95 protein-coding genes and 2 tRNA genes (2 of these 97 only partly in view) are annotated in these 115,343 nt (G+C 34.7%); 28 read left to right on the top strand and 69 right to left on the bottom strand.

The window, feature by feature from the left end; all coding sequences use genetic code 11:
• Both MR053_RS03165 and MR053_RS03160 read right to left on the bottom strand, forming a co-directional pair.
• Positions 1-1,122, bottom strand: the 5' portion of a protein-coding gene (locus tag MR053_RS03165; protein WP_242131011.1) for a GH3 auxin-responsive promoter family protein. It extends 381 nt beyond the left edge of the window; only the first 1,122 of its 1,503 coding nucleotides appear in the window; it begins with the start codon at positions 1,120-1,122; its stop codon lies beyond the left edge, outside the window.
• Positions 1,123-1,992 (bottom strand): M23 family metallopeptidase, encoded by an 870-nt coding sequence (locus MR053_RS03160; RefSeq protein WP_223550084.1) that lies wholly within the window; start codon positions 1,990-1,992, stop codon positions 1,123-1,125. It abuts the gene before it with no gap.
• 119 nt (positions 1,993-2,111) lie between these two features.
• Between MR053_RS03160 and MR053_RS03155 the strand changes: the two genes are divergently transcribed.
• A complete protein-coding gene (locus MR053_RS03155; protein WP_242131010.1) occupies positions 2,112-2,297 on the top strand; it encodes a Sec-independent protein translocase subunit TatA/TatB in 186 nt (61 codons plus the stop codon).
• 68 nt (positions 2,298-2,365) lie between these two features.
• On the opposite strand, the gene MR053_RS03150 is transcribed toward MR053_RS03155, so the two are convergent.
• The 4 genes from MR053_RS03150 to MR053_RS03135 form a co-directional block, all read right to left on the bottom strand.
• Positions 2,366-3,340, bottom strand: a complete 975-nt coding sequence (locus MR053_RS03150) for a DUF4837 family protein (protein WP_242131009.1) — start codon at positions 3,338-3,340, stop codon at positions 2,366-2,368.
• 23 nt (positions 3,341-3,363) lie between these two features.
• Complete coding sequence (locus MR053_RS03145; RefSeq protein ID WP_242131008.1) at positions 3,364-4,920, bottom strand: LysM peptidoglycan-binding domain-containing protein; 1,557 nt, start codon at positions 4,918-4,920, stop codon at positions 3,364-3,366.
• A gap of 182 nt (positions 4,921-5,102) precedes the next feature.
• Complete coding sequence (locus MR053_RS03140; RefSeq protein WP_242131007.1) at positions 5,103-6,290, bottom strand: phosphoglycerate kinase; 1,188 nt, start codon at positions 6,288-6,290, stop codon at positions 5,103-5,105.
• Positions 6,291-6,510: 220 nt separating this feature from the next.
• On the bottom strand, positions 6,511-7,362 hold the full coding sequence (locus MR053_RS03135) for a T9SS type A sorting domain-containing protein (RefSeq protein WP_223550075.1): 852 nt from the start codon (positions 7,360-7,362) through the stop codon (positions 6,511-6,513).
• 148 nt (positions 7,363-7,510) lie between these two features.
• On the opposite strand from MR053_RS03135, the gene MR053_RS03130 reads away from it, so the two are divergent.
• Positions 7,511-8,665, top strand: a complete 1,155-nt coding sequence (locus tag MR053_RS03130; RefSeq protein ID WP_223550073.1) for a DNA polymerase III subunit — start codon at positions 7,511-7,513, stop codon at positions 8,663-8,665.
• Between the two features lie 5 nt (positions 8,666-8,670).
• On the opposite strand, the gene MR053_RS03125 is transcribed toward MR053_RS03130, so the two are convergent.
• Genes MR053_RS03125 through MR053_RS03115 form a run of 3 tightly spaced genes read right to left on the bottom strand, consistent with a single transcriptional unit; the run spans position 8,671 to position 12,568 of the window.
• On the bottom strand, positions 8,671-11,019 hold the full coding sequence (locus MR053_RS03125; RefSeq protein ID WP_242131006.1) for a TonB-dependent receptor domain-containing protein: 2,349 nt from the start codon (positions 11,017-11,019) through the stop codon (positions 8,671-8,673).
• 55 nt (positions 11,020-11,074) lie between these two features.
• Positions 11,075-11,998, bottom strand: coding sequence for a FecR family protein (locus MR053_RS03120; RefSeq protein WP_223550070.1), 924 nt, complete (start codon positions 11,996-11,998; stop codon positions 11,075-11,077).
• A gap of 54 nt (positions 11,999-12,052) precedes the next feature.
• A complete protein-coding gene (locus MR053_RS03115; protein WP_223550068.1) occupies positions 12,053-12,568 on the bottom strand; it encodes an RNA polymerase sigma factor in 516 nt (171 codons plus the stop codon).
• A gap of 388 nt (positions 12,569-12,956) precedes the next feature.
• Between MR053_RS03115 and MR053_RS03110 the strand changes: the two genes are divergently transcribed.
• Positions 12,957-13,337, top strand: a complete 381-nt coding sequence (locus tag MR053_RS03110; RefSeq protein ID WP_242131005.1) for a DUF6438 domain-containing protein — start codon at positions 12,957-12,959, stop codon at positions 13,335-13,337.
• 154 nt (positions 13,338-13,491) lie between these two features.
• Here MR053_RS03110 and MR053_RS03105 read toward each other — a convergent pair whose 3' ends face one another.
• The 5 genes from MR053_RS03105 to MR053_RS03085 form a co-directional block, all read right to left on the bottom strand.
• A complete protein-coding gene (locus tag MR053_RS03105; protein ID WP_242131004.1) occupies positions 13,492-14,007 on the bottom strand; it encodes an OmpH family outer membrane protein in 516 nt (171 codons plus the stop codon).
• Between the two features lie 219 nt (positions 14,008-14,226).
• Positions 14,227-15,102, bottom strand: coding sequence for a class I SAM-dependent methyltransferase (locus tag MR053_RS03100; protein ID WP_242131003.1), 876 nt, complete (start codon positions 15,100-15,102; stop codon positions 14,227-14,229).
• 39 nt (positions 15,103-15,141) lie between these two features.
• Positions 15,142-17,013 carry a tRNA uridine-5-carboxymethylaminomethyl(34) synthesis enzyme MnmG gene (mnmG, locus tag MR053_RS03095; RefSeq protein WP_242131002.1) on the bottom strand — a complete coding sequence of 624 codons (1,872 nt, stop codon included), beginning with the start codon at positions 17,011-17,013 and terminating at the stop codon, positions 15,142-15,144.
• Between the two features lie 81 nt (positions 17,014-17,094).
• Positions 17,095-17,505 carry an rRNA maturation RNase YbeY gene (ybeY, locus tag MR053_RS03090; protein ID WP_242131001.1) on the bottom strand — a complete coding sequence of 137 codons (411 nt, stop codon included), beginning with the start codon at positions 17,503-17,505 and terminating at the stop codon, positions 17,095-17,097.
• Positions 17,498-20,890 (bottom strand): DUF4175 family protein, encoded by a 3,393-nt coding sequence (locus MR053_RS03085; protein ID WP_242131000.1) that lies wholly within the window; start codon positions 20,888-20,890, stop codon positions 17,498-17,500. The genes ybeY and MR053_RS03085 overlap by 8 nt, the downstream gene beginning before the upstream one ends.
• Before the next feature lie 223 nt (positions 20,891-21,113).
• Between MR053_RS03085 and gltX the strand changes: the two genes are divergently transcribed.
• Entirely contained in the window at positions 21,114-22,628 is a 1,515-nt protein-coding gene (gltX, locus tag MR053_RS03080) for a glutamate--tRNA ligase (protein ID WP_242130999.1), read from the top strand.
• A gap of 215 nt (positions 22,629-22,843) precedes the next feature.
• Here gltX and lepB read toward each other — a convergent pair whose 3' ends face one another.
• Both lepB and MR053_RS03070 read right to left on the bottom strand, forming a co-directional pair.
• Positions 22,844-23,521 carry a signal peptidase I gene (lepB, locus tag MR053_RS03075; protein WP_242130998.1) on the bottom strand — a complete coding sequence of 226 codons (678 nt, stop codon included), beginning with the start codon at positions 23,519-23,521 and terminating at the stop codon, positions 22,844-22,846.
• Positions 23,522-23,554: 33 nt separating this feature from the next.
• Complete coding sequence (locus MR053_RS03070; RefSeq protein ID WP_242130997.1) at positions 23,555-24,238, bottom strand: hypothetical protein; 684 nt, start codon at positions 24,236-24,238, stop codon at positions 23,555-23,557.
• A gap of 82 nt (positions 24,239-24,320) precedes the next feature.
• Between MR053_RS03070 and MR053_RS03065 the strand changes: the two genes are divergently transcribed.
• Complete coding sequence (locus MR053_RS03065) at positions 24,321-25,244, top strand: SPFH domain-containing protein (RefSeq protein ID WP_242130996.1); 924 nt, start codon at positions 24,321-24,323, stop codon at positions 25,242-25,244.
• A 52-nt stretch (positions 25,245-25,296) separates the two neighbouring features.
• Here MR053_RS03065 and MR053_RS03060 read toward each other — a convergent pair whose 3' ends face one another.
• The 3 genes from MR053_RS03060 to MR053_RS03050 all read right to left on the bottom strand — a co-directional run bounded on the left by MR053_RS03060 (position 25,297) and on the right by MR053_RS03050 (position 29,082).
• Positions 25,297-26,454 (bottom strand): GNAT family N-acetyltransferase, encoded by a 1,158-nt coding sequence (locus MR053_RS03060; RefSeq protein ID WP_242130995.1) that lies wholly within the window; start codon positions 26,452-26,454, stop codon positions 25,297-25,299.
• 67 nt (positions 26,455-26,521) lie between these two features.
• On the bottom strand, positions 26,522-26,998 hold the full coding sequence (locus MR053_RS03055; RefSeq protein ID WP_242130994.1) for a DUF1761 domain-containing protein: 477 nt from the start codon (positions 26,996-26,998) through the stop codon (positions 26,522-26,524).
• 86 nt (positions 26,999-27,084) lie between these two features.
• On the bottom strand, positions 27,085-29,082 hold the full coding sequence (locus MR053_RS03050) for a glutamine--tRNA ligase/YqeY domain fusion protein (RefSeq protein ID WP_242130993.1): 1,998 nt from the start codon (positions 29,080-29,082) through the stop codon (positions 27,085-27,087).
• Between the two features lie 96 nt (positions 29,083-29,178).
• On the opposite strand from MR053_RS03050, the gene folB reads away from it, so the two are divergent.
• Both folB and MR053_RS03040 read left to right on the top strand, forming a co-directional pair.
• The gene (folB, locus tag MR053_RS03045; protein WP_242130992.1) at positions 29,179-29,547 is read left to right on the top strand and encodes a dihydroneopterin aldolase; all 369 of its coding nucleotides are present in this window, start codon (positions 29,179-29,181) and stop codon (positions 29,545-29,547) included.
• Positions 29,548-29,591: 44 nt separating this feature from the next.
• Positions 29,592-29,662: transfer RNA gene (locus MR053_RS03040), tRNA-Cys, on the top strand.
• Positions 29,663-29,709: 47 nt separating this feature from the next.
• Here the strand turns inward: MR053_RS03040 and MR053_RS03035 are convergent.
• The 16 genes from MR053_RS03035 to MR053_RS02960 form a co-directional block, all read right to left on the bottom strand.
• Positions 29,710-30,390, bottom strand: a complete 681-nt coding sequence (locus MR053_RS03035) for a LysE family translocator (RefSeq protein ID WP_242130991.1) — start codon at positions 30,388-30,390, stop codon at positions 29,710-29,712.
• A 104-nt stretch (positions 30,391-30,494) separates the two neighbouring features.
• Positions 30,495-31,433, bottom strand: a complete 939-nt coding sequence (locus MR053_RS03030; protein WP_242130990.1) for a glycoside hydrolase family 17 protein — start codon at positions 31,431-31,433, stop codon at positions 30,495-30,497.
• Positions 31,434-31,447: 14 nt separating this feature from the next.
• The gene (locus MR053_RS03025; RefSeq protein WP_242130989.1) at positions 31,448-33,010 is read right to left on the bottom strand and encodes an MFS transporter; all 1,563 of its coding nucleotides are present in this window, start codon (positions 33,008-33,010) and stop codon (positions 31,448-31,450) included.
• Between the two features lie 14 nt (positions 33,011-33,024).
• Positions 33,025-34,029, bottom strand: coding sequence for a glycoside hydrolase family 2 TIM barrel-domain containing protein (locus MR053_RS03020; RefSeq protein ID WP_242130988.1), 1,005 nt, complete (start codon positions 34,027-34,029; stop codon positions 33,025-33,027).
• Entirely contained in the window at positions 34,026-35,300 is a 1,275-nt protein-coding gene (locus MR053_RS03015; protein WP_394800314.1) for a glycoside hydrolase family 17 protein, read from the bottom strand. Before MR053_RS03015 ends, MR053_RS03020 begins: the two co-directional genes overlap by 4 nt.
• Positions 35,301-35,304: 4 nt before the next feature.
• Entirely contained in the window at positions 35,305-38,760 is a 3,456-nt protein-coding gene (locus tag MR053_RS03010; RefSeq protein ID WP_242130987.1) for a hypothetical protein, read from the bottom strand.
• A 6-nt stretch (positions 38,761-38,766) separates the two neighbouring features.
• On the bottom strand, positions 38,767-40,263 hold the full coding sequence (locus MR053_RS03005) for a glycoside hydrolase family 30 protein (protein WP_242130986.1): 1,497 nt from the start codon (positions 40,261-40,263) through the stop codon (positions 38,767-38,769).
• A gap of 25 nt (positions 40,264-40,288) precedes the next feature.
• Positions 40,289-41,368, bottom strand: coding sequence for a glycoside hydrolase family 16 protein (locus MR053_RS03000; RefSeq protein ID WP_242130985.1), 1,080 nt, complete (start codon positions 41,366-41,368; stop codon positions 40,289-40,291).
• A 103-nt stretch (positions 41,369-41,471) separates the two neighbouring features.
• The gene (locus tag MR053_RS02995) at positions 41,472-42,419 is read right to left on the bottom strand and encodes a PKD domain-containing protein (RefSeq protein ID WP_242130984.1); all 948 of its coding nucleotides are present in this window, start codon (positions 42,417-42,419) and stop codon (positions 41,472-41,474) included.
• A 14-nt stretch (positions 42,420-42,433) separates the two neighbouring features.
• On the bottom strand, positions 42,434-44,518 hold the full coding sequence (locus MR053_RS02990) for a hypothetical protein (RefSeq protein ID WP_242130983.1): 2,085 nt from the start codon (positions 44,516-44,518) through the stop codon (positions 42,434-42,436).
• Between the two features lie 29 nt (positions 44,519-44,547).
• The gene (locus MR053_RS02985) at positions 44,548-46,032 is read right to left on the bottom strand and encodes a RagB/SusD family nutrient uptake outer membrane protein (RefSeq protein ID WP_242130982.1); all 1,485 of its coding nucleotides are present in this window, start codon (positions 46,030-46,032) and stop codon (positions 44,548-44,550) included.
• A 9-nt stretch (positions 46,033-46,041) separates the two neighbouring features.
• Positions 46,042-49,068 carry a SusC/RagA family TonB-linked outer membrane protein gene (locus tag MR053_RS02980; RefSeq protein ID WP_242130981.1) on the bottom strand — a complete coding sequence of 1,009 codons (3,027 nt, stop codon included), beginning with the start codon at positions 49,066-49,068 and terminating at the stop codon, positions 46,042-46,044.
• A 228-nt stretch (positions 49,069-49,296) separates the two neighbouring features.
• Positions 49,297-52,101, bottom strand: a complete 2,805-nt coding sequence (locus MR053_RS02975) for a triple tyrosine motif-containing protein (RefSeq protein WP_242130980.1) — start codon at positions 52,099-52,101, stop codon at positions 49,297-49,299.
• A gap of 136 nt (positions 52,102-52,237) precedes the next feature.
• Entirely contained in the window at positions 52,238-52,912 is a 675-nt protein-coding gene (locus MR053_RS02970) for a head GIN domain-containing protein (RefSeq protein WP_242130979.1), read from the bottom strand.
• Positions 52,913-52,993: 81 nt separating this feature from the next.
• On the bottom strand, positions 52,994-55,252 hold the full coding sequence (locus MR053_RS02965; RefSeq protein WP_242130978.1) for a ribonuclease R family protein: 2,259 nt from the start codon (positions 55,250-55,252) through the stop codon (positions 52,994-52,996).
• A 195-nt stretch (positions 55,253-55,447) separates the two neighbouring features.
• Entirely contained in the window at positions 55,448-56,422 is a 975-nt protein-coding gene (locus tag MR053_RS02960; RefSeq protein ID WP_242130977.1) for a T9SS type A sorting domain-containing protein, read from the bottom strand.
• Between the two features lie 537 nt (positions 56,423-56,959).
• Between MR053_RS02960 and rpiB the strand changes: the two genes are divergently transcribed.
• The 3 genes from rpiB (at position 56,960) to MR053_RS02945 (ending at position 58,866) form a co-directional block, all read left to right on the top strand.
• Positions 56,960-57,394, top strand: coding sequence for a ribose 5-phosphate isomerase B (gene rpiB / locus MR053_RS02955; protein ID WP_242130976.1), 435 nt, complete (start codon positions 56,960-56,962; stop codon positions 57,392-57,394).
• A complete protein-coding gene (locus MR053_RS02950) occupies positions 57,395-58,312 on the top strand; it encodes a cation diffusion facilitator family transporter (protein WP_242130975.1) in 918 nt (305 codons plus the stop codon).
• 110 nt (positions 58,313-58,422) lie between these two features.
• Positions 58,423-58,866: a GNAT family N-acetyltransferase gene (locus MR053_RS02945; RefSeq protein WP_242130974.1), complete on the top strand. Its 444-nt coding sequence runs from the start codon at positions 58,423-58,425 to the stop codon at positions 58,864-58,866.
• Here MR053_RS02945 and MR053_RS02940 read toward each other — a convergent pair.
• The 4 genes from MR053_RS02940 to rnpA form a co-directional block, all read right to left on the bottom strand.
• Positions 58,863-59,723 (bottom strand): OmpA family protein, encoded by an 861-nt coding sequence (locus MR053_RS02940; protein WP_242130973.1) that lies wholly within the window; start codon positions 59,721-59,723, stop codon positions 58,863-58,865. The genes MR053_RS02945 and MR053_RS02940 overlap by 4 nt on opposite strands.
• Positions 59,724-59,791: 68 nt before the next feature.
• Complete coding sequence (locus MR053_RS02935) at positions 59,792-61,426, bottom strand: S41 family peptidase (RefSeq protein ID WP_242130972.1); 1,635 nt, start codon at positions 61,424-61,426, stop codon at positions 59,792-59,794.
• Between the two features lie 86 nt (positions 61,427-61,512).
• A complete protein-coding gene (locus MR053_RS02930) occupies positions 61,513-62,325 on the bottom strand; it encodes a DUF4349 domain-containing protein (protein ID WP_242130971.1) in 813 nt (270 codons plus the stop codon).
• A 120-nt stretch (positions 62,326-62,445) separates the two neighbouring features.
• Positions 62,446-62,823 (bottom strand): ribonuclease P protein component, encoded by a 378-nt coding sequence (gene rnpA, locus MR053_RS02925; protein ID WP_242130970.1) that lies wholly within the window; start codon positions 62,821-62,823, stop codon positions 62,446-62,448.
• A 138-nt stretch (positions 62,824-62,961) separates the two neighbouring features.
• On the opposite strand from rnpA, the gene MR053_RS02920 reads away from it, so the two are divergent.
• Both MR053_RS02920 and MR053_RS02915 read left to right on the top strand, forming a co-directional pair.
• Positions 62,962-64,812: a CBS domain-containing protein gene (locus tag MR053_RS02920; protein WP_242130969.1), complete on the top strand. Its 1,851-nt coding sequence runs from the start codon at positions 62,962-62,964 to the stop codon at positions 64,810-64,812.
• A gap of 3 nt (positions 64,813-64,815) precedes the next feature.
• Complete coding sequence (locus tag MR053_RS02915) at positions 64,816-65,976, top strand: succinylglutamate desuccinylase/aspartoacylase domain-containing protein (RefSeq protein ID WP_242130968.1); 1,161 nt, start codon at positions 64,816-64,818, stop codon at positions 65,974-65,976.
• A gap of 69 nt (positions 65,977-66,045) precedes the next feature.
• Here the strand turns inward: MR053_RS02915 and MR053_RS02910 are convergent, their stop codons facing one another.
• The 5 genes from MR053_RS02910 to MR053_RS02890 form a co-directional block, all read right to left on the bottom strand.
• Positions 66,046-67,875: a M1 family metallopeptidase gene (locus MR053_RS02910; RefSeq protein WP_394800313.1), complete on the bottom strand. Its 1,830-nt coding sequence runs from the start codon at positions 67,873-67,875 to the stop codon at positions 66,046-66,048.
• Positions 67,876-67,885: 10 nt separating this feature from the next.
• Entirely contained in the window at positions 67,886-69,496 is a 1,611-nt protein-coding gene (locus MR053_RS02905; protein WP_242130967.1) for a S8 family peptidase, read from the bottom strand.
• 13 nt (positions 69,497-69,509) lie between these two features.
• Positions 69,510-70,370 (bottom strand): MBL fold metallo-hydrolase, encoded by an 861-nt coding sequence (locus tag MR053_RS02900; RefSeq protein ID WP_242130966.1) that lies wholly within the window; start codon positions 70,368-70,370, stop codon positions 69,510-69,512.
• A gap of 73 nt (positions 70,371-70,443) precedes the next feature.
• Positions 70,444-72,648 carry a SulP family inorganic anion transporter gene (locus MR053_RS02895; protein WP_242130965.1) on the bottom strand — a complete coding sequence of 735 codons (2,205 nt, stop codon included), beginning with the start codon at positions 72,646-72,648 and terminating at the stop codon, positions 70,444-70,446.
• A complete protein-coding gene (locus MR053_RS02890) occupies positions 72,645-73,493 on the bottom strand; it encodes a universal stress protein (protein WP_242130964.1) in 849 nt (282 codons plus the stop codon). Before MR053_RS02890 ends, MR053_RS02895 begins: the two co-directional genes overlap by 4 nt.
• A gap of 105 nt (positions 73,494-73,598) precedes the next feature.
• Here MR053_RS02890 and MR053_RS02885 point away from each other — a divergent pair, with 105 nt between their 5' ends.
• The gene (locus MR053_RS02885) at positions 73,599-75,446 is read left to right on the top strand and encodes a cation:proton antiporter (RefSeq protein WP_242130963.1); all 1,848 of its coding nucleotides are present in this window, start codon (positions 73,599-73,601) and stop codon (positions 75,444-75,446) included.
• A complete protein-coding gene (locus MR053_RS02880; protein ID WP_242130962.1) occupies positions 75,446-76,237 on the top strand; it encodes a PhzF family phenazine biosynthesis protein in 792 nt (263 codons plus the stop codon). The genes MR053_RS02885 and MR053_RS02880 overlap by 1 nt, the downstream gene beginning before the upstream one ends.
• 52 nt (positions 76,238-76,289) lie before the next feature.
• On the opposite strand, the gene MR053_RS02875 is transcribed toward MR053_RS02880, so the two are convergent.
• The 5 genes from MR053_RS02875 to lepA all read right to left on the bottom strand — a co-directional run bounded on the left by MR053_RS02875 (position 76,290) and on the right by lepA (position 85,437).
• Positions 76,290-78,692 (bottom strand): glycoside hydrolase family 31 protein, encoded by a 2,403-nt coding sequence (locus MR053_RS02875; RefSeq protein ID WP_242130961.1) that lies wholly within the window; start codon positions 78,690-78,692, stop codon positions 76,290-76,292.
• Positions 78,693-78,826: 134 nt separating this feature from the next.
• Positions 78,827-80,737 carry a 1,4-alpha-glucan branching protein GlgB gene (gene glgB / locus MR053_RS02870; RefSeq protein WP_242130960.1) on the bottom strand — a complete coding sequence of 637 codons (1,911 nt, stop codon included), beginning with the start codon at positions 80,735-80,737 and terminating at the stop codon, positions 78,827-78,829.
• Positions 80,738-80,740: 3 nt separating this feature from the next.
• The gene (locus tag MR053_RS02865) at positions 80,741-82,006 is read right to left on the bottom strand and encodes a glucose-1-phosphate adenylyltransferase (RefSeq protein WP_242130959.1); all 1,266 of its coding nucleotides are present in this window, start codon (positions 82,004-82,006) and stop codon (positions 80,741-80,743) included.
• A 5-nt stretch (positions 82,007-82,011) separates the two neighbouring features.
• Complete coding sequence (locus MR053_RS02860) at positions 82,012-83,418, bottom strand: glycogen synthase (protein ID WP_242130958.1); 1,407 nt, start codon at positions 83,416-83,418, stop codon at positions 82,012-82,014.
• A 222-nt stretch (positions 83,419-83,640) separates the two neighbouring features.
• Entirely contained in the window at positions 83,641-85,437 is a 1,797-nt protein-coding gene (lepA, locus tag MR053_RS02855; protein ID WP_242130957.1) for a translation elongation factor 4, read from the bottom strand.
• A 125-nt stretch (positions 85,438-85,562) separates the two neighbouring features.
• Between lepA and dusB the strand changes: the two genes are divergently transcribed.
• A complete protein-coding gene (gene dusB, locus MR053_RS02850) occupies positions 85,563-86,558 on the top strand; it encodes a tRNA dihydrouridine synthase DusB (protein WP_242130956.1) in 996 nt (331 codons plus the stop codon).
• An 83-nt stretch (positions 86,559-86,641) separates the two neighbouring features.
• On the opposite strand, the gene MR053_RS02845 is transcribed toward dusB, so the two are convergent.
• On the bottom strand, positions 86,642-87,859 hold the full coding sequence (locus MR053_RS02845; protein WP_242130955.1) for an ABC transporter permease: 1,218 nt from the start codon (positions 87,857-87,859) through the stop codon (positions 86,642-86,644).
• A complete protein-coding gene (gene rbfA, locus MR053_RS02840; protein WP_242130954.1) occupies positions 87,860-88,255 on the bottom strand; it encodes a 30S ribosome-binding factor RbfA in 396 nt (131 codons plus the stop codon).
• A gap of 76 nt (positions 88,256-88,331) precedes the next feature.
• Between rbfA and mce the strand changes: the two genes are divergently transcribed.
• Both mce and MR053_RS02830 read left to right on the top strand, forming a co-directional pair.
• Positions 88,332-88,736: a methylmalonyl-CoA epimerase gene (gene mce, locus MR053_RS02835; protein ID WP_242130953.1), complete on the top strand. Its 405-nt coding sequence runs from the start codon at positions 88,332-88,334 to the stop codon at positions 88,734-88,736.
• A gap of 77 nt (positions 88,737-88,813) precedes the next feature.
• Positions 88,814-88,887: transfer RNA gene (locus MR053_RS02830), tRNA-Ile, on the top strand.
• 106 nt (positions 88,888-88,993) lie between these two features.
• Here MR053_RS02830 and MR053_RS02825 read toward each other — a convergent pair.
• The 8 genes from MR053_RS02825 to MR053_RS02790 form a co-directional block, all read right to left on the bottom strand.
• Complete coding sequence (locus MR053_RS02825) at positions 88,994-89,800, bottom strand: HNH endonuclease (RefSeq protein WP_223549972.1); 807 nt, start codon at positions 89,798-89,800, stop codon at positions 88,994-88,996.
• 4 nt (positions 89,801-89,804) lie between these two features.
• On the bottom strand, positions 89,805-90,128 hold the full coding sequence (locus tag MR053_RS02820) for an HNH endonuclease (RefSeq protein ID WP_223549970.1): 324 nt from the start codon (positions 90,126-90,128) through the stop codon (positions 89,805-89,807).
• Positions 90,129-90,138: 10 nt separating this feature from the next.
• Positions 90,139-91,020 carry a restriction endonuclease gene (locus tag MR053_RS02815; RefSeq protein ID WP_223549969.1) on the bottom strand — a complete coding sequence of 294 codons (882 nt, stop codon included), beginning with the start codon at positions 91,018-91,020 and terminating at the stop codon, positions 90,139-90,141.
• Between the two features lie 77 nt (positions 91,021-91,097).
• On the bottom strand, positions 91,098-91,937 hold the full coding sequence (locus tag MR053_RS02810; protein WP_242130952.1) for a rolling circle replication-associated protein: 840 nt from the start codon (positions 91,935-91,937) through the stop codon (positions 91,098-91,100).
• Between the two features lie 115 nt (positions 91,938-92,052).
• Entirely contained in the window at positions 92,053-92,268 is a 216-nt protein-coding gene (locus MR053_RS02805) for a hypothetical protein (protein WP_223549965.1), read from the bottom strand.
• Positions 92,262-92,570 (bottom strand): helix-turn-helix domain-containing protein, encoded by a 309-nt coding sequence (locus MR053_RS02800; protein ID WP_223549964.1) that lies wholly within the window; start codon positions 92,568-92,570, stop codon positions 92,262-92,264. Before MR053_RS02800 ends, MR053_RS02805 begins: the two co-directional genes overlap by 7 nt.
• Before the next feature lie 87 nt (positions 92,571-92,657).
• A complete protein-coding gene (locus MR053_RS02795; RefSeq protein ID WP_223549962.1) occupies positions 92,658-93,305 on the bottom strand; it encodes a hypothetical protein in 648 nt (215 codons plus the stop codon).
• Positions 93,305-94,534, bottom strand: a complete 1,230-nt coding sequence (locus MR053_RS02790; protein WP_223549960.1) for a tyrosine-type recombinase/integrase — start codon at positions 94,532-94,534, stop codon at positions 93,305-93,307. The genes MR053_RS02795 and MR053_RS02790 overlap by 1 nt, the downstream gene beginning before the upstream one ends.
• Before the next feature lie 628 nt (positions 94,535-95,162).
• Here MR053_RS02790 and MR053_RS02785 point away from each other — a divergent pair.
• The gene (locus MR053_RS02785) at positions 95,163-95,783 is read left to right on the top strand and encodes a DUF7486 family protein (RefSeq protein WP_242130951.1); all 621 of its coding nucleotides are present in this window, start codon (positions 95,163-95,165) and stop codon (positions 95,781-95,783) included.
• Positions 95,784-95,939: 156 nt separating this feature from the next.
• Here MR053_RS02785 and MR053_RS02780 read toward each other — a convergent pair whose 3' ends face one another.
• The 3 genes from MR053_RS02780 to MR053_RS02770 form a co-directional block, all read right to left on the bottom strand.
• On the bottom strand, positions 95,940-97,121 hold the full coding sequence (locus MR053_RS02780; RefSeq protein WP_242130950.1) for a trans-sulfuration enzyme family protein: 1,182 nt from the start codon (positions 97,119-97,121) through the stop codon (positions 95,940-95,942).
• Between the two features lie 14 nt (positions 97,122-97,135).
• Positions 97,136-98,563 carry a Na+/H+ antiporter NhaC gene (gene nhaC / locus MR053_RS02775; RefSeq protein ID WP_242130949.1) on the bottom strand — a complete coding sequence of 476 codons (1,428 nt, stop codon included), beginning with the start codon at positions 98,561-98,563 and terminating at the stop codon, positions 97,136-97,138.
• A gap of 676 nt (positions 98,564-99,239) precedes the next feature.
• A complete protein-coding gene (locus MR053_RS02770) occupies positions 99,240-99,833 on the bottom strand; it encodes a riboflavin synthase (protein ID WP_242130948.1) in 594 nt (197 codons plus the stop codon).
• Positions 99,834-99,895: 62 nt separating this feature from the next.
• Here MR053_RS02770 and pdxA point away from each other — a divergent pair, with 62 nt between their 5' ends.
• The 9 genes from pdxA (at position 99,896) to MR053_RS02725 (ending at position 107,238) form a co-directional block, all read left to right on the top strand.
• Complete coding sequence (gene pdxA / locus MR053_RS02765) at positions 99,896-100,942, top strand: 4-hydroxythreonine-4-phosphate dehydrogenase PdxA (protein ID WP_242130947.1); 1,047 nt, start codon at positions 99,896-99,898, stop codon at positions 100,940-100,942.
• Between the two features lie 73 nt (positions 100,943-101,015).
• On the top strand, positions 101,016-101,555 hold the full coding sequence (locus MR053_RS02760; RefSeq protein ID WP_242130946.1) for a YceD family protein: 540 nt from the start codon (positions 101,016-101,018) through the stop codon (positions 101,553-101,555).
• Positions 101,556-101,563: 8 nt separating this feature from the next.
• The gene (gene rpmF / locus MR053_RS02755; RefSeq protein ID WP_242130945.1) at positions 101,564-101,767 is read left to right on the top strand and encodes a 50S ribosomal protein L32; all 204 of its coding nucleotides are present in this window, start codon (positions 101,564-101,566) and stop codon (positions 101,765-101,767) included.
• A 182-nt stretch (positions 101,768-101,949) separates the two neighbouring features.
• Entirely contained in the window at positions 101,950-102,942 is a 993-nt protein-coding gene (locus MR053_RS02750) for a beta-ketoacyl-ACP synthase III (RefSeq protein ID WP_242130944.1), read from the top strand.
• Between the two features lie 34 nt (positions 102,943-102,976).
• A complete protein-coding gene (gene accB / locus MR053_RS02745; protein WP_242130943.1) occupies positions 102,977-103,456 on the top strand; it encodes an acetyl-CoA carboxylase biotin carboxyl carrier protein in 480 nt (159 codons plus the stop codon).
• Positions 103,457-103,541: 85 nt separating this feature from the next.
• Positions 103,542-104,894 (top strand): acetyl-CoA carboxylase biotin carboxylase subunit, encoded by a 1,353-nt coding sequence (gene accC / locus MR053_RS02740; protein WP_242130942.1) that lies wholly within the window; start codon positions 103,542-103,544, stop codon positions 104,892-104,894.
• A gap of 77 nt (positions 104,895-104,971) precedes the next feature.
• Positions 104,972-106,087, top strand: coding sequence for an NAD(P)/FAD-dependent oxidoreductase (locus MR053_RS02735; protein WP_242130941.1), 1,116 nt, complete (start codon positions 104,972-104,974; stop codon positions 106,085-106,087).
• Between the two features lies 1 nt (position 106,088).
• Entirely contained in the window at positions 106,089-106,781 is a 693-nt protein-coding gene (mtgA, locus tag MR053_RS02730; RefSeq protein WP_242130940.1) for a monofunctional biosynthetic peptidoglycan transglycosylase, read from the top strand.
• Positions 106,768-107,238 carry a GreA/GreB family elongation factor gene (locus MR053_RS02725; protein WP_242130939.1) on the top strand — a complete coding sequence of 157 codons (471 nt, stop codon included), beginning with the start codon at positions 106,768-106,770 and terminating at the stop codon, positions 107,236-107,238. The genes mtgA and MR053_RS02725 overlap by 14 nt, the downstream gene beginning before the upstream one ends.
• A 1-nt stretch (position 107,239) precedes the next feature.
• Here the strand turns inward: MR053_RS02725 and MR053_RS02720 are convergent, their stop codons facing one another.
• The 4 genes from MR053_RS02720 to MR053_RS02705 all read right to left on the bottom strand — a co-directional run bounded on the left by MR053_RS02720 (position 107,240) and on the right by MR053_RS02705 (position 112,226).
• Positions 107,240-107,686, bottom strand: a complete 447-nt coding sequence (locus MR053_RS02720; RefSeq protein WP_242130938.1) for a GNAT family N-acetyltransferase — start codon at positions 107,684-107,686, stop codon at positions 107,240-107,242.
• A gap of 47 nt (positions 107,687-107,733) precedes the next feature.
• Positions 107,734-109,044, bottom strand: a complete 1,311-nt coding sequence (locus MR053_RS02715) for a phosphoribosylamine--glycine ligase (RefSeq protein WP_242130937.1) — start codon at positions 109,042-109,044, stop codon at positions 107,734-107,736.
• A gap of 42 nt (positions 109,045-109,086) precedes the next feature.
• Positions 109,087-109,998, bottom strand: coding sequence for an ABC transporter ATP-binding protein (locus MR053_RS02710; RefSeq protein ID WP_242130936.1), 912 nt, complete (start codon positions 109,996-109,998; stop codon positions 109,087-109,089).
• A gap of 71 nt (positions 109,999-110,069) precedes the next feature.
• A complete protein-coding gene (locus MR053_RS02705; RefSeq protein ID WP_242130935.1) occupies positions 110,070-112,226 on the bottom strand; it encodes a prolyl oligopeptidase family serine peptidase in 2,157 nt (718 codons plus the stop codon).
• 142 nt (positions 112,227-112,368) lie between these two features.
• Here MR053_RS02705 and MR053_RS02700 point away from each other — a divergent pair, with 142 nt between their 5' ends.
• The gene (locus MR053_RS02700; RefSeq protein WP_242130934.1) at positions 112,369-113,325 is read left to right on the top strand and encodes a M28 family metallopeptidase; all 957 of its coding nucleotides are present in this window, start codon (positions 112,369-112,371) and stop codon (positions 113,323-113,325) included.
• 55 nt (positions 113,326-113,380) lie between these two features.
• On the opposite strand, the gene MR053_RS02695 is transcribed toward MR053_RS02700, so the two are convergent.
• The 3 genes from MR053_RS02695 to alr form a co-directional block, all read right to left on the bottom strand.
• Positions 113,381-114,370 carry an aspartate-semialdehyde dehydrogenase gene (locus MR053_RS02695; RefSeq protein WP_242130933.1) on the bottom strand — a complete coding sequence of 330 codons (990 nt, stop codon included), beginning with the start codon at positions 114,368-114,370 and terminating at the stop codon, positions 113,381-113,383.
• A gap of 134 nt (positions 114,371-114,504) precedes the next feature.
• Positions 114,505-114,909 (bottom strand): large-conductance mechanosensitive channel protein MscL, encoded by a 405-nt coding sequence (gene mscL, locus MR053_RS02690; protein ID WP_223549926.1) that lies wholly within the window; start codon positions 114,907-114,909, stop codon positions 114,505-114,507.
• Between the two features lie 70 nt (positions 114,910-114,979).
• Positions 114,980-115,343: the 3' portion of an alanine racemase gene (alr, locus tag MR053_RS02685; RefSeq protein ID WP_242130932.1), read on the bottom strand. Its footprint extends 746 nt past the window's final position; the window shows 364 of its 1,110 coding nt (coding positions 747-1,110); the start codon falls outside the window, past its right edge; the stop codon is at positions 114,980-114,982.

Genomic DNA, 115,343 nt, shown 5'->3' with positions numbered 1-115,343 from the left:
TATAACATGTTCCCCAAAAGCAGAAATAAAGTGTTTGATACGCCCTGAAACGATAACACGATAGGGGCTGACTGATGTAAATTCTACCGTATCACCAATATTATAAGCCCAAAGCCCAGCATTAGTTGATATAATCATCACATAATTAACCCCTATTTCAACATCTTTTATGGTGATGCGTTTGGGGTTTTCGGTGAAAAATTCATCTGCCTTGATGAACTCATAAAAAATCCCTGAGTTGAGCTGAAGCAACATCCCTTTTTCATCCTGTCTATCCTGAAAGGCAAAAAACCCTTCGCTGGCAGGATACAGTTCAATACTATCTACTTTTCTGCCAATAAGGTTTTCAAATTTAGCGCGATAGGGTTCATAATTCACGCCTCCAAAAATGAAAAGATTGAAGTTTTTAAAAACGTCACCAACCCTCTGTCCTGTCTTTTGTTGCAATTTTTCAAAATACATCTGTACCCAAGAGGGTATTCCTGAAATTACCGTCATGTCTTCTGGTAATGTTTCTTCTACAATGGCTTCTACCTTGGTTTCCCAATCCTCAATACAATTGGTTTCCCATGATGGTAACCTGTTTTTTTGAAGATATTTTGGTACATAATGCGCCACAATGCCCGATAGCCTTCCTAATTGAATGCCGTTTTGTTCATTTAGAATAGGGCTACCCTGCAAAAAAATCATTTTACCATTAACAAACTGGCTCTTGCCTGTTTCGTGTATGTAAAGTAAAATGGCATTTCTAGCCGCTTCAACATGGCTGGGCATACTTTCTTTGGTAATAGGAATGTATTTTGCCCCTGAAGTGGTTCCTGATGTCTTAGCAAAATAAATGGGTTTTTCTGGCCAAAGCACGTCTTCTTTACCTTGAACAACCAAGTCTACATAAGGTTTAAGCGCTTCATAGTCACGAACTGGGACGCGTTTTATAAAATCCTCATGCGAATTGATACTTATAAAATCATGGTCTTTTCCAAACTGGGTGGCAACGGCTTTACTTATTAGATTCTGAAACACATTCTCCTGTGTTTTTACTGGGTTTTTTACCCATTTTTGTGTTTTTGTATAAATGTTCTTGGCGAATTGTTTGGCCAAGAAAGACTTTAATGACATCATTTATTCGAAATCTATAAAATTTGAAGGGTTAATGGGATAACCATTATTCCAAAGTTCGAAGTGCAAGTGCGGGCCAGTAGATAATTCTCCTGCATCTCCTGCTGTTGCTATAACTTCTCCAACCTTTACCAGGTCTCCCTGTGATTTTATTATTGCTGTATTGTGTTTGTAAACCGATATCAATCCGTGATTGTGTTCAATAATAACGACATAGCCAGTAGCTACGGTCCATTCGGCAAATATTACCGTGCCATCTGCTACAGCCTTTACAGGGGTGTCCTTAGCCACAACAATATCGATGGCATAATGTTTTTCTTTTAAATTATATGGCTCGCTCACCGTACCATTTACAGGCGGGAATAGCACAAAACTAGTTGTTGTAGTTGCCGATTCAAACAAATTGTATTTGTCTTCTTTATCGACTTTTTCCCTTAACAGTGAATCTTCTGGAATGGGCTTTAAATCTACCTCACTGGCTTCTAGTTTTACTGCCTGAATTATGGAGTCCTTTCTTAAATCCTCTGCACTAATATCGCCTTTTAAGACATTTTTAATGGAATTGTAATAACGCTCATTTAAAGTGATAACCCGTTGTAGTGAATCTGTCTTAAAACTCAATTCTGTAGCTTGTCTTTTTAATGCGGTAGATGAATATCCCGGAATATATTCCCTTAAGGAAGTATAGGCTATTAAAAAATAGGTTAAAAGCACCAAAACCAAAGCGCCTACAGACACAAAAACAAATACATTTAGCCGAGTTAACTTAAACGTCAACCGTTCTTCGAAAGTGTCTTCATTTAGTATAACCAAACGGTATTTGTCAAGCAGTTTTTTTCTGAGTCTTTTGCCCTCTCTTTTTTTCTTAGCCATATTGAAAACAAAATTAAATAAAATTATTCCACAACTTGTTTTAAGCAATGCTAAAGTTATGCTATAAACGCCATTATTAAACTTTAATTATTAACTTTGCATAATCAAATAAAAAAATTATGGGTTTATATATATTACCATTGGCTATTGGAGCTCCGCAAATTATCTTAATTGTGGTAGTTGTTTTATTATTATTCGGGGGTAAAAAAATACCTGAATTAATGCGTGGACTAGGAAGTGGTATCAAAGAGTTTAAGGATGCTAGTAAAGATGCCGATAAAACTAAAGAAGACAAAACCGAATAAACATATTCTAGTTATTGCAAAAAGCCAACATGATATGTTGGCTTTTTTTGTATTTATATGAATAATAGTTATTTGATTTTTATAGATTTAATGATAGCTTCAAGTTCAAACATGTAATCGCGTTTTTCAACTGAGGGTGCAAATGCAAAGCCTTCAGCAATTACCCATCTGTTATTTATTTTATCGTCAATAGCGTAATTAATATAAGGCCCTGCCATAAATGCTTTTTTTACTTCCCACATCCCTTTGGTTTCTATTGCTGGCTTATTATCCAAAATGGTTTCTGTTTGAAATGGTGTATAGGCGTTTTCCGTACTCATGTATGTCCCTTCCGTAGGCCCTTCAATATATGCTTTACCTATTGAATCCCTTATGGAAATAATTTGGTTAATAATACTATCGTTACGTTGAATTTTTTCATAGGGCAACTCATAAACCATAAGATTTAATGTGCCCGTAGTCACATCTTTACGAATCCAAAAGAAATTACTAGTGTCTTTTGCAACGCGATAGGCTGTTGGAAATTTAATATCCACTCCTATTTTTTCTTTTATGAACGTAGAATTGTATAACGATTTTCTAATTAATCGCTGCTTCTCATTCACCTCCATTTTTTTAAAGACCTCAATAATTCTATCGCCGTTTTCTTTAAGCTGTGTTATAACTTCATCTTTAGTCTTTCCAGAAACTACAATCACTTTTTGAGGTTGGGCATATACATTGTTTAAAAATTGAGTAGCTTGTTCCCTGCCCATTTCAATTTTTAAAATAGTTCTGTTGTTGGTAAGAAAGCCACTAAAAACATTAGAGGGAATCTGATTAATATTAAATAGTGGTTCGTCTTGTGGAAGCCCATAGACTGGAGCTGCCAAAACATCCCGAATGGCTTCACCTACACGACCCTTCCACGATTCATTGTCCAGTACTACTGAAACTTCGTTTATAATACCCGTTGAGTCTACAAGAAGTCTTTTGTCTGATTTTCCATCTTTACACGAATATATGATTAAAACAGATACGACTAATAAAAACGTTTTTTGCATAATTAAAGTTAGTTTTAAAGAATTTAGCTTTTAGTAATTTTAAGCTTCATTCCCGGTTTTAACTTTGTACCACCAATATCGTTCCAATCTTTAATATTTTGAACAGAAACTCCCGGAAATTTTTGTGAAATGCTCCACAAAGAGTCCCCGCTTTTTACAATATAGGTTGTAATGTTTCCCGAAAGTGTCTTGGAAGCCCCTGTTTTAGTGGTTGTAGCCGTTGGCGCTACATATGGTATTCTGGGATATATCGTTAACCGTTGTCCTATTCTTAAATCGTTACTCCGTAGTCCGTTCCATTGTTTTATCTGACTTACTCTTACGCCATATCTTCTAGCAATTTTTCCTAAATAATCACCCGACCTTACCTTGTAACGAATTCTATCACTGGTGTTAAAAAATTGTGGTAGTGGCTTTTCCCTTTTGGCAAACTCTTCCTTTACAAAGGCATAGATTTGTTCTTCATTGTTTACAAAGGTCCCAATAACCTCTTTAGGTAAACGAAGTACATAGTTTTCCTCTTTTATGAACGGAATAATATCTAGCTTATAGGATGGGTTTAAAAACTGAAGGGCTTCAATCGGCGTACCAGTAACTTCTGCAACTTGATCTAAAGTAATCATATGCTTTACACGTATGGTATCGGTCTCTACCAAGGCAAATTCTGGTTTAATTTTTTTAAAACCATGAGCTTCGGCATATTCAAAAATATACATGTTAGCCAAAAACGCTGGTAAGTAGCCTGCTGTTTCCCGTGGCAAGTTATGCCTAATGTTCCAATAGTTTTTATAACCGCCAGATCGCCTTATGGCCTTAGTAACATTGCCCGGTCCTGAATTATAGGACGCTAAAGCCAAATCCCAATCACCAAATATTTCATACAGCTTTGACAGGTATTTTGCGGCTGCTTCGGTTGATTTTATGGGGTCACAACGTTCATCAACATAACTGCTTACATCCAAACCGTACATTTTACCCGTGCCAAACATAAATTGCCACAAACCTGTAGCGCCTACCCTAGATTTTGCTCGAGGTTTTAAGGCCGATTCCACTACAGCCAAATACTTGATCTCTAAAGGCAAATCGTACTTGTCCAACTCGTATTCGAACATGGGAAAATAAAACGCACTAAGAGTTATCAATTTTTGAAGCAGTTCTCTTCTATTCTTTAAATAGCTCTTGATAACGCTCTCTAATGACGGATTATACTCTACATTAAAAGGCGTTTTAGCATCAAGCTTCTTTAAACGCGCTTTAAGTGTGTCGGTTGGAAGTTCAGGATATTCAACATCTTCAAAAGTTATATCAGTAACCGATTTATAAATAGTATCGAACAGGTGGTTATTATAAAGTTCTTCAAACCATTTTTCATCAAATTGGGCAGCTAAGTCGTGGTCTTCAATATGCTTTATGGAAAGTATACTATCCTCCTTTTTCAAAAGTGGCTTTAAAGTAATTTCATTGCTATTTACCAATGAGTCTTTAACCAAAAACTTTTGTACATATACAGAATCTTGGGATTGCGGAAAACAAAGACCCAAATTAAAAAAGAGTACCCCAATAAAACAACGAAAAGCCATATAACCTATTCTCTTAATTCAATTTGAACGATTACACGGCTAAATTCGTATTTTTTATGGGAATGTAAAAACTTAATTAGTTTTATTTGGCATTTTGAGAGCCTCAATGCCCAACTAATGTTAAAAATGAAGACATACTCCATTGTAATGCCTTCGAGAGCCTCAGGCACCAGATAGATAACTTATTCCAAAATAGCAGCTATCCCCGGCAACGTTTTGCCTTCCAAGCTTTCTAGCATAGCTCCGCCGCCAGTACTCACATAACTTACCTTGTCTTCAAACCCAAATTGTTTAACAGCGGCAACCGAATCGCCTCCACCAACTAACGAAAAAGCTCCATTTTTTGTAGCTTCAGCGATAGAATTCCCTAAAGCAATAGTACCTTTTGCAAAGTTTTCCATTTCAAAAACACCGAGTGGTCCATTCCAAAGAATAGTTTTGGACGCATTCACCACATCGTGAAATATCTCCAAGGATTTTGGGCCGGCATCAATACCTTCCCATCCTTGTGGTATTTTATCAATATCTACAATCTGGGTATTGGCGTCGTTATTAAAAGCATCAGCTGCAACAACATCAACAGGAATATGAACCTTTACATTTTTAGCTTCAGCCTGCTTTAAAATAGTTAAAGCCAAATCCATTTTATCGTCTTCACAAATTGAATTCCCTATGCTTCCACCTTGGGCCTTAACAAACGTAAAAGACATGCCACCTCCAATAATAAGGTGGTCTACCTTGTCTAAAATGTTTTCGATAATGGTTATTTTTGAAGATACTTTCGCCCCACCTAATATAGCCAAAACTGGTTTTTCACCAGTTTTCATAACCTTTTCTATGCTTTCAATTTCTTGAGCCAATAAACTACCAAAGCATTTGAGATTAGGAAAAAATTGTGCCACTATAGTTGTAGACGCATGTGCCCTATGTGCCGTACCAAATGCGTCATTTACATAAATATCTCCAAGATTGGACAGTTGTTTGGCAAACTCAACGTCACCAGCTGTTTCTTCTTTATGAAATCTTAGGTTTTCCAATAATAAAACCTCCCCTGGCTTTAAATTTGATACTGCAGCTTCGGCTTTTTCACCAACACATTGATCCACAAAATTAACCTCAACACCTAAAATATCTTCTACCTTGGATACAATATGACGTAACGAAAATTCATCCTGTACACCTTTGGGTCGTCCTAAATGCGACATTAAAACACAACTACCACCTCCTTCCAGAATTTTTATAATGGTTGGTTTGGCCGAAACAATTCTAGTAGCGTCGGTAACTTGAAAGTTTTCGTTTAATGGCACATTAAAATCTACACGTATTAAAGCTTTTTTATTATTAAAATCAAAATCGTTAATCGTTTTCATTAATCTTAGTTTTTAAGTAATTGGTTCACAAATGTAACCAATTAAAACACGCTAGAAAATGAGTTTTTTAACGAAAACGTTTGAAGCTAAAAAGTTTTGTTTAAAATACTTTTTTACTACTTGAATTTTATTTGAATATTTAAGTGTTAACACAAAAAATCCAAAAAGTAAATAAAGCACTTTTCGGATTTAATTATGGAAAGTAGGTGTAAAATCTTTGTTACTTTTTTATGAGCTTTAAGGTTTGTGCAATGTCTCCAGATTTTACTTGAGCCAGATAAATACCACTTGGAACAGTACTCAAATCAACAGTTATAGTATTGCTATTACTTTTTTTTCTAATTATTTCCTTGCCAAGAACATTAAAAACGATTACTTCATCTAAAGTTGCATTGGCCTTAAAGTTCACTATATCTGATGTAGGATTAGGTCCAAAGGAGAACCCGTCTATTAAATTATATTTATTGGATAAAGTTGCTGTTTTTAGTTCGAAATTGTCAAAACCTAAGTATTCGTTTCCGTTTTGATATACTACCAATCGCATTCTTACATAGCTATAACCAGAAGGAACTTCATAGTTAATTTCTTCCCATCCTGTTGAATTAAAATTACCCGTTTTCGTTGTTCTAAAAACATCTTCTTTGTAATCGGAATGATTCCAATCATTAGCGTTATCGTATCTTAACTCATAATAAATATAATCAGTTTTATTCAAACCAACATAGTGGACTCTAAATGAAACTTCCGCTGGTAAGCCGTTAACATTTATAGGTGTAAAAGTAAGAATGTGTTCTGGAGACGATAAACCAGTTACCTGCTCGGCATAAGGATTATCTAAATCTCTTCCGGCCAGATAACTAGACCCCGCAAAGGGACCAGGGATGCGACCATTAGAACCAGGTTGGTTCATCCAAAAATCAGTATTATTATTATTGGAATAGAAAGGAATGTTTGAGGTATAGGTCCAATTATCCTCCGATTTATTTTCGAAGCCTTGTTTTGCTTGCTGTGCACTTATAAAAAATACACTTATAAGCAAAAACAGTAGTGTTATATTAGTAGTTTTATTCATGGTTTTAACTTTAGGCAATTAAAAACGAATAGATTAACGAGCATTTCAAATCTAAAACAAAAAGTATTTCTTCCCTATAAAACTCGATGATTCACCTTTTAATTAGCCTTATTGCACTTACATTTACCTTTTCTGCTATATTTGTGGTATGCTATTTAGTGATGTATTAGGGCAGGAACATATTAAAAAACACTTAACGCAAAGTGTTGATAACCACAGAATTCCCCATGCCCAACTGTTTGTTGGCAAAGAAGGAAGTGGCACACTTCCTATGGCTTTAGCTTATGCCCGTTACCTACTTTGTAATAACAATGGAGGCGAAAACAATACCGGAAACCAAGCCTGTAATCTTAAGTTTAAAAACGTCTCACATCCAGACTTACATTTTGCCTTTCCTGTGGTTACCAGCGACAAAGCAAAAAGTCACCCTATTTCGGCTAACTACTTAGAAGAATGGCGACAATTATTGACCAATCAGCCTTACGGTAACCTATTTGATTGGTATAAGCTGCTTGGTGTTGATAACAAACAAGGACAGATTGGTGTAGACGAAGCCCAAAATATTGTAAAATCTCTCTCTTTAAAGGCTTATGAAGGCGGTTACAAGGTAATGATTATATGGATGGCGGAGAAAATGAACCTAGCCTGTGCCAATAAGCTCTTAAAACTTATTGAAGAACCTCCTAGCAAAACCATTTTCATTCTTATTGCAGAAGATGAAGAGCAAATTATAAATACGATTAGATCGCGTTGCCAAATATTGCATTTTCCACCTTTAGCAGAAGATGTTATTACTAAGGCTTTAGTTGCTAATTACGATTTGGATATCTCTGTTGCAACCAAAATAGCCCATCAAGCCAATGGCAACTTTAATAAAGCTTGTGATTTGGTATATCACGATTCTGAAGATTTACAGTTTGAAAAATGGTTCATCTTTTGGATTCGAAGTGCCTTCAAGGCAAAAGGCAATAAATCGGCTATTCACGACCTTATTTCTTGGAGTGAAGATATTGCTAAAACTGGTCGTGAAACACAAAAACAATTTTTACAGTTTTGTTTAAACTTTATTAGACAAGCACTATTACTAAACTATAATGCTAAAGAATTAGTGTATCTCGAACCAAAGTCTGAAAACTTTAAACTGGAGAATTTTGCGCCATTTATACACAACAACAACATTCTTGAAATTAGCGATGAAATTCAAGATGCTATTTACCATATTGAACGCAATGGTAATTCTAAAATTATCCTAACCGATTTATCCATTAAACTTACACGTTTACTCCATAAAAAATCGGCTTAATTTTATTAGAACTCTATCCGAAATACGAGGTTTGGTGTTAGCCCTAAAGATATTTTATTTATTTCCCTAAGCTCGTCTTCACTATTTTGGGTGCTTTGGCTTATTTCATAAGTTCGGCTCAAAATATTTTCCCTGTTATAGATATTCAATAATGAAAACCCAAATTTCCCTTTCCAATTATCTTTTTTAGAGAAGTTAAATTCGTAAGTGGTAGAAAGGTCTAACTTATGATAAGCTGGTAAACGTGCTCCATTTGTTGCTTCAAATACTATCTCCCTTCCGTTATTAGTGTCTACAATCCCAGAAACCTTTGTATATGGTATTCCCGTTCTAATGCTCCACCCCAAAGACACATTAAAATTATGCCATTGATAGGTGTGGGACCAAATAAAATTATGGGTAATATCGGTATTGCCAGGAAATTTTTCTCCATTGTTGATGGTGTTAAATGTAAAATCGTTGTTAACTAATGAATAGCTGAACCATGTCCTGTAATTTTGAATTCGCTTTTTAATTAATAGGTCCATTCCAAAAACGTCACTATTCCCTTTAAAGAAAAAATCTTCAATCCTATCAAATCCTAAAGTTACCAATCCGTCTATTTGCTTATAATAGAACTCAAGATCCAAGCCCCATCCTTTTTTGTTATACTCCAATCCGGTTGTTAATTGATTACTCTTTAATATTGGGATTTCTTTACCGTCTGATAATGCCCAAAATTGATTTTCAAGACCAAACTCTCTCGTGTTAAACTCCAAAACTTCACTTACAGATTGGTGCATGTTCTCTGCGGAAATTTTAAACTTAAAAAAAGGGTTTAAATTAGCACTAAGCTGTAACCTTGGTTCAACAAAAAGCTTGTTCAGCACGGAAAAATGATGGATTCTCACGCCGGTACTAGCAAACCATTTTCCATCTAAGTTATATTGATAATCAGCATAAATGGCATGAGTAGTATTATTGGTTTTAATACTGGATTTAACAAACTCGTCTTCCTCACTTTCGGGTTCAATATAACTTAATCTGTAATTTACCTTGTTTGAAGAAAACTGATATCCGATTCCAAATGATGATGTTTGACTAAAATTAAAATTCAAATTAAAATTCAATCCGAAGTCTTTTATTGTATTATGTTTATCCAATTGGTCGTTAAGTTCGCCAGAAATAGAATTCGTTCCGATATATTCTAAATCGAAATTAGAAAAATAGGTGTTGAAATTATGTGAAAATGACTTGTTGTAATGATGCTCCCAATGCAAGCTCAACCCTTGGTTTACAACATCCAATTGGTCTTGTGAGGCTTCTTCAAATTCTTCAATTAAAAACCCGTAATCTAATTTATTCTTGGTGAACAAGCTGCTTATTTGAAATGCATTTTTATCATTAGGATTGATTATTACTTTGGCTGTAAAATCCGTAAAATAAAATAAATCGTCTGTGGTAATAACCTCGTCGTCTTCAAAGACCCTATTACCATTGGAAATCTTTGTTTCCTGAAATACGCGCTTGGATAAATTCCTAAAGGTTTCGGTATTAAAAGCATCTGTAATGGATCGTCTGGCAGAGAACAAAACCGCAGCTTTATTCCCTAAAGGTGTTTTTAAAAAAGCATCGGCATGGGTCATATTAAAACCAAAACCGCCTTCTGCTGATTTTGAGATGGCATTATCAGATTCAATGTCTATAACACCTGAAATGCGATCGCCATACTTAGCCTTTGTTCCGCTTTTATATAACTTAACCTGATCTGTGATATATGGGTTGAACGCCGAAATAGTACCAAAAAAATGTCCTGAGTGGTACATTTTTATGCCGTCCCAAAGAATGAGGTTTTGATCTGGTGTGCCGCCCCTAATAAATAAGTCTGAAGCCGTTTCTGTTGGACTTTGTACTCCCGGAATCAATTGTATACTTTGCAAAACATCGGGTTCGGTCAACCCAGGCAAGATACCCAATTCCTTTGGAGAAATCGCTATTGATGTGTCTTCATTATCGTTTCGAATACCCGTAGTGATGTATTCCTCTATTAATACTTCATCGAGCTCCTGAGTATCGGTAAGCTGTCTTTTGGTAACTTTAACGGTATAATAGCGTTCGGATTCTTTTTTAAATTTTAGAAAAAGTTTTTCTTCAATATTAAACAGTATTTCTTCTAAAGTCGCTTTATCTAAACTTAGCGTAATTACCCTATTGTTAACCAACTCTGAATTAAAGGAAAACTTTACACTAAATGTTTTTTCTAAGTCTGAAAAAGCTTTATTTAAAGGAGTATCGAAATAATCAACGCTTGTCGTTTGTTGGGCAATTATACTTATAGTAAAAAAGAAAAATAGAACCGATAAGCGATACTTCATTTGCTATTCTTATTAATTCAGGGATACCCAAATTTAGGGTAAAATAACCAAATTTTTAGTTGTTGTTGTATGAATTAAGAAGAATTGTGTTGTTTTCTTTGTCAACCGTATAAGAAATACCCATTGGACCAGACACCGTTTTTAATGCCAAATTAAGGTTCTTATGGGTAAATGCTCCTGTAAACCGTTTATTTAAATCGATATTGGTTTTATCAAACTTAATTTGAAATTGGTTTTCCAAAGCTAACAATACCTGTGAAATAGGTGTATTAAAGAATGTTGATTCTCCAAGTGTCCAATTAGGCTCATCTAGGCTGAAATTCCATTCTTCAAGTCTGTTATTAGCAACTCTTACAGCGTCTCCTGGCAATAAAACAACCTCTTCATTTAAGGTATTGCTACTAACCCTCACTTTGCCCTCCATACACTGTACTTCAAAGTAAGCATCCCTAGAAATAACGTTAAACTCGGTTCCCAAAACTTCTACTAATCCTAAATTGGTAAACACTTTAAAGGATTGTCCTTTTTCGACATCGAAAAAAGCTTCGCCTTCCAATTCTAATCTTCTGTTGGATTTCCAATTTAAGGTTTTGTATTCCAGTTTTGAATTTGCATTAAGTTTAACCGAAGAGTTATCAGGAAGCAAAACGGCCAATTGTTCGCCAAAACTCGTTTGGTAATGCGAACTAAGTGTCATAACATATAGTAAACCAAGCGCTACTACAAGAACTGCTGCGGCAGAATAAGCCCAATTGGGTATAAGCTTTTTAACCTTGGGCTGAGGTTTATTTAGTTCCTTTAATTTTATTAATAGTGCTTGATCGTTAAAAGTAGGTGCTTTTAGGTTTTGGGACGCATCATTAATTTTTTTAAGAACTGGATAACCTTGGGAATTTTGAAACTTTTCGAGCTCTTTCGGACTAAGCTCTCCAGCAATCCATCGGGCTAAAAAAGTTTCATCTTTACTAAAATTTTCCATACTATGTAAAAGTTCTTATAATTATAAAACAGTTGGTTTTAGTTTTACCCTACTTTATATGTCGCCTAATTTATCCCTTAAGGTTGTTAATGCCAAACTCATACGTTTTTCTACCGCTTTAATCGATATACCTACTATCTCAGAAATCTCAGTATATTTCTTTTTATCTATTCTGCTCAACAAAAACACTTCACGCTGTTTTTCGGGCAAACTGTCTATAGCATTTTTTAGCTTTTCCATAAACTCCTGCTCTTCTAAGATGTATTGAGGAGATTCGTTGGTGATACTTTTTGAAGTTGTCGAACTTTCATGCTGTAACACAATTTTTTTATGGGCTACTTCATTAAAAAAAAGATTTCGTGCTACTGTAAACAAAAAGGATTTTGCCTTATCGTAAATTACTTTGGAGCAATTGTTCCAAAGCTTTACATAGGCATCTTGCACAATATCTTCCGCCTGTTGAACATCGCCACACTTATAATATATAAAATTAAATAAGGTTTTGGAATGGGTAATGAAAAGTTGTTCGTAGTTTTTTTGTTCGCAAACAGATTTGGGGTCACTATTCATAAGTATAGTAATAACAAGGCTTATTTACCAAAAATAAAAAAATTAAATAAAAAAGTAGGGTATTATGCTTTTAAACTGTTTTACATATAAACAAGAACGTTTATGCCCCAACAAACGCAATTGTTTTAATTAGCCCCAAGCTCCATTTTTACCATTAAACACCTACTACTGTTACGGCACATAATGCCATGTGTATTGCTATTTTTAAGATTTGGTTTGAAATAGGATATCACAGGTTTTGTATTCAGATTTTAATGATCTGAAAATTGGTTGAGTTAGCTAATTTGCGTCAAAGCATGTCCCCAATCAGTAAGTCTTTGTCGCAAGTTTGCAACTTAAAATGTTGAACAGAATAAATGTTGCTATGACATTATTAACCTCTTACTTTGTGAGCAAACAAACGCGACACGAAAACATGGGAGATGCTTTATTGAGTCTATCAAGAGGCAAGTGCTCAAATGGTCGACCAGTATATGATTTATGGGTTTTTGAAAGCGGATATTTAATCTATAAAGGGATATCGAACGTTGAAAAAAATGGAATTCACAAAACAGCAATACCACTAGATACGGTTAACAGAATTAAAAGTTATTTAAGCAGCCTAAGTTCTAATGATGTTGGTAATTCCAAAGGAAGGGACAACCCACTTACCATAATTAAATACGATGGTAAAAAGATTGTTTATCAATCATCTAGAGCAAAAGGCGCTTTGTTGGAATTAAATAATCTTTTGGAGCATTTTGCAAAAAATATAAACGAAGAATTATAATAGCTAAAAAGAACAAATAAAAGAGAATGAGGGTTCAAACTTTATTTGTGTGCCTCCGTAAGCCTAACGACGGAGGCTTTTTATTTTCTTTATAGGAACAATAAAAAAGCTCTATAATTAATTATAGAGCTTTTAAGTTTTCTGATAAATTAGGTTACTTTTTATATTCTGCGTTTAAAGCATCCAAGATAACCTGAGTTAAATTATTCTCTTCTGTAGCATACATAACCGATGCAGCTGCATCACTGGTACCTAAAATATAGGTGTAGTTGTTCTTTTTACCGTAATCTTTTACAAAATCTTTTACCTTAATAATCAGAGAATCTATTTCACTTTGGAAGGCCTGCGCTAATTGCTGCTGTTCAAATTGTATTTGTTGCTGGAGTACTTGTTGTTTTTGCTGCAAACCTTGCATAAGTTCTTGAGCTTTTGTTTGAGAAGACTTACGCGCATCTAATTGGGTTTGTTGCACTTCTAATTGGAAGGCTTTACCAATACTATCGGCTTTTTTATTAAAAGCTTCTTCCTTTGTTTGATACTTTGCTTCAATATCCTTTTTCTCTTGATAATCGTTAATTACCACACCGTTATCTACATAGCCTATTTTCTTTTCCTTTTGGCAAGCCGTAAATGCTAAGGTAATTATTAAAACATAAATTATATTTTTCATAAGTTCTGGTTTTTTACAATTCGCACAAATGTACTAAAGTAAGCTTTAATTTATTATTGGACAGTTCTGATTTTTTTTCTATAATCAAAATTTATTATTAAAATAATACTTGATAGGTTTTAATTATAAAATTAGAATTGGTTTAAAGCTTTTTAAGGCCATTTCTTTTTTTAGGCTAACAAACAGTATTTCTGCAGGCGCTTTAGCTCTTAAAATGCCTTAAACTAAGTTTTGGTTGTTTTTCGCTACATATATTAAAGACGACGCCTCCTTTGTTGCTAAAGATTTTAAATTTGATGACAGCCCAACACAAAACCCCTTAATGATATTCATTTTTCCAGATTTGTATTTTTCAGAAAGTAGGCTTACATAAAATGCATCAAACCACATGGGTTTGATTTTAATAACCTTTAAAGATTGTCTTGAAAGCAAATTGGAAATTGAGGCTGTATCAAAATGCCAAAGATGTCTAGGCACATCGTAAGCGGCCCAAAAATTTTTGTAATGGGTCGCATCAAAACTTTTGTAATTTGGAACAGCTATCACCAAAGTGCCATTTGGTTTTAAAAGTTTTTTAAACAAAGCAATTTGATCATACAGATTCGGAAGGTGTTCCAAAACATGCCACAAAGTAATTACGTCAAAACTGTTATCTTCAATTTTTGAAAGTTGTTCAGGTTGATAAACTATACTATTAATTTTTTTATTAGCTGTTTTCCTTGCCCGTTCGTTAGGTTCAATTCCAACTACGTTCCATCCCTTTTGCTTTGCGGCTTGCAAAAAGTCGCCCGTACCACATCCTATATCCAATAAATTTTTACTTTCTCTTGCATAATTATTAATCAGTCTAAGCTTCCTTTTTAAAGTAATGGTTCGGATGAAATGATACACTTTTTCAAACCAATTACGGTTTGCATCGGTATGCGAAATATAATCTTCACTTTGATAATACTTTGACAAAGATGCTTGAGTAGGCTTCGGAATAGTTTCCAAAAAGCCATATTCTGGATTTTCAACCAATTTAAACTCTTCTCCAGAAACGGAATGATCTTTTACTTTTAAAAAGACGTGATTTGCTTTTTCTTTCTCCTCCAAATTTTAAAAACTGAGTGTTCCACGTGGAACATTACTAAATTATCTGCCCATATAAACCAATAAAACAGAAATATCGTTGGGCGAAACACCACTAATTCTTGATGCTTGGGACACCGTTGCTGGTTGAATTTTTTTAAGCTTTTCACGCGCTTCAAAACTCATTGATTTAATTTTTGAGTAATCAAAGTTTTCAGGGATTTTTACATATTCCAGTCTATTGAGTTTATCGGCATTGTTTTTTTCTTTAGCAATATACCCTGAATACTTAACTTGTATTTCTGTTTGTTCAATGACTTCGCGATCCAAATTATTTTTCTGAATATAGGACTCAACGCTTTGAACTTTCCTAATATCGTCCATTTCAATATTAGGTCGCGCAAAGATTTTAAATAGCTTGCCAGCCTGGTTTACAGGAGCAGAATTTTTGCTTTCCAAAACAGGGTTAATCTCTTCTGGTTTAACACTTGTATTTTCAAAAAAAGAAACAAATTCTTTCGCCGACTCATGTTTCTCTTCCATGCGTCTTAATCTATTTTCGGACGCCAAACCAATTTCAAATCCTTTTGGTGTGAGCCTTAAATCCGCATTATCTTGACGCAAAAGGGTGCGATATTCAGCCCTAGACGTAAACATTCTATAGGGCTCTTCTGTTCCTTTTGTAATTAGGTCGTCAATTAATACTCCAATATAAGCTTCGTCACGCTTTAAGGTAAACGGTTCTTTTTCCTGAACTTTAAGGCTGGCGTTTATCCCTGCTATTAGCCCTTGAGAAGCTGCTTCTTCATATCCTGTTGTACCATTAATCTGACCAGCAAAATATAGTCCATCAACCAACTTTGTTTCAAGTGTATGCTTCAATTGTGTTGGTGGAAAATAATCGTATTCAATAGCATATCCTGGTCTAAAAAACTTCACGTTTTCAAACCCAACTACAGATCGCAATGCTTTAAATTGAACATCTTCGGGAAGTGATGTCGAAAACCCATTAACATAAACCTCAACAGTATTCCAACCTTCTGGTTCAATAAACAATTGATGCCTGTCCTTATCAGCAAAACGATTTATTTTATCTTCTATAGACGGACAATAACGTGGGCCTAAACTCTTAATTCTACCGTTGAACATAGGTGATCTATCAAAACCTTCCCGGAGTAAATCATGCACCAACTCACTGGTGTAAGTCATGTGGCAAGACCGTTGCTTTTCCAATGGTTTAGTAATATCCAAATAAGAAAATTTTTCAGGGTTATAGTCACCAGGCTGTTCAACCATTTTAGAATAATCCAACGAACGTCCATCCACTCGTGGCGGCGTACCTGTTTTCATCCTTCCAGAATCAAAACCTAAACCTACCAATTGCTCTGTAAGACCAGTAGCCGCTTTTTCACCAGCTCTACCTCCACCAAAATTTTTGTCACCAATATGTATTAAGCCGTTCAAAAAAGTGCCGTTGGTAAGCACTACTGTTTTAGATTTTATTTCTATCCCCAATGATGTTCTTACACCTACAACCTGTCCCTTCACAATCAACAAGCCAGATACCATTTCTTGATAAAAATCCAAATTTGGTGTTTGCTCTAATAACATTCTCCAGTCTTCAGCAAAACGCATGCGGTCACTCTGCACTCTAGGACTCCACATGGCAGGGCCCTTAGACTTGTTTAGCATCTTAAATTGGATCGCAGAAGTATCAGATACGATACCACTATAACCACCAAGCGCATCAATCTCACGAACAATTTGCCCTTTGGCAATACCACCCATAGCTGGGTTACACGACATCTGTGCAATGTTCTGCAGATTCATTGTTATAAGAAGGGTCTTGCTTCCCATGTTCGCAGCGGCTGCAGCAGCCTCACTACCGGCATGACCTGCACCAACAACTATAACATCATAAACATCATTAAACATGATTAACCTATTTCAATTCATCAATGTTCCACGTGGAACACATTAATTATAAGTTTGCAAATATACATTGAATTACTGACTTTAAGATAACTGTCTTAAATAGTGGTTTTCCTTATTGCGCATTATTAAAGCATCGTCTTTTGACTTATCCTTATAGCCACAATAATGTAGAACACCATGAATAATAACACGGCATAACTCATTTACAAAAGACACATTAAAATCTTTGGCGTTATCTTTTACGCGCTCAATGGAAATAAAAATATCGCCTTGTACGGTTTTTCCTAGGGAGTAATCGAAGCTAATAATGTCCGTTAACGTATCGTGATTAAGGAATTCAACATTTAATTTATGCAAATAATCATCGTCACAAAACACATAATTGATGTCGCCTAACGTATATCCTTCAGAAGTAATGGTATTTGAAATCCAATTTGATATCTCTACTTCGTTATCTAATTTAAAATTGGTTTCGTAATTGAATTCAATCATCTGTCTTATTGAAATACACTTTAACTTTATTTTTGTATTCCTGCTGCAAAGGTAAAGCTTGTCGGTTCAATATTTCAGTTGTATTGAAATATTGTTTGGCATTGGGTAACCTATTATTGGTATTGTTGTTAAAATTGTCTTGATTAGTCTTAGATTCCCTTTTGTTTTCTTCACCTTGCTGAAACGTTGCATTTTCCAGTTTCAACAACTGGTGTTGCAAATTCATCATCTTTTGTAATGTTCTGTTGGTAAAACCTCTGTTTAAAAGCTCCAACTCTACATCTTCCATCTGCTTTAAAATACGATCACCTACACCACCTTTACCATCCTTTTCTAAACGCTCCTCTAGAGCCTTTCTAAGCTGTTGTTGTTGCTGATAGATTTCAAACAGTTTGCCGTTAATAAATTCATCGGCATCACCTTCACCATCGGCTTCACTTTGCTTTCCGTCTTTACTCTGTTGTGGTTCACCTTCACCTTCTTTTTCACCAGGCTGTTTCGGTTTATTGCCTTCATTTTGGGGTTTACCTTCTTCACTCTCTTTCATTCCTTCCTGCATCATTTTATTAAGCTCTTCCTGACTCATGATAATATCCGGCAATTGCATATCGCCTCCTCCATTGTTGGGGGACATACTCATGCTCTCCTGCATACTATCCAAAATATCACTTAAAAAATCAGCCAAATTATTTGTAGCTGTTATGGCAAATTGTTGTTTGGATACGCCTTGATACACTTGACTTTCAGCAAAAAGCTCCAATGCTTTATCTATATTAAAGTAAACTTCTGAAATTTCTTTGTTAACCTTTTCAGAAATTTTAGGCTGTCTAAGCGACAAGGCAAACAAGCTATCATCTATATGCTCAAAATGCTCCTTAAGGTTGTGTTGCTTACGTAAAAAAGAGGCATACTTGTTGTGGTTGTCATCAATACCCTTAAACTGATCCATTAAGGTTTCCTCATCAAAAGAAAACAGCACCAAATTGTCCAAAATTTGACGAAGCATTTCCATATCTTCCTGCATTTGCTCGCCACCTCCTGCTTGCATCGCGCCTTGCATGTTTTGACTCATCTGCATCATTTTCTTGGCTGCCTTCTTCTGACTTTGTTGCGCATTATTCAAATTCTGATTGTTTTTAGGCGCATCACTTTTTTCTTTATCTGATGCTTTTTCCTGTTCTTGATTTTCCAACGCATCCAAAGCCTTTTGTTGCTCCTTGTCAACTTCCTGTTCGTCTAGTTTATCTCTGGGTATTTCGATTGGCTTTTTTAGTGCTTTACTATCCTTTTCCAATTGTTCCATGTCTTTTTTAAAGTCATCGAACTGTTCATTGAGACTATCTTGTTTATCCTTGGTGTTATTTTCCTCTTTTTCATTGGAAAGCTTTTCTTGATCTATAGCAAGCTTCATTAAATCTTCTTTAAGCTTTTCTAATTTCTTTTCCACATAAAAGCGCTTGGTAAGCTCCAAAAGTTGCTCTAGGCTTCTCTTTTTGTTTTTATTTTGCTTTGCTAGTTCTTCTAATTTATTGACCAGTTCCTCCTGATTGATTTTCTCTTGGAGCTCTTTCAGTTCTTCCAACAATTTTTCGTCTTGTTTTAGCTGTTCCTCCTGTTCTTCCAACCGTTGTTTTAAATCTTCCTTGAACGGATCTTTTTCTGTATTCTCCTTTTGAAACTCCTCCAAGTTATCCTTTAGCTTTTTGTTGAAATTCCTCATCATTTCATCTTGCTGCTGCTGACGTTTTAAAAAAGATTCCAGTTTCTTTTTGTCATTGAAATTTAGAACTGACTTTTCCTTTTGGGTTCTTGTCAATTCCTTAAGCTGTTTTTCTTGCTGTTCCTGATTCTTTAAGGATTTATTTAAGTCTTCTATCGTTTCGCTTTGTTGTTCCAATTGCCTTTTGACTTCTTCATCCTTGGTTCGTTTTCTATAAGTGAAAATGTTACTTTTTACACTTTTAAAATGGTTAACCATATCATTATCAAATACTTGAAAATATAATTCGTAGGGTATTCCTGCCTCAATTGTTAGATTATGTGGAAAATCGGCCAAGAATTGAGCAACATTTGAACTCGGTATTGGTATGTCTTTTCTCTTTTTTTCTGCTTCATTATCAACAGGATAATAAACAAGTTCGAGTTTGGTCAACCCATAATCATCGGTGACCTGACCGTAAAAATAAAGTGATTGTTCGTCTAAACTATCTATTTCTACTTTAATGTTCAATTCAGGATATTCATCCTTTATCACATCAATTTTAAACGCTAAATTCTCATAATTGCTGACATTTTTATTACTCGTACTTATATTGTAAGCAAACGTGTTGAAAACTCGCTTAGAGGCTTCAAATCGGTCTACCTCTTCGGAAGAAAACCCAAGTGTATCGGCAGCCATTAGATAAACGGCATCAGTAGACTTAGTGTCTAAATTCCAAGAGATTTTGGTGCCTTCGGGAACAATAGCATTTCCCGTGCTTTTCAACATTTTTCGAGTCTTTTTTGTGTGTTTAGGATAATCTAAAATCATTTCAAAATTAACCAATGTAGGCACTTCAACAACATTTAAAAGGTAAGGCTCTGAATTCACACCGTTAGCTTCCAACTCAAATTCAATTGGCTCTTTAGGTTTAGAGAAGGTAAATTCAAAAGCACCTGATCCTGATTTCTGTAAAAAATAAGATTCGTTATTAAATTTAATTTGGGCATTTTCCGGCACAACATCACCTACCGTTTTTACAATTAATTTAAAATCATCGCCCTCAAGAGTGTTCAAGTCTTCATTAAGCACAAAAAACCGGAACGGTGCGGGCGGCTCGAAAGGTGTTTTATAATGCACAACCCGTTTATAACTATCGCTAAACCAATTCATGTTTCCTGATATGGAACTAAGTAACAGAATCAATACTGGTATGGCTGCATATTTAAGGTATTTGGCATTTTGTTTTAAGTTGATCGCCAACTTAAACGGTACAGGCTTGAGCTCAATGGACTTTTGCTCAATACTAGCCAGTAAGAGTTCAGATTTGGAAGGATTTTGGTTAAGTTGAAGAATATTAAGTAGCTTGTCATTAACTTCTGGAAAGTGTCTGCCAATAAGCTTTGAGGCCTCTATATAATCAATCCCTTTTTGAAGTTTGAACAACCTAAACAATGGCATTACAACAAACTTCACCAATAGCAGCATCTCTACCCCTACAAACAACCAAAACAAAATTGTTCTTGCGCCTGGGTTTAGCCATAATACATACTCAACAAATAAGGTGACCAATAAATAAAGCAACCCAATGGAAAAAAAAAGAATGGTTCCTTTCAATAGTTCATTAAGGTAATATTTCCTTATAAACTGCTCTAACTTAATTAATATGGTGTTAAAATTAGTCATGCTTATATTGTACTACACTAAACTACAATTTTATTTGGTATAGGGTATATAATAATGTGTTAATTGTATCTTTCGTAGCAGTACAAAATTTAATGGAATTATAGTTGGCAAAATTTTGAATTACCTCATTAACCACTTTGTTAATCCATATAATTTTTTTCATTTAGACATATAAAATATCAAATGAAAAAAATTCATGTACTTTTGCACAAAATAAAAAAAAATGACCAAGACTGTACGTGTACGCTTTGCTCCCAGTCCAACTGGGCCTTTACATATAGGTGGTGTTAGAACTGCTTTATTTAATTATTTATTTGCCAAAAAACACAACGGCAGCTTTATACTTAGAATTGAAGACACCGACCAAAACCGTTATGTTAAAGGTGCAGAAAACTACATTATTGAGTCATTAAACTGGTGCGGAATCCCATTTGAAGAAGGGCCGGGAAAAAATGAAAAATTTGGTCCTTACAGACAAAGTGAACGCAAGCATCTATACAGGCAATATGCCGAACAATTAGTTGCTTCGGGCCATGCATATTACGCCTTCGATACTGCCGAAAGGTTGGATTTTCATAGACAGGATCATGAAGCCAAAGGCAAAACCTTTATCTACAATTGGCACAACCGCTTAAAGCTAACCAATTCTTTATCGCTTAGCGCAAAGGAAACCCAAGCCAAATTGGATGCTGGTGAAGCCTATGTGATTCGATTTAAATCACCGCCGGATGAGACTCTACAATTAAAGGACATGATTCGTGGTGATATAAAAATAGACACGAATATTTTAGATGATAAAGTCCTCTTTAAAAGCGATGGTATGCCTACCTACCACTTGGCTAATATTGTTGATGATCATTTAATGCAGATTACCCATGTAATACGTGGCGAAGAGTGGTTGCCTTCATTAGCTTTACACTATTTATTGTATAAGGCCTTTGGATGGGAATCCCCTGAATTCGCACACCTCCCACTAATTTTAAAACCTACCGGTAAAGGTAAATTAAGCAAACGAGATGGCGACAAATTAGGCTTTCCTGTGTTTCCTTTGGAATGGGAAGATCCAAAAACCCATGATATTTCGAGAGGGTATAAAGAAGATGGTTATTTTGCCGAAGCCGTTATAAACTTCTTAGCCTTTTTAGGCTGGAACCCTGGTACAGAACAGGAGATATTTAGTATGGAGCAACTTATTGAGGCTTTCGACTTAGATCGGGTTAATAAAGCAGGGGCACGCTTTGATCCCGATAAAATAAAATGGTTTAACCACCATTATATGCAAGAACAAAGCAATGACATTTTAGCCGAAACGTTTAAGTCGCAATACAGTATCTTAGAAGACATTGATGTTAATTACATTGCCCTAGTGATTGGCTTGGTTAAAGAGCGAGCGACCTTTATTAGTGATTTTTGGGATTTAAGCTATTACTTCTTTAAAGCTCCAAAACAATACGATGAAAAAGCGGTTAAAAAAGCATTTAAAGAGGACACTCCAGAAATAATGTGGCATATAGTAGAAATCATTAATGCTATGGATGAATTTTCGGCTAAAAACCTTCAAATTACCGTTAAAAGCTGGATAACGAGCAACGATATAGGTTTTGGTAAAGTGATGATGCCGCTGCGCTTAGCTTTGGTAGGGGCCTTACAGGGGCCCGATGTTTTTGATATTATGTATATGATTGGTAAAACAGAAACTGTTAGCCGAATTAAGGCTATGGTGAGTAAGTTACAGTAAACAGCATTCCGTTTACAGTCATATTCTAAAATAATAAAGTGTTTAGAGCAGGTAAAATAAACAAAAAAGGCCCAAAACATTTAATTTTTTAGCTATAATTTAGACCTTGAATCTACAATAGAATTATTGAACTAGGGAAATTAACCTAGCTATATGATTTAATTTTTTAAACTTGTATTAATGACAAGCTGAATTAATGTCTTTAATATAACTCATTATTTAAACAATACAGTCCCAGAAACATCCTTTTTATCTATAAATCCAACATATCTCGAATCTTCTGCAACGTCTCTATTATCACCTAAAACAAAATATTTATTCTTAGGTACTTCAATTGGGCCAAAATTATTTATATCAATACTGATAAGGCCCGAAAGGATGCTATTATCTTCGTCGGATTTAATTCTCCATCGACGATCGCTTAAATTTTTTATTTGCGCAAAATTGTCATCTAATAATAAAACAATAGTGTCTTTGTTTTTACCAGTTTTCGTAATAAATGAAATGTCTTGTTTTCTTTCTCGTTTTATTTCAAAATATTCCTTTTCAGTCAATTTATAGAAGTGTTTCAAATTAATTGCGTCATCTATATTTTCTCCATCTATAAATAATGTCCCCTTCCTAATCTCAATAATATTTCCTTCAATCCCACAAAGCCTATGAATCCGCGTGAAATCTCCAAATCTACCGTTTTGGTTTTTATAACATATAAAATTTCCAACATTTGGGTGTATTAAATTTGAAGCAAAAACTAATGTCTGTTTTTTTAAATTAGGTTCATTTGAATTGTTTTCGACTTTACAGATAAAGAAAATTTCCTTTTTATCGAGGAAAAAAAACACAAGCAACAAAACACTTATAACAAAAATTAATTTAATAATTGATTTTTTCATAATGTGTTACAAGTCAATAACCAATAACTCTTTCTAAAAAGATATCATCGCCCCAAAAACCAACATGGATTGTCTGCCTTTAAAGCGGGCCTCACCCCCTGAGGTGTCCAAGTTTTGGTCTTCCAGTTTCTTTAAGATATTAGTAAACCCATAAATGTATTCGGCTTTAAGCCTAAAAAACTTATACCCTAACGATGCACCAACTAATCCATTAAAATTAAATTGCGATATGGAACTAATATCCATTGCTTTTAAGTTCGTGTAGTTATTAACGTAATAGCCTTCTTGGTTTTGATCTTTTAATTCCAATCTTCCATTGTACTGTAACATGGGTCCAACATCTATGGTCAAATGACTGCCTATTAATTTTATATGGCCCAATAAGGCCAATTGCGCTGCAAACATTTTATATTCAATATATTCTTGTCCTCCAATGGTAGCACTGGGTCTTCCTTCAATATTAATGTAGTTTTCTGAAAGTTGCATACCATAACTCATATTATACCATCGGTGGGGAATATCTACTGTAGCAGAAGCTCCAAACAAAAAACCATCACCTTGTTTGGTTATAAAATTATCGGTTTCAATATCCAGTTTGGTCAAGCCTGCAAAAACGCCAATACCATTAACAATATCATAGGTTTTATGTTGGGCAAAACTTTTTGTAACAAAACCTATTAGCAGGGCTACTAATAGAATACGAAGGTTATATTTCATTTAGTTGTTATTAGTTAGATGTGTAACCAAATATAGTATAAATTTTGTATCTTAATTTTTTAAACTTAATTAAACATTTACCATGAACTATCTTTTCATTCCCATTGTTATTTTTTTTGGACTAATTATCTTAATTTCTGCATTCTTTATTGTTAAGCAACAAACTGCTGCTGTTATTGAACGTTTTGGACGATTTCAAAGCATACGTCACTCTGGACTACAATTAAAAATCCCTTTGGTTGATAGAATAGCAGGTAAACTTAGTCTTAAAATCCAGCAACTGGATGTTATTGTTGAAACTAAAACACTTGATGATGTGTTTGTTCGCCTTAAAGTTTCTGTACAGTACAAGGTGATACGTGACAAGGTATATGACGCCTTTTACAAACTGGACTACCCCCATGACCAAATTACCAGTTATGTGTTTGACGTAGTTCGCGCCGAAGTGCCTAAAATGAAGCTGGATGACGTATTTGTGAAGAAAGATGATATAGCCATAGCGGTTAAATCGGAATTAAACGATGCCATGCTTGATTATGGTTATGACATTATTAAAACCTTAGTAACTGATATAGATCCCGACGCCCAAGTAAAGGCAGCTATGAACCGCATTAACGCCTCAGAACGTGAAAAAATTGCCGCACAATATGAAGGTGATGCTGCACGGATTTTAATTGTTGAAAAAGCAAAGGCCGAGGCCGAAAGCAAGCGTTTACAAGGCCAAGGTATTGCAGATCAGCGTCGTGAAATTGCTCGAGGTTTGGAAGAGTCTGTTGAAGTATTAAACCGTGTAGGCATAAACAGTCAAGAAGCCTCTGCCCTGATTGTGGTAACCCAACATTATGACACCCTTCAGTCTCTAGGAGAAGAAACCAATAGCAATTTAATTCTATTACCTAATGCACCTCAAGCGGGTAGCAATATGCTTAATGAAATGGTAGCCAGTTTTACAGCAAGTAATCAAATTGGTGAGGCTATGAAAGAAGCTAAAAAGAAGGAGAAATAATTGAATTTTAAAGGACAAAACAAAACCTCTTAAACATTAGGTTTAAGAGGTTTTATGTTTTAAAAGGATGCCTTTCTTCCCAATCTTGCTTTGGATTCATAAGGAAAAATATAGGTCGTAAAATAGAATTCATTAATACATTGGTATGCTTCATATAAAGCACCATTGGTTTAGCCTTAGCCCCTACCGAACTTTTAATGGCCATTGCTGTTCTTGCATATACCACATTGGAAAACCGATTGATTATACCAAACTCCAACATATCGTAAAGCATATTTAGGTATAACTGATTGGGATATTGATGTTCTTCATCATAACCTAAAAAGTAAGTTTCCAATTGTTTTCCGTTTATGATAAGTGTATAAAACCCTATCAAATCTTTATTTAAAAAGTATCCAAATACTTTAAAATTGTCATTAAGCTTTAACTTAAGGCTATAAAAGTGGTTCTCCGGTAAAATAAAAGTGTTAAACTTAGCATTATTAGAAACATTTAAGTACAGTTCGTGGAGTGTTTTAGACTTTTCATGGATGCTGTCAATATCAAGCTCTTTACTAGTTATAGCCCCAAATTTCTTTTTGGCTCGCTTATATCTGTCCCTATATTTTTTATTTAGGGTATTGATGTAATCCTTATTAGTATGCCAATGATCGCGAAGAGGTAAAATCATATTCGGTTGAACTATAACCTCATGCAATTTATGGTTTCTGAATGTACTCTTATCTTCAAGAATAATATCATCTGTAAAAAAGTCCTTGGCTATTATAGCTCGTATCTTTTTATCATGTTTCTTTTTAATAGTTTGAATCAATTCGTCTAGACCTTGAAAAAGCGTATTAAAAAAATCAGCCTGTACTATCTGGCTGTCATTATAGTAAAGCGCATGCTGTCCCGTATGCATGAGGTTGCCAATCACCAACACATTACCTTTTAAAACCCTTGAAACAATTTCTCTAAATAATTCTTTTATATAGGACATTGTGTTTTTCCTAAACATATCTTTAAGATAGAATTGTACCCGTTGTATAATAGCTATACCAACTAGCATATCCTTTTTAAAAACACCAATATAAAACAGTTGAATATTGTTTGGCGTTGCATTCTCTAGGGCTTCAAGATAATTGGCTTGAAGAAAAATATCATGACCTACAAGGTCATCCCAAGCCTCAGGCAACTCTTCATAAGATTTATAAATACGAAATGTTTTCAATATCAAAAAAAAGACTGAAGTTAAGCTACCTCAGTCTTTGAATATGTTAAAACTTTACAAAATTTTATTACCACCCACAAATAATTGCGCCCATGATACCCATAGTTACAATCCAATAGCCGCTATTTATAAGAATGTATTTTGTACTCTTACGTTCAAACAGCGCATTGGTACCTAATATAGGAAGTGCAATAAAAATACCGGCTAAAACACCGTGAAACGCACCATGTTTAAATGTTCTAAACTCATTTACATAATCTGCCATAAATGCATCATAAGAGGGTAATACCCCAAGCTCGCCCTTAGCTAAACTATGAGCTCCCATTTGATGAATAACCATTGGCATAATGGACATGGCCAAAAGAAATGCAAAAATTAGAGCCATAATAAAAATCTTGGCCATATTGGCTCCTTTCATTTTTTCTTCAGTTATGTCTGCCGCCTTCATCCACGTATTGCCAAAAACTTTTGGATGGTACCAAATAAAGCCAACAACAAGAGCTGAAACTGCTGCAACTAGAATCGCTAAAAAATTAATTTCCATAATGATTAAAAATTAGTTAGTAGTTAAATATAGTTAAAATAGACTTAACCCATTCTATTTTAACATTTTAAAACTATATCTATCTTTTAAATAGCTTTGGCTTCGGCTACTAACAGATTATTTTTATCCTGAAGGGCCTTATTAATAAAGTCATCAATATCACTATTTTTGGCCATTCCAGCTTCCAACAAAGTTTTTAAGGTAATTGCAACAGCAATACGAGTACCCACTTTCTTTGTTGCCGTATTGAATAATGGCAATAATTCTTCATAACTTACCTCCTTAGCCAGTACTTTAATTTCAGCTTTAACCTTTTGTTGCTTGGCCTCAGGCAAGTTGGTGTATTTTTTACCTAACTGCTGAATGACATCAATAGCCTTTCGTTTAGGTGGATGAGATTTTTGATTATTGGGCTTTTGCCCTTGGACTGGTTTGACAGATTGTTTGGCCCAAGTATCCCTTAAGCCAACTGTTTTATTGAAAATCAATCTATCTGAAGTCGAATCGTTATCCACATTAAAATAGCCTAAGCGTTGAAACTGGAATCGTTCTCCTTGGCTAACCTCTTTTAAGTTGGGTTCAACATACGCCTCGATAACTTTTAGGGAATTGGGGTTTAAAAACTCCATAAAGTCTTTATCCTGATGGCTATCGGGTGCTTCGTCCATAAACAATCGGTCATACTCTCTAACCTCGGCTTTTACAGCATGAACAACAGATACCCAATGTAACGTACCTTTAACCTTTCGAGAGGTGTCTTCTGAATAGGTACAGTGTACTTCAGTAATGTTTCCGTCATTGTCCTTTACTACGCTTTCTGCTTTTATGATGTAGGCGTTTTTAAGACGTACTTCACCGCCTAGCTTTAATCTAAAAAATTTATTGCCAGCTTCTTCTTTAAAATCTTCTTTTTCAATATACAGTTCCCTTGAAAAAGGTATTTTTCTAAATCCAGCATTGTTGTCTTCTGGATTGTTTTCGGCATCCATCCACTCTACTTTTCCCTCTGGATAATTTGTAATGACTAATTTTATTGGATTTAAAACAGCCATTACCCGTGGTGCGACTCTATTTAAATCCTCACGAACACAAAACTCCAAAAGCGAGACATCAATGACATTATCACGTTTTGCTACCCCAACTGTTTCCACAAACTTCTTAATTGCATTTGGCGTATAACCTCTTCTGCGCAACCCCGAAATAGTTGGCATTCTTGGATCATCCCATCCGCTAACGATACCATCTTCTACCAATTTTAGCAATTTGCGCTTGCTCATGATGGTATAACTTAGATTTAAACGCGCAAATTCACGTTGCTTTGGCCTTAACTTGTTTGGATCAACAATTTGGTCCAAGAACCAATCGTAAAGCTCTCTATGTGGTTTAAATTCCAAAGAACATAAAGAATGTGATATTTGTTCTATATAATCGCTTTCACCATGTGTCCAATCGTACATGGGGTAAATGCACCAATTGCCTCCCGTTCTATGATGGTCTTTCTTAATAACACGGTACATGATAGGGTCCCGCATCAACATATTGGGGTGTTGCATATCTATTTTTGCACGCAAAATATGCTCACCTTCCTCGAAATCACCATTTTTCATGCGTTCGAAAAGCTCTAAATTTTCGGCTATACTTCTATTTCTATATGGTCCTTCAATACCTGGCTGGGTTGGTGTGCCCTTTTGCTCGGCCATAGCTTCACTGGATTGCGAGTCTACATAAGCTTTGCCTTCTTTTATTAACTGTATGGCCCAATCATATAGTATTTGGAAATAATCGGACGAATATAACTCTTGGTCCCATTGATAACCCAACCATGTAATATCTTCTTTAATAGCATCTACATACTCCTGCTCTTCCTTTGCAGGATTGGTATCATCAAACCTTAAATTAACAGGGGCTTTGTAGTACTCGCCTAACCCAAAACTAATCCCTATAGCCTTGGTATGACCAATATGCAGATACCCATTAGGTTCTGGTGGGAACCGAAATCTAAGCTTACTTTCTGGTAAGCCATTAGCCAAATCTTCCTCTATAATTTGCTCAATAAAATTAAGCGATCTTCTTTCTTCGGACATAAAACTTAATACCCAAGCATAATACTTGGAAACTCTTATGGTTATATAAATTTTTGAACAAAATTAGGTAATTTTACCGACTTAAAATGAGATTGAATGGGAATTATAAAAGTTGAAAATATTCGTGTATTCGCCTACCATGGCTGTTTGAAGGAAGAAACCAAAATAGGAAGTGACTATCGTGTTGATTTGGAAGTCAAAGCCAATTTACAGCCATCGGCAAAAAGTGATGATTTAAGAGATACTGTCGATTACGTGTTTTTAAACAGGATTATTAAGGAAGAAATGAACAAACCCTCACACCTGCTCGAAACCGTATGTAGACGCATTCTAGATCGTATATTCAGCGAAGACAAGCTAATTATAAAAGCTGTGATTAGTGTTAGCAAGCTAAACCCTCCCATTGGAGGGGATGTAGAGCAAGTAACCGTTAAAATGGTTGATGAACGTAAAAAATACAATTAACCATTGAAAAGTATTATTTTTTTTTACATTTGCACTGAATTAATGGCGTCATGGCCGAGTGGCTAGGCAGAGGTCTGCAAAACCTTCTACAGCGGTTCGAATCCGCTTGACGCCTCAAAAAAAGTGACCGCGTTTCAATAACTTTAATAACCGGTCGCTTTTTTATTTTATAGGGTTGATATTTTCTATACGCTCTATATTTCTTTCATAGGTTTTTGGGAAAAAGCCCTGCACCAGAAGCAAAATACCAAAGCCCAAAATAACAATAGCAATAACTTTTTTTGTCTTAAATATAAGTTTAGGTGTTAATTGTGCCCTAAGCTTTTTTGCTATTAAAATTTTGAATATATCTGTAGCAAAATAAGAGGCCAACATGGAAATGATAAATATTGTACCGCCATTTTCTGATGAAGTTAACGAATCTCCCAAAACTATGAACCCCAACCATCCCAATAGTACACCAATATTGATGAAATTGAGTAAAAAGCCTTTAATAAATAGTTTTCCATAACCCTTTTTTATTTCAATTTTATGGTATTCTTTTACTATAGCCCGAAAGGATTTTGATGTCCTCATAAAGGAAATGACGCCGTAAACCACTAATAAAACACCGCCGAATATTAAAAAGTTAGGGTCGTTACTAATTTTTCCTCGTAAATTATTGGTACTATAAAAGGCAATAAGGATGAAAATAATGTCGGCAAAGATAACCCCTAGATCAAAAATTAAAGCACTTCTAAAACCTTTGGTGGCCCCAGTTTCCAAAAGCACAAAAAATACAGGGCCAATAGTAAACGCCAGTATAATTCCAAACGGAATTGCCGTAATTATATCATCAACCATAACTTTGTGAAGCTTAACACAAAGTAAAGAAATAATTTACAACTAGCTTGTGGAATTTCAAAAATTAAAGATGTGTTATATCTACTGAATATTCTGGTTTAAATTTAACTTTTACTAAAGAATAGTTTTCTTTTTCCAGTCTTCACAGGGCTTTCACTAGCAAATTTTAATTTTTCGTCCTTGTCCCAAATACCCCAATAGGCCCCCACATCACCTTCGGCACCCACTTTCCATGACTCATCAAAAGAGGAGAAATAGAATAGCTCAATACTCTCCTCTTTTGCCCACTGTTGCGCGTTGATAAAATATTTAATAGCGTTCTCATAAGAAGGTTTTGCGCCATGTAGTCCTTCTCCAATATTGGGCCACCCTGTTTCTGTAATGATAACTTTTTTACCGTTTGCTGCTTTTTGGGCCTGTTGATACATGTTCTTCATGTAGATTAACGAATACTCAAAGCTACAGCCTTCCCAATAGGGATAGCAATTGGCCAATACAATATCACAAGCTTCTGTTATCTTAGGGCGATGTGAAAACTCATAATAGGCATCTACATAACCCATGGGTATATTTGGAATTACCTCTTTTACTTGCTGCATATACTTTAAAAGCTCATCTTCATTTAAGTCTCCCCTATACATCACTTCATTACCAACGGCAGCAATATCTACATACCCATCTTGAGCTAATTTTACAAGCCCCTCTATTTCCTTCTTGTTAACCTCTTTATCTTTTCCTAACCATGCTCCTACTAGTGTTTTAATGCCATATTCCTTAGCTATAACAGGAATCAACTCATTCCCTTCAGTACACGAAAATGAACGCACCCACTTCGTGTAGGGTTTAATGATTGCCATTCTCCTTCTAATTTGCGCTTCGGTAATTTGATCACCTGGCTGCTGTCCCTCTTCATAAGGACTAAAACAAAGTCCATGCATCCCGCTATTCAACATTCTGGAAAACAGGTTTTGCAATCCGTTTATGGTTTTATCATTAAGATTTCCTCCTGATAACGCTAATATTCTATCTGTTCTTATTGACATTTTAATTCTCTATTTTAAAGTTCTCCTCTTCTTTCAATTAATTTTGCTTTTATTTCCCTAGCACGTTCTTCACTAAGACTATAACTCCACATTACCCAAATAGCAAAGGCAGCAGTTATAGATGGAATAATAATATCCGCTATTCTTAGGCTGTGCATAGTTTCGGCCGTTTGAACTGGAGCATCTGAAATAAATCCAACTAATTGCAACACCAAGCCTCCTAAAAACAAGGCAATAGACTGCCCAATTTTTACCATCCACCAATAAATAGCCCCAAAAGTGCCTTCTTTACGAGGCATTCCGTTTTTTAATTCATCTAAATCACAAACATCCGCCGTCATACTCATCATTAAAGTAAAAAGACTTCCCATACCAAAAGCAATCAATGGAACAGGTACAAAAATAAGCCAAGGCACACCTTGACTTGTGTCTATACTAAACCATGTCATCCCTAAACTTTCCAAAAAAGGATTGATCATTTCAAAAAATCCACCTAAACCCCTGTTTAAGGATTGAGCAAAAGCCGTTTCGTTAAACTCTTGGTTTAGCCCAACATCAAAGCCCCACCATTTCATAATATAACCGACAATTGAAATTAGTGTAGCTATAATAAATGCCTTACGTTTTCCTACCAGACTAGCTATTTTAGATATAATTGGTATAACAAAAAAAGCTGTTATTAAGGCTGTAATAGTAGAAAACCATGCAGGCCATGTACCAGCATTTTCGTAGCTGCCATTATACATGTAAAACACAATGATATATACGCTAAAAGCGGCTACCATTTGAAAACCATTGAATACCAAAAATGTTGCGCCACAAAGCTTGACAAAAGGTTTGTTTTTGGCCACCTCCATAATGCTTTTAAAAAGCTGTATTAGGTTTTTGCCCAATGTTTTTAAAGTTATTTCTTTTCGGTTTTCAATAGCCGATGAATCGATTCCTTTACAGAAAAACGCAGGAAGAACCCCTAAAACAACACAGACAAGAGCAACGTAAACTGACATTTCCCTAACACCTTCCGCCTGATTATCGAATAGATTGGGGTCTGCAATAATGACCCAAAACCAAGGCACAATCATCCAAGCTATTTGGCCAATAGTATTGGCATAGGCCATTAGTCTGGTTCGCTCGTTATAATCCGAAGTCATTTCGTACCCCAAGCCGACCAATGGTGTTGCATATATGGTATTACCTATAATAAAAAGGATGGATAAGATTAAGAAATACCAAAAATTATAGGTTTGGGAGTTAGTCTCATCCATTTGCCACAAAACCATAAACAAAATACCACTTGCAATGGCTCCAATAAATATATAGGGTCTTCGTCTTCCCCAACGGGAATTAGTGTTATCTGAAATAAAACCCATAATAGGGTCTGTAAACGCATCGAAAAAGCGAGGCAAAGCTCCTAAAATACCAGCATACAAAGGTTCCATTCCAAAAGCCGTCAATAAAAAAAACATAAAAAAGCTAAGAGCCCCAGGTAACAGATTCAAAACAAAATGCCCTGCTCCAAATGCAGTTTTTTGCCCTACAGGTACCTTATCTTTCGCATTTGTTTTGTAATGTGCCATAAGTCTTGATTTTTTTATTTTAATCCATTATAAGCTCTTTTCACAACATGAAATGTCTGCTTTTTGTTTCTGTTGATATCTACTATGCCCCAGTATTCTTCGTTAGGAGACCCATCGTAAGGTACTCCACTGCTATTAGGCGCCCATCCTCCAGGATCTTGAATATCTAAGTTCCCTGCTTTCCACCATCCATCAGTAAATGAAAAGAGGGTAACACCAGAGCATATATTGGTGTTATTAAATACATCTTCTAAAATACTAGCATTTGCTTGGGCTTGGGCTTCCTGATTAACGCCTTGACCATATCCTTCTTTTTCAATTGTCATATAACTATCGGCTCCAGCTTCTGATAGATACATAGGTTTTTCACTAACGGTTTCCCATTCTGGAAAAATAGTTTCTGGGTTATCCCATCGGTATACATTCATACCCCAGACGTCTACACCTGAACACATGGCTAAAGCAGTTTCATCGGGTAAATCACCATGAGCTGTTGTTACAGGATGTGAATCATCATGTTGATGAATTACATCTGCCGCATCATTTAGGGCTTTATACCAATTCTTTATATCGTCATTAAACCATTCTGGATGATAATTATATTCATTACCCAATTCCCACATTAAAATGGCCTTGTGGCCTTTGTAACGGTTTACATAGTCAATAAATGTTCCTGAAAGGATGTCAAATTTTCCGTTTTGATTATAACCAAAACCAATAATAACTTTTAACCCAGTAGCATAGATTTCATCCAAAACCGCTTTGTCATCAATAGGCGCGTACACCCTAATCGTGTTAATCCCTGCTTCCTTCATTAATGCTAGGTCTTGGGTTAAGGAATTAAAGCTCCTTTGGTCGCTTCCCTTAGGTACTGGATGATAGCAAATGCCTTTTATTAAATAGGGTTTATTGTTTACCAATAGTTGTCTGCCATTAACGGAAACCACAGATTCGCTAGAGTCATTCTTACAAGAATAACCCAATCCTAACACTATTGCTATAACGATAATCAACCTCATCTGCTATTGATTTTGTTGTTCAATTTGGGTTCTATTTTAGGCAGCAATACCTGTTTTAGTAAACTATCCTTATTGCCGTTAAACGTTTTTTTAATAGGGTTACCGTGCCGTGTTAATCCTTTAAATACAGATTGGTCTACCAAATCCCAAAGTGCGTACTTAGCCTTGCCTTCAATAGTAAACAGGCCAAAATGATTTTCGGATCCTTCAGGTTTTAATACATCTTTCCAGGGTTCATCAAACGCCTCAAAATAGAAGCAAGACATGCCAAATGAATTGGTCCAGTCACGCATGTGTTGGTAATACAAGCCTTGTTTGTATTCGTCCGTAGCTCTTGAACCTTCGTTTCCGTATTGCTCAGCAGACACACTCGCCCAACCAGTTTCTCCAATGTGGATGGGCTTAGTAACACCAAGACTTTTCATGTAATTTGCTACACTATCGTATTGTGATACTGCATACTTTTTGGCTTTAAGTATCAAAGCATCAATTTGTTCTAATTTTGTATTCTTTTTTTTATCTTCAGAAAGGTTCCAAAACACAGGGTTATAATGTGTATCATGCATGGGATAGGTATGCATAGAAATAAAATCTACGGCCTTAATTAAGCTGTTTAGATCGTCTACATGATAATCTTCACTACCGCCCCCCCAAGAGGCGAAATTATCAGAGCTTGTTATCCATAGGTCTTTAGGTAACTCTCCTTTATTTTTGAGATTTTGTAAATAATTCACCCACTTTAAAATAATACCCGGCTGTACATAATAACTCCATGCCCACTTTACCATAGCTTCGTTACCCACGGCTATTATTTTAACTATGTCCGGATATATTTTAGCAAGAGAAACAGCTTTGTTTATTTCTGAAGTATTATTTTCTAAATCCTCGGCATTATGATTAGGATGCTCTGTCCAAGCATGTTCACAGTCCATCCAAGCACCCAACATGACATACATTTCAAAATCAGGGTCTTCATTTTTTAGCTCCCTTATGGCTTGTAAAACATTGGATGCGTGTGGAAATTGCAGATTATAGGTTCGTAACACTTTAATGTTCATTGCCGCCAAAATCTTCAAATCCTCTTTTAACTCTTCTAGAGTTGGTTGAATGTCTCGCGTGTTATAGCGATAGCCACCATAGGATATGGCCAAATAGTCTGGGTTGCCCAAAATATCTGCTGCTGTTTTTTCCATAGTTCCCTTTGTGCTAAATTGACATCCCATAAATGAAATAAAAATTAAAACTGCTATTACCCGCTTTATAATTAACATGTATCTATTTTTTAATCGAAACCATTATTCGATTAATACCTCCTATTCTTTCAAAAACTTGTTTGCTTATTTCTTTATCTAGGCTTAAATAGTTAAGCTTGGTTGTTGTTCCGTTGTTAAACTCAACCGATATTTCCTCCTTTTCTGATTGTTTATAGATAATTGGCACTTGACAATAGGTAAAACATAACTCACCTTTATTCAGTTCCAATTCATTTTGTTTTCCTTTAATAGTTGTATAACGGAATGTTTTTGAAGTGTTTAAAAATTCTTTAGCCTGTAAAAGCTTCGGATTAAATACAATCTGTCCCTCTTTTACAAATACGCCCAATTCTCCAAATCTAGTCAATACATCTTCTTTTACTTGTCCAGTCATGCCCGGTTGTTGTGCGCCTTTTGTTGCTGGTGTATGGGAATAGGGATCGGTTGGAAAAGCGCCATAAAGCTCTGGTGACTTATGCACTCCTATACCCGCAATAATTTCGTAGTAATGGTCTAACAATCCGCCTATAACATCATCACTCTCATTATTTGCCATTGCCAACACACAGTTTTCCTGAACCGCTAATGATAATTTCGATACCATGTGCCAATAGATAGATCCCAAACCTTCGTAGCCAAAGAACGTACCTGAACGTCCTGTAAAAGATTTGTGATTGAAAACATCTTCAAATATGCTCAATAACAAATCTTTTTCTTCCTCAACCAGCTCCTTATAGTCCTCAGGTAAACTAGATAATGCGTCTACTAAACTATTGGCATTATTAAAATTGCCATTGAAATGATAGTCCCCTAAAACATCTTTTTCTATGATTTCGGCATTTTTACCGTTAATTAACAGTTTTAATAATTTGGATTGCTCTACTTTTGATTCTGGAATATTATTCTTTTGGTTAAATCCAGGCAGCTGTTTGTTTGGGTACAGAATATAGCTATACTGATCTTCCCTAAATAGCGCACTATTTTTTAATCCGTCCAATAATGCAAGTGCTTCAGTAGGGGTAAGGTGACCAGAACTCAACACGGCTACTTGACCTTCCAGCATTTCTGATAGATAAGAAATAGACACTTCCTCGTTATTACTAACAGTCATTAAATTATAGGCATGATACATATTGTCCGCCCGCTTATTGGCATTAATGGTGTGCTGTAAATAGGTTTTTGTGGTCTTTATAAAATCAAGGATTTCTGCTTTTGAAACCGCTTGCTTTTGTCCTTTAAAGGTCTCTTTATAGATTACAGATCGATATTTGCTTCCAGCCAATCCTAAACCATCCATAACAGTCTTTCTATCGCTATCAGATACCTTTGCGTTTAAGATAGACTTGTTATTATGTAAGGTGGAAAGAACCTCTTTAAAAAACGCTTGTAATTCTACCGAAAGTTCAACAAAGCCAAAATCTGACTTTTCAATAATGGTTTCAAAGAAATTAAAGAATCTGTTTAAGTAATACAGTGTTACCATGGAAACACCATTACCCACCAAAGCATTATTGGCGTCATTCCATTCTGGTCGTTGCGTGTTTAACCAAATACCACCCTCTGGGATAAAATTGGATAATTTTGCCAATACTGTAGCCAGTATTTTTTCAATAAAGTTGACTTTATAGATAGAATCATTTTGATTTCTCAATAAAGCACCATCTGCACCAATATCGTTTCTTAATTGGTTAATTTTAGCATCTAATTTATAGTCGAAATCGATAGTGTCTTTCGGATTGTTTAAAATGTCTTTATAGGACTTTATTTTATACGGTACATTGGCATAAACAAATACATTTTCATTAAATAGCTTTTCCAATCGGCTAGGGTAGTGGTCTTCGATAAATTCTAGGAACTTCAACAAATAAATAATTTGATGATCACCCCAATACCCAATATACGACCAAGGATCATGCTCTTCTATAACTTCCCAATCAAACCCGTCTTTAGTTACACGATAGGGATTATAACCGTCAAAAGTAGAGGCGTTTAAAAATTTATGAATCATGCCCTCAATAAATTCAGGGTAGGCCTGTGCCAATGCTTCCCAATTTTGAAATATATCGCGCCAATTTCCTTGGTAATCTAATATTTTGGAGCCGTCAATTTCATTTCTAGTGTTTATGGAAAACTTATTCCACGGCCTACTAGGGTCTCCATGTCTTCGGCTAAACTTTAATGGTAAATATTCAAAACAAAGTCTTTTAAAGTCTTGATCCGAATCTACTACAGCTATGTGCTTTAAATAGGCATAAGTGAATACATCTGAGAGGTCTTTAATTAAGTCTCTCTTGCTATTGAAAACCGTTTTGTTTGCCTTTTTGATGTATTTTGTAAAATCTTCTTTTTCTATATTGTAATGGTCGTCAAAAATACCACCACGCATAATATTGAATAGCGTATTGGCAAAATGCCTCGTGTTGGTCAATGGATCTGCGGTTAGTTGCAAACCATCTGCTTCTCCAGTTAGTTTTATAAGGTTTTGAGTTCCGTTATCAATATCCTTTTGAATGATTTCTGAAAGGTTATTGGTGCTCTTAATTATTTCTGAAATCTTAACAATGCTTGAAATCGATTGATTAACATCGGCTACAAACATCCAATTGTGTTCATTATTTGGCTTCAAAACAATATCAGAAACCATAAAATAAGCGCCTTTTTCAGCTTTAATATCTTCTTCTTGCTCAATGGCCAATCCCTTTCTGAAATTGTTCAACTGCAATGACGATAGGAGGTAAGTGGGTTGCTCCACTCCAACAGACCAAACTATATTGGCCTTTAAGGCTTCACTAGGTTCCGCCTTGTCCACGATTACAGCACTAAGCGCATATATCCCCAGTCCAGAGTCTTTGTTTAATTCACTTCGTTTATAAGCGTCGACTAAATTACTACGACTATTTTGAAGTTCGGAGCCAACACTTGCTGGCATAATATTCTGCAGACCATCTAACACCTTAACTGACTTTTGTTCATTAGTGTTATTGATTAAGGTTGATTTTTTTATAAATCCAAATTTATCGCTGGAATTCCACTGGTAATAGAATGTAAGCTCTAAATCTTCATTTATTTCTTCAAAAACAACTTTGTTCCCATAAACATTTTTATAAAGGTTTCTACGGATATTGTAAACTCCCATTTGACGTTCTGAAAATGGCTCCCAGATATGAATTTTTCCATCTATATTAATTTGATAAATCGTTTTGCTTCCAGTAATATCTGCCGATTCGGTTATTTTATCATCAGTATAATAAGGAAATAAGGCATATTCTGCGTTTTGTCGTCCAGCTGTCAATCCCCCATTACTAGAGATAAACATCCAATGGTTGGAGTCACTAACAATACTCATAAAAAAAGGCCGCATGGCATCGCTGTTGGCTATTTTGTAATAACTTTCATTATCAAAATTGACAAACTCGCCTTTAACTTTATTTGCTTTGTCTATGTTACTATTATTTTTTAAATGAACTGCTTGATCCATTGGTTATTAAGTTTTTGGAATAACAATCGTTTGAATTGCTTTTTCACTTATTATGATATCCTTTGTTAAACCGTTTAATTCAAGTGAAAAGACCTTGCTTACCGGTTCTTGGTTGAAAACTACAACCGCTATAGAACCATCTGGGTTCTTAGCTGCAGTAACCATTAAATCATTTTCTAAATTTTCAACTGCGATTATTTTAGATTCGGGTCTTATATATTTGCTAAAGTGGACCATGGTATGGTAAATAGGGGTGAAGTAAACTTCATCTCGTTCAGGGTCGACAATTACTGGTGCCACACACCAGTTTTCTTTCCAATTGGGTCCGCCTTCTCTGTCTAAAACCATGTTCCAATCTATCCAGCCGTCAACCCAATTATTTAAACAACCAATTATGTCCTTGGCATATCGAAATACAGGTACATATTTTGGATGCAAATACTTTTGGTCTTCTGCTGCCCAATCCCACCCCCAATCTGTAGCTTCTTCACTCCAGTACCAAGCGTCATCTTGCCATTTAGGCACCTCGGCATCTACGCATGCTTCTGTTTGGATTAAGTATTTATTTGGTGCCTTGCTATGTGCATATTGTAAAGCTTCTGGAAAATAATCGAAAGTGCTTTCGTACCAGTGTATCGCTGTACCATCATAATATTTTGATGATGCTTCATCTTTATACATTACATCTACCCATTCCTTTAGCCCAGCTCTATTTTGATCATAGCCTAGTATGATTTTATCACCATATCCATCTGCTTCCAACTTAGGCCCTAAATGATTTTGTACAAAGTCGGTCATCTCTTGCGGGCTAAACAGCATGCTTTCCCAGTTATTACCATTCCCGTGTGGTTCATTCTCCACAGTAAAACCCCATATATCAATACCTTCTTTTTTATATGTCTCGATGTATTTTGAAAAAAATAAGGCCCAAGTAGGGTAGTATTCTGAGAGCAACTTCCCTCCAACCCAATGCTTATTATCTTTCATCCAAGGCGAGGCCGTCCATGGTGACGCTATAATTTTAAATCCCTCTTGCGAAATAGCCATGGCGTCTTTAATCATGGGTATTAGATCATTTCTATCTTCTTCAATAGAGAAATGTTCTAGGTTAACATCGCCCTCAACAGAAGCATAGGAATAATTGTTTAGAGAGAAATCACAAGAATTCATGTGGGTTCTTGTAAGTGAGTAATGTGCACCATCATTACCAAAATAGGCTTGAAGTATTTTACTTCTGTTTTTCCTGCTTAATTGATTTAACAAATATGCAGAAGATTCGGTAAAGGCCCCTCCAAACCCGCTTATGGTTTGAAACGTGGTATCCGGAAATAATTTGATTTTCCCTTTGTCTTTATCTTTTATAACAAACTCGGTTAATTGTTTTAAACGGTTCCCGCTTGCTGAGGTTTCGTAAACCTCAACCATTAATGGTTTTATGTTTTTGGAACAACTAAACATTGTAAGTAGTGTAATTAGTAATATGTAATTTTTGGTTCGTTTCATTATTAATTAAGTCCTTTCATCAATTTTATTGATAGACTCTCACATAATCTACTTCCATAACATCTTGGGTAAAACCAGATTCTACCGTTCCGCCTAAAGTGCCTCCCATAGCAACATTGAGTATTAAAAAGAAATCATGGTCGAAAGGTAGGGCGGAGTTCAAAGCAATTTCATAATACTGGGTTCCGTCTACAGACATTCTAATAAAGTTCTCATCCCATTGCATTTCATATATATGGAACTGAGATGCTGCATTGGTTATGGTTGTTTTTAATCCGTAGCTGGCCGTGCTTGAGTTTGATGCGTTATACCAATGACACGTAGCCAAAACCTCATTCTTGTTTGCCCCTGTTTGCTCCATAATATCAATCTCCCCACAATGTGGCCAACCCACTGAACTAAAATCGGCTCCCAACATCCAAATAGCCGGCCAGGTTCCTTGTTTTGATGGCAATTTTGCTCTCACTTTTACTGTTCCATAAGTAAACTCTTGAAGGCTTTCGGTTTTAATCCTAGCCGAAGTATAGCCCCCAGAACCATCTGACTTGGCAATTATTTTAAGAACACCGTCTTCAACTATAACATTTTCAGAAGTGTTGGTGTAAGTTTGAAGTTCACTGTTGCCCCATCCCCCTGCACCAAGGTTATAGTTCCAATTGGCAGGATCAGGTGCTCCGTCTTCAAAAAATTCATCTGCCCAAACAGGTGGTGTACCATTATAATAGGCTACAGCTAGTGTTTCTGTTTTATTTATTGTGTTATTTGTACTCGAATAAGCCACCACTTTTATGTCGTGGTTTTCAATGCCTTCTGTGCCAGTAAACGTGTATTGAAACGTTCCATTAGTACTGGATTGCTCTGATCCATTATCAACAATGAAACCATATTTAACAGCATTTATCGCACTAGCCGTAAAGTTTGTGACACCAGAACCATCGCCATACAGAGCATTGCTTGATTGTCCAACAATATCAATTGATACGTTTAAATCTGTTGGAATGATATCCTGCGGGGGCTCTTCAACAATAATGTCGTCGTCGCCTCCACTAGAACATGAAAAGTTAAGCAATACTATAATTATGGTATAAAAAATATGCTTGCACACAATAGAAACAAAAGTTAGTTAACTACAAGTTTTATATTAAAATAAAGAGCATCAAAGAGCTTGTCTCCATTTTCCTCGATGCTCTATAAAAAAAACACTTAAATTAATCGTTAGGGTTATCTGTTTGATATAAACAATACCAAGCTAGTGCAGGGTTAGAAGCGTCTAACATTCTTACAAATAAAGTGCTGTCGGTTATCTCAATAATCTCTATAGAGCTAATACCTACATACCAACCCATAAAACCTCCATCTGAGAAATTAATGGTTGTACCTCGGTATTCCCCGTCTTCAGTTGCATTAGAATTTGAAGGAGAAAAGGTGACATTTTTCACACCATCTAAAGTTGGCGCAACATCGGTTCCATGACACGTATCTCCATCAACACCAATGGAAGCTGCAAAATCTCCAGGAGTATAGGCAATATCTGTTAACTGCTCAAATGTTACTGTCTTACCATCTGCCGATTGGGTAAAAACAAACTCTTGATCATACATGCATAATTTATCACTGTGCCACGCATTCGAAGTGAACCATTGTGACCATGTGTGCTCCCCTCCTGACTGAACGTCATTTGGTCCTAAACCAATATTTCCAGGTTTATCTGCTGCCCAATACCATGTCTTGCTATTTCCAGCACCGCCCGTAAGGAAGTTTTTAGCCTCTTCATCCTCAAATGAACTGAACACATCAATATTTATAGAGCTTGTTGTTGTAATGCCGCCAATACCAGAGGCCATTAATGTTACCGTGTAAGTATTTAAACCGGTAAGACTAAATTGGTGTGTTATGCTTCCAGAGGGTGCTACTTTAACATCTGAACCATCCCCAAAATCATATCTATAAGTTATAGCATTATCGGCTGATGCTGTAAAGTTTACTAACCCTGTTCCATCCCCATTAGGGTTATTGGCATCAACACCAACAATTTCAAAGGACATTGCTATATTGCTTGGTGCTATAATATCTCCTACAACACCATCATCTTCTTGACAGCCAGTTAACAAAAACAGGCTAAAAAAGGGTATTAATATATATTTTATGTTTTTCATGATTTTACAGTTTTTTAATTATGAAAATAAATGTTGTCTACATAAACTATTGCGCTACCCCCAGAAGTGTCCCAAATTAACTGAGTTATGTTTGAAAAATCCAAATTGTAATCAGATAAAGGAATTGTAACACTTATCCAGGTTCCAGTAATAACTTCTGGCAAGAACACTATATCTTCCTGTACTGGATCTAAGGCCGTATTAACAATCTTAAACCCAAGGGTGGTGGCATCTGGTGTATAGTAATCGAAATGTAAATATTTAACACCTGTTAAATCGGTTGGATTACCATAATCTGTTACAATACCAGAATAGTTTAAGGATTGATACAACCAAATATTATCTCCATTCACGTTAAAATCGGTTAACGTTGTTGTTTGCCCCCAATTAGGATTTACTTCATTAAGTGTCACTCCAGTGTACGCATCACTGTAAATAGAAATTACATCATTTTGAGCGATTGTTGGAACTGGTGCTACCACTTCTGGTTGCGATGAACTATCTGAATAGAAATATAGATTGTCTATGTATACTTTGGCACTACCGCCTTCGGTATCAAAAAGCAATTGGGTTACCTGGGATGCGTCAATATTAAAATTACTCATTGGTATGGTAACACTTACCCATGTCCCTCTAACTATTTTATCTACAAATACTATATCTTCTTGGCCAACTACAGTATTCACTATTTTTAAACCAAGCTTTTCGGCATCTGGTGTAAAATAATCGAAGTGCACATAATCCATTCCGCCAAGATTAGTTGGGTTGCCATAATCAGTTACAATACCTGTATAATTTAATGCCTCATATAACCAGATATTATTGCCATTTAAGTCTACAGGCGTTAAGGTTGTTGTTTGTCCCCAATTTGGGTTCAACTCACTTAAACCGACATTGGTATAGCTATCACTGAAAATAGATACAACATTGGCTTCGTCTTGAGTTGGAGATGGTGCATTATATTCTGGCACTTCTGCAACCGTAGACGGTTTATAGAAATAGATATTATCTATAAATACGGTTCCTGCTGCCCATGGATCGCCTACAAATTTCATTTGGAAAATCTCCGTAACCGTTAATCCTTGGTCAGTGTAATCGGTTATAGGAATATCAATAGTAGTCCACTCACCAGCTGTTAAATCACTCCAAACGGGTTTCTCCGTAACATTTCCTGAAGCATTATTTATTAATGACGTTTCCAATCTCATGTTTTCATCGGCGGTCCATACATCCATGTGTAGGTATTTCATTCCAGAAACATCAATAGTAGTTCCATCAGCCAACGTGATACCTTGGTAGCTTAGGTTTATATACTGAAGCATCATGTCTCCGTTTAAGTCAAACTCAGCCCAAGAACTTCCACAACATCCGCCTTGTCCCCAATCTGGGAAGAAATTAGTACCAGGCACATCATTATATTTTGTGCTGTACAAGGAAATAACATCTGTCTCCTCACGATTTGGTGGTGATGGCGCAGAAGCTATAGGTTGTAATATTTCTGTTACCTCAAATTCTTCAACATATTCTGTAGTAGCAATCGCCGCTCCCATAACCACTACCCTAATAGTATATGTTCCAGGTTCTTGATAGATGTATGAAATTGATTCACCAATATTTACAGTAATCGGATCATCCACTCCTGGTTCTCCAAAGTAAACGTCGTAAGACACCGCAAAATCTGCATTAGCCGTGACATTCACTTGTTTTGAAACGGCGAGATCATTTGAGATGGAAACCTCAACATTCTCAGGGGCTTTAAAAGAAACCTCTAGATTTTGGGTTGATTCAGTTTTTAACCCTGTAATACCTATAGCTTCAATCCCTACTACATATGTCCCTTCTGCATAAGTATGGGTAACACTTTCTCCTTGAATTACATTCACAGGTTCGGTTGTATCATCGCCCAATGTTATGTTATAGTTTGAAGCTCCCACGGCATTAGGCGTTATTGTAACTACCCCTGTATTATCTTGTGTTACTTTAAAAAGCACAGACACGTCTGAAGGCGCCACGACTTTGTCCACAAAACTTAAATCGTCGTCATCAGTACAGCCAAATAATACTACAATGGCCATACTTAAAGCGTATATAAATTTCATTGTTTTCATCATATTCATAGTTTTATTTTTTAATATCCTGGGTTTTGTGCCCAACGTCCTCCGGATAAGTTGATTTCCTCAATTGGTATAGGGAACAATTCATGCTTACCGGTAATAAACCCATCTATTTCTTGAGCCGCTCTGCCTGTTCTTACCAAGTCAAAAAAGCGATGACCTTCTCCTACTAATTCAACACGACGTTCTTTATAGATATCGTTAATAAGATTATCACCAGATGTCGTTACATCAGGCAATTGAGCTCTGTTTCGAACCCTGTTCAAATATATTCTGGCTTGCACATAATCCCCTTCTTCGGCTAATGCTTCTGCAGCCATCAATAACACATCAGCAAAGCGAATAGCTCTATAGTTGTCTGGATTGGTTAAAGCCGCATCGGCTATATCCAAATCGCCTTTACGCGCTATATACTTTCTATTAAAATAACCCGTTTGCTCATAACCAGCTGTTTCATCATATGATGATCCTGGATTATCTATAATGTATTGCTCAATATCTAATATAGAAGTCTCGTAACGCAAATCTCCATCTTCAAAGGCATCTACAACTTCCTGTGTAGGTACATTGAAACTATAACCTGCATCAAACTTTCCTGTAGCGTCAACAAAACCTCTGGGCCCATTAAAATAAGTGCTGTAGTTACCTTCTAAACACTGAAAACAATCAAAACTTCCTCCATCAACATCGGAATACTGGATTTCAAATACCGATTCAATATTATTTTCCCAATCACGTTCAAACATGTTTGGATACTCTTCAGAAGTCAATAAACGATGCGGCCCATTATTTATAAGGTCTTCTAATACTTCAGCAGCCTTATCAAATTTAGTGTTCTGATACAGATACACTTTCCCTAATAAGGCCTGTGCGGCTCCTTTAGTAACTCTACCCGTTTCGCTTTGTACATAAGGTAGATTAGCAGCTGCAAAGATTAAATCTTCTTCAATTAAATCGTATACTTCCGATTTTGGGGTCCTGTCTATAGTAAACTGGTCTCCAAATCGTATTCGTTTATCTCTAAGCATGGGAACATCTCCCCACCATTTAACCAAGATAAAATTATAGTACGCTCTTAAAAATCTAGTTTGAGCAATAACACTGGTTTTATTTGGAAAATCGGTTTTATCCTGAAATTCCATAATATAATTACAACGGTTTACAGCCTCGTACATCCATTGCCACATGGTTCTTAAACCACCATCACTTTGCCCTACAGGTGAGTGAATCATATCATCAATTTCTTGAATATATGGTGAATCTGTAGCGCTCTCACCTCCACATAATGTATTATCTGAAGCTATCTCTGCATACTGATAAAATTTAGAGGTTGTTTGTAAATAATCGTAGGCAGCAACTAAGGCCAATTGATAGTCTTTTTCTGAGTTAAAGAAATCCTCAGAGTTTTCATCTTCTGAAGCGACATCTACAAAGTCATCGCCACAGGAAAGTACTATTAGAGATGCTAATAATAAGTATATATATTTTAGATTTTTCATGTCGTTTAATTAAAATTTTACATTAATTCCTAGCAAAAATGTACTAGCGCTTGGGTATATCCCTTGGTCTATTCCGCCACCTATTGGGGCACCAGTTCCGGCTGTAGGGTCGTATCCACGATACTCTGTAAGTGTGAACAAATTATTGGCTGACACATAAATTCTAAACTTATCGATTATAGGATCTTCTTCGTTATTTGAAAAAGTATACCCCAATTGTATGTTTTGTAAGCGAACAAAAGAGCCATCTTCTACATAATAATCTGAAAACAAAGTGTTTGGATTAGTACCTGTTGTCTGTCTTGGAGCTGCATTAGTTGATCCACGACCTGTCCAACGATCTAAATACCATATAGGTTTATTAACTAGCTGTTGGTTACGCTCATAATTACGAACAATTTCATTTCCAATAGAAGCAAAAGTGTAGGCCGAAAAATCGAAATTTTTATAATCAAAAGATATATTAAGACCCATGGTAGCATCTGGAATTGGATTACCAAGATCAACACGGTCGTCTAAATCGATCACACCATCGTTGTTTTGATCAACAAACTTAAAATCGCCAGGTTGTGTTGCTACACTGGTTACTGCAGCATTGTCTACTTCGTCTTGGGTTTGAAAAACACCATCGGTTTTATAACCAACAAAATATCCTAAAGGGTAGCCTGCTTCCATTCTTGCTATAGCTGGTTGAGAAATTCCAAAATCACCACCTTCTAGATATTCACCTTCGCCACTTACAGAAACCACTTCATTTTTTAATCCTGTAACATTGTAATTAATATTGAATTTAAAATCTTCACCAATAGTATCTGAATAGCCAATAGCAAATTCAATTCCTGTATTTTCAACAACGCCAGCATTTACAACTGGAGCTGCTCCTGTACCTAACAACCCAGAAACCTCTGGAGATACTAATAAATCTTCGGTTCTTCTTTTGAAATAATCAGCTGTGATATTTATTTTGCTATCAAGGAAACGCATGTCAACTCCAATATCTAAAGTTTTTTGCTTTTCCCATTTAATCTCTGGGTTTGCAATGCCTCCAGAAGCTTTTCCGAAAATCTCATCCTCTGCATCGTTTCCTCCAAAAAAGTAAGTCCCTTCTCCTGTTAATAACGATACGAATCTATAGTCTCCAATTCTATCGTTACCCAAAATACCATAAGAGGCCCTTATTTTTAATAAGTCGAAAAAGTTGCTATCACTCATAAACTCTTCGTCTGATACAATCCATCCTAATGATCCAGACGGGAAGTAACCAAACTTATTGCCTGGTCCAAATCTTGTAGAACCATCTCTACGCACTACGGCAGATAACAAATATTTACCTTTATAGTCGTACTGTAGTCTTGTAAAATAAGACAATAATCTTCCATCGAATTTTGGGTTGCTTCCGCGCTCTGCATAAATATCTTCATTATCTAACGTTAAATCCACTCGCGCAAAAGCAGGATTATTATCTCTTATGTTTCTACCCCTTCTTCCTGAGAACACGCCTGTAGTTTTAAATACAGAGGTTCCCAACAGTACATTTAATTTGTGAACATCATTAAAGGTGTTTTCGTATTTAACAAAGGCATCAAACGTATAATCCCTATAAATATCAAATCCTTCAAATACTTCACTAGTAAGGGTGTTAAACACCTTACCAACACCGTAAAAATCAATAGGATCAAAAGTGTAAGTATCTACTTCAGAATAATTAAACTGAATATTAGCTTCAGCTGTGAAATGCTCTAAAAAGTTATAAGCCAATCCTGCAAAACCGTTAAGTTTCATGACTTTATTTTTGTTGTAGGTGTTGTGCATTTGAGCTAACGGGTTTACTACTTCACCACCTAAGCCGTTTGCCAATGTAAATTCTCCATTTACATCCCTAACTGGAAGATTTGGTGCCATATTTACCGCATTAAACAACACTGAACCCAAAGTGCTTTCTGGTAGATTGTTCTTTTTTGTTCTAGTTAAGGTTAAACCTGATTTGAATTTGAAGTTTTCTAAAAAATCTAAATTATAGGTCAACGCATTGGTGAAACGCGTAAAATTTGATTTTTTACCTCCAACTATTCCGTCTTGAGTTAGAAAAGAAGAACTATAGGAATATGATGATTTTTCTTTTCCTCCTCTAAAGGTTATGTTATGGTTCATAATTGGAGCTGATTCAAATACCTCATCCTGCCAATCGGTTCCTATTCCTAAATTGGATAAATCTGAAAAAGGCGGAGTGCTACCTGCAGCGGCATATCCTTCGTTAACAATTACGGCATATTCTGTCGCATTTAAAACTGGAAGTTTCCTGGTGGTCTGTTGGAATCCAGCATAAGCATTATATTCAACGGTCAACGGCATTTCCTTGCGACCCGTTTTAGTGGTGATTAAAATAACTCCGTTGGCTGCACGAACTCCATAAATACCTGCTGTGGCATCCTTTAAAATATTCATGCTCTCGATGTCGTTAGGGTTGATAACGCTTAAGTCTTCAACCACGTTGCCATCTACTAAAATCAAAGGACGACTGTCACCATTTGTAGATACCCCACGAATGCTAATAGTTGATGACCCTCCTGGAGAACCTGTGTTGGTAGTAATATTTACTCCAGCTACCTGTCCTTGTAGGGCTTGTTCAATTCGTGTAGGTTTAAGCTTTTCAATCGTTTCTGCACCTACTACCGATACTGCTCCGGTAATTTCTTTTTTAGTTTGTGTACCATAACCAATAACCACCACTTCACTAAGTTGGGCCACGTCCTCTTCTAATTGAACGGTTATTGTGGTGCTATCGTTTACAATAATCTCTTTGGTTACATATCCAATATAACTAAAAGATAATGTAGAGCCCGCATCAACGTTTGTAATTGTGAAATTACCATCAAAGTCTGTAACAGTTCCTTTAGTGGTGTTTTTAACAAGTACATTAACCCCTGGAATAGGAAACCCTGAAGCGTCTTGTACGACTCCGTTAACTTCTATAGTCTGCGCGTGAGCTTGTGCTATAAAAGAAAACATTAAAATTTTAAAAATTATATGTCTCATATTGAGTTAGTATTTGTTTGTTGTAAACTTATATATAGATTTTGTTGTATCCATATTTTTTACCGCAACAAAAAACATACATTATAAAAAAAATACTAAATTTTTAAGAAAACCCCAATAAACATAAGCTTTAATTAAAAAATTCATCTTATTAAGATATTCTTAACATTTAAAGAATTTTATACAGTGTTGTGGTATTGTATAGGTGAAATAAAAAGTTGTAGTGTATTAAATCTCTAAAATATAGTCTGATAAACTGGACTCATGAGGCAAATCCATCTTTTTCCTTAGTCTATAGCGTTTTACTTCAACGCTTCTTGGAGAGATGTTTAACAGTGGTGCTATTTCTTTAGAGGACAAATTTAAACGTAAATAAGCACATAACCTTAAGTCGTTTGAAGTGAGTTCTGGATGCATTTGCTTAATCTTTTTAAGAAAATCCTTATCAGCATTATTAAAGGCCTCTTCAAAAAGGTTCCAATCGTCTGTATTGTTTATATTTCTATCAATTACTTTTATAACATGCTTTAGCTTTTTAAGATCGTTTATGTTCTGCAATTCGCTTTTAATACTGTTTAAAAACTCATTCTTTTTTATTAAGCTCATTGTAGAGATCCCTAATTCCCTGTTTTTGTTATCAATATCCTGTCTTAGCTTATCATTATTGAATCGCATAAGCTGTTGTTTATTTTCAAGTTCTTTTAACTCAAGCTCTCTTTGTGATTTTAACAACAAACGCTCTCTTTGTTTTCTATAGTATCGTTTATATATATTATGTGTGATAAACGAAAAAAGAAGAATGAGAAATACATACACCGCAATCATGGTATTGGATAATAACCATGGTCTTTTAATCGTAAAGCTATAAGATGCTACATTGTTGGTTAAAACATTTCCTGTTCTGCCCCTAATATTAAAAATGTAATCTCCGTAAGGTAAATTTTCGAAGGTTAGGTTTGGTTTAACAAACCAATTACTCCACTCCTCTTGTAAACCAATTAATTGATATTGATATTCGGTATCTAAATATTTATCGTATTCAACAACATTAAATCTAAATTCCACATTATTAAACCTATTTTCAAAGTCACCCACTTCATCTTGTGATAATACTTCATAGCTATTTCCTCTGAGGTCATGTACATTAATATTGTTTATGGAAATACTATATACCTTCTCTTGTAATTTATCTAAATCTATAGAGACATAGCCCATTGATGTTCCTATTAAATAGGTTTGACCTTTTAAAAAAGCAATGTTTTCATAGCCTGTTAACCCACGCGGCAATGCTTTGGGTAATGGTATTTTATTAATCTTTGGCACCCCACTTAATGTACTTAATGTTAAATAATTTAAATTCCTATTGGAAAAAGCCCATAAAGTATTTGTTTCTTCTACAGGTATCAATCTTCCCGAAGTGTATTCTACACCATCGAAAAGTTGACTTAAAGTAATATCTTTAATAAACCTTTCTTCCTTAGTATCATATTTAAACACGCCTTCCTTAAAACCTAGTAACAAGTCGTTTTTATAAGACACCATACTAGAGTGTAGCTCTTTTTCTATTTCTGGTACTTTTGTTAGGCTTGTAACCTTTGTAAAATCACTGTCTGTTTTCAATTTGAAAACACCTTTATATTCATGACTAACGAGAATATTCCCATCATAAATTTCAAAAAACCTACTTGATAAATCAAAACCCTCTATTTTATTTCTTAAAGTCCAGCTTCCATTTACTTTATTCAAAACATATAAACCATTGTAGTTTCCTTGAAGGATAAGATCTTTATTTTTATAAATTGGCTTTAAACCCCAAGTACCTTGATTAATCCCGTCTATTTTATTTACGATAGCACCGTTTACAATTGAAGTGCCTGTGTCATGTCCACAAAACAACGTTCCATCTATTTCAGTAAGGCTCCAAACAGCTTCTTGTATGGCTTCAATATTTTTAAAATCTACATTTGAATTATAGGGTTTATAAAACAATCCCTGATTTGTACCTATGTACATAAAATCTTTATAAACTTTAGAAGCATATATGGTGCCTATCTTCCCTTTTTCATCTTTATAAATACTGAACGGGGAAGTCATATTGATACAATTGATTCCGTTCTCTAAAGCTAACCAAATATTATGTTCCTTATCTTCAAATATCCAGTGTACTGTATTGTTACCAAGGCCTTTTACAACATCAACTTTAAAGTTAATCCGACCATCAGGAGCAAGGTGTACAATACCATTGGATCGCGTACCCAACATAAAGCTACCATCTTTTAATTTAATGCTTCTAAAAACACTTAATTCCGAAAGTGTATTATTGGCTTTTATGTTCCATTTACTTAATTCATTATTATTATAAATGTAAAATCCATCGTTTTCAGTTTCAAATAGTAAGTTTTCATTTTGAATAAATACATTTACCAATCGATTATTTAGCAACACTTGATCGTTTAAAACTAATTCCGCTTTCCCATTTTCAATTTTGTAAAGGCCACTTTTTGTTTCTTGGAAATATATGTTCCCTCTAACCTTAAATACCTTATATATAATAGATTTTGATTCTATGATATTGAAAGACTTGTTTAACGTATTAAGGATATAAATACGCTTTAAGGATTGAAATAAAATATAATCGTCTATATTAATGATATTCCAAAATTCCTCGTCTTCCAATAATTTAATATTATACTGTTTTGATAAAGACGTATAATTCAATTTACCATAATCATTGCTTACCCAATAACCGAAATCACCATTACAGCCAGTGTAAATATGATTGTCTATAACATGTACTGACCGTATAATAGTTTCGTTAGGAGATTTATACAATTGCCATGTAGCTCCATTAAATTCTAATAAGCCTTTATTATTGGCAACATATATATAATTGTTTTCTGATTGGGAAATAGACCAATTTTGTGTTTCGGCACGATAATCTTTTGCAGTGTAGATTTCTATAGGTGGATGCTCTTGAGCATTTAAAAAAACACCAACTAAAAAGAACAGAAAAGGAATCTTAGAAAACTGCAAAATCTATTTCGTTTACTTTGTTGTAGTACTAAAGTAATAAAAATAAGGGTTAAAAGTGCTTTTGTATGGTTAGTGTATGGCAAAAAAATAGCCATTACTAAGTAATGGCTATTAAAATATTAAATAATAGTTTACTTTAATCCATACGCTTTACCCTACCTCCAAAAACACGACTTTCGTTAACGGTTTCTGGATTTCCATATATAAACACATCTCCTCCGGCTCGTATTTTTACATCAACTATTTTTGAAGCATAAACATAAGCCTCACCCGCAGCATTAATCGAAACCTCAGTTTTTTCAGTAATTAATTCTTCACCTTTGTAAAGACCTCCTGTAAAAAGGGATATGTCTTGATTTTTAGAAGTTCCCGATGTTTTTACAATACCCCCTGTTACGGCTTTTATATTAAGATATTTTACATCAATAGGCATTCTTATGGAGCCCCCTTCTTGAGCTTTGAAATCAATTTCAAATTGTTTAATGGTATCATTGGAATATACTTTGGCTCCTTCATTTACATCAATAATATCTACATGAGTGTAATGCAATACCACTTTAGTCTTTCCTCCATCAAAAATTTCTTCTAAGGACATTCTTATTTTAAGCTTTCCATTTTTGTTGGTAACCACAACATCATCATTGTTCTCACCAGTAATGATGACTTTATTTTCATTAGACTTTACCATTTCAACCTCAATGAGATCAAAAACCTTTAATTCAGTAAATTCTTCTATATCTTTTTCTATGGTATTTTGAGCAAGGCTTACTGAAGTAAAAACAATTGTAAGAAGGATAATTAATTTTTTCATTTTAACTTATGTCTATTCATTTTGATTAATAATTACTAAACGGTTTTTATCAATAATTATTCCATAGTAAATTATTTTATTCTAATCTTCTATCTTACCTATAAGGTGAAAGTCTAAGTGTTTCTTAACCAAATCGGTATTCTTCACTTTAACCATAACTTCATCGCCTAATTGATACATGTTTTTAGAATGCCTACCCACTAAAGCATATTGTTGTTCATCGAATGCATAATGGTCATCTATAATATCGCGTATACTTACCATCCCTTCGCACTTGTTTTCAATAATTTCAACATAAATACCCCAATCTGTTACTCCTGAAATGACGCCTAAAAACTCTTGGTCTTTATGGTCTTCCATAAAACGTATTTGCATATACTTTATGGAATCACGCTCTGCTTTAGTAGCCAAATTTTCCATGTTACTGGAATGCTGGCATTTTTCTTCATAAGCATCTTCACTAACCGATTTACCGCCATCTAAATAATGTTGCAATAAGCGATGTGCCATTACATCGGGATATCGTCGTATGGGTGATGTGAAATGAGAATAATAGTCGAAAGCCAAACCGTAATGACCTATGTTATGTGTAGTATATTCAGCCTTACTCATACTTCTTATCGTTAAAGTATCAACTAAATTTTGTTCCTTTTTTCCCACGACATCCTGTAACAAACTATTAAGCGATGCAGTTGTTGATTTTCTATCTTTAAAATTTAATTTATAGCCAAAACGTCCAACAACATTTTGTAAGGCAGCCAATTTGCTATCGTCTGGTTCGTCATGCACACGATATACAAATGTTTTTTTAGGCGATTGCTTACCAATAAACTCAGCTACTTTTTTATTAGCCAATAACATGAATTCCTCTATAAGTTTATTGGCTTCTTTACTGGTTTTAAAAAATACCCCTTCAGGGTTGTTGTTTTCGTCTAAATTGAATTTTACTTCAACTTTATCAAATGAAATAGCGCCATACTTCATACGTTTTTTACGCATGATTTTAGCTAATCTATCTAAAACCAATATCGCTTCTGCTATTTCAGGTTTGGTATTATAGGTTTTTCCTGTGAGGGATACGTCTTGGGGGATTTGTGTATTAATTTGAGACGCTTCAACTGCACTTCGACTCCGCTCAGTGACGACGCTCAACGTGACATTTGGATTACTTTCTATAATGGCCTGTGCTTCTTCGTAGGCAAAACGGGCATCGCTATACGTAACGGTTCTACCAAACCATTGGTCTTTTACTTCCGCTTTATCATTTATTTTAAATACAGTAGAAAAGGTGTACTTTTCTTCATGTGGTCTTAAAGAACAAGCGTTATTAGATAAAATCTCCGGTAACATAGGTACTACGCGATCTACCAAATATACCGATGTAGCACGTTGATAAGCTTCATCATCTAAAACGGTACCTTCTTTTAGGTAATGAGATACGTCTGCAATATGGATACCTATTTCGTATAAACCATTATCCAATATTTTAAAGGATAGGGCATCATCAAAATCCTTAGCATCTTTTGGATCGATGGTAAAGGTTAAATCCTTACGCATATCACGACGTTTGGCAATTTCTTCTTTAGTAATCGACGTATCCAAAGTATTCGCATACTGTTCCACGTCGTATGGGAACTCATAAGGAAGCCCGTATTCGGCTAAAATGGCGTGAATCTCGGTATTATGTTCTCCTGGTTTCCCAAGTACTTTAATCACTTTACCATAAGGGGAATCGGCTTTTTCTGGCCAATCTTCCAAGGTTACCAATACTTTATCGCCATCTTCTGCTTTAAGAGTTTTATTAATAGGCACAAAAATATCTTTGTACATGCTATTGCTATCAGGTACCACAAAAGCATAGTTATTATTCTTTTGAATTTGGATCACTCCAACATACTCCGATTTGGCACGTTTAACAACATTGGTTATTTCACCCTCTATTTTTCCTCGCTTACGCCGTTTGTAAACATAGAATTCCACTTCGTCACCATTCAACGCTCTATTAATATTGTTTGAAGCTATAAAGATATCTTCGTCAAAATCATCGCAAATAATATATCCAGATCCTCTAGCAGACATATCTAAAATACCAAAATGATATTCGGTGTTAATAACTGCTTTAAACTTACCTCGGTCTACTTGAATGATTTCTTCCTTGGCTGCTAATTTAGCCAAGGTTTTTATAATTTGGTTTCTGCTACTGGCATCGTTAACACCAAGTTTAGCAGCGATTTGTTTATAGTTAAACGTTTTGTTTTTGTCTTTTTTTAAAATACTTAAGATTGTATTTGTAAGGTTAGGAACTCCTTTTCTGGATTTCCTTTTTTTATTTCTACTCATGTAATTTTGTAATCATTATCATTCCCATAATCCCGATAGCTATCGGGTGGAATTTCTATTATAAAATAGCGTATTAAAGGCGAGTTATGTGCTATTTGTTTTTTACAAAGCTACGATTTTAATGTTAACCGTTCTATATTTTTAGATTAAGAATAGATTAATTTACAAATAAGTGAACTTTTTAAATACCAATGTTTACTTAACCACAAACATTTTAGCGGCTCTACCTTGATCTGTTTCCACTTCTACAAAATAATAACCAGGTGATAAATTATTGGTACTAATTTCTTTTTCTCTTGTAGAAAATAGCAGTTGAGCCAGATTATTATAAATATTGATTCTTTTTAGATCAATATTATCCTTTAGTTGAACATTAATAATATTACTGGAAGGATTAGGAAATACATTTAATCGTTGTAAAACAAAACCATCACTAGAAAGTACAGCACTTAAATCGAACACTTTAACATGACCAGATTCTGTTCCGTTAATATTTCCTACAGTTCCTATTGCTATAATACCACCATCTGAAGATAGACTAACGGAATAGCCAGATTTGTCACCTGATGCTATTTCTCCGTTGATATCACTACCAATTTTGGTCCAAACATTATTATCATTTTTATATATACGTACATAACCCGATGCTGTTCCACTGTCAAAGCCAGGTGGTGCACCAGTAGCTCCTATTGCTATAATACTGCCATCTGATGATAGATTAACAGACCAACCTGATACATCACCAGCAGCTTCTCCATTAATATCAGATCCTATTTTAGTCCAAACATCATTATCATTTTTATATATACATACTTGACCTGAACCTGATCCATTGTTATCATTACCATAAGCTCCTATTGCTACTATACTACCATCTGATGATAGACTAACGGATTGACCAAACCAATCATATTCTGCTTCACCATCTATATCACTACCTATTTGGGTCCAAACATCATTGTCATTTCTATAAACACGTACATGACCTGAATTAACTCCATTTTCATTATTATGAGAAGCTTCTATTGCTACAATACTACCGTCTGAAGACAGGCTCACAGATTGACCAAACCAATCACCATCTGCTTCGCCATTAATATCGGAACCTATTTGTATTTGAGAAAAAAGTAGGGTTGGGACAAGTATTAATAAAAATGAAATAGTTTTCATAATAACTTGCATAAAAATTGATAGATTTTTAAATATACGGAAAATATAATTTATTGCTTTTTTGTTATTCACAATTATATATATTATTATAAGTTTCTTTTTAAAATTTTAAAAAATAATATTGGTTATTATAGGCTGTTAATAACTGGTATAACTTTTATCAATTTTATTTTGATACTATTAAATTGACATTCCATTAATAATTAATTAACATCTATTGATGGTTTTAATAACTTCATTTTTAATCTGTTTTAATTTTATATCCACAGTTGTTAACAACATAAATTAACTGCTTTTTACTTATAACTTTTTTTAAAAGTGCTGTTTATTTTCAATGTTTTTAAGTCTAATAAAACACTTAAAAAAAAGGGATTATTTTTTTGGAAAATTACAATACCTTTTTAATTGAAAAAATTATTGAAATCTCCTAATTATTCTTTTAGAAAACAATAAACAGTTATTAACAAGTCATGAATATAGTAATACACAAGACTTATAATTGTTACCTTTGTAATATTTAATAAAACATATCTTATTATGACGATTTCTATAGGAAACGATCACGCAGGAACCGATTATAAATTTGCTATTAAAGAATACCTTGAAGCTAAAGGTTTTACGGTTATTAACCATGGTACAGATAGTAATAGTAGTGTGGATTACGCCGATTTTGTACATCCTGTAGCTGATGATGTTGAAAATAAAACAGCTACTTATGGTATTCTTATTTGTGGTAGTGCCAATGGTGTCGCTATGACCGCTAATAAACACCAAAAAATACGTGCTGGTTTATGTTGGAATAAAGAAATAGTAGAATTAATTAGGCAACATAACGATGCTAATATATTATGTATACCTGCTAGATTTACTGCAATACACCAAGCTGTGGCTATGGTAGAAACCTTTTTAAATACAGATTTTGAAGGTGGTCGCCATCAAACACGAATAGAAAAAATTCCATTATCTTGTTAGATGGGTCATAACCATTCTCATAATCACAGTCATTCAAAAAACGATTTAAAAGGAAGAAATCTCGTAATTTCTATTTTTTTAAATATTCTTATTACTGCTTCTCAAATAATAGGAGGCGTTATATCGGGTAGTTTAGCGTTATTAAGTGATGCACTCCATAACTTTAGTGATGTTCTTTCATTAATAGTGAGTTATGTAGCTAATTTTTTAGCAAAAAAGAAAGCTTCTATACATAGAACTTTTGGTTATAAACGTGCAGAAATTTTAGCTGCTTTTATAAATGCTTCTACCTTAATTATTGTAGCAGTTTTATTGATTATAGAAGCTATAAGACGTTTTCAACATCCTAAAGAAATTGAATCAGACTTAGTTATTTGGTTATCGTTAATTGCTATAATAGCTAATGGTTTAAGTGTGCTTTTATTAAAAAAGGATGCCCAAACCAATATGAATATGAAAAGTGCCTATTTACATTTATTAACTGATATGATGGCTAGTGTAGCTGTATTGATAGGTGGTTTGTTAATGAAGTACTATAACGTGTTTTGGGTGGATAGTGTTTTGACTTTTGCTATTGCTATATATTTAATATGGATGGGATTCGATTTATTAAAAGATTCAACTAAAGTACTAATGTTATTTACACCAGCTACCATTCCAATTAAACAGATCGTAAAAGAAATTAATGCTTTTGAATCAATAAAGAATGTACATCACGTTCATGTATGGCAGTTGAATGAAGAGGAAATCCATTTAGAAGCACATATCGATTTTAATGAAGATATAACTTTATCCCAATTCGATGTTATTCTACATAAAATAGAAGACCTTATTTACCGTAAATATAATATTAACCATGTGAACATTCAACCTGAATTTGGTAAAGAAGATGCTAAAGATATGATTGTTCAAGACTAAAATGTCATTCAGAAATAGACTAAAGGTCGATTGAAGAATCTATAATTGTTAACTAAAAGAGATTCTTCACTACAGTATATTCCGTTTTAAATGACAATATAAAAGAGTATATGCTACACATACAGGTAAAACAATTTTCAAAATTAAGCACTCAAGAACTTTATGATTTGCTACAATTACGCAGTGAGGTATTTGTTGTAGAACAGGATTGTGTATATCAAGATATAGATGGAAAAGATCAAAAAGCAATACATGTTTTAGGGTATAAGAATAAAAAGTTAATAGCTTATACACGTGTATTTAAACCGGGAGATTATTTTAAAGAAACCAGTATTGGTAGGGTAGTAGTAGCTAAGAATGAACGACAGTTTAAATACGGATATGATATCATGAATGCTTCTATTGAGGTAATTAGAAAACATTTTAATAAAAGCTTAATTAAAATATCAGCTCAGTGTTATTTAAAACATTTTTATAGTAACTTAGGTTTTATACCAAAAGGAAAAGAGTACCTAGAAGATGGCATACCACATATTGCTATGGTAAAATATTAATTATTAATTATATGGGTGATTAATATTTCTACCCGTCTATCATATTTTGGATCACCTCCTAATGGAAATTTTCTACGCATTCCCATATAGCGCATTCGTTTTTTATCTATACCTTTTTTAGCAAAATAATCGTAAACATATTTGGCACGGGCTTCAGAGAGGTTGCGTTTTTTTGTTTTTCTATCTACGGCATCTCTGCTATATTGAGTACAGCATACATGGCCTTGAATAGTAAAATAGATATTTTCACGTTCTACAAGAGATTTAGCTATATTTTCTAATATTTTTTTAGATTCTGGAGTCACTGTACTATAACCCGTTTTAAATAAAATATTTTCAAAACGTATTTTATCACCTACCTTAACATCTCCTTTAATAACTTCGGCTGTAGCTTTTTTTTCTTTTTCAACAGATGGTTCAACTTCTACTTTCTTTTTTTTAATAATAGGAGGCTTTGGATTTATTATAATCTCTACCTTTCTATTTAATCCTCTTAGTTTAGAAATATCCTTTTCATCTACAATTTTTAGCAATACTTCACCTTTACCATCTACATTAGTGATTACCGATTCACTTATTTCGTGGTTTGAAAAAATAGCCTTAATAGCATCAGCTCTTTGTTGTGAGAGTCTTAAATTATAACTAGGAGCACCAACATCATCACAAAATCCAAAAATAGCTATAGATTCAATATCTATATCAACTAATTTAGAAATAAAAAGCAACAAGCGGTTTTCTTCTGTTGGTAAGAGAGTATATTTATCCGTCTCAAAATAAACATCATGCGTTATGTTGTTTTGAGATGAAATAAAACCCCAACAAAACATTAATAATATGTAGGTAAATAGCTTATTCATGTTAAACAAACAAAGGAATAAGTTTGTAAATATACTATTTTTAATTCGTTAATAAATTTACGAAAATATTACCTTAAATAACCAGAATAGATATTTGATTTATTTAAAATTTCCGTCGCTTTTTTTATAGGCTCATCGTGTATTTTATAGTAGTCATAAAGCCCTTCTCGGTAAACATATCGTTTTACAATTTCATCGGTCAATAATTTTAGTATATAATCCTTATTTTCTTCTAAAACTATAGTTTTTGAATAATTTAATTGCTGTATTAAGGATTGAAATTCTTTCGTAATATTATCATCCAAATCTTCTTTTTGTGCAGATTCCATGGCTTTATAAAGTTTTTTCTCGGTATCGGTTTCAAAAGAAAAATTATTGGTATTCAAATAATTTTTAAAGTTTGAAAAATCAGATTCACTAAGCTTAAAATTATTAATGTCGGTAATGGTATTATTAAAATAATAATTGGTTGCGTAATCAAAAATTAAATTATCGTTAGTTAACGAGGTTATAATAGGAGCCTTTTTTGAATTACCTATATTGACATCTGGGAATATGCCACCACCGTCAAAAACTTTGCGTCCGTTTTTAGTTTTAAATTCATTATAGTTTTCCTGCTTCACCCTTATTGCTTCACCTTTTTCATTTCTGTTCCAGTAATCTAAAGACTGTATGCAACGGCCTGAAGGGGTATAATATCTGGAAATGGTAATTTTTATTTGTGTTCCATATGTTAATGGTTTAGGGCGTTGCACTAAGCCTTTACCAAAACTTCTGGATCCTACAATAACGGCACGGTCTAAATCTTGTAAAGATCCAGATACAATTTCACTAGCCGAAGCACTGCTACCATCTATTAACACCACAAGGGGAATTTCAGTATCTATTGGAGTATTTTTGGTGTAATAGGTGCGGTTATATTTTTTTACTTTAGATTTTGTAGTAACTATTAACTGTCCTTTAGGAACAAATAGATTGACAATATTTACAGCCTCATGCAATAAACCACCAGGGTTTCCTCTTAAATCCAAAATAATGCGCTCTGCACCTTGAGCTTTTAAATCACGCAATGCATAGCGGGTTTCAGAAGAAGCTTTATTGTTAAACTGACTTAAAACAATATAGCCCGTTTTATCATCAATTAATGAAAAATGGGGTACAGCCTTTATTTCAACCTCAGCTCTATTTATAGTTGCTGTTTGGGTTTTCCCCTGTCTTTTATAGGTAACATTAATAGTGGTTCCAGAACTTCCCTTAAGGAGATTACCAGCATCATCTTTATAATCTTCAACAAAGATATCATCAACTTTAATAATTTCATCGCCAGCTTTTAAACCAGCTTTATCAGCGGGATAGTCTTTGTAGGGCTCTACAATGACCAATTTGTTTTTATGGGTTCTAACTTTAGCTCCAATACCTGTGTAATCTCCTGTATTGTTTATTCTGGCAGCCTCAACATCTTGTTCATTCATAAATCTGGTATAGGGATCTAAATCTTCTAACATACTTTTAATGGCTGTATCCATTAAATCCCCTGGATTAGTTTCATCAACATAGTTCATATTGAGTTCTTTAAAAAGCGTGGTAAAAATTTCTATTTGTTTGGCTATTTCAAAGAAATCATTTTTAAAAGCTGTAGTAATTATAAAAAGTAAACTAACTATAATAGGGATTAGAATTCTTTTTTTTAGTAGATTTTTCATGTTTAATATTTATTTTTTTAAAAGAGCCCGCTTCGATAAGTTCAGTTTAAGCATGTAACAAAGTTTTGCTTATGGGCGCTTCATTTTCACTTCTTTTTTTTCAACCACCTTCTAAACCAAAAGACAGTAATAATAAGTAAAAGGATAAAAGGCCATATATGTAAAATGCCAATAAAAAATATGGACAAACTGTTAAACCCAGATTTTATAGCATTCCACATTTTGTTTCCATAAGAAACGGTAACCCCCATTTCTGAAGTGCGTTTGTAAAATTCTATATCTAAGGTGCTTAATGATACTTTGTTTTCAAGATATTTTAAGCGACCTTGTTTAGCTTCTATTTCCTCTCTTATCTTAGATAATTCTCGCTCTATTTCCAATATTTCTTTTACATTTTTTGCTTTAGACAGCAATTCTAAATATCTTTTTTCTAGAGTTTGTTTAGCTTTTAGACGCGCTTCCAAATCAATAAACTCTTCTGTAACATCCTTAGAGGATATTCTTTTAGCATCAAAATAAGAAACTTGTTTGCTTATAGAATCCAGAACAATTTTAAAATTATTACTAGGTATTCGTATTGTTAAATGCCTTGTAATGGTATTATAGGATTTGTTTGATCTATCCTCTTGAACAAAGCCTTTGTTTTCTTGTATAGTTTTGTGAATTAGACTATACGTTTTATCTAAATCCTGAGTCTCAAAACGTAAAAAAGATTCTTTAATGGTTTTTTGCGGATAAACTTCTTGTCGTGTCGAAACAATTCCGTTAACCGAAGAGGCTTTTACATCGCTAATAATTTCAGAATCATAATTAAAGGTTTCAGAATTATTAATTTTTTTACTTTCCTTAGAACACATTAAAGGCAAAAAAAGTAACAAAAGAGCAATAAATGATTTCATCTGTATAATTTTATTGTTTTATTTAGGTCATACTTCAACTACACTCTGCATTAAAATGTAATTCAATATTAAAAATTCGGTTTAGCATTAAGTTTTATTAAGTCTCCTCTCTAAAATACATTATGCCATAGAAACCTTATCTAAAAATTTATCAAACAAGAGTTTCGTTTTAGAATCAACATCAATAAATTTAGGCTTTTCTTTACCAATGTACAAAATCATAAACGTATATTGAGCCGTAATGTTGTTAAAATAATAGGCTTTATTTAGACGATAAGCCTCACGCATTAAGCGCTTTATTCTATTTCTATCTACAGCTCTTTTAAAATGGCGTTTGCTTACAGAAACCCCAGTTTGTGCTTTAACATCATAATTTAGAGGGGTTTTTAAATAGATTAGGCGAAGAGGGAATGCTGTTACCGATTTCCCTTCAGAAAACAATTGCTCAATGAGTTTTTTACTTTTAAGTTTTTCTCTTTTTGGAAATGTATAACGCATATATTGAATTATGAAAACAAAAATAGCAATAAGAATTTGATAAAGGTAGACATAAAGCAGGCTATGATAAATATCATAGTTTATCATTTGCAACAACAGTAATTTAATCGTCCAAAAAAATGAGAAAGATTCAGTAAAATGGGGTATTTAGATGTAACAAAGCTTTCCAAAAAAAAAGATAGGGCAAATTATATCCATCATTTAATAAATGATATTAAAGCTCTTGATATAATGATTACTCAAGGTATGATTGAGGAAGAACCTATTAGGGTTGGGGCAGAGCAGGAGTTTTGTTTGGTAAACAATCAGTTTTCACCAAGCAATAATTCTTTAGACGTATTGGAAACTATAAATGATTCACACTTTACAACCGAGATAAATAATTATAACCTTGAAGTAAATCTAGATCCAGTTATACTTAAAGGAAAATGCTTTTCGTTGCTTCATAAGCAATTAAAGACATTGATGCAAAAAGCTAAAACATCGGCCAATAAACACAATACTAAAATTGTATTAGCAGGTATTTTGCCCTCCATAATTTTAGAAAATATTACTTTGGATAAAATGACGCCCATGCAACGTTATGAAGTTTTGAATGAAGTTATTAAAGATTCAAGGCGTGAAGATTTCAACATTCATATTAAAGGTGTGGACGAATTGAATTTACTCCATGATTCTGTCATGCTAGAGGGGTGTAACACAAGTTTTCAAATGCATTTACAGGTTAATCCAAACAATTTTGTAGACACCTATAATTGGTCACAAGCCATAGCGGGTCCTGTATTAAGTGTTTGTACCAATTCGCCATTATTGTTTGGTAAAGAACTTTGGAGCGAGACCAGAATAGCCTTATTTACGCAAAGTATTGATACTAGAGCCAATTCTTATGTGCTAGACGAAAACCTTTCTAGGGTTAGTTTTGGAACTCAATGGGAAACAGGAAACATTACTGATATTTTTAAGGATAATATATCCCGCTTTAGAAGCTTTTTAACCACAACTTATATTAAGGATAGTGTGGATATGATAAATAACGGTGAAATCCCTAAACTAAAAGCTCTTAATCTTCATAACGGAACGGTTTATCCATGGAATAGGGTATGCTATGGGGTTTTTAACAATAAACCACATTTACGAATAGAGAATCGTTACATTCCTTCTGGTCCAACATTGGTAGATGAAATGGCCAATATGGCATTTTGGGTTGGTGTAATGATGGGAAAACCTAAAGACTATAACAATATCCATGAGATATGGGACTTTAATGATGTAAAAAGTAATTTTTTCAATGCTGCCAGATATGGTATGGCGGCACAATTTTACTGGGATGGTAAATACATTTCAAGCCATAATTTAATTTTAGATAAATTACTTCCCATGGCTTATAAAGGGCTTTATAAGTTTGGTATTTCACCAGAAGATGCCAAATATTATTTAAAGGTTATAGAGGATAGGGTAACCTTCTATAATGGATCGGAATGGAATGTTAGAAGCTATAGAAACTTGTTGAAAACCTACAAACGTTATGAGGCCTTACAGATATTAACATCACAAATTTATAAAAAACAACAAAAAGGTTATCCGGTTTCAACATGGGAGGTACTCAATAAAAACACCTCACGGATACCTAAAATCAAAAAGACGGTAAAACACATTATGAATACCGATATTTTTACTGTAGATAAAAGTGATAGTATAGAACTGGTGTTAAACATTATGCAATGGAAAGGTATTCACCATTTGCCGGTTACAAACCATGCCAAGAAACTTGAGGGTGTTTTATCATGGAAAGATGTTGAGTTATATGTAGATAAAAAAGAAAAAGCAAACATTTCGGTTAATAGGCTTATGAAAAAAGATATAATCACAGTAGATGAACACAGCCTAATAAAAGATGCCGCAAAGCTTATGGCCAATAATAATATTAGTTTTTTACCTGTAATAAGAAAGAGCCGACTAATAGGATTGATAACAAAAAATGATTTATAGCATATGGCTCATTTTAATAGAATTATTAAACAAATTACGGGCTTAAAAAACAGCCCTACCTTGGTCTTTTTCGGTGGTATACACGGCAATGAGAAAGCGGGAATAAATGCTTTAAAAGAGGCGTTAAAACCGCTTAAACAAGATAATATATTGGGTAATATTTATGCCATAGCAGGCAATTTAAAAGCCCTTGACGAAAACCAAAGATATCTTGATGAAGATTTAAACAGATTATGGACAAACAATAGCATCACGGCTATTAAAAACAAAAAAAAGTTAAACTCAGAGGAAGAAGAGTTGTTAACTCTATTGCAAATTTTAACCCATATTTTAGAAACTAATACACCACCATTTTACTTTATTGATTTGCATACCACTTCAAGCAAGTCTCTACCTTTTATAACTATTAACGACGCCTTGATAAACAGAAGGTTTTCCAAGCAATTTCCTGTACCCATAGTTTTGGGTATTGAGGAATATTTAGATGGAGCATTGTTAAGTTACATTAATCAGCTGGGGTATGTTTCTATTGGCTTTGAATCTGGTCAACATGACGACATTCAAGCCTTTAGAAATCATGTCGCTTTTATCAATTTAGCGTTAGTCTATACTGGAACAATAAAAGAATTTGATACCGATAAGTTTAAAGCCTATTACCTTCAGCTTAAAAACACAAGCAAATACAATACGCACTTTTTTGAAATTATTGATTTATACCGTATTTCACAAAACGATCAATTTAAAATGTGCAATGGATTGGATAGTTTTCAAACCATTCAAAAAGGAGAAAAACTAGCCATTCATGAACACAGCATTATAACATCACAATACAATGCTAAAATTTTTATGCCTTTATATCAAAAAAAGGGATCAGAGGGCTTTTTTGTTATTAAAAGTATAAACACTATGTTTTTAAAGCTATCAGTTTGGTTAAGGCTATTAAAAGCAGATAATTTATTGAGTATCCTACCAGGTATATTTTGGCATAATAAGGAGCAAGGAGTTTTAAAGGTCAATTTAAATGTAGCCAAGTTTTTTGCAAAGCCTTTTTTTCATCTTTTAGGCTATCGGAGCAAACAAACAGATGCAACTCATTTATTGTTGTACAACCGTGAGCGAGTGGCTAAGACCGAAATGTATAAAGAAGAACATTGGTATAGATAATATTTATGTTCATTATGTTAAAAAACCACCTTATTAGAAGGTGGTTTTATGCTAAACTTTTGAAAAGAATTACATTTTATTATTAACCAAATTTATATCTGCCATTAAACCACCTGGGTCTATTATAACAGATTGTACAGGCTTATTAGTCTTGAAAGAGTAAGTAGGGTAGGCCCATGCCCAATCTTTAATTATGTGAGCAGAGGTTGGTTTTTCACCACGCATCATTTGCAAAGGAATATAAAAGTCTTCGGTGCTGCCGTCGGTATATGTAACGGTTACATCTATAGGCATGGGCATTAAACCGATACGTTCTAAAGTGACAGTACTGCCTTCAATTGCTTTCACACCATAATCGATAGTATTTGTGGTTTGAGCAAAATCCATTAAATACCAATCGAGCTCCAAACCAGACACTTTTTCAGCAGTGCGAATAATATCGTTAGGGACAGGGTGTGTAAAAGCAAAATCTTCAAAATATTTTTTTATGGTTTTTTCTTGGTTTTCCTTGCCAATAACATAAGCCAATTGGGCCAAAAACACATAGCCTTTATAATATGCCGAAATGGAATAGGCCTGCCTAAAATTAAATCTGTCGGCATGTGTGGTTTGGGGTTGTTCTTGCCCAGATTTCGCTAAATAGCGATACACATCATAAACACTTTTTGTTTTGTCTTTAAAGCTGTAATTAAGAATGTGGCTTCCTGCAAGTTCCCCAAAATACTCAGTAAAGCCTTCATCCATCCAATAGTGCTTCAGCTCATTTGTAGCCAATAAAAACTGAAACCATGTATGAGCCATTTCATGAGCGGTAACTCCAAACAAACCATCAAACTTACCTTCACCTAGAATCAAAGTACACATGGCATATTCCATACCTCCATCGCCTCCTTGTATTACAGAATATTGATCGTAAGGATATTTACCAATATTATTGCTATAGAATTGCATAAGTTCAACTGCCTTGGGCTGCAAATTTTTCCAATTTTCTAAATTTTCTTTAGGCATGGTACTTTTATAAAAAAAGTGCATCGATGGACCATTAGGGACCTTAATGGTATCATGAATATAATTTGGATCTGCTGCCCATGTAAAATCGTGTACGTTAGGTGCCACAAAATGCCAAGTTAATGTATTTCCTTTTGGACGATTTACTTGACCGTTTTCATATCCATGACCTATTTCATTTGGATTTTGTAGGTATCCAGTAGCACCAACAACAAAATCTTTGTCGATAGTTAGCTTAACATCAAAATTACCCCAAACACCATGAAATTCACGTTCAATGTATGGATCGGCATGCCAGCCTTCAAAATCGTATTCAGCTAATTTCGGATACCATTGTGCCATGGATAATGCAACACCTTCATTGTTGTTTCTTCCCGAACGACGAATTTGTACAGGAACTTGGGCATCGAAAAGCATATTAAAAGTTGCACTTTCACCAGATTGAATAGGATTGGCCAATTCAACTTCCAATATCGTGCCTACGGTTTCATATTTTAAATCTGTTCCATTTTGTTTTAAGGACTTTACATTTATATAGCCTATTTCTTCGGACTTTAAAACACTAATTCTATCTCCAATTCTCGAATCTGGATCTGGAACGGTTCGCGAATGTACATCCATCTCACTGCCAGGTTGAAAAGCATTAAAATAAAGGTGATAATACACCTTATACAAGATATCGGGTGAATTATTTGTATAGACCAATTGTTGTTTCCCTTTGTATTGATAGTTTTTAACATCCATGTCGATTTCCATTTTATAATCAACATGCTGTTGCCAATACGCTGGTTTTATAGTCGATATTGTCTTTACGTTTGCAATTCCATTTTGCGATTTACAAGATATTCCAGATAAAACAAAACCTAAAAATAAGAACAGACTATATTTCATAGACTATTTGTTATTTATCAAGTTTGGAGGCCATAATTAAAGCATTGTATGCGTTAACTATTCTACCAGATTTACACAATTCTGAAAATGGTCTTATATCGTTGGTGTCTCCACCTACAACTACTTTAGTCTTAAGTGCCAAACCAGAATCCATGATGATTTTCTTTACCTGAGCAGCACTTAATTTTGGGTAGTATGAACGAATTAATGCGGCTACACCAGCTACAGCAGGTGCCGCCATAGACGTACCACCTTTAGAACCGTATTCGTTTTCTGGGGTAGTAGAATATACACTAGCTCCAGGAGCAAAAACATCTACGTTTTGTTTGCCATAATTTGAAAAGCTAGCAACTAGGTTAGAACCATATTTTGGTGCTAATGCTCCAACCCTAATATAAGAATTCGATACTTCTGGACCGTTATTTAGGTTGTCATCTGGGTAGTTTTTTGCAGTATCAACATCATTACTGTCGTTTCCGGCAGCATGTACAAATACCACATCATTTTTAGAGGCATAGGCAATAGCTTCACGTACCCAATCACTGTGAGGTGAAAAACTCTTACCAAAGCTACCGTTAATAATTTTTGCACCGTTGTCTACAGCGTAACGAATAGCCAATGCCACATCTTTATCGTATTCGTCACCATTAGGCACAGCTCTTATGCTCATAATCTCAACATTATTAGCAACACCATTGGCCCCTAAACCATTATTACGCTCTGCAGCAATAATACCAGCAACGTGTGTACCATGACTTTCACTTTTCTTTACATGTAAAACATTGCCATTACCGTAACCAACATCAGATAAATCATCTGGGTTATCGCCAGTTTTACGCCCTTTGAAATCTTTGTTAAGGTTGTAGTTTAACCTATCAGTAATACCTTCTAGATCACTTGCTATTTCTTCAAGAGCCTCTCCAAGAGAATCCAAACCATTGCTAAACATGTATGATGCTATTTGTGCAGCTCTCTTTAAGTCTTCATCTTCGGTATTTATTGCATCAACTTCTTTTTTTGTGTAATCCTTTTTACCAAAATGCTTAACAAGAGTTTCGTCAGCTAATTTTATTTGTTGGGATATTTGGTCATACTGTGCCTTTCTGGATGACCATTTTTCAAATTCTTTTTCATATTCGGCAACAGCATCAGCATATTCAGGATTACTAGTGTCTCCACTTGCAATTATACGAACCATTTCCAATTGTTCATCATAGCCGTCTCCTAAAAAGTTCCAGCCATGGATATCATCAATATAACCATTGTTGTCATCATCTTTACCATTGTTTGGAATTTCATCTTCATTGGTCCATAACACATCGTTTAAATCTTCGTGATTGATATCGATACCCGAATCAATAACTGCAACAATAACCGATTTCCCCTTTTTGTTTTTAATAATTTCTGAATAAGCTTTATCAACACTCATTCCGGGTATAGTGTCTTTTGCCAAATCTAGATGGCCCCAGTTATGTTTTTCAGCTTCTGTTAATTCTGAAACTTTTAATGGCGAAGAATCAATATTTTCAATTGGAGTTGATACTACTAGCGTTGTGCTTCCACAGCCGGAAAGTAAAAGAGATATTCCAGTGATGGTTAATAAGGTTTGTATTGTTTTCATTATGTGTAATTATTTAATTAAATATTTCTGTTGTTTTAAATGTATTTTTTAAGCGTACACCTTTATCTGTGTGTTGTACGGTAATGATTTCGTTATGGGCATCGTGCTCCATAAACAAATAATAGTTTTTGTTAGCTGCAAGATTAAGAAATTTTTCTTTTTCGTTTAACGTTAACAAAGGCCTGGTGTCGTAACCCATAACGTATGGTATAGGTAAATGTCCCGCAGTTGGCAATAGGTCAGCCATAAAAGCAATGGTCTTGTCTTTGTAATGTATTAACGGAATCATTTGCTTTTCGGTATGGCCATCAGCTAAAAAAATATCAAAACCCAATTCTGAGCTTTTAATAAAATCAGTATTGTTTAACTGTACAAAATCAAGCTGGCCACTATCTTCCATAGGTAATAAATTTTCCTTCAAGAAAGATGCTTTTTCCCTTCTATTGGGTTGTGTTGCCCATTGCCAATGGTTTTTATTAGTCCAGAACGTAGCATTTTTAAAGGCGGGTTCGTAACCCGTTTTGTCTTTGTTCCATTGAATACTTCCTCCACAGTGGTCGAAATGTAGATGGGTCATAAAAACGTCGGTCACATCATTTTTATGAAACCCGTATGATGCCAGTGATTTTTCAATGGAATGATTGCCCCATAAATGGTAATAGCCAAAGAATTTATAAGACTGCTTATTACCCATACCAGTATCGATTAAAATAAGACGTTTGCCGTCTTCAATCAAGAGACAGCGTGCTGCAAGATCGATCATATTATTGGCATCGGCAGGATTGGTTTTTTCCCATAAGACTTTAGGCACAACACCAAACATTGCACCTCCATCCAATTTAAAATTGCCCGACTCAATAGGGTATAAGTTCATAAGGAGCGCAAATTAACAAATATCTATTAAAGGACTAAAAATGTTAAGAATATATTAAGAAAAGATTTTGAAATTAGGCCTTTATCAATAATATCACATCTTTTAAGCGTTTACCAAAATCTAATAAAGCTTTTATTTCCTTAATGCTTGCCAAACGTTCCTTAGCAAATATTAATATAGCCTTTCCGTTAGACTCTACATGGTAATATGGATTGCTTTCAAAGAAATGAATAAGGTCATTACTAAAAAAATCACGAATAGCTTCTTCGTTGTCACCTAAAAGATAAAAACGTTTTGAGAAGTCGGCATGGTCTTCAAATGGAATATCCTTAAACCCAGCAAAAGCATACATTTTTTCTAAAAAGCCTTCTCTGTCCAGAGTAAATTCAGGAATATTGTTTTTTAAGTTGATATGTAGCATGGTGGCATGTATCACTTCTTTTGCTATAAATTCACCTTCTGAAAATTCAATGTCGAACAAGCATATGGTTTTATCTCGATAGGATATTTCGTTATAAATATGGCTAATGCTTTTGGTGTTAAAAAATAAAAAATTATTTAAAAAATTGACCTGTTTTTGTTTTTTCACATTATAGACTAGGTCATAATCTTTAGAAAGCGTTTCCATAATGGTTTGCCTACGCGTTAAACTATTTTTAATAAGGTTGGGCACAGGTAATAAGCGTCTTAGGGCAAAAGGATGTTTAGATTTGGTATCATGCATATCCAAACCAATTACATCAAAATGCCCATCTCTTTTGTTAAATAGTTCCTGATAGCTATACATGTTTTCCATTACGGTATGGTCTACAAACTCACAAAGCGAAAAATCGACAATAACATCTTGATTTTCAGGTATTACATCAAGGCGATGTTTAAGGCGAAAGTAATTTAAAAAACTACAAAAGTGTTTTACACTAACATAATAGTTGTTGGTGTTTTCTTCTTTGTACATGAGAACATTAGGCTTCAACACGTTTCTTATGAACAGCCCAAAACTTTTACTAATAATAATATGAATAATAAATGTAGCTATAACTCCGGCGACAATACCTGTAATAAGGCCTACTTTTAAGGTAACGATTAGGGTTATAAAGAAAATCACAAGTTGCTCTTTGCCAATTGAGAAAATTTTGGTGATAACATTAGGTGATGCCAATTTATACCCTGTATAAACCAAGATAGCCATCAAAGCGGGTAAAGGTATTCTAGTTAGTTGGGTGCTAAATAACACGATAAAAAGAACAAGAAACAGCGCATGGAAAAAATTGGCAGATCTATTAGTGGCTCCGTTATTAACGTTAACCGAACTTCGTGCAATAACCGTTACTACATTGAGGCCACCTAAAAAACCACTGCCAACAGTTGCCAACCCTAAAGCTTTTAAATCCTTGTTTACATTAGACCGCCTTTTTTCTGGATCTAATTTATCTACTGCTTTTATACTTAATAATGATTCTATACTGGCAATAAGTGTTAATGCCAATACACTTCCCCAAAAAGACAACGTAGATACTTTACTAAAATTTGGAACGGGTATGTCTGAAATAATATGTTGAATAGTAGGTATGCCAGTTATCATATATTCTTTTGAAATGGGGTTTTGTTCATGTAACACCAATTCGAAATAGTAACTAAACCCAATAGACAAAATGACAATCCACATAGGAGCAGGAATAAGTTGTAAATACTTATTTCGAAGTTTAGAATAAAACAACATAATGGATAAACTAATAACACCTGCTAATGCGGCAAAAATGAGACCTTTATTTTCATAGTGCAACGCATCATTAACACTAAAAGGTATTTCTATGAGATAATCTAGAGTATCATTACGCTTAATTCTATGGGCTAGCATGATGTGAAACTGTTTTCCCAATATAATAAGCCCTATTGCAGCTAACATACCTTGAATGGCTGAAGAAGGAAAAAAATCAGCCAATGTACCCATTCTAAAAAAGCCCAGTAGGATTAAAAGAATTCCAGAAAAAACAATGGCAATATAAGCTGATTCCAAACCTAGAGCAGTAATAGCAATTAAGATAACACCAACCAAACCATTTCCAGGTCCGGCAATGGTAACATGACTTCCTCCTAAAATAGAAACAATAACACCACCTATAACTGCCGAAATTATTCCTGCTATTGGGGGTGCATCACTTGCCATGGCAAGTCCGAGTCCTAAAGGTAAGGCTATGAGGCTTACTACAAACCCAGAGAATATATTTTTTGGCATTGCCTTAAAAAAAGCTTTGATGTTATTTTTTTTCGGACTCATTGAAGAATTAGTACATCGGTTGGCAACTCAGTTAAAATATGTTCTATGTCATGAGGAAACAAGCGATCCCAAAAGGTCATTTTACTTGGAGCATTCATTACTAATAAATCGGCTCGGGACACTTGTGCATAATGACCAATGGAGTATCCTTGTTTTCCAAAAATAGGTTGGGATTTTATGAGCATGTTTTCGGTATATTGCTTCGGGATACTCTCAACAATTTCCTTTATCCTAGAGTTTTCCCTAAGCTTAATACGCTCTTTTATGATATTGGCTCGCCGTAATGATTTGTCATCATCAACCTTAACAGCTATAGCGTCTTGTTTAATTTCTTCTACGATGGTAACTTTTTCAGCATCAAGCATTTTTGCTACATAAAATGCACAGGTAATAGTGTTTTTAGTCTTTGGGTCTTTTAAACCGTTTACAACAATATGCTTGCAAGGAACCCTTTTAACTGAAGGCTTTATTAACAGCAGCACAGAACAATTAGCTTGTCTGGTAATTTTTCGCGCAATGGAACCTACATAATATTTTACAAATCGTTCCCTTTGTACTGCTCCAAGAATGAGTAGGTTTATTTTTTTTTCTTCACAAGTAGATAAAATAACCTCAACGGGATTACCAGGTTTGAAAACGACCTCATAATCTAAATGGTCTTTTTTAAAAGCGCTAAGAATGACTTTAAAAGCTTTTATTTTATCATCGGAAGCCTCTCCAACGTGGATTAAGAATAACTTAGACTTAAAGAAAACGGACAGTCTAGCTGCCTCAAATAGGTTTGCCTTTAAATTGGGCGAAAATGCCACCCCAATACCAATACTTTTAAAAGGTTTTAAAACCAAAATGCTAAATACTTTTTATTCTGAAATCTGAAAGATACTATTTTTTAAAAAAACTAAATCAACCGTTTTGTTTAAATTAGTGCTTTTAATAAAACAGAAAACAATATGATAGAGCTAGCAGGAATTATAATTTTAGGCATATTAGCACAATGGGTTGCTTGGAAATTTAAGATTCCTGCCATTCTTCCGTTGATTATAATTGGATTGTTGGTTGGACCTGTTGCAGCTGAATACATTTCAGATGATGGCAGCAAATGGATTGAACCTATTTGGAATGGAAGACAAGGGCTTTTCCCAGGTGATGGCTTATACTATTTTGTCTCACTAGCCATAAGTATTATTCTTTTTGAAGGAGGCCTGACCTTAAAACGGTCTGAAATAAAAACGCTAGGACCAGTCATTACTAAGCTAATAACCCTAGGTTCTGCTGTTACCTTTTTTGGGGCTGGAATTTTGGCTTACTTTATTTTTGATTTAAGTTGGGAAATATCTTTTTTATTTTCAGGGCTTATAATTGTTACCGGCCCTACAGTTATAACACCTATTCTTAGAAATATTCCATTAAAAAAGGATGTGTCTGCCGTTTTGAAATGGGAAGGTATATTAATTGATCCTATTGGGGCGTTAGTTGCGGTATTGGTATTTGAGTTTATTAGTGTTGAAGGAGATAGCGGTTTTACAAAAACGGCATTGGTAGAGTTTGGTAAAATCATTCTTTTTGGAACTACTTTTGGATTTACATTTGCCCATGCTCTGGCATTTGTTATCAATAAAAAACTCATTCCACATTATTTGTTGAATGTCGTTTCCCTTTCCACGGTGTTATTAGTGTTTGTTGAGTCCGAAATTTTTGCCCACGAATCCGGATTATTAGCTGTTGTCGTTATGGGAATGGTTTTAGGCAATAGTAAACTTAACAACATTAAAGAGCTGTTATACTTTAAGGAGTCCTTAAGTGTTTTACTTATCTCTATTCTATTTATTCTTTTGGCAGCTAATATTAATATAGAAGATTTAATGCTGTTATACACTTGGAAAACAGCAGCAATTTTTTTGGCGGTAATACTTTTTGTAAGGCCGCTTGCGGTATTTTTAAGCACAGCAGGTTCGAAACTTAAATTTAACGAAAAGCTTTTTATAAGTTGGGTAGGGCCAAGAGGAATAGTTGCTGCTGGAATCGCGTCGCTCTTTGGAAGTAAATTGATCAAGCAAGGTGTTACTGGAGCAGAATACATTACCCCATTGGTATTTATGATTGTATTGGGGACCGTTTTATTGAATGCAACTACGGCAAGGTTATTTGCTAAATTAATAGGTGTGTTTTTAAAAAAATCGGAAGGGATATTAATAATTGGAGCTTCAAAAACTTCAAGATTGATAGGTCATTACCTTGTATCTAATGGCAGGCATGTGGTGTTAATAGATAGTAACGATCGCAATGTAGAAAAAGCTAAGGAAATGGATCTTGAAGCTATAACCACGAATATTTTTTCAGACACTATATTTGATAATATTGAATTAAATGATATGGGCTATTTAATGGCCTTAACGGGTAATTCTGATATTAATAAATATGCTATCAACAAATTTGGAAAGCAATTTGGAGAAAATGGATCTTTTAGACTGGTAACCATCCAAGAGATGCTAGACGATCACAACAATCCACGAGAAGGTCTATTTTCACATACTGATGATTATAATGCTTTAATGGAACTAACAGGTAAATATCCTTCCATACAGGAAATTGAATTACAAGACAAAGAGCATTATATTAAGCTTATTGAAATTACCAACAAGGATAAAGACATGATTCCTTTATTTATTAAAGATTTAGAAGGAGAATTACACATTATATCTTCATACAACTTAGAAATAGAGACTATTAAAAAAGGATTTCAACTGGTTTATTTGGGAAAGCCTTTTGATATGGAACAGGTGCAAAAATTAACTTAATGATACCGCAAAAAATATATCATATTGATGCGTTTACCAATAAGGTTTTTTCTGGAAATCCAGCAGCCGTTTGTCCGTTAGACCAATGGCTTGATGATGCTGTTTTACAAAGCATAGCTATGGAAAATAACCTAGCAGAAACTGCCTTTTATGTTAAGCAAGACAATCGTTTTGAAATAAGATGGTTTACACCAACAGTTGAAGTCGACCTATGTGGACACGCTACATTGGCCGCCGCATTTGTATTGTTCAATTATGAAAACCACGAGGCTGACACCATTCAATTTTATTCACCGCGGAGTGGAACATTAAAAGTAACTAAACAAGAAGAATTATTGACTCTAAACTTTCCCGTAGATAAAATTGAAGAAACTTCTTTGACTAATGAGATTAATAACTGTTTTGATATTAAACCTCAAATGGCTTTTAAGGGAAAAACCGATTACTTGTTGGTATTTAAAAATGAAGAGCAAATAAAAACGCTAAAACCTATGTATTACGAGATTTCAAAATTAAAAGCCCGTGGTATCATAGTAACAGCCAAAGGTAACGAAACCGATTTTGTATCACGTTTTTTTGCACCTCAATCTGGCATCGATGAAGACCCTGTAACGGGATCGGCACATACTACACTAACACCTTATTGGTCTAAACAGTTAAGCAAAACAGAATTAACAGCAATGCAATTATCGAATAGAAGAGGACATTTACAATGCCGTTATTTAGGCGATAGGGTAGAGATTAGTGGGCAATGTAAGCTGTATTTAATTGGAGAGATTTATTTTAAGTAATCTTAGAAACAAAAGGCTCAATTTTTACATTGAGCCTTTATAGGTTTTATATTTAAGCCATAATATGCAACTCCGTAAACTCTTTGGTAAGCACTAAGGTATTGTCACCATTTAGCTTGATGTCCTTAAAGGCAATTTCCTCATTATCAATCTGCACCTTCGATATTTTAAACGGTAAGCCATGAAGGCTGAGCTTAAAGGTTTTGTAAGTAGTAATATATTTACCAGATTTATGCTGTTGTATGATTAATTCTTTCTTTTTGCCATGTAATTTAAAGGTTCTTAAACTATACCGCCCTTTTATATAATCATAACCATCGGTGGCATCTTCGTAAACCTCAGAGATTTCTTTTCCCAGTTTATAATAAACATCCAGCAATAGTTCATCTATGGTTTTTTCACCAACAAATTGTTGAATGGGATATTTAGGTATTATAGAGCCATCTTTTACAAAAATGGGCATACTATCTAAATCTGCATCTACCCATAACTCCTGTCCGCCAATCACAACATCATCTGTCCAGTAATTATACCAAAGACCTCGAGGAATATACATTCGTCGCCCTTTTTGGTTTGGTGCATTAACAGGACAAACCAGAATTTTTTCACCAAAAACAAATTCATCATTTCTGTAATGGGTTTGGGAATCTTCTTGATCGTATAAAACCAATGATTTTAAAATAGGAACACCTTCTTCGGCATAACGCCAAAAGGCAGTGTACAAATAGGGTAATAATTGATACCTTAATTCGATAAATTTCTTTACCACTTTGGTAATGTTATCACCAAAAGCCCAAGGCTCTTGATCACCATGGTCGCCAGAAGAATGTGTTCTACAGAACGGATGGAAAATACCCAACTGGATCCAGCGAGCGTAAAGTTCGCCATTAGGCTGTTCGGCAAAACCACCTATATCTGATCCCACAAAGGAAAATCCAGACATAGCCATACGTTGCGCTTGTAGGTTGGCTATATTAAGATGGTCCCAAGAAGCCACATTGTCTCCTGTCCAGCTTGAGGTGTATCGTTGTGTGCCCGAATAAGCAGCTCTAGTAATAACAAAAGGACGCTTTGGGTAGGAAAATTTTTTTAAACCTTGATAAGTTGCCCTAGCCATTTGCATGCCGTAAACGTTGTGCGCCTTTCTATGGCTACATGGGTTACCATCATAATCATGACGTACATCGTTAGGAAATGTTTTTCCGGGTATGTCCATGACAGCGGGTTCGTTCATATCGTTCCAAACACCTTTAACCCCTATATCTTCAATAAGCTCCTTAAATAACCCAGACCACCATTCTCTTACCTCTGCACTTGTAAAATCTGGGAAGTAACACTCTCCGGGCCATACTTTTCCTTTCATATATGGGCCATCGGCACGTTTACAAAAATAATCTTTTTCCAGGCCTTCTTTAAACACACTGTAATCCATGTCTATTTTTATACCCGGATCTATTATAACAATGGTCTTAAAACCGTCATCGGCTAATTCTTTAACCATACGCTTAGGGTTTGGAAAATACTCTTCACTCCAAGTAAAACATCGAAACCCTTCCATGTAGTCAATATCTAAGTATATAGCATCACAAGGAATTTGTAGTTCCCTAAACTTAGCAGTAATATCTTTTACATTAGATTCTGGATAATAGCTCCACTTGCATTGGTGATAACCCAAAGCCCAAAGCGGAGGAAGAGCATGAGGCTTACCTGTTAAATCGGTATAATTGGCAACCACTTCACTCATTTCTGGACCATAAATGAAGTAGTAGTTCATTTCACCACCATGCGCCCAAAAGCTAGTAACATTTCTACGTTCTTGACAAAAATCGAAAAAGGTTTTAAAGGTATTGTCAAAAAAGATACCATAGGCCTTTTTGTTGTGTAGTGCCGTGTAAAACGGAATAGCTTTATAAATAGGATCGGTGTCCCTACCATAAGCGTAGGAATCGGTTACCCAATTTTCAAAACGCTTACCTTTTAGGTTATTATCTACAGGTTTATCCCCCAAACCGTAATAACTTTCCCCGGGTTGTGCCGTTTTCGACATTTTAACAACGTCTCCACCCAATTCATAACTTTCCTCCCAATGGAAGCCCAGCTCATCTTCACAAACAAGCGTATTGTCTTTTGCATCAAAAATAGAGATTCTTAAATCTGTTTTTGAAATATGGCAAATAAGTTTTGAGGTAGTAATAATATAAAAGACATCATCTTCAGAAACTTCAAGATGGTTATAACCTCTACTGGCATATTTGGTGATGGCATAAGAGAAATCATTTTCAAAAATCCCAGTAGTTGTGTATCTAAAACGTAAAATACTATCTCGACGCACTGTTACCTGCAAAACAACACCGTTTGCGGTTTTAAACGATAATACGTTAAGGTCTTTTTTATATGAAATTATTTTGGAAGGAAATAGATTTCCTTTATGTTCAAGTTCTGTATTTAATATCATAATTAATTGAATTAATTAATCCACGAAAGTAACAAATATATTAGGTTTTAAGCCTTTATATTTGGTAAAAATATCACTAATTATTTGTGTTAAGGCCAAACAATTAGTGATATAATTATAAAAGTATCAATTGATTAAGTTTGAAATTGAAAAATAGTAATTGCAAGTGGAGGCAGTTTTATTTTAGCTGAAAACGGTTTTCCGTTCCATGATTCTTTTTTAATGGTTAAAGCACGTTTATTAGATATACCGCTACCGCCAAATTCAGCGTTATCAATATTAAAAACCTCTTTTAGTTTTCCGCTATTTGGAAGCCCTATCTTATAATTTTCCCTTACTGTTGGGGTTAGGTTGCACACTACTATAATATCTTGTTTAGGGTCTTTACCCTTCCGTATATAGGACATGACACAGTTTTGGTGGTCGTCGTAACTAATCCATTCAAAACCATCATGGCTAAATTGTTTTTCAAACAAGGCAGGGGTTTCTCGATAAAACGTATTAAGCGCCTTAAAAAAGCTTTGAAATTTTTGATGAGGTTCAAAGTCCAATAAATTCCAATCCAAACTACTTTGAAAATCCCATTCGTTGTATTGCCCAAACTCACCGCCCATAAATATGAGGTTTGTCCCTGGATGGGTAAACATATAGCTATATAATAAGCGAAGGTTGGCAAACCGTTGCCACTCGTCACCGGGCATTCTGCCTAAAATAGAGTTTTTACCATATACCACTTCATCATGTGATAGTGGCAACATAAAATTTTCAGTAAAGGCATATGCCAAACTAAAAGTGATATCGTTTTGATGATACTGCCTATAAATAGGGTCTTTTTTAAAATATTCTAAAGTATCATGCATCCAACCCATCATCCATTTCATGCCAAACCCTAAGCCTCCTAAAAATACGGGTTTGGAAACTCCTGGAAATGCTGTCGATTCTTCAGCAATGGTTTGTGCATCGGGGAATGATTTATAGACCTCTTCATTTAATTCCTTTAAGAAAGCTATGGCTTCCAGATTTTCCCTTCCGCCATATATATTTGGTTCCCATTGTCCATCTTCTCTAGAGTAATCCAAAAATAGCATAGAAGCCACAGCATCAACCCGTAAACCATCAACATGGAATTGCTCCAACCAAAATATAGCATTACTTATTAAAAAAGATTTAACTTCGTTACGGCCATAATTAAAAATTAAACTTTTCCAATCTTGGTGATACCCTTTTCTAGGGTCTGGGTGTTCGTATAAATGAGATCCATCAAAGAACCCTAATCCATGTGCGTCTTCAGGAAAATGTGATGGTACCCAGTCTAAGATTATCCCTATATTGTTTTGGTGTAGTTTATCTACTAGATATTTGAATTCTTCTGGATATCCAAAACGTGATGAGGGAGCAAAATAACCAGTTATTTGGTAGCCCCAAGAAGGATCGTATGGAAATTCCATAATAGGCATGAGTTCCACATGGGTAAAATTCATGTCCTTGACATAGTTTACAAGCTCATCGGCCAACTCGAAGTATGACAAATACCGATCTTCTTCCACCTGTTTTTTCCATGATCCCAAATGCACTTCATAAACGGAATAAGGTGCATCCAAAGCATTATGCTTTTTACGTTTTCTCATCCATTGGGCATCTTTCCACTTATAGTTATAGTCCCAAATAATTGATGCTGTTTTTGGAGGATGTTCATTACGTCTAGCATAAGGATCAGCCTTTTCGGTCACAACACCATTGTGATTCGAATGGATTTTGTATTTATATAAATTACCTTTGCCTACATGAGGGATAAAACCTTCCCAAATACCCGAAGCATCCCAACGTACATAAAGCTGATGGTTCTTACCGTTCCAATAATTGAAGTCTCCTACCACAGACACTTGTTTGGCGCTTGGGGCCCATACAGCAAAATAAGTTCCTTGAATACCATCAACAGTAAGTGGGTGTGATCCAAATTTTTCATATAAACGGTAATGCTTACCTGCTTTAAATAGGTTTATATCAAAATCACTAAAAAGGCTATGTGCTATTACGTTTGTCATAAATTAAATTACGGTTCCATTAGGGATAACGGCACCTTTTTTAATAACGATAATGCCATCTCTTACTGCATAGGTGTCGGTTTCTGTGTCTTCCAAGTGTTTTCCGCCATTAATACGCACATCATCACCAATACGACAGTTTTTGTCAATAATGGCATTTTTAATGAAACAACGCTTGCCTATTCCTGTAAGAATTTCAACTTCATTTCTATCAATGGTCAAAATATTTTCATAATAATCGCATCCCATCATATAAGTATTTATTATAGTTGATTCTTCACCAATCCTAGAACGAATACCTATAACAGATTGCTCTATTTTTGCGGCATTAATGATACAGCCTTCAGCAATAACAGCTTTTTCCAGCATGGTTCCAGATACCTTAGAAGTTGGCAGCATACGAGCCCTTGTATAAATACGTCTTGTTTTATCGTATAAATCGAATTTTGGAATATCTTCTGTTAACCCAATATTGGCTTCAAAAAACGATTCAATAGTACCTATATCAGTCCAATAGCCTTCATATTGATAGCTTAGGGTTTTATGTTTTTCAATGTTTTGGGGAATAATCTCTTTACCAAAATCTATTGTTGAATCGTCATTCATCAATTCGATTAGTAAATCCCTATTAAAGATATATATACCCATGGAAGCTAAGTAGTTTCTACCTTGAGCTTTCATCTCCTCGCTAACGTCTGATGTCCAATCGGGCAGCAAGCTGGTATCTGGTTTTTCAATAAAAGAGGTAATAATATTATTTTCATCCGATTTTAAGATACCAAACCCTGTAGCATCTTTAGCATTTACCGGAATAGTAGCGATTGATATTTCAGCACCACTGGCTTCGTGAGCCTTAATCATTTCGTCATAATCCATTTGATATAATTGATCACCAGAAAGAATTAAAGCATATTCAAAATCATGTCTTGTAATGTGTTGCATACTTTGTCGTACAGCATCAGCAGTACCCTGAAACCATCCCTTGTTTTGAGGAGTTTGTTCGGCTGCCAATACATCGACAAATGCCGAACTAAAGAAGCTAAAATGATAGGTGTTTTTTATATGACGGTTTAATGAAGCAGAATTAAACTGCGTTAGAACATAAATGCGCTTAATATCTGCATTAATACAGTTAGAAATAGGAATATCTACCAGCCTATATTTTCCAGCGATGGGAACAGCTGGTTTAGATCTCTGCTCGGTTAACGGGTGCAATCTGCTACCTTGGCCACCCCCTAAAATTATGGATAATACTTTATCATTTATCATGGCTATTAGTTTATGGATTTATATAAATTGATATATTGTTTTGCAGAAGCATCCCATGAGTGGTCTATCCTCATAATTTTTGTTCTTATGGCTTTGAAGTGGGTTTGGTTTTCATAAAGCTTTGCCCCTCGGTCAATAGCATTGGTTATTTCATCTATAGTTACATTGTCGTGGCAAATACCAAACCCGTCTGGGTTAGAAATGTCTATAACAGTGTCCTTTAAGCCACCAATACTGCGTACAATAGGGATAGTGCCATAACGAAGTGAGTACATTTGGTTTAATCCGCAAGGTTCTACCCGAGAAGGCATTAACAGAAAATCGGCCCCAGCATAGATAATATGGGACAATTTTTCATCGTATCCAATGTAAGCGTTATAACGGCCTTGAAACTCTTCTTTTAAGGCTTCGAGTTGGGTTTCGGTATCTTTATGCCCAGAACCCAATAACAAAATAGAAATATTAGGGTTTTGTAAAGCTATTTTAAAGGTTTCAGGAAACAAATCGGAACCTTTTTCGCCAACTAAGCGACCAATAAAAGCGAATAAAGGTTTACTACTATCTAAATTGAAGGTATTACACAAGTGTTTTTTATTAGCTTTTTTTCCAGAAATTATGGTTTTATCGGAATAGTTTTTTACAATATAACTATCGGTTTTGGGATTCCAAACTTTAGTGTCAATTCCATTTAAAATACCAACACACTTAGCACTTTCATCTGCGAGTAAACTCTCTAAGCCATTGGCGTTGGTTTTTAATTCTTCCATATAACTTGGCGATACCGTAGTGACCCGCCATGCACATTTAATAGCGGCCGCTAAAGGGTTTATTTGACCACCCCAATCTAGCAACCCCACATTATTAAAATTAAAAGACGGTATTAAATTTACGTTATCATGTGAAAACCAACCTTGGTATTGGGCATTGTGTATTGTTAGTATATTAGGAATTTTTCTAAAAGCTTGATATTTATGGCTTTCTTGAAGCATAAACGGTGTTAACCCGGTGTGATGATCATGACAGTGGATAATATCGGGTAAAGATTCCCATGTAAGCATCCAATCTAAAGCGGCAATCTGAAAGGCCAAAAAACGTTTGGTATCATCAAAAGAATACACATAATCCTTAAAGATCAATTTGGGAACATTAACAAAAAAGATATCAAAATCTAAACTGTTTTCTTTGAGCTTTAAAATGTTGAAGTTGTACTGCTCACCACCTAAATCTAATTCAGACTCAAAGATGGATGTAAATTGGTTTTCTTTTGTAAACTTCACATCGTAATATGGCATGATAACCTGGGATGATATGCTTGCATTATTTTGGTATTTGGGTAGAGCTCCAACAACATCGGCAAGACCGCCAACTTTGGCAACAGGATAACATTCAGCACTTATGTGAATTATATTCATTTAAAATTGTATGTGTCTTTAAACATACAAAATTATTGTATACTTTTTTGGCTGCAACTATATTTTTGAGGAAAATAAACCTTTTTACGCTATTGGTTAATAATATCCTTAAAAACAAGATTTTATTAATCAAACACTTACAATAATCGCAATTATACAATAAGCAAAATAGAAAACTTAATTTAAAGATTATCAATAAGATAATATAGCTACCCGACTTGGTTAATCATTAAGTTTTAAAACAGCCATAAAGGCTTGTTGTGGGATTTCAACATTTCCAACTTGACGCATGCGCTTTTTCCCTTTTTTCTGTTTTTCCAAAAGTTTACGCTTACGTGATATATCACCGCCATAACATTTTGCAGTAACGTCTTTGCGAAGCGCTTTAATGGTTTCCCTTGAAATGATTTTAGCGCCAATGGCAGCTTGCACCGGAATGTCGAATTGCTGACGCGGAATAAGCTCCTTTAGCTTCTCACACATTTTTTTTCCAATGTTTTGAGCGTTATCGGCATGTATTAAAGCCGAAAGTGCATCAACGGGCTGGGCGTTCAATAAAATATCGACACGCACCAATTTTGATGTACGCATTCCAATAGGGTGATAATCAAAAGAGGCATAGCCTTTTGAAACCGTTTTTAAGCGATCGTAAAAATCGAAAACAATTTCGGCCAAAGGCATATCGAAATTAAGCTCTACACGGTCTTGTGTTAAATAGGTTTGATTGGTTATCATGCCTCGCTTTTCAATACATAAGCTCATCACGTTGCCCACAAAATCGGCTTTAGTAATGATGGTCGCTTTTATGTAAGGTTCTTCCACACGATCTAAAGTTGAAGGGTCTGGTAGATCGGAAGGGTTGTTAACAATTATAATGTCGTCTGGATATTTTTTTGTAAAGGCATGATAGGATACGTTAGGTACAGTAGTAATTACTGTCATGTCGAACTCACGTTCCAATCGCTCTTGAATAATTTCCATGTGGAGCATGCCCAAGAATCCACAACGGAAACCGAAGCCTAAAGCAGCCGAACTTTCAGGTTGAAAAACCAAAGAAGCGTCGTTAAGCTGTAGTTTCTCCATCGATGCACGTAGCTCTTCATAATCCTCAGTGTCTACAGGGTAAATACCAGCAAAGACCATAGGTTTGACATCTTCGAAACCTGAAATAGCATTTTTTGTCGGGTTTTTGGCATCGGTAATTGTATCCCCTACTTTAACTTCTTTAGCCTCTTTTATGCCAGTTATTACATAGCCAACATCTCCTGCTTTAATTTCATTTTTTGGCAATTGTTTGAGTTTAAGGGTGCCTACCTCATCGGCAAAATAGTTTTTACCAGTAGCTATAAATTTGATGTGCTGTCCCTTTTTTATGGAGCCGTTAATAACTCTAAAATAGGTTTCCACCCCACGAAAGGAATTGTAAACCGAATCGAAAATAAGGGCTTGTAAGGGCTCGTCTGGATTACCTTTAGGCGCAGGAATACGCTCTATAACAGCAGCCAACACATTATCTACTCCAAAACCGGTTTTACCACTGGCATGGATAACATCTTCTGGTTCACAACCTAACAAGTCTACAATATCATCGGTTACTTCTTCGGGATTGGCAGAAGGTAAATCCACTTTATTTAAAATAGGGATAATTTCCAAATCGTTTTCCAATGCCAAATACAAGTTGGATATGGTTTGTGCCTGTATACTTTGGGCGGCATCAACAATAAGAAGGGCGCCTTCGCAAGCTGCAATGGAACGGGACACTTCATAACTAAAATCAACATGCCCAGGAGTATCGATAAGGTTGAGTACATATTGCTCACCTTTGTACATATAATCCATTTGTATAGCGTGTGATTTTATAGTAATGCCACGTTCGCGCTCCAAGTCCATATTATCGAGTAACTGATCCTGTTTTTCCCTATCGGTTACTGAACCCGTAAAATCCAACAAGCGATCTGCAAGAGTGCTCTTACCGTGATCTATATGTGCAATAATGCAAAAATTTCTGATATGCTTCATGTCTGAATCTATGCCTAGATTGAATTTGCAAATATAGCTGATTTTTTGATGTTGCAGTTAGGTTTTTAAGGTAATGGTAAGTCATTCAACAAAAAACTGTAATTTTGCACTCCAATTTAAGTTAAGTGGTAAAAATAGACAATATAGAACTCCCCGATTTTCCATTACTTTTGGCTCCTATGGAAGATGTTAGTGACCCACCTTTTCGTGCGCTTTGCAAGGAACAGGGCGCTGATGTGGTGTATACTGAGTTTGTCTCCAGCGAAGGTTTAATACGCAATGCGGCCAAAAGCGTGATGAAGTTGGATATTTATGAAAAGGAGCGTCCCGTAGGAATTCAAATATTTGGAGCTAATTTGGATAGTATGCTGCAAACCATTGATATTGTTGAAAAATCGAACCCTGATATTATTGATATCAATTTTGGCTGTCCCGTAAAAAAAGTGGTGAGTAAAGGCGCAGGCGCAGGCATTTTAAAGGATGTTTGTTTAATGGAAAAATTGACAGCCGAAATGGTAAAACGCACCAATCTACCGATTACCGTAAAAACACGTTTGGGCTGGGACCATGATTCCATAAAGATTGTTGAGGTTGCCGAACGCCTGCAAGATGTGGGATGTAAGGCTATTGCCATTCATGGACGAACACGAGCCCAAATGTATAAGGGAAATGCCGATTGGAAACCTATTGCCGAAGTAAAAAACAACCCTCGTATGCACATTCCCGTGTTTGGTAATGGCGACGTTGATACACCGGAAAAAGCAGCAGAAATGCGTGATAGCTACGGATTGGACGGTGCCATGATAGGTCGTGCGAGTATAGGTAACCCTTGGTTTTTTAAACAAGTTAAACATTATTTTAAAACAGGAGAACATTTACCACCTATTTCCATGGCCGAGCGTGTAGAAGCGGTACGCCGACATCTGCAAATGGCAATAAACTGGAAAGGAGAAATCTTAGGTGTTTTTGAAACCCGTAGACATTACACTAATTATTTTAAGGGCATTCCGCATTTCAAGGAATACCGTACCAAAATGGTTACTAGTGATGATTCAAAAGATGTATTTGCTGTTTTTGACGAGGTTCTGGAAAAATTTAGTGATTACCAATTTACTGACTAACCTAATCTTGAGGGTTGGGGTGAAAATCCGACTAGCATGTGATGTTTTTGAGAACCTCAAACACCAGAGGCGGTGTTAAAAAATCAATAATCCTGTACCAAATTTTTCGTAATCCTTGCCGATGCTATTGTTGAAGCTATTACACCTAAAACCGAAATAGTAAAAAACACGATAAAAACGTTAATGATTTTTATTTTTACTGGATAAGGCAACGAAGCTGTTATAAAAAATTTCAACCCTATAGGACCGTATAATTGATTTAATGTAAGTAACAAACCAACAGCAATTCCAATTATTCCGCCTAAAACACTCATTAAGCTGCCTTGAAGAAAAAAAATGTTACGAATATCCTTTATGTTAGCACCAAGGTTAAATAGGGTGTTTAGGGTTTTCTTTTTGTCTAAAATCATCATAATTATCGATCCAATAACATTAAAAAGAGCTATAATCAACACCAATGTAAAAATGAGATAGACCGCTAGATTTTCGGTGTTTAGCATTTTATATAATGCATCATTTAATTGTGCTCTATTTTTAAGCACGACCTTATCACCTAACACAGCTTGAATTTGCTCTCTTACCCAAGCTTCATCAGTATCTTCCTTAAGCTTAAATTCTATAGCTGAAATTTGATTGTGCTTGTAGTTCAATAAATGCTGTGCTAAACTTAAGGAGGCAAATACATAAGTGTCGTTTAGGCTTTCATTGATAGAAAACACTCCAACATTAACTGCGTTTACTGTATTGAACGCTTCTTCGACCGAGTTGATTTGGCCTTTACCAGGTTTGGGCACATAGATGTTAATGACTTTATTGTAATCCAAGACGCCAAAAGATAGGTTATTAGAAATACCTGAACCAACAACAATTTGATTGGTTTTTTCCTGCAACCAATTACCCTGTTCCAATATCGAATCGATTACATTGACTCGCTTAAAATTATCATCTATTCCTTTTATGGAAGCGCTTGGGTAGGATTTGTCGTTAGACTGAATAAAAACACGTTCCTCCACAACTTTTGAAAAAACCACAATATCTTCAATATGGGATAGTTTTACAGCTTCTTCATCAGTTAAAATAAACGATTTCCCTTTGGCGACCACGGCTTTTAAATCGGGATCGATGATGGTTGAAAATTGAAGTGTAAAATCCTTTAACCCAGCAAACCCCGAAAGAACAATAAATAGGGAAGCAGATCCCAAAATAACACCAAGTAATGCGATATAAGATATAATGTTAATGGCGTTGTTGCTACTTTTAGAACGTAAGTAACGCTTTGCTATGTATAGAGAAACATTCAACTAAGATTTTTTTCTTTTGTCGAGCAAATCAGGATTGTTAATGGGATTCTCCTTTCCTTTTAGGGATTGCTCTATTTTGTCTATATATTCTAAAGAGTCATCTATAAAGAACTCAAGCTGGGGCATGCGTCTTAATTGGTGTTTAGTGCGTTGAGCCAACTCGTGTTTTATTAAAGGGGCGTTAGAGGTGATGCCCTTTAAAATTTCGGCACCTTTGTGGTTGGGAAACACACTTACGTAAACCTTGGCAATCGATAAGTCTACAGTAACCTTGACTTTTGATACCGAAATTAAAATGCCTCGCATACCGCCTTGTGTGGCCGCATATTGAAGTACTTCTGCCAAATCACGCTGTAATACAGATGCTATTTTTTTTTGTCTTTGACTTTCTTCCATATTGCAAAAGTAATTGATATTTAAAGATTATTTACCTTTGGTATTCAAAATTTATATCATTAAACCTTGGAACTAAATGAACAAAATTGAACATATAGGCATTGCTGTTAAGAGTTTGGAAACTTCCAACAAAGTTTTTTCAAAGTTATTTGGGAAACCGCATTATAAGACTGAAATGGTGGAAAGCGAAGGAGTTAATACCTCGTTTTTTCAAGTTGGATCTAATAAGATTGAACTGTTGGAAGCAACCAATAAGGACAGTCCTATTGCTAAGTTTATTGCTAAAAAAGGGGAGGGAATCCATCATATAGCGTTTGATGTTGATAATATTGCAATTGAAATAGAACGATTAAAAAAAGAAGATTTTATCGTATTGAATGAAGCGCCCAAGATAGGTGCAGATAATAAATTGGTTGTTTTTTTGCATCCTAAGACTACTAATGGGGTTTTAATAGAGCTATGTCAAGAGATAAAGGAATAAAATTTCTTGTAGAGTTATAAAATATGTAGTAATATTGCAGACTCTTTTAACAGAGCGATATTAGTGTGATGCTAATAGGTCCTATAACTCAGTTGGTTAGAGTATCTGACTCATAATCAGAAAGTCCCTGGTTCGAGCCCAGGTGGGACCACTTTTTAAGCCTGTAAAGCCTTGTAAATGTTGAATTTATGAGGCTTTTTTAGTTCTAGGGGACGAATCAGGGGACAGTATTTATATCTAATTTAGTAGTTGATATTTTATTCTGTAAGTTCAATTTTTTCTTTCAATTCATTTATTGAGTATGGCGTTTTTCGTTTATGAATCATTGCATGACAATTTGGACACACAGGTCGTAAGTCTTTAATTGGATTGACTTCACACTTTTTCCCTATTTCGGCAATTTGTTTTAAATGATGTACGTGTATAAACCCTTTTCCTAATTCTCCATATCTTTCTTCAAAGTTAAATTTACAAACTGAGCATGATAAGCCATAATATTCTATACAAGTTTTTCTTGCAAACGGATTCCGTTCATATTTAGTAACTAACACTTGATTTGGAGTTCCCTCAGTATATACTTTTTGTTTTTGTTCTTCAGTCTCTTTAAATGGGTTATGCCTAATTTTTTGCGTATTTAAGAATTCAAACCAAACTGCTTCTAGTTCTTCAGAAACAACCTTGTTAACTTCAATTCCTGAGGATTGAGGAGTCCAATTGACTTTTTGTAAGTTTCCATTTTTTAATTTTTCAAAATTTAGAAGTGGCTCTTTTTCAGAGTTTAGAAGTACTTCAAAGTCAATCATTACTCTGTTAACTAACCTATCTGAGCCATCCCAATGAGGGGATAGAAAAACAGGGGAAACAACAAATCCTGACCCCATTATTCCTTTAGGCTCTTTTCCCAACCTTATAAGAAAAGCTCTGTCACCGGGCTGAATTTTTTTGTGACTAATAACGCTCCATTTTTCTGATGCTCGACCTGTTTGTTCAATTTGTTGAATACTCTGTTCGAGAGTTGACCAATTCCATTTTTTTGGATTCCAAGCGAATAGGAATGTTCTCATTTTGCTATTTTAATTTAGGAGGGTTTATTATAGCTTCTTTTATCACATTGGCAACAGATTTTTCTGTTATATTATTTCTTTTACAATAGTCACTTTGAAGCCAAGTTTCCAAATTTTTCGCTCCCTTACTTGCATTACAGGACATACAACAAACAGCAATATTATCTATTCCATTAATCCTGATATCATTCACAATATGCTCCCAAGACGGTTTGTTCTTACGTGATATAGGATTGTCTAAAAACTCTTGACCACAATAAACACATTCGATATCTCTATTTTTTACGAATTCTTCTACTTGTTTTGGTATTCCCCAACGGTTTGGCATTTAATTAGTTTTACTCACTTTCGAAAAAGTCATTGTCAAGTTCTTTAACTTCATAGGTGTTTTTTACTTGAACACCAATGTTGTATTCATGCATCAGATCAACCAGTTTTACCCCATCGATTAGAATTATTGTATGGTGAGCGTCGTTAGCTTTTTTTATTGCCCCTAAATCAAATGACGAAGTAGTAACGAAGACTCCTTTTTGCGTGTCGCCACTCATTGCACCAATAAAGTTTCTAATGTCTTTTTCCCGAACCTTATTTTCACCATATCTTTTGGCTTGAATATAAATTTTATTAAGACCTAGTTTATCTTCATTAATTATCCCATCAATTCCACCATCACCTGTTTTTGATGTTTCGATAAAGTCACCGTATCCCATTCTTTTAAGTAAAATCAGAATTACTCTTTCAAAATAGAAAGGGTCAATTGATTTTAGTTTTTCTAGTAATTCTTCTTTTACTTGAGAATCAATTAATTTGAAACCCTCTTCAATAAGATCTTGAGGAGATGAGTTTGATATCTCATATACATCTTGCCCTTTTTTGGAGTTCTCTTCGCTATAAAAATTTAAGAAATTATCTGAACTTTCTACTTGTTTTAAAGTAAGTTTTGAATCAATGCTGTTTTTACCTTTTTCGGTTATTTTTACAATGCCTCTTTTCGGAAATTCTATAAACCCACCTTTTTTTAAGTATGATTTACCCCAAGCTATTCTATTAATGATTAATCTATCACCGCTTTTTGTTTTTTGATTTAATTGCTCTTTGGTTAATTCAGAATAAAATTGATCTATGACTAATTGATACATTTCTCTAGCCTGTAAAGTTTCGCCATTTTTCAAAACCTTAAGTATTGGAATAAAAGTTTCATGAAATTTTGGTATCTCCATTTGAGTTTCTATGATTTGGAAATTGAATTTTGACACATAAAGGTAACTCTTACAAAGTGATTCTCATAGTAAACAAGTTATTTTTTAAGAGTATTTTTATTCTTGTCATCAAGCCTTTTATACATAGGTAATGTATTCCTGTTTAAATCAATCATTTTAACGTTAATTACGGGGCTTTCTCTGTCCGTGTTGGTCAACTCTTTTTTAACAGCACCTAACCTCTTAAATTGGTCTGTAAACTCCGTTGTAGTATAAAAATCGGTGTAAAGTTCTGAAACATGTTTTGAACAGTTCCATACTTGGCACTTAAACTTCGCATCATTCTTGGTGACATATTTTGTAACATAAGAAGCAATAGACCTAATATTGTTTGAGTTTAATTGTTTAACATCAAAAGCAGAGGAGGGCTTAAAGTCTTTTTTTCTTGGAGTAATGCCATTCTTTATTTGAAGATTAATCCAATAATTCCACCATTTTTCGATTTTCCAATATTTATTAGTTATCATGTGAAAATGTACATTTCCCTTAAATGCATCATTTTTAGTCTGTCTTTCCGCTACCCAGATATATTGAAAATCCTTACTTCTTTTTTTAACATTGTCTATAAACTTCCTTAGTAAATTAATGGCTTGTTCATCGGTTACTGTGTTTAAAAACGTTAGGGTTAAAAAGCTTAATTTTTTATGACACCTAGCAAAACAGGTTAATTTTTTACGAATTTTTTGTTTCGAACGCCTGGACAAGGAGCGCTCCTTTTTCTCCTTGCCCTTACTCTCTTTTTTTTTTGCTTTTGTATTCTTTTTAGGTTCTTGCTTTTTACGTTGTAATGCTGAACCTGTAAACTCATGTTTTGGTGCTTTACCGTATCTGCTAGTTGTAAAAGCAACACTTGTTCCGTATGTATTCTTAACTATCATAATCTGAATCGTTGTACATTAATAAATACCATTAAAAGGTTATTTACTAAAGGTTGTTACTAAAGGTTGATTGATTGAGTAAGTATTTTTAAAGGTTAAAAAAAAGAAAGGCTCCCTACTCTAGGAAAGCAGGGACGAAATCGCCTTTCTTAATTTGTTTCATAAAGGTTCCTTCTCTACGGTTGTATACATTCATATACTGCCAACTAGGATGCTTTTTAGATAGGAACATTGAAAAGCCGTTTAGCTTATGCACATAAGACCATTTTTTAGGCTTTTTTTCATTTTCTAGGAAAACAATAACGGAGTAATCATTTTTCTTTTTTAACATGATTTACCTCCTCTCTTTACTGAAGTTTTAACCTCTTTTAATGCATCGTTTATATCCTCTAATTTGTAAAGGACGCGACCTCCTATTCTAAACGCTCGGATAATACCTTGTTTTGTCCATTCGTTTAGTGTAGGTAGTGAGACACAAAGCAAATCTGCCGTTGCCTCTCTTGAATACATATTTACAGAGATGTCTTTATTAATGTTATCTAGAACACCATTAAAGATATTTTCATTTAGAACATTTTTTATCGCCTGTTCTAAGTCAGCGATGTTGAAATTGTTAATTTGAATGTTTTTCATAAATGCATTTGTTTTGTGTTTTAACTGGTGCAAATATGAAATGAGGGCTACCGTATGGTAGTTGCTGTGGTAGCCACAACCTTTATTTTATTTTTCTAAATCTAATTTTATTTTATTCGATATTTCTATAACTCCTGTATTTTCAAATAATTGAGAAACTTTCTCTAAATTTTGTTTTGTCCTCACATCATTTTTACCTGCTGAGACATAAGAGAGATATTTTCTTGTGTTTTCTTCTCCAACACCTAAAATTTGAGATAATATTTTAGCCGTTTTTACATTATCGTATCTGTTTAAATCAACTCCATAATAATGCAAGGCAAGTATTTTTTGTTTGTGAGTTAATTGAGGTGTTTTAGCTTTTGGTTTTTTACTTAATTCTTCTTTTAACTCAATTAGCCATAGATAATATTTTCCGAAATGATAAGCTTGATTGTAACACTCCGTTTCTTGATTAATTATTCCTTTAAGTGTATAATCATTAAATGAATCAGAAAATCCTTTTCTTGCCAATGGAGAGATGCTTAATTTAAAAACAGAAAAAGCATTAGAAGTGTTTATAAGGCTCTTGTTCTTAAAAAAATTACCATGAATATTTTTTGTCTGTTCATGTCTTATGTAGTTCTCAACTTCTTTAATTTCATTTTCGATAAAGTTCTTTTTGTGGGTTTGAGGTATTTGATTTAGTTCAGTTTCAAATTCAGTTTTGAACTCTTCAAAAGATTTTATGTTCATTAGTTAAAAAATGGGTGCGTTAATAATTTATCTGCATTTTCCTTTTGAGAAACGCGAATATACTGTAAAAATGAACGCTCTGTTTGATGTCCTGTTATTTTCATTATTGAAATAGTTGGGACTTCTGCTAAATATAGATTTGTGGCAAAGCTTCGTCTAGCGGTATGGGTAGAAACTAATTTGTGTTTTGGAATTGGCTTTTTTACTACTTTACCGCCTTTTGTAATTGTAGTTTCAATTTTTTCTTTAATCCCTGCCAAGCTTATAACTTCCTTTAGATAATCATTCATGGTTTGATTAGTGTAGGCTTTAGGCAGTTTGTTTTTATATTTTTTAAGAATAGTCCTTACCGTTTTATGTAGTGGAATAGATACCCTTTGACCTGTTTTTTTAGTTCTTATTTCAATAACAGTATTGCTGGAGACTATATTCTCGGGGTTTATTTGGGTGAAGTCTGAAAATCTTAAACCAGTATAACAGCCTACTAAAAATAAATCTCTAACTTTTTCTAATCTCGGACTAGCTTTCAAATCTAGTTTTTCAATCTTTTTTAATTCGTCAACAGTTAAATAAACGCTATCTGATTCTTCCCTAATTGTTTTGAAACGCTTATTTCTAAATTCTAGGTTTGTGTTATGTCCTCTTTCAGTAGCTTCATTCATAAAAGACTTGATAGTTTTTATGTGTTTACCTACTGTATTATTCGATAGATTATGCTTTTTTAGAAAACCTAAATAATGATTATAGAACTCTAAAGTAATAGATTCAAAGTCTATAGGTTTATATTTTTTAGCATACTCTTTTAAGTATGTAAATGTGGTATTGTAAACCTTAATAGTTCCATTGGATTTATTGAGTTTGCTTTCTTCGATGTAATCTTCAATGAATTTAAAAAGAGATAATTTTTTAGGCTTTACGATATTATCCGATAATTCAATTTCTAAAGCTTCTTTTAGGTTTGTGTTATTTGGTTGAATGCCATCATTGAGTAATTTTCTAAAAGCGTTATTTATGCCATTTTGAATTTTATCTAATCTAGCATTAAATTCGGGATGTTCAGTAAATTGTTTTGTAGCCTTTACTCTTTGCGAGGTAGAATTCCAGAATTTTGGATTTATTTTTTCGCCAGTTGAATACTTGAATCTTTGATATTGATATCTAAAAATTAAGTAGATTAGCGTATCCGTTTTGGAAGTAGGTTCTTTGAGTATAAATTTTGCTTTTCCCATGTTTCAAATGTAAGATAAATTATATTTATAGGGGACGAATCAGGGGACGAATTTTTTTAATTTCGTTTAATTTCACCTGTTTTCTCTTAACTGTAAAATGTCCTGTTTATGGGCTTTAACAAGCTAAAATACAATAAAATAGAGTAAAATAAAGTAAAAATTCAAGTGGTTCAGGTGGGACCACCTAAAAGCCTAAATTACATTTGTTGTTTGGGCTTTTTTTATTGACTTATCCTTATTAGTATTGCTGACTGTATGCATTATGCGCATTAACTACTAATAATGCCAACTTGCCAAGTTTTTTTGGAGGAAAAGGCTGTATAGAAGGATGCAATTTAAAATGAAAAGGGTGCAGTTTTTTTAATGGAAGATTATGTCAATTTTCGCCCTGTTTTTAGCTATGTGGATTTTGATACGGAATCAGTTTTTATCAATTTAATTCCGTAGGACGAGGTGTTGTTTTCTTAGTCATGATATACTAAAAACCATTTTTGTGCGGTATTAAAAAGATGACTTTTATCATAGTTTTTTTTCTGGTATTAGGTTAAATTCGGCAACATTGAAATTTATAGGGTTCTATTTAATTATTGTTACCTATAGAAATACTAATCAACTAATATTTATACAGATGAAAACTTTTATTTTTAAATTAAAACCTGGAAAAATTGCTGCTTTCCTTGGTTTTTTTATTTTATTAACCAGCTGTAAAGATGATAAAACAGTTGTTAACCTTGTTCAGGACTCTAATAGTTCAGAATCGAATAATTTAACCGAGGTTATATGGCATATTAAAGCTATACATCCAGACGGCAAGCTTTTAGATGTTAAGGCAATTGGAGAAGATGGAACCATATATGATGTTAAAGCAATCCAAGACGAGAATCAACGGAGTGTTTTAGATATTAAAGCCTTTGTAAATGGTAAAAGATTACCTGTTAAAATGCTGGTTAGTGAAAACATGTATATGCCCGTTAAGGCTTTAGATACCGATGGGACTATTATAAAAATTAAGGCTTTAACAGCAGAGGGAGAGGTGTTAGATGTTAAGGGCGTAAGTCAATCTGGAAATATTATCAATATTAAAGCGATTAATAAAGAAGGTAAATTCTATGGTGTTAAAGCTATTTCTCCAAATGGTTGGGTAAATGATGTTAAAGGAGTTAAAATGGAAAAAGAAACTGTTGAGGCAGTAGTTAATGGAGTTGATATCTATGCACATATAAAAGCACTTACCCAAAGTTATTACTAGACAAAGATAAATTTTATAGAAGCTAAATGTATTGCAACCATGGGTGTTTTATCATGAATGATGCAAAAGTTGTGATAAAACATTTAGAAGCACTTTAAGAGAATGTAAAGCCTTGCATTTTTGCAAGGCTTATTTTTTACATTGAGCAATCAAAATTTATATCAGTTTCAAGCCGTTATAAAGATCATCAATTAAATCTTCAGTGTTTTCAAGACCTATTGATATACGCATATCTCCTAAGCTAATACCCATACCTTCAAACTGCTCTTTGCTAAGCTCTTTAAGATAGCTTATGGCAGGAGCGTATATTAAACTTTCATGACCTCCCCAGCTCACGCCAATTTGGAATAAGTTTAAGTTGTTAAAAAAAGTTTTAATCTTATTTAAATCAGGAGTTTTTAATTGAAAGCTCATTAGCCCTCCATAGCCAGTCATTTGCTTTTTGCCTAATTCGTATTGCGGGAAGCTTTTTAAACCTGGATAATTTATTTTTTCAATTTTAGGGTGGCTTTCTAAAAACTGAGCTACGGCCAAAGCACTTTTTTGGTGCTGGTCCATCCTGATTTTTAAGGTACGCAAACTTCTTAAAAGCAACCAAGCTTCAAAAGGAGCAGGTTTTGCTCCTAACAATTCAAATTCTTTAGTGAATAAGTTGTCGATATCTCTTTTAGATCCAATTACAATACCAGCTACTACATCACTATGTCCGCCAATGTATTTTGTACAAGAGTGTATTTCCAAGTCAACGCCAAGACTCAAGGGCTTTTGAAAAATAGGTGAGCTCCAAGTATTGTCAATAATGGTTTTAATGTTTTTAGGTTTTGCTAGTTTAACTACAGCTTCAATATCCTGTAAGCTTAAAATAACAGACGAGGGACTTTCCAAATAAATTAATGAGGTGTTGGGCTGAATAGCATCTTCAAATTCTTTGATATCTGTTCCCAAAATATAGGTAACGTCAACATTAAATTTTGGTTTGAAATAGTTTTGCAATAAATTGTTGGCAGGGCCATAAATATTTTTCACGGTAATAATATGACTTCCTGATTTGATGCATGATAGTATCGATGCACTTATTGCAGCCATGCCCGATCCAAATAGTTTAGCGCTTTCTCCACCAGATATTTTGGCCAGCTTTTCTTCTACAATTCTTACCGAAGGGTTGTTGCCTCTTGTGTAAATGTAGTTATTAATTCTATCATCAAAAGTTTGTTCTGCATCGTCCCAGTCTTTCATGGTAAACAATGAGTTTTGGTATATAGGTGGTACTACAGCCCCTTTGCTATGCGCTTTTTTTCCATCGTGGGACAATATGGTTTCTATGTTTTCTTTTTTCATTGTAGAAAATAGATTTATGTTTTATTGGTTTTATAAAAGCACCCTATACCAGCAATGGCTAGAATAGGTGCTATAAAAATATTTATAATAGATAATAGTTGCCAATGCCAATAATCGGCATAACTCACTCCTAAGGTGCCCACAACAAATAAAGTTGAAGCAGTCCAAGGGATTAAGGTTTCTATCATGGTCCCGTAATCTTCAATTGATCTAGATAGCACTTTTCTTGAGATGTTTAATTTGTCGTAAGCCGATTTAAAAGCATCTCCAATTATAAAACTGGTAGCGTTTTGGTTAGAAGTAAAGGCATTAGTGAAAGCTGTTGCTATTAAGGAGGACACAATTAACATCCATTTTTTCTTTATGCCTTTAAAAACTATATTTACAAGAGTAGGCATGGCTTTAACCATATCTAGAATACCTATAAAAATAAATACCATGATTGTAAAAAAGATAGCCTCGTTAAGCGCATAAAGCCCTCCTCTATTGAACAAAACATATATATTTTTTGGTACAGTAGTTGTCCATTCGGCCATATTTACATGGTAGCCTTTTAAAAGTGTTTGTATTAAGTCTTCAATAGAATAATTTTGAAATAATAAGGATAATACACAGGCTGAAAAGGCAGACAATAACATAACTGGAACAGTAGGTTTCCTAATAATGGATCCACATAGAACAATTATTGGGGGAATAATCAATAAGATGTTAAAGTTAAATAGGCTTTCTATGGAAGCCAATGTTTCTTCATAGTTAGCGACACTGTTTACTTCGTTCAAAGGAGGGTAAGCAAAAGATAAACAAAAAAAGATGATGGCGGCAAGAATAGCAGAAGGTATTGTAGTGTACATCATGGACTGAATATGATCGTACAGGTTAACCCCTGTTGCTGCTGATGCCAAATTAGTAGTGTCGGATAATGGAGACATTTTGTCTCCAAAAAAAGCGCCACCGATAATAGCACCCGCCGTAATGCCTAAATCTACTCCGGTAATTGATGCAATGCCAATTATTACGACTCCAATAGTTGCCACAGAACCCCATGATGTACCAGTTAGTAGTGAAAAAATTATTGGAACAAAAAAAGCAATTACATACATGTATTCTGGGTTAATAATCTTTATACCGTAATATACTAACATTGGAATTGTACCCGATATAACCCATGAACCTATAAGGATGCCAATTGAAAAAAAGATAAGTATAATTGGAAACCCTTTTGCAATCTTTTTTACAATGGCTTTTTGAATGTCAGTCCACTTATACCCTAAAATCATAAACTCTGCAGCAGAAAAAGCAGCGGCAAGCAAAAATATAATCTCTAAAGGGACTGGTTTTAAACCATAAAAATAAGGACCAATTACTAAACCTATAGTTATGATAGTCAATAAAAATAAAAGAGGTAAAAGTAATTGATAGGTTTTGGGTTTAGTATCTGCCAAATTGATAAAGTTTGTTGATTAAATTTTAAAAGTAATTAATTATTTTTTCAAAATAGAAATCTCAATTGAAGAATCATGATACACTTTGTGGATTTGGTTTTTATAATTGGGTGCTTTGGTTTAAAGTAATCCCATATTTATATCACCGAGGGTTCTTATTGAAATGATTTAAAATTTAATCTTTGTATTACCTTGAAATCCAATGTAGATGTCGTTTCAAAATATAAGTCTATTACAGGTGATATGTTTTTTGATATAAAAGATTTAATTTTCCCTTTACTTTTAATTATATATATTTGTTAAGCTTGCTGTAAAAAACGAGGGATTATTTTTTATTGAAAGCTTATTTTTTGGTTAAATGTTAATAAAAATGGTATTTAATCGGATTAAATGGGTTTTAAACCCTATTTTTTAATAAAAACAGCTATTAGGTTTTTTAGTTAAATTGCATTTTTTTATACATTAGCACCCCCATGATGCTACAAAAGAAAAGAATATTAACCTCAATCTTATTTTTATTAATAAGTATGGTTTGTATGGCGCAAAAGGATGTGCCGCCGCCGCCGCCGCCTACGCCCCCTGTAGGTCTTTCTGTAGGTTTGGATGCAATATTTCTTTTAGTGTGTGGGCTTTTTTATGGCATTAGAAGTTTGATGCTTAAAATTAAATAGCATACTTAGATTTTATTAAGAGAAATAAGTTTTGTCACATATTTTCCTAAAACATCAAATTCCAAATTTACTATCGATCCAATAATAAATGTATTAAAATTAGTGTGCTCATAAGTGTAAGGTATTATGGCTACACTAAACATATTGGTTTTAGAATTTACAACCGTTAGGCTTACTCCATTTACGGTTATGGAGCCTTTTTCAATGGTAATATTATTTAGTGAGCTATCGTATTCAAACGAGAAAATCCAACTACCATTGTCAGACTCTATATTTGTACACATTGCAGTTTGATCTACATGTCCTTGAACAATATGCCCATCTAGTCGATCGCCAAGTTTCATGGCGCGTTCTAAGTTTATTTTATCGCCTATACTTAAGTGTTTTAAATTAGTTTTTTCAAGAGTTTCGTTAATGGCGGTAACAGTATAGCTATTGTCTTTTATTTCAACTACGGTTAGGCACACCCCATTATGAGCGACACTTTGGTCAATCTTTAGGTCAGATGTTATGTTGCTTTCAAGAGTAATATTAAGGTTTCCTTTTTCATGGATCAGATTAGTTATTACCCCAATCTCTTCAATAATTCCCGTGAACATTATAATCTCTGTTTATTTGGTTAAATTTGCATCATCAAAATTACAAAACTTAATCATATTTAATGGAGAACGAAGAAAATATAATTGTTGGAATATCTATAGGTGATTTAAACGGAATTGGTGGTGAAATTGTTTTGAAAACCTTTGAAGATGAAAGAAGCTTAGAGTTTTGTACTCCAGTCGTTTTTGCTTCGGCTAAAGTGATGGGTTTCTTAAAGGCTCATTTCAACTCAGCAATACATTTTAATATCATTAATAGTTTTGATCAAGTTAAGCAGGGCAAGGTTAATGTATTTAATTGCTGGAAAGAACCTGTAAACATTAACTTTGGTCAAGAAGATGTTAGAATAGGAACCTATGCCGTAAAATCCTTAGAAGTAGCCGTCAAAGCATTAAAGCACAACAACATAGATGTTTTGGTTACAGCACCAATAAACAAGTACAACATTCAGTCTGAAAAATTTAATTTTCCAGGTCATACTGATTATCTAGCACAACAGTTGGAAGGAGAAAGCTTAATGTTTATGGTAACCAATGGTTTAAGGGTTGGCCTATTAACAGATCATGTGCCCGTAAAGGATATTGCTAGCCATATAACACCAAAACTTATTGAGAAAAAGATAGATATTATTTACAATTCATTAAAGAAAGATTTTAGAATAAATAAACCAAAAGTTGCTGTTTTGGGTATTAATCCCCATACAGGAGATAATGGGGTTATTGGGAATGAGGACGATACTATTATGAGACCTACATTAAAAAATATAAAGGAATCGGGTAAATTGGTTTTCGGACCTTATGCGGCCGACAGTTTTTTTGGATCGGATAATTATAAAAATTTCGATGCCATAATTGCTGCATATCACGATCAAGGTTTAATACCTTTTAAGACCTTATCTTTTGGGCAAGGGGTTAATTTTACAGGAGGTCTTAATCGAATTAGAACCTCACCAGACCATGGCACGGCATATGAAATAGCGGGAAAAGGTGTTGCAGACGAAAGCTCTTTTAAAGAAGCTATATTTACAGCTATTAAAATTTTCAGAAATAGAAGTGATTATGAATTACTTAGTTCAAATCCTTTAAAAAAAGCAACCAAAAAGATATAAACAAAAAAATGTTTATAAGTAAGGTAGCGTAAATAAAAATTTATATATTTGCAGGCTCAAAATAGATGTGATAATGAAGCCTTTGAAAGAGTTTACAATTCCATTTGTGGGGTTAAAAGTTGGAGCGCATCATTTTGAATATGACATTGAGCAAGCGTTCTTTGAACATTTTGAGTATGAAGACTTTAACGACACATGCGTTCATGTCAATGTTGTTTTAAATAAAAAGGCAACATTGCTTGAATTGCATTTTGAAGTTTCAGGAGAGGTCAATATAAATTGCGATTTAACTAACGAACCGTATAATCAAAATATTAGCAATATTTTTGATTTAGTGGTTAAGTTTGGTGACGAATATAATGATGAGTATACAGATATTCTCATTATACCACATGGAACCCATGAAATTAACATTCAGCAATACATATATGAGTTAATTATATTGGCAGTTCCTATTAAGCGCATTCATCCTGGAGTAATAGACGGAACGTTGAATTCAGACATACTTAAAAAATTAGAAGAGTTAAGTCCAAAGCCAAATAAGTTAAAGCAATCAGAAGGGGATATAGATCCTCGATGGAACACATTAAAGAAATTATTAACGGATAAATAAATTATAAAATGGCACATCCTAAAAGAAAAATCTCGAAAACTAGAAGAGATAAAAGAAGAACCCATTATAAAGCAACTGCGCCACAGATTGCTACTTGTCCTACAACAGGTGAGGCTCATTTATACCACAGAGCACATTGGCATGAAGGAAAACTATACTACAGAGGTCAAGTATTAATTGATAACTCTAAAGAAGTAGAGAATTTAGCATAAACTATAATGCTTGCATATAATAAAACGCTCACCTATGAGCGTTTTTTTTATGAAGTGCATTTAACTAAATACAAAAACACATAATTTTGTGTATTATTACACCAAAATTTAGTAGTTTTCACAAATTTTAAATGTTTTTGTCCAAATTTTTGTAAGTTTTTGGTCAAAATAACTCTAAAATTATGAGTAAAATCTCTGCGGCAATTACAGCTGTTGGTGCTTATGTACCAGACTATGTATTAACCAATCAAATTCTTGAAACTATGGTTGATACGAATGACGAATGGATTACCACTAGAACGGGTATCAAAGAACGTCGCATTTTAAAAGAAGAGGGCAAAGGCACCTCTTACCTAGCCATAAAGGCAGCCCAAGATCTTATCAATAAAAAAGGAATAGATCCCCAAACCATTGAACTTATTATTGTTGCCACGGCAACTCCAGATATGAAAGCGGCTTCAACAGCAGCGTATACTGCAGCTCAGATAGGAGCAATAAATGCGTTTTCATTTGATATGGATGCCGCTTGTTCCAGTTTTTTGTTTGGAATGTCAGTAGCGGCAAGTTATATTGAATCGGGGAGGTACAAAAATGTATTGTTAATTGGGGCCGATAAAATGTCTTCAATAATCAATTATAAAGATAGGGCAACTTGCATCATTTTTGGAGATGGAGCTGGAGCAGTTTTGTTTGAACCCAACGAAGAAAGTTTAGGGTTACAGGACGAATATCTTAGAAGTGATGGTAATGGACGTGAGTTTTTACAGGCCACTTATGGAGGCTCTGTGAACCCTATTACGCATGAAGCGATAGATCAAGGGGGGCAATATGCATTTCAAGAAGGACGTACTGTTTTTAAAAATGCCGTATTTAATATGGCAGATGCTACAGTAAAAGTTTTAGACCGTAATAATCTAACAAAAGACAATGTGGATTGGTTGGTGCCACATCAGGCAAACAAGCGTATTATTGATGCTACCGCTCAACGTATAGAACTAGAAGAAGAAAAAGTTATGGTTAATATACATAAATATGGTAATACAACTTCAGCGACATTACCATTATTATTAAACGATTACGAATCCCAACTTAAAAAAGGAGATAATTTAATTTTTGCTGCCTTTGGAGGCGGATTTAACTGGGGAGCCATTTATTTAAAATGGGCCTATAATTAATTAAACCACATAACCAATTACCAATAAACATATTATGGATATTAAAGAGATTCAAAATTTAATTAAGTTCGTTGCAAAATCTGGAGCAAGTGAGGTTAAACTCGAAATGGATGATATCAAGATTACTATTAAAACAGCAGCCGATTCTGAAACTACTATAGTACATCAAGTACCTGCGGCATCAGTACCCCAAGTAGTAGCTCCTGCACCAGCACCAGTTACTCCTGAACCCGCAGCTCCTGCGGCTCCTGACCCTGCGTCAGACGACTCAAAATACATTACTATAAAATCACCTATAATAGGAACTTTTTACAGAAAACCATCACCAGATAAACCATTATTTGTTGAAGTAGGACAAACTATAGCTGAAGGTGATGTGCTGTGTATTATAGAGGCCATGAAGTTGTTTAACGAAATAGAATCTGAAGTTTCGGGAAAAATAGTTAAGATTTTAGTTGATGATGCGTCTCCAGTGGAGTTCGACCAGCCATTATTCTTAGTAGACCCTTCTTAATGTAAAATCCCAATTTTCAATTCCCAAATGTCCAATCGTTTTGTTTTGGAATTTGTTTTTTGAATATTGAAAATTTGAAGATATTATGTTTAAAAAAATATTAATTGCCAATAGAGGCGAAATAGCCTTGCGTGTTATTAGAACGTGTAAGGAAATGGGCATAAAAACGGTAGCAGTATATTCAACTGCAGATGCGGAAAGCTTACACGTTAAATTTGCCGATGAAGCGGTTTGTATTGGACCTGCGCCTAGTAGTGAATCTTATTTAAAGATGTCTAACGTTATTTCTGCTGCTGAAATCACCAATGCAGATGCCATTCATCCAGGCTATGGATTTCTATCGGAAAATGCTAAATTTTCAAAAATCTGTGAAGATCACGGTATAAAATTTATTGGTGCATCGGCCGAAATGATTGACCGTATGGGTGATAAGGCTAATGCAAAAGCAACTATGAAAGCAGCAGGAGTACCTTGTGTTCCTGGAAGTGATGGTGTTATTAAAGATTTTGAGGAATGTAAAAAAATAGCTAAGGAAACGGGTTATCCTGTAATGTTAAAGGCTAGTGCTGGTGGTGGCGGTAAAGGTATGCGCGGTGTTTGGAAAGAAGAGGACCTTAAAGCTGCTTGGGACTCTGCTCGACAAGAAAGTAAAGCAGCATTTGGGAATGACGATATGTATATGGAAAAGCTTATTGAAGAGCCTCGACATATCGAAATTCAAATTGTGGGTGATTCCCGTGGTAAAGCTTGTCATTTGTCTGAAAGGGATTGTTCCGTTCAACGTCGTCATCAAAAGCTTACAGAAGAAGTTCCATCACCATTTATGACTTCAGCACTACGTAAAAAGATGGGAGAAGCAGCTGTAAAAGCAGCCGAGTATATTAAGTATGAAGGAGCAGGAACTGTTGAATTTTTGGTTGATAAACACAGGAATTTCTACTTCATGGAAATGAATACTCGTATTCAAGTTGAACATCCTATTACAGAGCAGGTTATCGATTTCGATTTGATACGAGAACAAATATTAGTGGCTGCAGGCGTGCCAATTTCTGGCAAGAACTATACCCCTAATTTACACTCTATTGAATGCAGGATAAATGCTGAAGACCCTTATAACGGATTTAGGCCATCACCAGGCAAGATTACAACTTTGCATGCCCCCGGAGGTCATGGTGTACGTTTAGACACCCACGTGTATTCAGGTTATACAATACCGCCTAACTATGACTCAATGATTGCCAAGCTAATTACAACTGCTCAAACTAGAGAAGAAGCGATAAGTAAAATGAAGCGTGCATTGGATGAGTTTGTCATAGAAGGTATAAAAACAACCATTCCATTCCATAGACAGTTAATGGACCATCCCGATTATTTGGCTGGTCATTACACGACCAAGTTTATGGAAGACTTCGTTATGAAAAAAGAAACAGAAGATTAGATTTAAACTCCGAAGGCAATTTCGGAGTTTTTTTTGATTAATTTCGAAGCTACTAATTAACTGTAATTCCTAAACAAGTGAATTTATCCTATTGGGAAATAAAAAGTTGGTTAACCAATATAGACTACACCGTAGTTGGCAGTGGTATTGTGGGCCTTAATTGCGCATTATCGCTAAAAGAAAGATTTCCAAAATCACGTATTGTAATATTAGAAAAAGGGATTTTACCACAAGGCGCTAGTACCAAAAATGCAGGGTTTGCGTGTTTTGGAAGTCTGAGTGAGATTTTGGATGATTTAACATCTCATACTGAAGGGGAAGTACTTGAGTTGGTAAAAAAACGTGTTCAAGGCTTACATTTACTAAGACAGAATTTAGGCGATACAACTATTAAATACCAGCAACTAGGAGGTTACGAATTGTTCAATGAAGTCGATATGGAACTTTTTGAAACCTGCATGTCGAGAATGGATGAGGTTAATCAATTACTAAAGCCTATTTTTAATCAGGATGTCTTTTGTTTAAAGGGCAATCTATTCCATTTTAAAAAGGTTAATACTCAATATATTTTTAATGCTTTCGAAGGACAGATCGACACAGGTAAAATGATGGAAGCATTACTTTTAAAAGCACAATCCAGAGGAATAAAAATATTAAATAATGTGTCCGTTTTAAGCTTTTTGGAAGATGCTAATGCCGTTAAAGTAGTTACTGACCGTTTTCAACTTTCAACATCAAAATTACTGATTGCTACCAATGGTTTTGCTTTGCAATTGTTAAATGAAGACCTTAAACCGGCCAGAGCACAAGTACTTATTACTAAACCCATAAAAGATCTACACATTAAAGGAGCATTTCATTTAGATAAAGGGTATTATTACTTCAGAAATATAGATAATAGGATTTTATTGGGAGGAGGAAGAAATCTCGATTTTAAAACAGAAGAAACTACAGTATTTGGACAAACTCTTTTAATTCAAAATAAATTAAAAACACTCTTGGCAACAACAATTTTACCCAATACACCTTTTGAGATTGATTATAGTTGGAGCGGCATTATGGGTATTGGTGCTCAAAAAAAACCTATTGTTAAGCAACTAAGTAACCATGTTTACTGTGGTGTTCGTCTAGGTGGTATGGGTGTTGCTATTGGTAGTTTAGTAGGTATGGAATTGGCTGGTTTAGTTGATTGATATGTTAAAAAAGATATACAAGTTTTTATTCAAATCGGTTATTTGGTTTATCATCCTTTCCGTTTTATGGGTCCTACTTTATAAATGGGTTCCAGTACCTGCAACACCACTTATGGCCATTCGTTATTTTGAAGCAAAGGAAACCCAAACCACTAAAATATGGAAACACCAATGGGTGGGTTTGGATGAAATCTCTAAACAGATACAATTGGCGGTTATTTGTAGTGAAGACCAAAACTTCATAAAACATAGTGGTTTTGATATTAAGGCTATTGAAAAAGCTATTGATTATAACAAAACTGGAAAACGATTAAGGGGAGCGAGTACCATAAGTCAACAAATGGCCAAGAATGTGTTTTTGTGGCCACAACGCAGTTGGTTGCGCAAAGGTTTGGAAACGTATTTCACTTTTTTAATTGAACAATTATGGTCTAAAGAGCGCATTATGGAAGTCTATTTAAATAGTATTGAAATGGGTAATGGCGTTTATGGTATTCAAGCGGCATCACAATATTGGTTTGGTAAATCGGCATCACGATTAACAAAAGATGAAGCTGCAGCAATTGCTTCCATTTTGCCAAACCCAAGGAACTATAGAGCTAATCCGCCTTCAAGTTATATACAGGGAAGAAAAGAATGGATTAAAAAACAAATGGTGTATTATGGTCATTTAAGTTATAATGAAAGTAAGTAAAATCGATATCAAAATAAAGCAAGAACTTTATAATAAGTGTCGAGATACTTTGTTATCTAGGCTAGATCTAGTTAAGGCTACCATTAAACAGCTACAGGAATCCTTATATGCTGAGACAAAGAGCACAGCGGGCGACAAACATGAAACAGGTCGTGCTATGGTACAATTGGAGCGGGAAAAAGCAGGACAACAACTTGCGGAAATTCAAAAGACTAGTGCGATTCTTTCTAAAATAAATATTGAAAAAACATCAAGAGTGATTGTTTTGGGAAGCGTAGTTTATACAAGCAAAGCAAATTATTTTATTGCCATTAGTGTTGGCGAACTAAGATTGGCCAAAGATGTGTTTTATGCCATTTCTATCCATTCGCCTATAGGACAATTACTTCTAGGGAAAACTGTAAATGACATTATAGTTTTTAGGGGAGAAAATATACAGGTCCATAAAATAATTTAAACTATTCTGAAACCATAACCCATTCTTCTCCAATGAAATTAGAGTCTTCATTTATAAGCTTAAAACCATTTTTTTTGTAAAATGATTTTAAGCCAAAATCTTCAATAGTGAGCCAAAATGGTTGATTTTTATATTTGTTTTTTAATGCACCCAACCAGCCACTGGCGATCTGTTTTCCTCGATATTTGGGTATTACAAAAATAAATCCTAAATACAGATAGCCTTTATCAAACAAGTGATTATAGGTTATTTCCAATGGAGTAGCATTTGGAGGTGTTTTTGAAAATATAATACCACCAGCTATGACCTGCCCATTACATTCAATAATATAAATGGAAGAAGAATCTCGGTAATTGTTCCATTGCGGTCCGATAATATCCTGCCAATCCTGTGGCAGAATTTTAAAAAACCTATTGGGTTTTTGGGTTCTTTTAAATAGGAATTTCATGGATTATATCTTTTGCTTCAAGCTTCGTATTTCACACCTAAAAAATATCATAACAAGCCCCAAGCCCAAAGCTTATCGGAGTCCTCAACCCATCGGTTGCCAATATCGGTACGGTAATAACTGTTGTTCACAATAATATTACTTATGCGATTTTGCATCATGCGCTGGGCGTCTTTCATGGTTACTCCCATTCCCGTTACCAAAAGCGCAATACCCGTATTGCCTGTTATTAACCATTCGTTATTTATACATTTTAAGTGTATGGGATGCACACCTTCTTTAAGTTCTTTTTTGAAAATGATTACCGAGTCTTTTGAAAACAGTTCAAAACTTTTCCTGTCCGTATAAGGAAACGGAGGCACCACAATATAAGCACCTATTTGGAAGCCTTTTTTAGTATTAAACGTAAAAGTATCGCCATTAGCAATCTTGTATATCATATTACCCAAAGATTCGTTAATTCCATCACTTTGTATGTATATTTGTGGGTAACCAAATCTGGAGGTGAATTCTAGAGGATAGATACCATTGCCGTTTACAATACAATTAATATCAATGTGACCCACAAAATTGTGTTTTGCCAAAGTGGTTTCAAACTTTTTTAAGGTAGCATCGTATATTGGGGAATCGTTGGTCCAAAACATGCTTGTTCCCATTTCACCAGTAGAAACACCTAGCTCGTTAGGAAACAGTTTTTTATGTTCGAAGGTGACATTAAGTGGTTTTATAAAGTGCTTGCCATTAAAGAAAGCTGAGACCGATACTTCAACACCGCGTACCTTTCGCTGCAATTGAAAATCTCCAAACTTATTGCCCCACGATTTTTCGTATGCCTTTAATACCCGAATTACATCCAAACCTTCATCATCACTTCCTACAAAAAGTAATTGTTTAAGATCCTGTATTTCACCACAAGGTTTTATAACATAGGCATCGGGGTTTAGTTCCACATAAGAAATGGCATCGTGAAAATTGGAGAACTCTTTAAAGGGCAAGGTTTTTATTTTATGCTTTTTAAGTTCTTGTTGTCCAAAATTGCGGTCCAACTCCAATAAATCGGTGTATTGGGAACCTCCAAAAACAAGTTTTCCAGTAGTGCGTAAGTCATCACAGATTTTACCATATCCTGTATAATCGAAAATAATGATATCGGCCCAATCGATATGTTTTTGCCAATCGTTCACTTTTTTAACAAAACCGAAACCGATTTCCCTAGATGGCTTGTCTTCGATAAATAGTTTAACTGAGTGGCCTTCCTTTTGAACTGAATATACAAGATCCAGTATTTCTCCCCACCTTGAAATAAAAAGAAACCTTCTTTTTATGGTAGGATTTTTGGCGTTATGTGTGGTTTTCAACTGCTATAAAAACAGAAATTTAATAGCACAAATGTATACTATTTAACGATTGATTGTTAGAGATACGGTTGAATTTTTTTCAAGGCTAATAGGGTGTTCAAAAAAGATCTTTTTACCCTTTAATTCGGCTTCAATTAAATAATGATTGCCTTTAAAATAAGTATGTTTAATAATCGCTTTTAAGTTGGATTTTTCAACAGCCTTAAGCTGATGGGCATAAACAATGTGATTTTCAATGATGTTGAATTCCCCAAAAAATGAAGCAATTAATGCGTTGTTGGGACTGTTATATAATTCCTGTGGCGATTGGTTTGCGATGACTTTGGTATCATGCAAAACAATCATGGTATCGGCATAGGAGATAACGTCCTCTTTGTCATGAGTAGCAACAATACAGGTTATGTTTTTATCCTTTAAATAGTTAAACAGACTACGGCGCAGCGATTGTTTTTTAAAGTTGTCAATGTGGCTAAAGGGTTCATCTAACAGCAATATTTCAGGAGCTTTGGCCAAAGCTCTGGCCAATGCCACACGTTGTTTTTGTCCACCACTTAAGGTCTTAACTTTTTTGTTTTTATATGTGGTGAGTTCTACTACTTTTAAAAGTTCGTCGATACGGTTTTGTTTTTCTTCCGGGTAGAAGTTGGATAGGAATTCACCAATATTTTCGCCTACCGAAGTAAAAGGCATCAAATCAAATTCCTGTGCTACGTATTTCATGAAATCAGGTCCTGTAATGAGGTTGAATTTTGGCCCGAGAATTTCATGATTTTTCCAAAACATTTGGCCTTCATCCAGATCGTATGTGCCGTATAGCAGTTTAAGTAAGGTACTTTTCCCAGAACCGCTTTGGCCAATCACAGCCAGATTTTCACCTGATTTTAAGTTAAATGAAATGTTCTTTAAAACAGGTGTTTTTTTATAGGAAAAAGAAAGGTTGGTTACGGTGAGCATAGCAATCCAATAAAAACACAGTCGGAAAGTTAAGGTTTGCCCCTAACTGTGCTTAAAATGCAACATGTTAATTAGTCTTTAAAATTTTCCATTTTACTTGGTAGAACACGATAACCCATATTATATAGTGTAAATCCAAAAACATCGGCATACTGTTCTATGGTTTTGCTTACAGGAGTTCCAGCACCATGCCCCGCATCAGTTTCTATACGGATTAAGGTTGGATTATCCCCAGTTTGCTTGCTTTGCAATTCAGCAGCAAATTTAAAGCTATGGGCTGGGACGACCCTGTCGTCATGATCCCCAGTAGTCACTAAAGTCGCGGGGTATTCTACACTTGTTTTTACATTATGTAAAGGTGAATACCCTTTTAGGTATTCGAACATGGCTTTATTATCTTCAGCTGTTCCATAATCATAAGCCCAACCAGCACCTGCGGTAAAGGTATGGTAACGCAGCATATCCAAAACCCCAACAGCCGGCAAGGCCACTTTAGCTAAATCGGGGCGTTGGGTCATAACGGCACCTACCAATAAACCACCGTTTGAGCCACCGCGTAAAGCCAAATAGTCTGATGATGTGTAGTTGTTTGCAATTAAGTATTCACCTGCAGCGATAAAATCATCAAATACATTTTGTTTTTGCAGTTGTGTGCCTGCGATGTGCCACGCTTTCCCATATTCGCCACCGCCACGTAAATTAGGAATGGCCAAGATACCACCCTGCTCCATCCAAACAGCGTTGCCTATACTAAACGAAGGGGTAAGGCTAATATTGAAGCCGCCATAACCATATAAAATGGTTGGGTTTTTCCCATCGAGTTCCAAACCTTTTCTATGGGTAATCATCATGGGGATTTTGGTGCCGTCCTTTGAAGCATAAAACACTTGTTTACTCTCATAATCATCACTATTAAAGGCTATTGATGGCTGCCAATAAGTTTCAATATCTCCAGTATCAACATTCATTTTATAAATGCTGGAGGGCGTTTTGTAATTGGTAAAGTAGAAGTAATCTGTTTTTTCTTCTTTTTTACCTCCAAAACCGCTAATAGTACCCAATCCTGGCAGTTCTACATCTCTTACCAAGGTACCATCGTAATTGTATTGCTTAACCTGTGAAATGGCATGGACCATATAATGTGCAAAAATATAACCACCACTAGTTGAGGGGGTTAAAACATTATCGTTTTCAGGGATAAGGTCTGCCCAATTTTCTGGAGCAGGGTTTGAAGCATCCGTTGTAACAATTTTTTTATTAGGGGCATTTAAATTTGTTACTAAAAATAATTTACTGCCCTGATTGTCCAACAAGTAGGTGTCGCTATCGGTATGGTTTAAAACGGTGATAAAATTACTGTTTGGTTTGGAAAGATCTTTTAGAAACAGTTTGTTTCCAGATGTTGAAACCCGAGGAGTGATAACAAGATATTTGTCGTCTTCGGTAACCATAGCATAAATATAACGATGCTTCTCTTCGGGCGTTCCTCCAAAAATGAGCTGATCCTCACTTTGTGGCGTTCCCAGTTTGTGATAATATACTTTATGCTGGTCAGTTTTAGCGGATAATTCACTGCCTTTGGGTTTATCGTAACTGGAATAGTAAAAGCCTTCATTTTTGTACCATGATATTTGCGTAAATTTTACATCCACGAGGGTATCTTCAATAAGTTCTTTGGTTTCGACATCCATAACCAAAATTTTTCGCCAATCACTTCCCCCTTCAGATATGGAATAAGCTAATATTTTTCCATTTTTAGAAAAACTCATACCATCAAGCGAGGTGGTACCATCTTCAGAAAAGGTGTTGGGGTCTAAAAACACTTCCGTTTCACCATTGCCAACTTTTTTTCTGTAATATACACTTTGGTTTTGCAAACCATCATTTTTAGAGAAATAGGTATAATCACCTTCAGTAAAGGGAGCACTTACTTTTTCGTAATTCCACAGGCTCGATAAACGTTCTTTTAATGCTTCACGAAAGGGAATGGTTTCCAAATAACCATGAGTTACCCTATTTTGGGCTTTAACCCAAGTTTCGGTTTCTGTACTTCTATCATCTTCTAACCAGCGGTAAGGGTCTTTTACTTCAATTCCAAAATAGGTATCTATAGTATCTACCGTTTTAGTTTCTGGGTAACTTACAACCATTGTGTTTTTTTCTGTTTTACTTTCTTTACAAGCCAACAAAGTGCCAAGGACAAAAAGGCCAATTACTAATCTTTGCATATGTTCTCTTTTTATTCAATCAAAAGGGTTAAATATATTTGTTGAAAGAGCCTCAAAAATACATAAATGATTTTGAAGAATTTACCATTAAGTTAAAAAGGCAGATTCTATTATCTTTGGAGTAAATTGATACAAACTGAAAATGATTAGAAAAAACATTTTATTGACATTGATATATTTGTTCTGTTTCAACATGTTTTCCCAACCAGAAGTTACAGTTAATGAACTACGGGCACATATATCCTATTTAACTATGGATATTAATGAAGGGCGATTGCCAGGAGGGCATGCCAACAGACAAGTGGTTAGGTATATAAAAAACGAATTTAGAACTTTTGGGTTGAATGCTTTTAAAAATGGATTTAAGCAAAAGTTTACTGCACAATTAAAGGTTGATAAAGGCAAGCCTGAAAAAGAAGTTAAAACATGGAATGTTGTTGGTTTTTTAGAAGGGAACGATCCTATTTTAAAAAAGGAATACATTGTTTTGGGCGCCCATTATGATCACTTAGGGTTTGGTGGTCCGTCATCAAAATCTGATAAACGTGGTGTAGTTTACCATGGGGCAGATGATAATGCGAGTGGCACTTCTGCCTTACTTGAAATAGCCGAATATATTGCTTCTCATAAAAGTGAACTAAAACGCAGTGTGATTTTTGTGGCATTTGGCGCCGAAGAGCAAGGTTTATTGGGGAGTAAATATTTTGTAAACCATCCACCAGTACGGTTGACACAAATAAAGTTGATGATCAATATGGATATGCTTGGAAGGATGAATGACGAAAAGCATGTATATATGGGTGGAGCAGGAACCTTTCCCAATGGAGTAGACTTTATGAAAAACTTAGGGGAATCTTTAGGACTTACACCTATTGTCCATGCTGGTTCGATTGGCGGGTCGGACCACGTGTCGTTTTACAAAAAGAACATCTCAGTTTTAGGGATGCATACGGGTGGGCACGAGCAGTACCATACGCCCGAAGACACGATTGACTTAATTAATTTTGAAGGACAAAAACAGATTTGTGAGTATATTAGTAAGGCTATTTTAGAGAAAGCATCAACAGATGATCCATTGTATTTTATCTATCAGGAGTAAAAGCAAAAACTCCTAGCATTTGGCCAGGAGTTTTAAGGAAGCTGTAAAGCTCGTTTTACACTAAATTATTCTCAACTAAGTACTCAGCAATTTGAATGGTGTTTGTTGCAGCGCCTTTACGCAAGTTATCCGCAACAATCCACATATTTAGGGTATTAGGCTGTGTTTCATCACGTCTAATACGTCCCACAAAAACCTCATCCTTTTCATGTGCATAAATAGGCATAGGATAAGAATTCGTGGCTGTGTTATCCTGAACCACTACACCTGGGGTTTCGCTTAATAATTGACGTACCTCAGATAAGTCAAAATCATTTTCAAACTCTACGTTAACTGATTCACTATGTCCGCCTGCTGTAGGAATTCTAACAGCCGTAGCCGATACCGAAAATGTACTATCGTTCATTATTTTTTGAGGTTCCCTAGCCAATTTCATTTCTTCTTTGGTATATCCATTCTCCTCAAATACATCACAATGCGGCAAAGCATTTTTACCAATTGGATAAGGATAGGCCATTTCGCCTTCAATACCAGCGATTTCATTTTCTAATTGTCTTACCGCTTTAATACCGGTACCTGAAACCGATTGATAGGTAGAAACCACAACACGCTTCATTTTATAGGCTTTATGTAACGGATTTAAAGCCATAACCATTTGAATAGTTGAACAGTTTGGGTTGGCAATAATTTTATCGTCTTTGGTTAACACATGAGCATTAATCTCGGGCACTACCAATTTTTTGGTCGGATCCATACGCCAAGCCGAAGAGTTATCAACTACCGTTGTGCCAGCTTCTGCAAATTTAGGTGCCCACTCTAAAGAGGTGCCTCCACCCGCTGAAAATAAAGCAATGTCAGGACGCATGGAAACTGCAGTTTCCAATCCAACCACTTTATAACTGGTCCCTTTATAGGATATGGTTTTTCCAACCGAACGCTCTGAAGCGACAGGAATTAATTCTGTAACAGGGAAATTACGCTCTTCCAATACTTTTAGCATCACTTCGCCAACCATACCCGTGGCGCCAACAACAGCTACCTTCATGTGTGTTTCATTTAAAATTTGAGCGACAAAATTATAGAATATTTAGGCTATTGCCCATATAAAAAGCCTTCAAATTTCAGAAAATAAAGGCTTTTTAACAACAAATAACACAAAGTTATATATTTAACAACATGTTATTTTTTTAATAAATCACGAATTTCAGCAAGTAATTCTTCTTGGCTAGGACCTTTAGGAGCTGGAGGTGGTGCAGGTTCTTCTTTCTTTTTTAATCTGTTAATGCCTTTTATAATCATAAACATTACAAACGCAACAATGATAAAGTCAATTAAATTGGTTACAAAATCTCCCCACAACACGGCTACTTCTGCTACTTTTTCTCCAGCTTCATTTACAGACTCTTCAGAAACAACCCATTTTAAACCTTTAAAATCCGATTTAAAAATCAGTCCAACTAAAGGAGAAACAATTCCACCGGTAAAGGAGCTAACCACATTGTTAAATGCAGCACCCATAACAAAAGCAACGGCAATGTCTACCAAGTTGCCCTTCATTGCAAACTCTTTAAATTCTTTTAGCATAATGATATTTTTTAGTTAGTACCTTACTAAAATAAATAAAAAAGCCGGTAAATTAACATTTGTTAAGCACTTATTTGATCAATATCCGCTTAACCCGTTGAGAAATACTGGTAATCAATTCGTACGAAATGGTATTGGCGGCTTCGGCCAAACCTTCTGCAGAAGTGGCACTGGAGCCAAAAATTATTACCTCGTCCCCTTCTTTGCAATCAATACCAGTAATGTTCACCATAATCATGTCCATACATACATTACCAATAATAGTAGCTTTTTTCCCGTTTACAATAACAAAACCCCTTTCATTGCCATAAATTCTTGAAATCCCATCGGCATGTCCAATGGGCAGGGTGGCAATTTTCATAAAAGTCTCCGATTTAAAAGCTCGGTTGTAACCTACACTTTCATCTTTTTTAATAAGATGTATTTGGGAAATG

The organism is Aestuariivivens marinum, assembly GCF_022662175.1.
Taxonomy (GTDB): Bacteria; Bacteroidota; Bacteroidia; order Flavobacteriales; family Flavobacteriaceae; genus Aestuariivivens; species Aestuariivivens marinum.
The sequence above is the reverse complement of the archived record's forward strand: the minus strand, read 5'-3'. Positions and strand labels throughout refer to the sequence as shown.

Excerpts from the sequence above, each read along its gene's own strand:
- MR053_RS03160 (WP_223550084.1), bottom strand. The coding sequence starts at position 1,992 with ATGGCTAAGAAAAAAAGAGAGGGCAAAAGACTCAGAAAAAAACTGCTT.
- MR053_RS03155 (WP_242131010.1), top strand. The coding sequence starts at position 2,112 with ATGGGTTTATATATATTACCATTGGCTATTGGAGCTCCGCAAATTATC.
- MR053_RS03150 (WP_242131009.1), bottom strand. The coding sequence starts at position 3,340 with ATGCAAAAAACGTTTTTATTAGTCGTATCTGTTTTAATCATATATTCG.
- MR053_RS03145 (WP_242131008.1), bottom strand. The coding sequence starts at position 4,920 with ATGGCTTTTCGTTGTTTTATTGGGGTACTCTTTTTTAATTTGGGTCTT.
- MR053_RS03140 (WP_242131007.1), bottom strand. The coding sequence starts at position 6,290 with ATGAAAACGATTAACGATTTTGATTTTAATAATAAAAAAGCTTTAATA.
- MR053_RS03135 (WP_223550075.1), bottom strand. The coding sequence starts at position 7,362 with ATGAATAAAACTACTAATATAACACTACTGTTTTTGCTTATAAGTGTA.
- MR053_RS03130 (WP_223550073.1), top strand. The coding sequence starts at position 7,511 with ATGCTATTTAGTGATGTATTAGGGCAGGAACATATTAAAAAACACTTA.
- MR053_RS03125 (WP_242131006.1), bottom strand. The coding sequence starts at position 11,019 with ATGAAGTATCGCTTATCGGTTCTATTTTTCTTTTTTACTATAAGTATA.
- MR053_RS03120 (WP_223550070.1), bottom strand. The coding sequence starts at position 11,998 with ATGGAAAATTTTAGTAAAGATGAAACTTTTTTAGCCCGATGGATTGCT.
- MR053_RS03115 (WP_223550068.1), bottom strand. The coding sequence starts at position 12,568 with ATGAATAGTGACCCCAAATCTGTTTGCGAACAAAAAAACTACGAACAA.
- MR053_RS03105 (WP_242131004.1), bottom strand. The coding sequence starts at position 14,007 with ATGAAAAATATAATTTATGTTTTAATAATTACCTTAGCATTTACGGCT.
- mnmG (WP_242131002.1), bottom strand. The coding sequence starts at position 17,013 with ATGTTTAATGATGTTTATGATGTTATAGTTGTTGGTGCAGGTCATGCC.
- ybeY (WP_242131001.1), bottom strand. The coding sequence starts at position 17,505 with ATGATTGAATTCAATTACGAAACCAATTTTAAATTAGATAACGAAGTA.
- MR053_RS03085 (WP_242131000.1), bottom strand. The coding sequence starts at position 20,890 with ATGACTAATTTTAACACCATATTAATTAAGTTAGAGCAGTTTATAAGG.
- gltX (WP_242130999.1), top strand. The coding sequence starts at position 21,114 with ATGACCAAGACTGTACGTGTACGCTTTGCTCCCAGTCCAACTGGGCCT.
- lepB (WP_242130998.1), bottom strand. The coding sequence starts at position 23,521 with ATGAAAAAATCAATTATTAAATTAATTTTTGTTATAAGTGTTTTGTTG.
- MR053_RS03070 (WP_242130997.1), bottom strand. The coding sequence starts at position 24,238 with ATGAAATATAACCTTCGTATTCTATTAGTAGCCCTGCTAATAGGTTTT.
- MR053_RS03065 (WP_242130996.1), top strand. The coding sequence starts at position 24,321 with ATGAACTATCTTTTCATTCCCATTGTTATTTTTTTTGGACTAATTATC.
- MR053_RS03055 (WP_242130994.1), bottom strand. The coding sequence starts at position 26,998 with ATGGAAATTAATTTTTTAGCGATTCTAGTTGCAGCAGTTTCAGCTCTT.
- MR053_RS03050 (WP_242130993.1), bottom strand. The coding sequence starts at position 29,082 with ATGTCCGAAGAAAGAAGATCGCTTAATTTTATTGAGCAAATTATAGAG.
- folB (WP_242130992.1), top strand. The coding sequence starts at position 29,179 with ATGGGAATTATAAAAGTTGAAAATATTCGTGTATTCGCCTACCATGGC.
- MR053_RS03035 (WP_242130991.1), bottom strand. The coding sequence starts at position 30,390 with ATGGTTGATGATATAATTACGGCAATTCCGTTTGGAATTATACTGGCG.
- MR053_RS03030 (WP_242130990.1), bottom strand. The coding sequence starts at position 31,433 with ATGTCAATAAGAACAGATAGAATATTAGCGTTATCAGGAGGAAATCTT.
- MR053_RS03025 (WP_242130989.1), bottom strand. The coding sequence starts at position 33,010 with ATGGCACATTACAAAACAAATGCGAAAGATAAGGTACCTGTAGGGCAA.
- MR053_RS03020 (WP_242130988.1), bottom strand. The coding sequence starts at position 34,029 with ATGAGGTTGATTATCGTTATAGCAATAGTGTTAGGATTGGGTTATTCT.
- MR053_RS03015 (WP_394800314.1), bottom strand. The coding sequence starts at position 35,300 with ATGTTAATTATAAAGCGGGTAATAGCAGTTTTAATTTTTATTTCATTT.
- MR053_RS03010 (WP_242130987.1), bottom strand. The coding sequence starts at position 38,760 with ATGGATCAAGCAGTTCATTTAAAAAATAATAGTAACATAGACAAAGCA.
- MR053_RS03005 (WP_242130986.1), bottom strand. The coding sequence starts at position 40,263 with ATGAAACGAACCAAAAATTACATATTACTAATTACACTACTTACAATG.
- MR053_RS02995 (WP_242130984.1), bottom strand. The coding sequence starts at position 42,419 with ATGAAAAACATAAAATATATATTAATACCCTTTTTTAGCCTGTTTTTG.
- MR053_RS02990 (WP_242130983.1), bottom strand. The coding sequence starts at position 44,518 with ATGAAATTTATATACGCTTTAAGTATGGCCATTGTAGTATTATTTGGC.
- MR053_RS02985 (WP_242130982.1), bottom strand. The coding sequence starts at position 46,032 with ATGAAAAATCTAAAATATATATACTTATTATTAGCATCTCTAATAGTA.
- MR053_RS02980 (WP_242130981.1), bottom strand. The coding sequence starts at position 49,068 with ATGAGACATATAATTTTTAAAATTTTAATGTTTTCTTTTATAGCACAA.
- MR053_RS02970 (WP_242130979.1), bottom strand. The coding sequence starts at position 52,912 with ATGAAAAAATTAATTATCCTTCTTACAATTGTTTTTACTTCAGTAAGC.
- MR053_RS02965 (WP_242130978.1), bottom strand. The coding sequence starts at position 55,252 with ATGAGTAGAAATAAAAAAAGGAAATCCAGAAAAGGAGTTCCTAACCTT.
- MR053_RS02960 (WP_242130977.1), bottom strand. The coding sequence starts at position 56,422 with ATGAAAACTATTTCATTTTTATTAATACTTGTCCCAACCCTACTTTTT.
- rpiB (WP_242130976.1), top strand. The coding sequence starts at position 56,960 with ATGACGATTTCTATAGGAAACGATCACGCAGGAACCGATTATAAATTT.
- MR053_RS02950 (WP_242130975.1), top strand. The coding sequence starts at position 57,395 with ATGGGTCATAACCATTCTCATAATCACAGTCATTCAAAAAACGATTTA.
- MR053_RS02945 (WP_242130974.1), top strand. The coding sequence starts at position 58,423 with ATGCTACACATACAGGTAAAACAATTTTCAAAATTAAGCACTCAAGAA.
- MR053_RS02940 (WP_242130973.1), bottom strand. The coding sequence starts at position 59,723 with ATGAATAAGCTATTTACCTACATATTATTAATGTTTTGTTGGGGTTTT.
- MR053_RS02935 (WP_242130972.1), bottom strand. The coding sequence starts at position 61,426 with ATGAAAAATCTACTAAAAAAAAGAATTCTAATCCCTATTATAGTTAGT.
- MR053_RS02930 (WP_242130971.1), bottom strand. The coding sequence starts at position 62,325 with ATGAAATCATTTATTGCTCTTTTGTTACTTTTTTTGCCTTTAATGTGT.
- rnpA (WP_242130970.1), bottom strand. The coding sequence starts at position 62,823 with ATGCGTTATACATTTCCAAAAAGAGAAAAACTTAAAAGTAAAAAACTC.
- MR053_RS02920 (WP_242130969.1), top strand. The coding sequence starts at position 62,962 with ATGGGGTATTTAGATGTAACAAAGCTTTCCAAAAAAAAAGATAGGGCA.
- MR053_RS02915 (WP_242130968.1), top strand. The coding sequence starts at position 64,816 with ATGGCTCATTTTAATAGAATTATTAAACAAATTACGGGCTTAAAAAAC.
- MR053_RS02910 (WP_394800313.1), bottom strand. The coding sequence starts at position 67,875 with ATGAAATATAGTCTGTTCTTATTTTTAGGTTTTGTTTTATCTGGAATA.
- MR053_RS02905 (WP_242130967.1), bottom strand. The coding sequence starts at position 69,496 with ATGAAAACAATACAAACCTTATTAACCATCACTGGAATATCTCTTTTA.
- MR053_RS02900 (WP_242130966.1), bottom strand. The coding sequence starts at position 70,370 with ATGAACTTATACCCTATTGAGTCGGGCAATTTTAAATTGGATGGAGGT.
- MR053_RS02895 (WP_242130965.1), bottom strand. The coding sequence starts at position 72,648 with ATGAGTCCGAAAAAAAATAACATCAAAGCTTTTTTTAAGGCAATGCCA.
- MR053_RS02885 (WP_242130963.1), top strand. The coding sequence starts at position 73,599 with ATGATAGAGCTAGCAGGAATTATAATTTTAGGCATATTAGCACAATGG.
- MR053_RS02880 (WP_242130962.1), top strand. The coding sequence starts at position 75,446 with ATGATACCGCAAAAAATATATCATATTGATGCGTTTACCAATAAGGTT.
- MR053_RS02875 (WP_242130961.1), bottom strand. The coding sequence starts at position 78,692 with ATGATATTAAATACAGAACTTGAACATAAAGGAAATCTATTTCCTTCC.
- glgB (WP_242130960.1), bottom strand. The coding sequence starts at position 80,737 with ATGACAAACGTAATAGCACATAGCCTTTTTAGTGATTTTGATATAAAC.
- MR053_RS02865 (WP_242130959.1), bottom strand. The coding sequence starts at position 82,006 with ATGATAAATGATAAAGTATTATCCATAATTTTAGGGGGTGGCCAAGGT.
- MR053_RS02860 (WP_242130958.1), bottom strand. The coding sequence starts at position 83,418 with ATGAATATAATTCACATAAGTGCTGAATGTTATCCTGTTGCCAAAGTT.
- lepA (WP_242130957.1), bottom strand. The coding sequence starts at position 85,437 with ATGAAGCATATCAGAAATTTTTGCATTATTGCACATATAGATCACGGT.
- rbfA (WP_242130954.1), bottom strand. The coding sequence starts at position 88,255 with ATGGAAGAAAGTCAAAGACAAAAAAAAATAGCATCTGTATTACAGCGT.
- mce (WP_242130953.1), top strand. The coding sequence starts at position 88,332 with ATGAACAAAATTGAACATATAGGCATTGCTGTTAAGAGTTTGGAAACT.
- MR053_RS02825 (WP_223549972.1), bottom strand. The coding sequence starts at position 89,800 with ATGAGAACATTCCTATTCGCTTGGAATCCAAAAAAATGGAATTGGTCA.
- MR053_RS02820 (WP_223549970.1), bottom strand. The coding sequence starts at position 90,128 with ATGCCAAACCGTTGGGGAATACCAAAACAAGTAGAAGAATTCGTAAAA.
- MR053_RS02815 (WP_223549969.1), bottom strand. The coding sequence starts at position 91,020 with ATGGAGATACCAAAATTTCATGAAACTTTTATTCCAATACTTAAGGTT.
- MR053_RS02810 (WP_242130952.1), bottom strand. The coding sequence starts at position 91,937 with ATGATAGTTAAGAATACATACGGAACAAGTGTTGCTTTTACAACTAGC.
- MR053_RS02805 (WP_223549965.1), bottom strand. The coding sequence starts at position 92,268 with ATGTTAAAAAAGAAAAATGATTACTCCGTTATTGTTTTCCTAGAAAAT.
- MR053_RS02800 (WP_223549964.1), bottom strand. The coding sequence starts at position 92,570 with ATGAAAAACATTCAAATTAACAATTTCAACATCGCTGACTTAGAACAG.
- MR053_RS02795 (WP_223549962.1), bottom strand. The coding sequence starts at position 93,305 with ATGAACATAAAATCTTTTGAAGAGTTCAAAACTGAATTTGAAACTGAA.
- MR053_RS02790 (WP_223549960.1), bottom strand. The coding sequence starts at position 94,534 with ATGGGAAAAGCAAAATTTATACTCAAAGAACCTACTTCCAAAACGGAT.
- MR053_RS02785 (WP_242130951.1), top strand. The coding sequence starts at position 95,163 with ATGAAAACTTTTATTTTTAAATTAAAACCTGGAAAAATTGCTGCTTTC.
- MR053_RS02780 (WP_242130950.1), bottom strand. The coding sequence starts at position 97,121 with ATGAAAAAAGAAAACATAGAAACCATATTGTCCCACGATGGAAAAAAA.
- MR053_RS02770 (WP_242130948.1), bottom strand. The coding sequence starts at position 99,833 with ATGTTCACGGGAATTATTGAAGAGATTGGGGTAATAACTAATCTGATC.
- pdxA (WP_242130947.1), top strand. The coding sequence starts at position 99,896 with ATGGAGAACGAAGAAAATATAATTGTTGGAATATCTATAGGTGATTTA.
- MR053_RS02760 (WP_242130946.1), top strand. The coding sequence starts at position 101,016 with ATGAAGCCTTTGAAAGAGTTTACAATTCCATTTGTGGGGTTAAAAGTT.
- rpmF (WP_242130945.1), top strand. The coding sequence starts at position 101,564 with ATGGCACATCCTAAAAGAAAAATCTCGAAAACTAGAAGAGATAAAAGA.
- MR053_RS02750 (WP_242130944.1), top strand. The coding sequence starts at position 101,950 with ATGAGTAAAATCTCTGCGGCAATTACAGCTGTTGGTGCTTATGTACCA.
- accB (WP_242130943.1), top strand. The coding sequence starts at position 102,977 with ATGGATATTAAAGAGATTCAAAATTTAATTAAGTTCGTTGCAAAATCT.
- accC (WP_242130942.1), top strand. The coding sequence starts at position 103,542 with ATGTTTAAAAAAATATTAATTGCCAATAGAGGCGAAATAGCCTTGCGT.
- mtgA (WP_242130940.1), top strand. The coding sequence starts at position 106,089 with ATGTTAAAAAAGATATACAAGTTTTTATTCAAATCGGTTATTTGGTTT.
- MR053_RS02725 (WP_242130939.1), top strand. The coding sequence starts at position 106,768 with ATGAAAGTAAGTAAAATCGATATCAAAATAAAGCAAGAACTTTATAAT.
- MR053_RS02720 (WP_242130938.1), bottom strand. The coding sequence starts at position 107,686 with ATGAAATTCCTATTTAAAAGAACCCAAAAACCCAATAGGTTTTTTAAA.
- MR053_RS02710 (WP_242130936.1), bottom strand. The coding sequence starts at position 109,998 with ATGCTCACCGTAACCAACCTTTCTTTTTCCTATAAAAAAACACCTGTT.
- MR053_RS02705 (WP_242130935.1), bottom strand. The coding sequence starts at position 112,226 with ATGCAAAGATTAGTAATTGGCCTTTTTGTCCTTGGCACTTTGTTGGCT.
- MR053_RS02700 (WP_242130934.1), top strand. The coding sequence starts at position 112,369 with ATGATTAGAAAAAACATTTTATTGACATTGATATATTTGTTCTGTTTC.
- MR053_RS02695 (WP_242130933.1), bottom strand. The coding sequence starts at position 114,370 with ATGAAGGTAGCTGTTGTTGGCGCCACGGGTATGGTTGGCGAAGTGATG.
- mscL (WP_223549926.1), bottom strand. The coding sequence starts at position 114,909 with ATGCTAAAAGAATTTAAAGAGTTTGCAATGAAGGGCAACTTGGTAGAC.